This window comes from Pseudomonas sp. M5A4_2d (assembly GCF_053345295.1).
Genome location: NZ_JBKEZW010000013.1, coordinates 57672 through 169229 on the forward strand (window position 1 = coordinate 57672; position 111558 = coordinate 169229).

The window sequence follows — 111558 nt, forward strand, 5'->3', positions numbered from 1 at the left end:
ATAACGCGCCGGCCCCTGTTTAAACACCGATGGCAAACAACTGGCCAAGCTGACGTTAGCGTCGTAGTTGCGCTTGAACTCCAGCAACTCGGTGAGCAAGGTACTCCATTTGCCTTTAGTGATACCCATGGAAAACAACACGAGGAAAGAATATAGCCCGGTCTTCTCCACCACCAACCCACGCTCCCAGAGGAATTTGCTGACGACCGCCGCGGGAATTCCGCGTTCGCTCAAGGCACCTCCGGCGCTCAGGCCGGGCATCACCAGCGTCACTTTGATCGGGTCCAGCAACACGTAGTCTTCGGCCACATCCCCAAAGCCATGCCAGTCATCCTGAGGGTGCAACAGCCAATCCGCAGTGGCCACCCGGTCGATACCGGCCACCGAAGGCGGTTGCCAGATCGAAAACCACCAGTCCTCGGCGGCGATATGTTGGCGCAGGTTGGCCAGTGCGCGCCGGAAGCTCAGGGCCTCGTCGAACATCTCCTGCAACAGCGAACGCCCGGCCGGGCCTTCCATCATCGCCGACGCTACGTCCAGCGAGGCGATGATGCTGTATTGCGGCGAGGTGGAGATGTGCATCATGAACGCTTCATTGAAACGGTCGCGGTCCAGTTGGCGCGCGCCGCCGTCCTGCACATGGATCATTGAAGCCTGGCTGAAGGCCGCCAGCAGTTTGTGCGTCGAGTGCGTGGTAAATACCAGCGGGCTGTCCGGGGTGCGCGAGGTGCCCATGCCATAACGACCGGCGAAAAACTCGTGGAAGGCCGCGTAGGCGTACCAGGCCTCGTCAAAGTGCAAGACCTCGACACTGTTGCCCAATTGCTGCTTGATCAGCTCGGCGTTGTAGCACAGGCCGTCATAGGTGGAGTTGGTGACCACCGCCATCTTTACTTTCGGCGACCGGCCACGGGTCAACGGGCTGGCGTCGATTTTGGCCCGGATCGACTCGGGGCTGAATTCGCTCAAGGGGATCGGGCCGATAATCCCCAGTTCGTTGCGCTCCGGGCACAGGTACAACGGGATCGCGCCGGTCATGATGATCGAATGCAACACCGACTTGTGGCAGTTGCGATCCACCAGCACCAAGTCGTCGCGACCGACCATGGAATGCCAGACGATCTTGTTGGCCGTCGAGGTTCCGTTGATCACAAAGAACGTGTGATCGGCGCCGAAGTTACGCGCGGCGCGGGCTTCGGCTTCCGCCAGCGGGCCTGTGTGATCGAGCAGTGAGCCCAATTCGGGCACGGACACGGACAGGTCCGACCGCAGGGTATTTTCCCCAAAGAACTGATGAAACGCCTGCCCGACGGGGCTTTTGCGGTAAGCCACACCGCCGCCATGGCCGGGTGTGTGCCAGGAGTAATTGGAATCGGCAGTGTGCTGCACCAATGCTTTGAAGAACGGCGGTAACAAGCCATCCAGGTAAGTGCGTGCGGCGCGCGCGACTTGCCGGGCAAGAAACGGCACGGTGTCTTCGAACAGATAAAGAATCCCGCGCAACTGGTTAAGCTCGCTCATGGCATCGGCCGGCGCATTCTCCAGGGTGACCTGCTCGCCCAGAGCAAAGATCGGCAGGTTGGGCGCCCTCACCCGCGCCAGGCGAATTAACTCGACCATGTTTTGCAGCAAGTGGGTATTTTCCCCAGCCCCTTCGGCGGCGATCAACATGCATGCCAGGCCGTGATGGGTAGAAGCCACCAGCCGGCCTTCGGCGTAGTCGACGGCAGAGAAGATGCTGAAGCCCTCTTGTTCCAGCTCGCGGGCGATGCCTCGAACCCGATCACCGGCAACGGTGTCGGCCTTGATGTCGCGATGTACGATAAGAACAGGGAACTTCAGGTCTTTGTACATGAGCGCTTGTAGTCCTGAGGGCTATGCATTCAGGGTAGAAGCTGGGAGCGGATGACGCGAATGAAGATTTTTCCGGCGATGGAGATCAACTGTGGAAGCGGGCTTGCTCGCGAATCCGGTGTATCAGCCAGCACATTCATCAACTGACCTACCACTATCGCAGGCAAGCCAGCTCCCACATTTTTCAACCGCGTTGAATCAGGCTATTGCTGGGTCAGTTGCGTCCACAACGCCGGCGCACCGGCCGACTTGGCAATCGCCTCCAACCGCGCCGCATGCTCAGCCAGATCCTGCTCGCTGGCGCGGATGATGGGGGTCGGCTTGCGATCCGCCGGCAAACGGCGAATTTCCGAAGGACGATTGCCCGACCCCTCCGCCGAACCCGTGCCATCGGAGGCATTACCGGCCAGGGACAGGCTGGTTTGCCCGCCGGTCATGGTCAGGTAAACGTCGGCGAGAATCTCGGAGTCGAGCAAGGCGCCGTGGAGTTCACGGCCGGAGTTGTCGACGCCATAGCGCTTGCACAAGGCATCCAGGCTGTTGCGCTGGCCTGGGTGACGCTCACGGGCCATCATCAAGGTGTCGAGGATCGAGCAGTGCTGGGAGATATCCGCACGATCGCTCTGCCCCATCAGGGCAAATTCGTTATTGATGAAACCGACGTCGAACGCTGCGTTATGGATGATCAGCTGGGCGCCATTGATAAATTCGAAAAACTCGTCGGCCACTTCAGCGAAGCGCGGCTTGCCTTTGAGGAATTCGTCGGTGATGCCGTGGACGCCGATCGCGCCCTCGTCACTGTCCCGGTCCGGCTGCAGGTAGACGTGAAAGTGACGGCCGGTAAGGCGCCGCCCCATCAGCTCGACACAGCCGATTTCGATGATCCGGTGGCCATCGGTCACCGGCATGCCGGTGGTTTCGGTATCGAGTACAACAGATCGGATGGCCATCAGGGTTCAGCTCTCAACGGTGGTGTATTTCAAGGGGCGGGATATTAGCACGTCACGCATTACGCAGCCCAAGACTGGCCCAAGGCGCTTGATCCACGACAGTTTTTAACACTCTTTAGCAAAGCTGCAGCAGTTTGCCCTGGGCGCCCTTGCTAGCCTGCGCACCCCACTCGAATGCGGACTGCGCTGAGCCATGAACCTGTCAAAAACCCTGTGTGCCCTGCTGCTGGCAGGCAGCGCCTGCACGGCGCACGCCACCAGTTTCGTGATGACGACCGACTTCCTGGTCAGCCTGTCCATGAGTGCCACCAAGGGCACCAGTTCTTCCTTCAAGGATGACAAGATTGTTCAGGCTGCCAGGGAGGACGCCGAATCGTTTGTGGCCAGCGATGGCCAGATCCGTGGCGTGCGCCTGGAGTCGGCGCTGATGCATATCCGAGAGCGTTTGCCGGAGCAAACCTTCAGCGACATGCAGCTGGCACAGGCTATCGCCGTACTTTAAACCTCAGCTCTGCTTGTAACCCCGGACTTCATCCACGCCACGGTTGGCCAGTTGGTCGGCGCGTTCGTTGCCAGGATGGCCGATGTGCCCGCGCACCCATTTCCAGGTGATGTTGTGGCGGTTGCATTGCTCATCGAGCAGCTGCCACAGGTCGGCATTTTTTACCGGCTCCTTGGCCGCCGTTTTCCAGCCGCGCTTTTTCCAGTTGACCATCCACTCGTTGATGCCCTTCATCACGTATTGCGAGTCGGTCACCAGCAGCACGTCACACCGGCGCTTGAGCTCTTCCAGGCCACGAATGGCACCCATCAGCTCCATGCGGTTGTTGGTGGTATTGGCTTCGCCGCCCCACAGTTCCTTCTCCACGCCCTTGCACACCAGCAACGCGCCCCAACCGCCGGGGCCGGGGTTGCCCTTGCAGGCGCCATCGGTGAAGAGTTCTACGGTATCGGTCATCGGTTGCATCCATCAAAACGGGCTGGCGGTAATCGACCGACAGTATCCCGAGGCCGAAAGATTCGGCCGGTAATCAAAAAGGGAGTTTACGGTTCGCTCTGCTTGCGATTGACCTTGGCCATCGGCATCGGCACCAATTTGCCCATGGGCTGGCGTAGCACCTGACGCACCGGCCGCAGCCCGACCACAATCTTGCGCGCCACCAATAAATAGAAGCCGCCGCCCGACAGCTGCCACGCACCCGCCCGGCGTTCCCAGCCGGCCAGACGGCCTTGCCACTTGGCTGACGCAAGCGGCGGACGATAGCACCCGAAGCGGCGTTTCTCCAGCGCAAAGCCCAGCAGGTTCAGCCAGTCGCCTACCCGTGACGGCGCGATGCAGCGCGCCTGGCGCAGGCCGTCATGGGCGAACACATGGCGCAGGCCCCAGCTGCTCCAGGGGTTGATGCCGATAATCAGCAAATGGCCACCCGGGCGCACACTGCTCGCGGCTTCGCGCAGCAAACCGTGGGGCGACAGGCAAAAATCCAGGCCATGCTGCAACACCACCACATCGGCGGCATGCTCGCTCAACGGCCAGGCCTGTTCCTCGCAGACAATCTCCACCCCCGGCAACGGCGCGCCCAGGCGCACATTGCGTTGCACCTGCGGCGCGGCAGGCGGCGTCTGGGCTGACGGGCCGTAATGCACCAGGTAACCACCAAAGAACCGACCCAACTCGTCTTCGAGCATGCGCCGTTCTTCATCCAGCAGAAATTGCCCGATCGGCCCGGACAGCCATTCACGGGCCGCGCTGATCAGGGCCAGCCACTCAGGATCGGCCTGGGCGAACGCTTTATCAGTCATTGCATTCTCCAACTCGCCTAGACGTTCTAAGATGCACCAATGTGTTCAGCTTGGCGAATCGAAGAATGATACAGATCAGTGCCCTCCCCGCGTTCACCGACAACTACATCTGGTTGTTACAAGACCCGCACACCCTACGCTGCGCCGTGGTCGACCCCGGCGATGCCGCGCCGGTGCTGGCCTGGCTCAAGCAGAACCCGCAGTGGACCCTCAGCGACATCCTGATCACCCACCATCACCACGATCATGTCGGCGGCGTCGAGCAACTGAAAAATGTGACAGGCGCCAAGGTCTACGGCCCCGCGAGCGAAAATATCCCGGCGCGGGACGTGGCCTTGACGGATAACGACCGCGTCACGGCGCTGGGCTGGGACTTCGACATTTATAGCGTGCCGGGGCACACCCTGGGCCATATCGCCTTTTACCATCAGGGCGTGCTGTTTTGTGGTGACACCCTGTTTGCCGCCGGTTGCGGCCGCCTGTTCGAAGGCACGCCGGAACAAATGCACACCTCACTGCAACGCCTGGCCGCTCTCCCCGACGACACCCTGGTGTACTGCACCCACGAGTACACACAAAGCAACCTCAAATTTGCCCAGGCCGTGGAACCGAACAATCCCGATATCGCCGAACGCGTGGAAACCGTCAAGCAGTTGCGGGACCGTGGCGAGATGACGCTGCCGTCCAATCTGGCCCTGGAAAAACGCACTAACCCTTTTCTACGTACCGCCGAAACATCCGTTAAACAAAAAGCGGACGAACGGAACGGTCGTGACAACCGCTCTGGGGCCGAGGTGTTTGCTAGCTTGAGGGCATGGAAAGATAAGTTCTAACAGGATGCAATCTGATACGGAATTTCTGAATGGTTGACCGGAACCAAAGCGCTTTCTAGAATCGCCCGACATTTTTGCCCGGAACTTACTTCCAGCCAATGTCGTCATCTATTCGTAAATCCATCTCTTCAGACGCATTGACCCGCCTGGCTCAAGCCGTGGCGGTGGCTGTGTCCGCGACTCTGGCGGGCTGCCAATCGACAAATTTCGCTGCACAATCCACCGTGCAACCCAAACCCAATCTTGCCGCCAAGATCAAGCAAAAACCTATTTGGCTCTCAGAGAAGCCCAGCCCCGAAGTACCCCAGGATGTCTGGGAACGCATGCGACGGGGCTTTCAATTGCAGGACGGCCTGGGCGTCAACCCGCGCATCGAGCAACAGCGTTTGTGGTTCGCCAGTAACCCTTCCTTCCTGGAGAACGCCGGAGAACGCGGCAGCCTCTACATTCATTACATCGTCGAACGCCTTGAAGAACGCAACATGCCCCTGGAGCTGGCCCTGCTGCCAGTGATTGAAAGTGCCTACAACCCAATGGCCTATTCGCGCAGCGATGCGGTCGGTCTGTGGCAGTTCATTCCCTCCACCGGGCGCTACTTCAACCTGCGCCAGACCCGTGCCTACGACGGCCGCCGCGATATAACTGCCTCCACCACCGCCGCCCTGGACTATCTGACACGTCTGCACGACATGTTCAACGGCGACTGGTTGCTGGCCCTGGCGGCGTACAACGCCGGTGAAGGCACGGTCAGCCGGGCCATCGAGCGCAACGAAAAACTCGGCCTGCCTACCGACTACTGGAACCTGCCCCTGCCCCAGGAAACCAAGGACTACGTGCCCAAGTTCCTGGCGCTGTCCCAGGTGGTACTGGCCCCCGAGGCCTACGGCGTCAACCTGAACCCGATTGCCAACACGCCCTACTTCGAAGTGGTTGAAGTCAAGCAAAGCATGGACCTGTCCCGGGTCGCCGCGCTGGCTGAGATCGACGAAGACGAACTGTTCCAGCTCAACCCGGCCTTGAAACAACGCACCACCCTCGACGGCCCCCAGCATTTGCTCGTACCGAGCTCCAAGGCGCAACTGCTTACCAGCACCCTTTCGACGATGAAGCCGGAAGAATTGCTGGCGATGCGCCCGAAAAAGCAGGTGTTCGACGAAGTTGAGACCACGCGGGTTGCCGGGCGCACTCGCAACTACAAAGTGCGCACGGGCGACAACCTCACGCTGATCGCCAAGGCGAACAAGGTTGATGTGCATGACCTGCAGCGCTGGAACAAGCTCAATGGGCAGGCCCTCAAGGTCGGCCAGACCCTGGTGATGCAGGACACGCGCAAGCTGGTGGCCAAGGCTGACAGCAAGAAGCCAGTGCAATACAAGGTCAAGAAAGGCGACTCGCTGTACATCGTCGCCAAGCGCTTCAACGTTGAGATGCAACATCTCAAGCGCTGGAACCCGCGTACTGGCCAGGCGCTGAAGCCGGGGCAGATGCTGGTGGTTTCCGGGCCGCGCTAAGGCAAACTCGATGCATGGGCAGGCTTGTGTGGGAGCTGGCTTGCCTGCGATGCAAACACCTCGGTGTATCAGTGACACCGAGCCGATGCTATCGCAGGCAAGCCAGCTCCCACATTTGATTGACCCCAGGCTCAAGACCTTGCCAGCCCTCGGTCAGCCTCTGAAACAACCTTTTTCCAACCGGAACAAGCTGTTACTGTACCGATCATAAAGCCCAAGCCGCCTGGATCGGATCTCTGACTTGAAGCGTCCCCTCCTTCTACTAATAAGTCTGGCCTTGAGCTTTGCTGCGAACGCGACGATTACCGAGAGCCACGGTTATACGCAGTTCGGCGTGCTCAAGTACCCGGCCAAATTCACCCACTTCGATTGGGTAAACCCTGCAGCGCCAAAAGGCGGGACATTGCGGGTCATGGCATTTGGCACGTTCGACACCCTCAACCCTTACACCTTCAAGGGCTCAAGCCCGGTTTCCACCCCCAACTTCCTGCAATACGGCGTCAATGAGCTGAACGAGCCGCTGATGGTCGGCACCGGCCAATACGCGCCGTCCGGCGACGAACCGACCTCCAGCTACGGGCTGATTGCCCAGTCGGTGGAATACAGCGAAGACCGCAGTTGGGTGGTGTTCAACCTGCGCCCGGAAGCGCGCTTCCACGATGGCAAACCCATCACAGCCTATGACGTGGCATTTTCCTATCGCACGCTATTGACCGAAGGCCACCCGCAGTACCGCACCAACCTTCAAGAGGTGGCGCGGGTCGACATCCTCAACCGTCATCGCATCCGTTTCGTGTTCAAGCGCGCCGGCAACCCATTGCTGATCCTGCGCCTGGGCGAGTTGCCAGTATTGCCCCAGCATTACTGGAAGAACCGCGATTTCAAGGCCACCACGTTCGAACCACCGCTGGGCAGCGGGCCGTATCGCATCACCAAAGTCACCCCTGGCCGGCAACTGGTGTTCGAGCGGGTCAAGGATTACTGGGGCAAAGACCTGCCGGTCAACCAGGGTTTCTACAATTACGACAAGGTCGAGGTGGAGTTCTACCGCGACAGCGACGTGGCCTTTGAAGCCTTCAAGGCCGGCGAGTTCGACATCTACATCGAACACCAGGCCAAGAACTGGGCCACAGGCTATAACTTCCCGGCGGTCAACCGAGGCGATGTGATCAAGGCGCAAATTGCCCACCAGATCCCGACCCAGAGCCAGGGCCTGTTCATGAACACCCGACGCCCGACCTTCGCCCAGGCCAAGGTGCGCGAGGCGCTGGGGCTGATGTTCGACTTTGAGTGGACCAACCGTACCCTGTTCAGCAGCGCCTACAAACGCTCCGTGAGCTACTATCCCAACAGCGAATTTTCCGCGACCGGCGTGCCGGTGGGTCACGAGTGGCTGATGCTTTCGCCGTACCGTGACCAGTTGCCGGCCAACCTGTTTACACAAGCCTTTAGTCTGCCGCAGACCGACGGTCGTGGCATTCCGCGCGACACCCTGCGCCGCGCCCTGGCCCTGCTCGGCGAGGCCGGCTGGAAACTGTCGGGCCAGCGCCTGCTGGACAGCAAAGGGCAGCCGCTGCGCTTGGAAATCCTGCTGGTGAACCCGAACCTGGAACGCATCCTGCAGCCGTATGTCGAGAACCTGATCAGCATCGGCATCGACGCACGCTTGCGTACCGTTGACCGGGCGCAATACAAGCAGCGCCTCGATCAGTTCGACTTCGACATGGTCCTGGTCACCCTCAACCAGACCTTGAGCCCCGGCCTTGAACAGTGGCAGTACTTCCACTCCAGCCAGGCGGCGATCAAGGGCAGCAAGAACTACGCAGGCATCGCCAACCCGGTGGTGGACCACCTGCTGGACCAACTGCTCGCGGCGCAGACCCGCGAAGAACAATTGGCCGCCGGCCGCGCCTTGGACCGGGTGCTGCTGTGGCAGCACTACAGTATCCCCAACTGGTACCTCAACTATCATCGCCTGGCGTACCGCAACCGGTTCGCCTTTGTCACCACGCCGCCCTACAGCCTGGGCCTGAGCGCATGGTGGCTGAAAGCTTCGGAGAAAGCCCAATGATGTCTTTGCGCAACGCATTGCTCACCAGTCTGTTGCTGTGCTCCGCGGCCAACGCCGCGCCGCAACATGCGTTGACCCTTTACAACGAACCCCCCAAGTACCCCGCCGACTTTAAACATTTCGACTACGTAAACCCCGACGCCCCCAAGGGCGGTACCTTCCGCGAGTCGGCCATGGGCGGCTTCGACAGCCTTAACCCCTACATCAGCAAGGGCGTGCCGGCGGACAACCTGCCGCTGATCTACGACACCCTGGCCATGCAAAGCCTGGACGAGCCCATCACTGAATACGGGCTGGTGGCCGGAAAGATCGAAAAGGCACCGGACAACAGTTGGGTACGCTTCTACCTGCGCCCCGAAGCGCGCTTTAACGATGGTCACCCGATCCGCGCCGAAGACGTGGTGTTCACCTTCCAGGCGCTGATCAAAGACGGCTCGCCGCTCTACCGCACCTATTACGCCGACGTCGACGAAGTGGTGGCCGAAGACCCGCTGCGCGTGCTGTTCAAGTTCAAGCGCACCAATAACCGCGAATTGCCGCTGATCCTTGGGCAACTGCCGGTATTACCCAAACATTGGTGGGCGACCCGCGACTTTGCCAAGGGCAACCTGGAAATACCGCTCGGCAGCGGGCCGTACAAAGTCGCCGAGGTCAAGCCCGGACGCATGGTGCGCTACGAGCGCGTCAAGGACTACTGGGCCAAGGACTTGCCGATGACCCAGGGTTTCTACAACTTCGACACCCGTATTACTGACTATTACCGTGACGGCACCGTAGCCCTGGAAGCCTTGAAGGCCGGGCAGTTCGACTACTGGCTGGAATTCAGCGCGAAGAACTGGGCTAATGCCTACAACATTCCGGCCGTTGCCCAGGGGCGACTGATCAAGGAAGAAATCCCCAACGGCAACCCCACCGGCATGCAGGGTTTTGTGTTCAACACGCGCAAACCGATGTTCCAGGATGTGCGGGTACGCAAAGCCATCAGCCTGTTGCTGGATTTCGAGTGGAGCAATAAACAGCTGTTCAATGGCGCCTACACCCGCACCCGCAGCTACTTCGAGAACTCGGAAATGGCCGCTACCGGCTTGCCCGGCCCGGATGAAACGGCAATCCTGGCACCGTTCCGCGACAAGCTCCCCGCCGAAGTCTTTACCCAGGCCTTTGAGCCTGCCAAAACCGACGGCAGCGGCATGATCCGCAACCAGCAGCGCGAGGCTTACCAGTTGTTGCAAGAGGCCGGCTGGAAGATCGTCGACGACAAGATGGTCGACACCACCGGCAAACCCGTGAATATCGAGTTCCTGCTGGCCCAGACCGACTTCGAACGGGTACTGCTGCCGTTCAAGCGCAACCTGGCCGACCTTGGCATCAACCTGGTGATTCGCCGCGTCGACGTTTCGCAGTACATCAACCGCCTGCGTTCGCGGGACTTCGACATGCTGGTAGGCAGCTTCCCGCAATCGACATCACCGGGTAACGAACAGCGCGAATTCTGGTCGTCGTCCAGCGCCGACAAGCCCGGCAGTCGCAACTACATGGGCCTCAAGGACCCGGTCATCGACCAACTGGTGGAAGCGTTAATCGACGCCAGCTCACGCCAAAGCCTGGTGGACCACGCCAAAGCGCTGGACCGCGTGTTGCAGTTCGGCTACTACGTGATTCCCAACTGGCACATCAAGACCTACCGCGTCGCCTATTGGGACCACCTCGGCCACCCCAAGACCCCGCCACGCTACGACGTGGGCACGACCACCTGGTGGGCCAAACCCGAGGTCAAGCCGGCCGTCACCCTGGACACCCCACACAGCGCCGATCCGGCGAGCGGAGGCGATTAAATGCTGGCCTATATTGTTCGCCGCCTGTTGCTGATCATCCCCACGCTGTTCGGGATTTTGCTGATCAACTTCATCATCATCCAGGCCGCTCCCGGTGGCCCGGTGGAGCAGATGATCGCCAAGCTCGAAGGCTTTGACGGCGCCACCAGCCGCATTGCCGGGGGCGGTGCCGAGGTCTCGGTGGCCGGCTCCAGCTACCGCGGCGCCCAGGGCCTGGACCCGGCGCTGATCAAGGAAATCGAGAAGATGTACGGCTTCGACAAGTCGGCGCCGGAACGCCTGTGGATCATGGTCAAGAATTACGCACGGCTGGATTTCGGCGACAGCTTCTTTCGCGATGCCAAGGTCATCGACCTGATCAAGGAAAAGATGCCGGTGTCCATCTCCCTCGGGTTATGGAGCACGCTGATCATGTACCTGGTGTCGATCCCCCTGGGGATCGCCAAAGCCACACGACACGGCAGCCACTTCGACGTGTGGACCAGCTCGGCGATCATCGTCGGCTACGCGATCCCGGCATTCCTGTTTGCGATCCTGCTGATCGTGGTGTTTGCCGGCGGCAGTTACCTCGACTGGTTCCCCTTGCGCGGGCTCACCTCGAATAATTTTGACGAACTGAGCTGGGGCGGCAAGATCCTCGATTACTTCTGGCACCTGGCCTTGCCCGTCACCGCACTGGTGATCGGCAACTTCGCGACGATGACGCTGCTGACCAAAAACAGCTTCCTCGACGAAATCAACAAACAGTATGTGGTCACCGCCAAAGCCAAGGGCCTGACCAACCACCGTGTGCTGTACGGCCATGTGTTTCGCAACGCCATGCTGCTGGTCATCGCCGGTTTCCCTTCGGCGTTTATAGGGATTTTCTTCACCGGCTCGTTGCTGGTGGAAGTGATCTTCTCTCTCGATGGCCTGGGCCTGATGAGTTTTGAAGCCGCGATCAACCGTGACTACCCGGTGGTGTTCGGCACGCTGTTTATCTTCACCCTGCTGGGGCTGGTGGTGAAACTGATCGGTGACCTCACCTATACCTTGGTCGATCCGCGTATCGACTTTGCCAGCCGGGAGCATTGAGATGAATCTATCCCCCCTCAATCGCCGCCGATTCGAGCGTTTCAAAGCCAATAAACGTGGCTGGTGGTCGCTGTGGCTGTTCCTGGTCCTGTTCGTGCTGAGCCTGGGCGCGGAGTTGATCGCCAACGACAAGCCGTTGGCCGTGCACTTCGACGGTGACTGGTACTTCCCGGCGCTCAAACGCTACCCGGAAACCACCTTCGGCGGCGAGTTCCCGCTAGAGGCCAACTACAAGAGCCCGTATATCCAGGAATTGCTCAAGGCCAAGGACGCCTGGACGCTGTGGGCGCCGATCCCGTTCAGCTACCAGAGCATCAACTACGACCTGAAAGTGCCGGCCCCCGCGCCGCCCTCCTCGGTCAACCCGCTGGGCACCGACGACCAGGGCCGTGATGTGCTGGCGCGGGTGATCTATGGGTTTCGTGTGTCAGTGCTGTTTGCCCTCACGCTGACGGTGCTCAGCTCGATCATCGGCGTGGTCGCCGGGGCCTTGCAGGGTTTCTATGGCGGCTGGGTCGACCTGGCCGGGCAGCGCTTCCTGGAGATCTGGTCGGGTTTGCCGGTGCTGTACCTGCTGATCATTCTCGCCAGCTTTGTGCAGCCCAATTTCTGGTGGCTGCTGGGGATCATGCTGCTGTTTTCCTGGATGAGCCTGGTGGACGTGGTGCGCGCCGAGTTCCTGCGCGGGCGCAACCTTGAATACGTGCGCGCAGCGCGCGCGCTGGGCATGCAGAACGGCGCAATCATGTTCCGGCATATCCTGCCCAATGCGATGGTCTCGACCATGACCTTTATGCCGTTCATCCTCACTGGCGCGATTGGCACCCTCACCGCCCTGGACTTTCTTGGCTTCGGCCTGCCGGCTGGCTCACCGTCGTTGGGTGAACTGGTGGCCCAGGGTAAATCCAACCTGCAAGCGCCATGGCTGGGCATGAGTGCCTTTGCCGTGCTGGCGATCATGCTGAGTTTGCTGGTGTTTATCGGCGAGTCCGCGCGCGATGCCTTCGACCCGAGGAAATGAGATGAATCAGGACAATCTGATCGAAGTCCGCGACCTCTGCGTCGAGTTCGTCACCGGCGACCATCACCACCGCGTGGTCAACAACGTCAGCTTCGATATCAAGCGCGGCGAAACCCTGGCCCTGGTCGGCGAAAGCGGCTCGGGCAAGTCGGTGACCGCCCACTCGATCCTGCGCCTGCTGCCTTACCCGCTGGCACGGCACCCGGCCGGCACCATCAACTATTCCGGGCAAGACCTGCTGACGCTCAAAGAAAAAACCATCCGGCATATTCGCGGTAACCGCATTGCGATGATTTTCCAGGAGCCGATGACCTCGTTGAACCCGCTGCACTGCATCGAGAAGCAGATCAACGAAGTGCTCGGCCTGCACAAGGGGCTCACGGGCAAGGTCGCGACCCAACGCACCCTGGAATTGCTGGAGCTGGTGGGTATTCCCGAACCGCACAAACGCCTCAAGGCCCTGCCCCACGAACTGTCCGGCGGCCAGCGCCAGCGGGTGATGATCGCCATGGCATTGGCCAACGAGCCCGAGTTGCTGATCGCCGACGAGCCGACCACGGCCCTCGACGTGACGGTGCAGCTGAAGATTCTCGAGCTGCTCAAAGAGTTGCAGGCACGGCTGGGCATGGCGTTGCTGCTGATCAGCCACGACCTGAACCTGGTGCGACGCATCGCCCACCGTGTATGCGTGATGCAACAGGGCTGCATCGTTGAACAGGCGGAGTGCGAGACGCTGTTCCAGTCGCCGCAGCATCCTTATACCCAGGAGCTGTTGGCGGCGGAGCCCAGCGGCGGGCCGGCCACCAATGAGGTGGGGCCGCCGCTGCTGGAAGTCGATGACCTGAAGGTGTGGTTTCCGATCAAGAAAGGCTTTTTGCGTAACACCGTCGATTACGTCAAGGCGGTGGACGGCATCAATTTCAGCCTGCCCCAGGGCCAGACCCTGGGCATTGTCGGCGAAAGCGGCTCGGGTAAATCCACCCTGGGCCTGGCGATTTTACGCTTGATCGCAAGCACAGGCGGGATTCGCTTTGAGGGCCAGCAACTGGACCGGCTTACCCAGCAACAGGTGCGCCCGTTGCGTCGGGAAATGCAGGTGGTGTTTCAGGACCCGTTCGGCAGCTTGAGCCCGCGCATGAGTGTCAGCGAGATTGTTGGCGAAGGTTTGCGCATTCACAAGATGGGTACGCCGGTGGAGCAGGAAGCGGCGATTATTGCGGCGCTCAAGGAGGTCGGCCTGGACCCGGACGCGCGGCATCGCTACCCGCACGAGTTCTCCGGCGGCCAACGGCAACGCATCGCCATCGCCCGCGCGTTGGTACTCAAGCCACGCCTGATTTTGCTGGATGAACCGACGTCAGCACTGGACCGCACGGTGCAGCGCCAGGTGGTGGAGTTGCTGCGCAGTTTGCAGGCCAAGTACAACTTGACGTATCTGTTTATCAGCCATGACTTGGCGGTGGTGAAGGCCCTGAGTCACCAACTGATGGTGGTCAAGCATGGGCAGGTGGTGGAACAGGGAGAGGCGTCGGCGATTTTTGCTGACCCCCAGCATGCTTACACACGGCAGTTGTTGGAGGCGGCGTTTTTGGTGCCCGCCGGTGTTGGCGGGTGACTTTGGGCCTATCCATTATTTGGGTGATGGCTGATAGGGGTTCCGCCCTTACGGCGCGGGCCGCCTAAAACTAAAATCAAAAACAAATCAAAAGCCGAGCACGACGGCCTCACAGCCGCCCTGGCTACTGAAGCAGATCTCGGTCAAATTGTGGGAGCGGCGGTGCGACGATTCGACTTGCTCGCGAATGCGGTGGGTCAGTTACAAATAAGCTGACTGACCCACCGCATTCGCGAGCAAGTCGAATCGTCGCACCGCCGCTCCCACATTTGGACCTCATTACATCAGGTAGCAGTAGTGTCGCTCTGCCCTGTTTTGCCCTGCTTTCGCTTCTACCACTCAGGTCGGCTACCAGGCCGCCGTGCTCTGCTTTTGATCTGCTGTTGATCTTGATCTGACAGGCCCCGTTAACCACGCTGGCCGAACGCAGGCTTGAATCCGTGGGTAACCCGGCAGGACGCCGGGTTAGCCGCGATGGGCCAAGGATGGCCCATGGCGGCGGCCCACGGATTCAAGCCGGAGTGCGGGCATGCCGAGCCTAGGCGAGGCACCGAGTGGTGGGGCAAAGCGTTTTTTGGTTACTTTTTTAGGCGTTTTGTAAAAAAGTGACCCGCCGTAAGGGCGGAACCAATAGCAGCCGTTACCGCAGCAACGGATATGTACTCAATCTACTCAACCCCCTCACAGACTTAAAGCGACACAAAGAGTTGCGTAGATACCTATGGCTATCGCAGGCAAGCCCGCTCCCACATTTAGATCATCAACGCTTTCCAATCAGCGCAACGCCCGGCGCAGTACTTTGCCGACGGTCGTCTTGGGCAGCTCGTTGCTGCGAAACTCCACATACCGCGGCACCTTGTACCCCGTCAGGTATTCCCGGCAATGGGCGAGGATCTGTTCCTGAGTAAGGTTCGGGTCTTTGCGCACCACAATGATCTTCACTTTCTCCCCTGTCACAGCGTCCTCGACACCGATTGCCGCCACCTCGCCCACCCCTGGGTGCAGCGCCACCACGTCTTCGATTTCATTGGGGTACACGTTGAAACCCGAGACCAGGATCATGTCTTTTTTGCGGTCGACCAGGCGAATATAGCCGCGCTCGTCCATCACGCCGATATCACCGGTGGACAACCACCCCTCGGCATCCAGCACCTCGGCGGTTTCCTTCGGGCGTTTCCAGTAGCCCTGCATCACCTGCGGGCCGCGCACTTGCAGTTCGCCCTGCTCACCGATGTCGGCCAGCTCGCCATCTTCACGAATAAAGCGCACCCAGGTCGACGGCAACGGCACGCCGATGCTGCCGGTGAACTCCATCTCGCGCATGCGTGAAATGTCGATGGGGCTGATGCTCACCACCGGCGAGCACTCGGTCAGCCCATAACCCTCGACGATCGGCAGCCCGGTGACTTCCTTCCAACGCTTGGCCACCGCCGTGTGCGTGGCCATGCCGCCAGCAATCACCATGCGCAAATCCGAGAAGTCCCGCGCGCAGAATGCCTTGTTCTCCAGCAAGCCGTTAAACAGCGTGTTGACCCCGGCAATCCCATTGAAGCGCTCCTTGCGCAGGATCATCTGCACCCGCTTCACGTCCCGTGGGTTGGCGATCAAGATGTTGCGCCCACCCAGGCACATGAACATCAGGCAGTTCACCGTGAGCGAAAAGATGTGGTACAGCGGCAGCAACGTGACGTTGGTTTCCTGTTTGTGCTGATCGAGCTGATCACCGACCCAGGCCTTGGCTTGCAGCAGGTTGGCGATGATATTGCGGTGGCTGAGCATCACGCCCTTGGCGTCACCCGTGGTGCCGCCGGTGTATTGCAAAAAGGCCAGCTCATCGAGGCCCATCGTGACCGGAAAGTGATGCTGCGCCCGCCCCTGCTTCAGCACCTGGTTGAAGCGTACCGAGCCGGGCAGATTAAAGACGGGCACCTGCTTTTGCACACGGCGCAGGATGAAGTTCATCGCTGCACCCTTGAAGGTGCCCAGCAAATCGCCGATGGCCGCCACCACCACGCGCTTGACCTTGCTGCCGGCCACCACCTTTTCGAGGGTGCGGGCGAAATTTTCGAAGATCACCACGGTTTCAGCGCCGCTGTCCTTGAGCAGATGCTTGAGCTCATGGGAGGTGTACAGCGGGTTAACGTTCACCACCACCGCACCGGCCAGGATCGTGCCCAGCAGGCAAATCGGGTACTGCAAGCAGTTGGGCATCATCAGCGCCACGCGGTCGCCCTTTTTCACGCCCTGGCCCTGCAGCCACGCGGCAAACGCAATGCCTTGCACTTGCCAGTCGGCATAAGTCATTTCGGTACCGATGCTGACGTAGGCAACCCGCTCGCGAAATTTCTCCAGGTGTTCCAGGAACACTTCGCGCAACGACGGGTAGGCCTCGATACCGGCCTCAATGTCCGCCGGGACGCCGGGCAGGTAAGCGTTCAACCAGATCCGTTCAGTGCGTTCCAGGCTTACAGCGTTCATGGCAGTCTCCTTATTGTTGTTTTTGATAGCGCTACTTTTCGACGATGGCGGTGATGCCCAGCCCGCCCGCCGCACAGATCGAAATCAAGCCGCGTCCGCCGCCGTTTTCGTGAATGGTCTTGGCCAGTGCCGCCAGTTGTCGCCCACCGGTTGCGGCGAACGGGTGACCACAGCCGAGGGAGCCGCCGTTGACGTTCATCTTGCTGCGTTCGATAGCACCCAGCGGGGCATCCAAGCCGAGTCGCTCGCGGCAATAATCGGCGTCCTCCCAAGCCTTGAGGGTGCACAGTACCTGAGCGGCAAAGGCTTCGTGGATCTCGAAGAAATCAAAGTCGGCAACGCTCAGGCCTTCGCGCTTGAGCATGCGTGGTACCGCATAGGCCGGCGCCATCAACAGCCCTTCGGTACCGTCGACAAAATTCACCGCTGCCGTCTCGCCGGTGCGCAGGTAGGCCAGCACCGGTAAGCCCTGTTCGGCGGCCCAGGCTTCACTGGCCAACAGCACCACCGACGCGCCATCGGTCAACGGCGTGGAGTTGCCTGCCGTGAGGGTGCCATTTTGGCGGTCGTAGGCAGGAGCCAGGCCCGCGAGTTTTTCCAGGCTGGCATCGGCGCGCAGGTTGTTGTCGCGGGCCAGGCCGCGATGAGGGCTGATCAGGTCATCGAAAAAGCCGCGTTGGTAGGCGGCCTCCAGGCGCTGGTGACTGGTCAGGGTCAGCTCATCCTGGGCCAGGCGTTTGATCTGCCAGCGCTTGGCCATTTCTTCACAGTGTTCGCCCATGGACAGGCCGGTGCGCGGTTCGCCATTGCGCGGCAGCAACGGCTTGAAAAACATCGACGGACGCACCTTCAGTAACGCCTTCAACTTGTCGCCCATACCCTTGGCCCGATTGGCCGCCAGCAAGGTGTGGCGCAAGGCTTCGTTGATGCCGATGGGCGCGTCGGAGGTGGTGTCGGCCCCACCGGCAATGCCCACTTCGATCTGGCCCAGGGCGATTTTATTCGCCACCAGCAAGGCAGCTTCCAGGCCGGTGCCGCAGGCTTGCTGCACGTCGTACGCGGGTGTTTCGGGTGACAGCGTAGTGGAGAGCAGCGATTCACGCGCCAGGTTGAACTCCCGCGAGTGCTTGATCACCGCGCCAGCGGCAAACTCGCCCAGGCGCTGGCCGTGCAGGTTGTAGCGGTCCACCAGGCCTTGCAAGGCGGCGACCAGCAAGTCCTGATTGCTGTCGTGGGCATACACGGTGTTCGAGCGGGCAAAGGGGATACGGTTGCCACCGATGATCGCCACGCGGCGGGTCGGGGCCGGGTTGAAGCTGTAGTCATTCATTGATGGCGCTCTTCAAAATTGGGCTGCCAAATAAAAAGCCCACGCATATGGGGTTTGTCGCCCGCGACATTGCGCACTTCGAACTCACGCCGTGGGCCGGTTACAGGGTGGTTCCACAGGGCGACCTGACCGGGCAGGAAGATGGGCAACTTGAAGTCACAATGGGCTTGCGCCTGATCCAGGCCGCCCGGCGGTTGCTGGGCGGCCAACGCGCGGCCCAGGGTCCACATGCCATGAGCGATGGCACGGCGAAAGCCAAAGATTCTGGCGCCGATCAGCGAGGTATGAATCGGGTTGAAGTCTCCCGAAACCTTGGCAAATCGTCGGCCCAGATCGGCAGGCAACACCCAGCGCTGGGTGCGTAACAGGCCCTCTTCCTGCAATGCCAGCACGTCGTCCCACGGTTCGCCCACCGGGTTATTCACGTCACGGCGCAAGTACAGGCTGTCGCTCTCCCACACCAGCCTGTTCGCGCCATAAGCCCGGGTGGCAATGCTCAGCGCCTGGCCCTTGGGATGCGCCACCCAGCGCTCGCAAAACACCTCAAAGCGCAAGGCCTGACCTTCCTGCAAGCGTTGGTGCTGACGAATGCGATTAGCCAGATGCACCATGCCGCTGGCCGGGTATGGGAAGCTGGGCCGAGTCAGCAGCATCAGGTGCAATGGGAACGCCAGCACGTGTGGATAGGACAGCGGCACGCCCTGCTCGCGCCGGAAACCACACGCGCGGCCATACGCGGCAATGCCGCTGGCCGACAACTGCGCCGCCGAGCGCACCAGAAGCGCCGTGGGCAAGGGTGGCGCACCGTCGAGCTTGGGTTTACGCAGCGCGCGCACGCCGTCCAGCAACAACTGAGTGCGCGACGGCGGCGGGTCGATAATCTGCGTCACGTAGTCCATTCCTCAGGCTCCCAGCAGGCTTTGGCCGCACACGCGTACGACTTGGCCGTTAACCCCGCCGGATGCAGGGTGCGCCAGCCAGGCGATGGTCTCGGCCACGTCGATGGGCTGTCCGCCCTGGGACAGTGAGTTCATGCGCCGCCCCGCCTCGCGAATCATCAGCGGGATTTTTGCGGTCATCTGGGTTTCGATAAACCCGGGCGCCACCGCATTCACCGTGACCTGCTGCGCCGCCGCCAGCGGTGCAAGGCTCTGCACCAGGCCAATCACACCGGCCTTGGAGGTCGCATAGTTGCTTTGCCCCAGGTTGCCGGCGATGCCGGAAATCGACGACACACACACAATCCGCCCACCGGGCTTCAGCCCCTGGCCGCTGAGCAATGCCGTGCTCAACTGCAACGGCGCATCGAGGTTGACCGCCAGCACACTGCGCCAGGCGGCTTCGGTCATCTTGGCGATGGTCTTGTCGCGCGTGATGCCGGCGTTATGGACCACCACGTCAAAGGCACCGTATTGGCTGACATGCGCCAGCAACAGCGAGGCCGCATCCGCTGCGGTGATGTCCAGCGGCAAGGCTGAGCCGTTCACACTGCTGGCGGCTTGCAGCAGCGCGTCCTGGGCCTGGGGCACATCCACGCAGACCACGTGGGCGCCATCGCGGGCCAGCACTTGGGCGATCGCCAAACCGATGCCACGGGAAGCGCCGGTTACCAGGGCGCGCCGACCCGCGAAGGGTTTGTCCCAATTGACGGCAACGTTGCCGTCCACCGGCGTTTCCAGGCGCACTACTTGCCCCGACACATAGGCCGAACGGCGCGACAGGAAGAACCGCAGGCTGCTGTCCAGCGCGTCTTCGGCACCCGGCGCCACATAAATCAATTGCACGGTAATTGCCCGGCGCAGCTCCTTGGCCAGCGAACGCACCAAGCCTTCGAGGGCACGTTGGGCGATGGCCTGGGGCAAGTCCTGGCAATGCTCCGGCGCCGTGCCGAGCACCACCACGCGGCCGTGGTGGCCAAGGCGTTTGGCATTGGCGTGGAAGAACACGTAAAGCTCGTCGAGCTGCTGCAAATCGAGCACGCCACTGGCGTCGAACACGGCGCCCTGGACCTTGACGGTGGACGGCGCCTTGGGCGTCGCCGGGGTGGCGGCGACTGTGTCGGTGGCGGCGAAAATCGCGTGTACCCGCGCGCAAAGCCGCCCTGCCCCGGCGACAATCACCGGGTTGACCAGGCCGTGTTGGCCACTGCGGTGACGTTGCAACGGCAAGGGTTGCGGCAGGCCGATGGCCTGGGCCAGGCGGCGGCCCCAAGGGGAATTGACGAAGGATAGGTAGCTGTCACTCATAGATAGATCCACTTACAACGCTGCGTTGCCGTGTAAACCCGATCAAATGTGGGAGCTGGCTTGCCTGCTATGGCGGTGTGTCAGGCAGACCGCTATCGCGGGCAAGCCCGCTCCCACACTGAGCGCGTTTTCCCTAGTTGACCGAGGCGTTTTCGCTTTGGCTGCTGCGGCGCTTGGCCACGGGCTCCAACGCTTGCTGACGCCGCTGCAAGGCCTCCAGCAAACCGAAATCCTGCGGGAAGTCGTCGACCTGAATACCGTGGTCGGCATATTCCACATAGCGCCCCAGCAGGCGGTCTTCGTCATCGCTGATCAGGTCCAGCGCCCGCGCCTTGACGCGCCAACCGGTAAAGGCCGTGGCGGAGATCGGCATGGGCTCGATCAAGCCTTGCTTGACCGCAGACTTGAGCCGGGCGTCGATCAATTCCACCTGCGGCAACAGACGGAAGCCCAATTCGCCATAAGCCAGCTTGTCGATTTCCGGACGCGGAATGTAGGAATTGGCCAGCAAGCGGTCGCGGGTTTCGCCCGGGGTTTGCACCACCTCGGCCACCTGGGCCAGCAAACGGTCCGACGGTTTACGCAGGGCAATACCGAACGGGAAACTCAAGCCACGCAGCACTCGCGCAGCGGCTTTCGAAGGGTAGTTATCGAGCACTTCGGCCAGGGCTTCATGGGCGCGCAATAACGCGTCCTGGGCCGACCAGTGCACCAGCGGCAGGTCCGCCTGGGGCCGACCGTCATCTTCAAAGCGCTTGAGCACGCAAGAGAGGATGTAGAGCTGCGACAGAATATCGCCCAGGCGCCCGGTGATGCTTTCCTTGCGCTTGAGGGCGCCGCCCAGCACGCCCATGGAAATATCCGAGATCAACGCCAGCACCACCGACAGCCGATTGGCCTGGCGGTAGTAGGACGCCAGCGCCGGCTCCGTCTTGGCCGGGACAGAAATCAGCCGCCCGCCCGTCAGCGAATGCACGGCGGCGCGCACGGTATTGGCCAGCACAAAACTCAGATGGCCGAACATCGCGCTGTCGAAGGCTTCCAGCGCCTTGCGCCGATCCGGGTTGCGCGCCGCTTCCATCTCGCGGAACACATAGGGATGGCAACGAATCAGCCCCTGGCCAAAGATAATCAGGCAACGGGTCATGATGTTCGCGCCTTCTACCGTGATGGCAATCGGGCTTTGCTGGTAGGCGCGGGCCAGGAAGTTATTGGGCCCCATGCAGATGCCTTTGCCCGCGACGATGTCCATGCCGTCGTTGACGATGATTCGCGCGCGCTCGGTGACGTGGTATTTGGCGATGGCGGAAATCACCGAGGGCTTTTCACCGGCATCCAGGGACGCCACCGACACCTTGCGCACCGCATCGCAGGCATACAAGTGCCCGGCCATGCGCGCCAACGGCGCCTGCACGCCTTCGAACTTGCCGATGGGCAGGCCGAACTGTTTACGCATCGCGGCATAGGCGGTGGTGCCGCGTACCGCCACTTTGCCCAGGCCGACGTTGGCGGATGGCAAGGAAATCGCCCGCCCCGCAGCCAGGCATTCCATCAACATGCGCCAGCCGTTGCCGACTTGCTCGCGGCCGCCGATGACCCACTCCAGGGGAATGAATACATCCTTGCCGGTTGTAGGGCCGTTCTGGAATACGGCATTCAGCGGCCAGTGACGGCGACCACTGTTCACACCAGGATGAGACGTCGGAATCAGCGCGCAGGTAATGCCCAGCGAGCCAGCCTTGCCGAGTAAACCCTGCGGGTCTTCGGCACGAAACGCCAGGCCCAGCACCGTGGCGATCGGGCCAAGGGTGATGTAGCGCTTGTCCCAGGTCACCTTGAAGCCCAGCACTTCCTCACCCTCGTGCACGCCTTTGCAGACAATGCCCAGGTCCGGAATCGCCCCGGCGTCGGAGCCTGCATAAGGGCTGGTCAGCGCAAAGCACGGAATGTCTTCACCCCGCGCCAAGCGCGGCAAGTAGTAATTACGCTGGGCATCGGTGCCGTAATGCAGCAGCAATTCTGCCGGGCCCAGGGAGTTGGGCACCATCACCGAAATCGCCGCCGCCGAGCAACGTGTCGACAGCTTCATCACCACTTGCGAATGCGCATAGTGGGAGAAACCTTTGCCGCCGTACTGCTTGGGAATGATCATGCCGAGGAACCCGGCGTCTTTGGTGTACTGCCAACCTTCGGGGGACATGTCTTGCCAGACCTGAGTGGTTTCCCAATCGTTGGACATGTCGCACAGCGCCTCGACCTCATTGTCGAGGAAGGCCTGCTCTTCGGCACTGAGGCTCGCCGGAGCGGCTTTGAGCAACCGATCCCAATTGGGTTTGCCGCTGAACAGCTCGGCGTCCCACCACACGGTGCCGGATTCGATGGCGGCGCGCTCGGTGTCGGACATCGCCGGCATGATCGTACGAAACAGGCCCAGGGCCTTGCTGGTCAACAGCGCGCGACGCAGGGGTTTGATCGTCAGCAGCAAGGCCGGCAATACCACCAACACCGCCGCGACGGTGATACCCAGGCCCGCCACCCCATTGAGCAGGTAACCAAGCGCCAGCCAGATCAGGCCAGCGCCCAACCAAAGGGCTGCGGCTGCCTGTCGATACGCCAGGGCAATCGCTGCTGCGAGACCCACCAATAACCAGATAACCATGGGGATACCTCTACTTGATTCAGGGCACGGCCAATGCGCAGGCAGATCAAAATGAACTGCGGCGTAAGGCCACACTACAAACTTGAAAAGACAAATTCAAATTATGTTTTGAAATTTTTATTTAATGCGTTTGCGCAACAATAAAGGGCTGAACGAGTCAGCCTGCTAAAGCAGCAATTGAGGCAATTTCAGGCGCGAGCACCAAGATGCGCTGGGTGCTCGTGCCGTCGTGGTGTTAGAACTTGTAGGTGGCTGACAAGCTGACGATGTCGCCTGAAGACTCAGCCGTACCGTCGAGACGACCGCCGCCAAGACGATCAACGTTCTGGGTTCTGATGTTGACCTTCTGAACAAACTGGTGCGAATACGCGGCGTCCAGCGACAAGCCCGGAATGGCCTTGATATCGTAACCCGCACCCAGTGATGCAAAGTAACGGTCGCCGTCCGGGATACGTGGATCGCGCGTCGAGTCGCGCGTCGGGGTTTGGTCATACGCCACACCGGCCCGCAGGGTCAGTTCATCCGTGGCCCTGAAATCGCCACCCACGGAGTACATCCAGGCATCCCGATAGTTGTAAGGAATGGCAACGATCGTCGAGCCCTCGGACTTGAGTGTCAGGTCCTTGAAGGACGACCATTGCGTCCACATGGCGCTGAGACCCAAGGTCCAACGGTCGTTGAACTGATGCACCCAGTCGATCGCGGCAGTCGCCGGAATATCCAGCTGAGTGCTGGCATTGGCGCCGTTGGGGTACAACTTCAGCCCAGGGTACGCCGTTTCAACCAGCGTCTTGCCGGTACCGAAGACGGTGTCGTCGGTCATCAAGCCGTTGTTCAACGCATCAGCCCGGATGTTGTATTTACCGGTCATCTTGTTTTTGATTTTGGCGTGGTAGTTAAGGCCCAACGAGTCCTGGTCAGTCGGTTTCCAGACAACGCCGGTAAACCAGCCAACGGAGACATTATCGACCTTGACGCGCATCAGTGCGGTGCCGACGCCCGACGGAAACGCCCCGTTGCCCAAACCGGGAGAGACCGACGCAGCCGAAAACAGATCAATGTTCTGGCTGACGAAGCCTTGGCTGCGCTGGACGATCATGCCACCACCGATGGAGAAGTCGTCACGCACCTTGAACGATAAGGAACCCGTCAGGCCGACGGTTTCGATTTTGGTGTCCACGGCAAAGTCGCGAAACTTGGAGTTTTCATTCCAGGTGGTGCGCATCCCTTGTGGCACGACCTGGCTGAGGCCGAATGCAAAACGGTCACCCATCGGGATGACCAGAAAACCGGTCGGCAACCAGGCGGTGAAACCGCCCTGGCCACCGTCATTGTTGTTGACGACTGCCGTGCTCGGATCAAAGCTGCCATCGGGCATCACGGCGGTATTGGAGACTGGATTACCGGCGTAATCGTAAGCCTGGCCGCTGTATTTAATCTTCACACGCGCATAGTCGACGGTCTGTTGAACCACGGCCTGGTCGACAAATGCCATGGCCGCCGGGTTGTTGTAAGCAGAACTTGGGTCGTTCTTGAACAGAGAACCGCCGCCGAACGCCCGCCCCCACCCAGGGGCGCCGTATGTCGGCGTGGAGAAACCACCCGCCTGCACGGGCGCTGTCGTCATCAGCCCCCCCAGTAATGCCAGCCCCAGCAGTGTTTGAGCCTGTTGTTTCTTAGTGATCATGCGGCACTCCTTATTATTATGCGCTCCCGGCATTGCCGGCTTTCCACGTCAGCCGGCACCTCTTGCGAGGCACCGGTTTCTCAACGGGTGATCAACCCTTCGTTCTGCAATGCACGCCCGTTATGGGTTAACCGTCAGGCCGGCGGCAGTCGTGGTCAGCGAGACAATGTTGCAGCCGCCGCTCAGCGCCTGGTTGGCAGCGGTCAGCGTGTGAGTCGCAGCGTTCCAGGCCACGCTGATGGTGGACGGGCCGCAGTCAGTGCCTGGAAGTACGATGGTTTTTTTGATGGTGTAACCCACGTTCTCCACTTGGCCTGCAGCGCCGCCCGGCAATGCGGTCAGCTTCCAGCCTGGCGACGGGATGCTTTTAAGGGTTGGCAACGAGCACAGGCCGCCACCGGTCAGGGCAGCATTGTTGATTGTGGCAACACCGCCACTGACATTACCGCTGAAGGTAATGCCGCAGGTCACAGAGCCCCCGAATGAAGACGGTGACTGCACGACGATGGAGCCTGCGGTGGTGGTGAAAGGACCTTCCGGGCTGATCGAAGCCGCAGTGGCCATCGAAGCAGCGCCCATGCAAACAGCCAGAGCAGTCAACGACACGAGAGTTTTCAAGCTTTTCATTGTTTTTCCTCACATGTTATGGCGAGTCATTTCGCCAGGGGTAATGGCCATGAACGAGAAGTCACGGTGAAACTGCAGAACGTCCCTTTCCAGCCAAATTTCAATTCAATTACCGCTGTAGTATTCGGATTCTTTTATTCGACCACTTTGAAGGTGGGCGGCATCTTGATCGACACCGTCTTGATTGTGCAGTCTTCGCCAATCGGTACATTGGCGGCTTCCAACTTGCCGGTGGCGTTATCCCATGTACCGTTGGCCGTGGACGGACCACACTTGCCGCCCAGGCCAAACGCGTGAACATCCACACTGATCTTCGACATGGAGCCGCTCTTGGTATCCTTGGCAACTAATACCCAAGGCAAGTTGATTGCCTCGACACGGCTGCACTTGAGGCCGCCATCGAATTCAACTTTATCGACATTCACCGATGCCCCATCGGCGGCAACTTTGCCGGCCACCTTGATGGTGCAGTCGGCACTGATCAGCGCGCCTTTGGAAAAGCTGATGGGGCCTTGTGCCGTAAAGGCGCTGCCGGCCGGCTCGATACGCGCCGCCTGGGCCTGTTGGTAAACAATCAGGCCCAGGGCGGCCAATACGACATGCGCGGTGAACGTGGCAGGGCTTTGCATAATGTACGTCCTTCCCTTGAAATTATTGTTGTCGGGTCAAACAACTTACTGACCACTCAATCCGTAAAACCTGGGCGATGAAAACCCGCGCGATACACAGATCCCGAGTGACACAACCCCTGTGTTACTTCACATTAGAATGGCGTCGCACTGTGACTGTACTTCTCCAGGTACTTCAACCGTTGGGAAGGTTGAAGATTGGTCAGGGTAATATCCCCGGCATAATGATTGAGTACCCGATGGTCCATGCGGCGCCGCCACAAGTACGGCACGTAGGCCCAGACAATCATGCTCGCGTACCCATAAGGCAATTGCGGTGATTCATCGAAGTGGCGCAACGACTGATAACTACGCGTCGGGTTGGCATGGTGATCGGAATGCCGCTGAAGTTGGAACAGAAAGATATTGGTGACAATTCGGTTGCTGTTCCACGAGTGCCGCGGCGAACAACGTTCATAACGACCGTTGGGCAACTTCTGGCGTTGAAGCCCGTAGTGCTCGACGTAGTTCACCACTTCCAGCAATGAGAACCCGTAGATACCCTGGATAATCAGGAACGGAATCACGGCCGCCCCCAACCAGACAATCATCACACCCCACAACACCACGCTGTACATCCAGGCGCTGAGCACGGCGTTCTTCCAGTGCAAGGCCGGCAGGCCGAGTTTGCGCAAGCGCTCGCGCTCCAGGTTCCACGCCGACACGGCGCTGAACCACACCGAACGCGGCAGGAAGGCCCAGAAACTTTCCCCCAGGCGTGAGCTGGCCGGGTCTTCCGGTGTCGCGACGCGGACATGATGGCCACGGTTATGTTCGGTGTAGAAGTGCCCGTAGAACGTCGGCGCGAGGGTGACCTTGGCCAGGAACACTTCCAGCGGCTTGGGTTTGTGCCCCAGCTCATGCGCGGTATTGATCGCGATGCCAGTGGCTGCCCCCGTGGACATCGCCATGCCCAAATAAGTGAACCAGCTGACCTCGCCGTGCAGCTCAGTGCGCGCGGTAATGAATGCAGCGGTTTTTGCCAAGCCGCTTGCAGGGTCAAGTGTTGCGGTGGCGTGCAGCAAGCCGCCGTTGATGATCCATTCGATCCCACCGGCGGCCAGCCAGCCGGTCATCACCACCGAAGTGATAACAAACAGCACACCGGTGTAGACGATCCAGCGGTAATAGCTTTGGGATTCGAGGTTGCTGACGGCGGATTCGGGTGGGTTGCTGACGTCTTCACCGAGCAGGCCGTCGATCAACGGGATCAAGCCGAAGATCACCAGTACGCCGACCCACCACAGTTGCTGTACACCGGTGGTGATTGCCAGGGCGCCGGACAGCAACGGCGTTGCCAGCGGCAGGATGCCGAGCCACCACAGGTGGCGCTTGCCGTCGGTCCAGACATGTGGGGTGGCCAGGGTCTGATTCATGGCAGCCTCCGCACGCAGCGGCTTGGCAGGGAAAGATTCGCGGCACTCAACAGGGGCACGGAGCGCTGACGGCTCCGAGAATTCAACGATGCGATAAAAGGCGTTTTTTTCATTATTTTATTCGCTCTTAGGCATTTCAAAAACTGTTTCAAATTAGACATTGAAATAATTTTTTTAAATAAATAGCGCGGAATCGTTAGGTCGTCAACTAGTTTCTTGGACCCATCGTCACGTGACTGGGCAGTCTCTTTTTTTGCCGTTTGGTCAGGTGTCTAGGGCAAGCCTTAACGCCATTGAACCGCGAGTCGGGTAGCACAATCATTTGCTCGCCAAGGCAAAGGACGGGCGCAGCACCGCGGCACTCAGGGCTGGCGTGGCCCGCTTGGCGACCTGATCCACCAGCGCCGCCACGCGCTCTGTGGCGGTAATCGGCAGCATATGGCCACGGCCCTCCACCACCTGCAATTTCAGCCCGGGCACCTTGCTCGCCAAGGCTTGGCCGTGCTTCTGGAAATTCAGCACGTTGTCGCGCGCGCCATAAATCAGCCCGATCGGCAGGGTCAATTGCGGGTAGCGGTTGACCATGTCCGGCAGGTCGTCATTGACGAGGTTGATTTCACTGGAGGCGGCGTAGAAGTTGTCAGGACGCATACCGAGCAGCCCGCCGCCGCGCGTGGCGAAGTCAGGTGGCGCGGCATCTGGGGCGAATACACCTTTCACCACCGACCCTTGGGTGAGCAGGCCGACAGGCAAAGTCAGCGTGTGCGATATCCAGCGCCGCAACCACGCCGGGCGCACCGCCAGCGACAGAAAGACCAGCGGCAACATGCGCTGGGGATGGGTCAGCGGCGCCACCAGGATCAACCCGGACACCGCATGGGGATGATCAAGCGCCAGCGCCAGGGATATCGCCCCGCCGAGGGAATGCCCCAGCACCAGCGGTTTATCCAGGTCGAGCGTCTTGATAAAGGCGGCGATTTGTCGGGCCTGGGCCGGCAGATCTGCCGCAGTGCCTGCGTGGCGGCTGGAATAGCCCGACCCCGGACGATCAACCGTGATGACGCGAAAGCGGTCACGCAACTGGCTGGACAAGGCATAGGTCAAATTGCGACTACTGCCCATCAGCCCGTGAATCATCACCAACGGTGGACCCTTACCTTCCTCTACATAGTGAAAGCGCTCGCCATCGACCTCCACGAAGCGCCCGTTGATCGGAACGGCCGCTTCAATGCGCCGCGTCATCCAGGCACTGAAACCCCACAACACAACGCTTGCGGCCACAAGTACACCCGCAGCGACAACCCATTCGACAGCCATAGCTCGGTCCTCTGCTTCCCTGCTGCTGGCGACCTGACCGTTATTGATCAAGGCCTCAGCCATCGTCCACACCCTGGACCTAAACTTCATGCATACCGTGCTCGTCCGTCGGACAAGTCGCACATGCGGAACAAGGTCCTAGCGTAGGCGATATTTTCAGGTAGATTATTTAAAATCTTTTTTAAAATAATTAATTCATTTTTCCTTTGCAATGGTGTTCTATCTAAAAGACACAACAAAAAAGACAGGAGCACACCCGATGCCCGCCCAGCGCTCCCTCTATGAGGCCTGCCTATGAATGCCCACAGTGATTCAATCGACATCGCCATTATCGGTTCAGGTTTCGCCGGCCTGTGCATGGCGATCAAACTCAAGGAAGCCGGGTTCACCGACTTCTTCATCGCCGAGCAGGCCGACACCCTCGGTGGCACGTGGCGCGACAACCATTACCCGGGTTGCGCCTGCGATGTGCAGTCCCATGTGTATTCGTTTTCGTTTGCGCCGAACCCGGACTGGACGCGGCAATTCGCCCCGCAGGCAGAGATCCGCGCGTACCTTGAGCAATGCGCACGGCGTTTCGAGCTGGCGCCTCATCTGCGCTTCGGCATGGGCCTGCAACGTGCGGTCTTTGATGATCAACAGCAACGCTGGCAACTGAGCTTCAACAATGGCCGACAGGTCAGCGCACGGGTGCTGGTGTCGGGCATGGGCGGGTTGTCGCGCCCGGCACTGCCGGATATTCCGGGGCTGGACAGCTTCAAGGGCAAGCGCTTCCATTCCCAGCAGTGGGACCACGCCTATTCATTGAAGGGCAAACGCGTCGCCGTGATCGGCACCGGCGCGAGTGCCATCCAGTTCGTACCGCAGATCGCGCCGCAGGTGGCGCACCTGGACCTGTTCCAGCGCACGCCGCCATGGATCATGCCCAAGCCCGACCGGAACATTTCGCGCATCGAGCGCTGGGCCTTCAAGCACTTGCCGTTCACGCAGCGCCTGGTACGCGGCGCGTTTTACTGGGCACTGGAAGGCCGCGTCGTAGGCTTTGCCCTGCACCCAAAACTGATGAAGATGGTGCAGAAAATCGCCTTGCGCCACCTGCATAAGCAAGTGGCCCGCCCTTCCCTGCGCAAAACACTCACGCCGGACTACACCATCGGTTGCAAGCGCGTGCTGATCTCCAATGACTATTACCCGGCGCTGTCGCGCAGCAATGTCGAGGTGGTAACCGACCACGTACTGCGCATCGAAGCCGACGGCGTTATCACGGCCGACGGCAACAAACACCCGGCCGACTGCCTGATTTTCGGCACCGGTTTCCAGGCCACCGATCCCCTGCCCCGCGACTGCATCATCGGCCGCGACGGCATTGACCTGATGGACGCATGGCGCGACGGCGCCCATGCGTACAAAGGCACCACGGTGCCGGGGTATCCGAACCTGTTTCTGATCGTCGGGCCCAACACCGGCCTTGGGCATAACTCGATGATTCTGATGATCGAGGCCCAGGTCACCTACATCCTTGATGCGCTCCAGCACATGCAGCGCCAACGTATCGCCACGGTTGACGTCAAACCCGACGTGGAACACGCCTACAACCTGCAACTGCAGGACAAACTCAAACGCACCATCTGGAGTACCGGCGGTTGCCAGAGCTGGTACCTCGACCCGCGCACCGGCAAGAACACCACGTTGTGGCCCGGCTCGACCTGGCGCTTCAAGCAAGTCACCCGGCATTTCGCGCTCAAGGACTATGTGGTTGCAATGGCACCGATCCACGCCATCCCCCACGTGATAACAGCGCCAAACGCCACTGCTGAAGGAAGCTTGTCATGAAGTCATTCAACGGCCGCGTGGCGGCTATCACCGGCGCAGCGTCCGGCATGGGCCGCGCGTTGGCCCTGGCGCTGGCGCGGGAAGGTTGCCACCTGGCCCTGGCGGATAAAAACAGCCAAGGGCTGGATCAAACCTTGGCGCTGATCAAGACCTCGACCCTGTCGCCGGTGACGATCACCACGCATGTAGTGGATGTGGCGGACCGCCAGGCCATGGAAGCCTGGGCCGCACGCTGCGTGAGCGACCACGGCCAGGTCAACCTGATCTTCAACAATGCCGGCGTGGCGCTGTCGAGCACGGTCGAAGGTGTGGACTATGCCGACCTGGAATGGATCGTCGGTATCAACTTCTGGGGCGTGGTGCACGGCACCAAGGCGTTTTTGCCGTACCTGAAAGCCAGCGGCGATGGGCATGTGGTCAACACCTCCAGCGTATTCGGCCTGTTTGCCCAACCGGGCATGAGCGGCTACAACGCGACCAAGTTTGCCGTACGCGGCTTTACCGAATCCCTGCGCCAGGAGCTCGACCTGCAGCGCTGCGGCGTGTCCGCCACCTGCGTGCACCCCGGCGGCATTCGCACCGATATCTGCCGCAGCAGCCGCATCGACGCGAACATGACCGGCTTTCTGATCCACAGCGAGCAGCAGGCCCGCGCCGACTTTGAAAAGCTGTTCATCACCGATGCCGACCACGCCGCCAAAGTGATTCTGCAAGGCGTACGCAAGAACAAACGCCGTGTGCTGATCGGCCGCGACGCGTACTTCCTCGACCTGCTTGCCCGCTGCCTGCCTGCGGCTTATCAAGCCCTGGTGGTGTTCGCCAGCAAGCGCATGGCGCCCAAACAGCGCACGCCGGTGTTTGAACCCAACGACGAACCTCGTCTCTGAACAGGAGCACGCACCATGCTACCCATCCGTCGCGATATCCGTTTTGCCTTGCCCGCCGGGCGCATCAAGAACTGGCACGAACAAGGCCCGTTCATCACGCATTTCTTCAATGCGTTGTCGCTGCTGTTTCCCCAGGGCGAGCTGTTTTTCATGGACAGCGTGCGCCATTACCGCCAGCGCATCGACGACCCGGAACTGAAAAAAGAGATCCAGGGTTTTATCGGCCAGGAAGCCATGCACAGCCGCGAACACGTGGCCTACAACGATCTGCTGCAAGCGGCAGGGCTGCCGGCGCATACCCTGGACCGGCGGCTTAAATTCATCCTCGACCTGCAAAAAAAACACCTGCCTGCCTCCTTCAATCTGGCGGTGACCATTGCCCTTGAACACTACACGGCGATGCTTGCGGAAATCCTGCTCAGCGACCCCACGCGCTTTGGCGACTCACTCAAGGGCTACCAGCAAATGTGGTACTGGCACGCCCTCGAAGAAACTGAACACAAAGCCGTCGCGTTCGATGTGTGGAACACCGTGATCAAGCCCGGGCCCGGGCGCTATCTGCTGCGCACCGGCACCATGCTGACCGTTACTGTATTTTTCTGGCTGGTAGTGTTGGATTTCCACCTGCGCCTGCTGATTGCCGACCGCAAGGCCGGTGGGCACCTGAAGGGCTTCTGGCGCATGCTCAAGTTTCTGTACGGCCCCAAGGGAGTTTTCCCACGCATGCTGCGGCCGTGGCTGCACTATTTCAAACCGGGCTTTCACCCCTGGGACCACGACAACCGCAAGCGCCTGGCAAGGATCGACGGGCTGGTCGAAGAGATCGAGCAGACCCAACGCGAATACGCGTCAGCCTCGGTTTAAACCTGAGTTGAGGCGCGCTCGCGGACAAAGCGTTGCAACTGATCGCCGGGCAGCGCCTTGCTGAAATACCAGCCCTGGATAAACAATTCGGGGCCGGTGCTCAAGAACGCCAACTGCTCGGCGGTCTCCACGCCTTCCACCACCACGCCCAGCTTCAGCGCCTCACAGAAACGCAGCATGCCGGTCAGCACCTGCGCCCCCTTGGGGTCGCGCTGGGCGACCACAAAACTGCGGTCGATCTTGATGAAGTCCACCGGGAACTGGTGCAGATAACTCAACGCAGAAAACCCGGTACCGAAGTCATCGATATACACCTTGGCGCCGATCGCTTGCAGTTTCTGGATGGTTTGGCGGGTCACCTGGATGTCACCGACCAACGCATCTTCGGTGATTTCCACCGACACCTGCCCATGGGCCTGCGCGAGAATTTCCACCAGGCGCTCGCCGTAGGCGGCGTCCGTCAGGGTGGAACTCGAAATGTTGATGGTCATGGGCAAGGCGAAACCGTTTTTCTTCCACTTCTGGTACTGGCGCACCGCCTGGGATGCCACCCACACATCCACATCCGGCATCAACCGCGCCTGAGCGAGCCATTGCAGGAACTCCCAGGGTGAGTGCACCGTGCCCTTGCTGTCGCGCGCGCGCATCAGCGCCTCACAGCCGGTACACAGGCCGGTGCGTGTGGAGACCTGGGGCTGGTATTCGAGATAGAACTCATAGTCGCTGATCTGCTGGATGCGGCTCAGTTCGACGGCCTGACGGGCCAGGGTCCGGTGGGACGCCAGCACAGGGTCCAACTCCAGCAGGCGGCCCTTCTCCTCAAGGCCGCGAAAGGTCATGTCCAACGACTTGAGGTACACCGTGCCGCCTTCGCTGGCCTGACGATGAATCGCGCGTACATACGGCGCATACACCAGGGTGCCCAGACACAGCAGCAGCACCTGCAACACCACGGCCGCTAAGTCACCGTGCGTGCTGAGGTAAGCATTTAGCAACACCGGCGCAGTAAACGGCACGCTGGCCACCGCCGGTGACACCCAACCCAGGTGTACCACCGTCAATGCCAACATGGTGTTGAGCGCCGGCACCAGCAGAAACGGGATAAACAAACGCGGGTTCAGGATGATCGGCAAGCCGAACAGCAACACCTCGCTGACATTGAATAACGACAGCGGCAAACTGGCCACTGCCAGCAAACGCATGGACTTGCTTTTGGAGAACAGCAGAATCGCCAACAACAGGCATAACGCCCCGCCAGACCCGCCGATAAACGCGAAAGAACCCAGCAAGCCATTGTTGAGCAGGTACTTGATCGGCTCACCCGCCGCGAGTGCGGCGCCATTGAGCACCACAGCCTGATCCAAGACATCGAACAGCGGCTGCATGGCATACACACCGTGAATGCCGAAAAACCACAGCAGCGAATTCATCAGGGTCACAAACAACCCGCTGCCATAAGGCGATTGCAGCGCATCGAGCACCTGCGGCCCCTGGAGTTGCGCCACATAGGGAATCAGTAGCAGCAACGACAACACCACCACCAATAACAGCGCGGTAATGGCGCCCGGCACCACCATATTGATGGCACCCCGCAGGTTATGGCCGACCAGGTCCTCGTTGACCAGGCGGGTCCAACGAAAACGGTGCAGCCAGGCTATCGCCGGCACATTGAGCAGCGGCGAGGCGATGGCGATGAACAATACGAAGGTGGCCGACGCTCGGGGGTATTCCCGCAAGACAAACGTGGCGACCACCACGTGAGCCAGGCATAAAAAAGCGACAGGTAATTGTGGCAAGCGGTGCTGGATCGCCAGCATGTAACCAATGGAGGCCGCCACCAGCAGCGGAATGACCGAACTGATCTGGTTGTGCAGCCCAGACAGAAAGCCCACCACCTGCGGATCGAACCCCAGCACCCTGGCGCATTCGGACAGGATCAGGAAACCGGCCGACACCAGCAGGCACGGCAGAATCCACAGTAGCCCTTCACGTATGGCGCGCAAAGATTCGGTACTGGCCAAGGCCGCCAGGCGTTGAGTAAGGAAAAGTTTGAACAGCGTTTGCACCATGCCCCGCCCCTCCGCCCATCGCCTTCTGCCGCTAGTGGCAGCCCGGAATTCTCGTGTAACGCTACACGGCCAGCTACCGAGAGCGAAAGGTTTTTGCCGTGCCACCCGCAATTATTCAGAATTAATTTCGGCCCTTGATGCTTGTCGCCTACGGTGAGTGAGCCCATGCTTTGGATGGTTACTCTTGAACGGACTCGAGGCCAGGCCTTGCTCCGTGTGTCTTACCCGACATCCAGGTGCCAGCCCATGCGACGAATACTGCCCCTTATGACCTGTGCGCTGCTTGGTTTTCCTGCGCCGCCATCAACGCAAATGAAGCGAGTTTTCCCGACGCCCACGCCAGCGGTCCGGCCCGCCTCCAATGGAGGGTCGTCGCCCCGACGCCACCGGACCGAACAGTGCGTGTTGAGGCGTGCGTTTTGAAACGATTGCCCGCGACCTGATTGCAAAACCAGCGGCATGACCCCATCTAGTGACCTCACCTAATCAGGAGTAAGCCCTTGTCAGAACCCGGTGATAATCACCAGCGCGCCCTGGACCGTTTCTTGAACGAACACCCGCTGGTGGCCGCAGAACTGGACACCCTCAACCCCTTGGCGGCGCAGGCCAAAGGCGAAACCGTGGCGCAGTACCGCGCCGAACGCCTGCATGAAGCGTTCGAGGCAGAGGCGGAACGTCAGAACCTGTTTGCCTGGGAGCTGACCCTCAAACTGACGGCCGAATCCCATGCAGCCTTCGAAGCCCAGCGCCTCGAAGTGCACAAGGAGGTCGCGCAGATGGCGGGGTTGAGTTGGGATGAGTATTGTCGGCTGCATGATTTGGCCGGTTGACTTCAGGCTACATAAACCAGTGTCGGCGAGAACGCGTCATGACTTCGCCTAACTCCTCGACACTGATGGTTCGGCGTTCAGGGTCCACTGCCAACGCCGAGCGTAACGCCGGCCAGCACTGTGTCGGCAGTTGCCGAGGGCGGTCCGGTCGTTCAGCGGCTCGACGCTCGCCGAGGCGTTTCCCATGGGCCAGTTCATACAGCACGCTCGCCACCCCATACAGGTCAGCGCTCGCCGTGAGCGCACTGCCCGCCAACAACTCCGGGGCTGCATAAGCCGGTGTCCACGCGTTAAAACGGTCACGACTCAAACTCGGCAGCCCTGCCGCAACGTGTGTCGGCGCATGCCCGAGGCCGAAGTCGAACAACCGCACGCCCTCTTCACCCACCATGATATTGACCGGCTTTACATCGCCATGCAGCACGCCCTGTCGATGGACATAAGCCACGGCATCCAGCAACTGCACAGCCATGGGCTGCAGCTCTCGCCAGGGTAAGCCGCCGGGACACTCCAGCAGCAGCCGGTCCAGGGTCATACCCTGCATCAACTCCATGGTGAAAAAGGCGATCTGGCTGCTGATATCCACCTCGAACGCAAACACCCGCACCACATGCTCATGCCGCAGGCTGCGGGTCAGTGCAAACTCGCTGTAAAGCAGCACATGAGCATCGGGGGCCTGCTTGAGACCCTCGCCAAGCACCTTGACTGCCAGACGGGCGCAGGGCTCGCCAAATTGTTCATGCAACAGGTCTCGCGCACGGTAGACCACGCCCATTCCTCCCGCGCCCAACACTCGCTCAAGGTGGTAACGCCCAGCCAGCAAGGTAGGCGTGCCAGATTCGGTGTTCATGGCCGCACCACCACAGCCGTCAGATCATCCCGAGCGGGCCCTCGCAACACCGCCGTGAACAACCGGTCCACAACCTGTTGCGGCGTCCCTTTATCCAGAGCGCTGCCTAGCTCGACATGCGTCAATCCCTGGTACACGCCATCGCTGCACAACAAAAAGACATCGCCTGGGTGTGTGCTCAGTTCCAGCACCTCAAGTTTGAGCGGATGCCGGGCCCCTACTGCGCGTGTCAATGCCCTGGAATCAGGGTGAGCCTGGGCCTGCTCCAGGCTCAACTGCTGTTCATCCATCAATTGGCGAAGCAAGGAGTGATCTCGTGACAACTGATACAGCCGTTGGCGTCGCCACAGATAACAACGGCTGTCCCCCGCCCAAATGCACGCCGCATTTCGCCCATCAAGCAGCAATACCACCACGGTACTGCCCATGGTGTCGTCGCGGCCCTCGACAGTCAGTCTGCCTTCACCGCCCAAACGCCGACTGAGCCCGTGCAGGCATCGCCGAACGGCGTCGATACGCTGATCCAGCGTGTCCTGGGCCGGCAACGCGGCAAGACTGTCGACCACCGATTGGCTGGCCATGTGCCCGGCCCGATGGCCGCCCATACCGTCTGCCACCACCCAGCAACCTTGCTGCGGGCAATCGAGGAACGCATCCTCATTTCGTTGCCTGGCCTTGCCTCGTTCGGAGCGTGCGGCACTGCTTGCAGGAGATGTCGGCGGGCTCATAACTGCTCCGGCAAGCGGAACGTGCGCCACGAGTCCAACTGAAATGGGCTGGGCACGCGCTGGCTGACCAAGACGTAGTTGGCACGCAAACCGCCGAGATCAGACTTGAGTAGCTGCGCATCACGCCCGCTGGCAGGCTCGCTTTGCATCAATTCAAAGAAGCGGAACAACGACCAGGCCCCGCTGTTCTTCTCGATGCCCAACGGCCGCTCCGTTCCCCGCTCCAAAACCAGGCTGCTTCGACCATTGTCCGCCTCGCTCGGCCACTGGAACGCCACGGGCACGATCGGTCCATGACGGTATTCCAGCTGCTGCCCGCCAATGCTCAGTACCGCCCGACTGACCGCCTGGTCCAGGCTGTAGGGTGCCAGCGTAAACCGAACCACCAGCTCGCCTTGGTCCTCGCCGAAAAATCCCCGGCGAATGATCTGCGCTTTGGACAGTTGATCCAGTAACGATCGTGACATCGGCAGGCTTCGGCCATCCAGGCCACGCAACCGGTAGCGTCCACCCTCGACGCTGACAAAAGGCCGAAGGTAACTTTCATGGAACCTTGCCAGCACGCCCTGTGGTTTGAAAAACGCCTGGAAATCGCTCAATGCAACGTCGCTGCCAGCATGGGCATTGAACGGGTAACGCTGGCGGATCGCCTTGGCATAAAGACCATACACTTCACTCTGGTAGCGTTGGTTCACATACCTGTATGCGTCATCGAACAAATGTCGCCAACTGTCGTCGGCAAGGCCTTCGATCCAGCCTTTGAGTGGCAGCGGCAAGCGCGCGGCAATATCACGTAACTGGCCCAACGCAGGTTGTTGCCCTTCCATGCGTCGCTTCACCATCTGAAAGGCTGCCTGCTCCGGTGAACCCTCACGGTTCAGAGCCGCCAGTTGCAGATGCAACGCGTCAAGCTGGCGCAACGCCAGGGTCAACTCCGCCCCCGGGTTTTGCTGTTCATCCAGCAACTGATGCAGGGGCTCGAAGCGACGCTGCAAGGCGCGTCTGGCGCCGTCATCACCTGCCAGGGTCGGCAGTTGACCTGCCAATACATTGCCAGCCGCCGACTGCGCGATTACCGCCGCATCAACCGCCTCGCGGGCCACAGCTGCCAATGGACCTTTAGCGTCTAGCAAGCGGGTATTTTCACGAACCTGCTGTAACAGCAACACCAAGGGCGACTGCGCCGATGTCAGGCTCGCCAGCTGTTCTGTGTTTTCCCTGAGGCTTTCGGTATCGCGCAACCTGATGCGCCCCAAGGCATAGCTCCAGGCGTCGGCATACTCACTGAAATAGCGCTGCTCCAGTTCAATCATCAACCGACGCAAGTCCATCACACTGAGGTCGGTTGCCTGCCCCAGCACCCAGTTATCCTGGACGATCGCATTGATCAGTCGAGGACCCTGCTTGTCGAAATATTGCACATACCGCGTGCTGTAGAATCCGGGAATAGGTTGCTCAGGCGCAGTAAAAACCGTACCGCCCGTTAGACTGTAGGGTTCCAGGTTCAGCGATTGCTCGCGCAACACGCGATACACCACGTCTGCCAGCGACTCCCCACGCAAAGCGTGGCGAGCCTGGGCTACCAATTCATCATTCAGTGTGGCTATGAACGGTTGCTCAAGCAGCCGGCCGAAGTGTTCATTCAAGCGGACCTGCACCGCGGCCTCACCGGCAAAGCGCTCAGACCATCGGCTGGCTACACGCTCCGCCAGCCAGCGCTTATCACGGCGCTCGGGCAGGTTGAGCATCAGGTACGCGCGCAAGTTGTCCAGCAACCGCTCGCGATCCCCAAGGCTGGACCGCACTTGCTCTTCCAGGAGAGACGCGGTTTGGACCATTAGCTGCTGCAGGGCGTCGTCATAAGCACTGACTAACAGTGGGCCAGTCATTTGCCCCTGAAATAACCCCGCTCGCTCAAACACTCGCGCTTCTGTCACGGGAGGGAAAACCCGAGTCGCCTCCAGTCGCTTATCCAAAAGAGGCAACAAGACCAGCGTCTGGTCCGCACCTGCCTCGGCCGGTCTATCCGCCTTACCTAGCTGCGCCAACTGTTGCAAGCGTTGGTGGTTGACCGAATAGCTGTGCATCCAGAGCGCGCCCGCGGTGCCGATGATCAGTGATGCCGCAATTGCCAACCCCGCCTGCCGCCAGCGAATTCGGCGATATTCCTGGGTATGGAGCCCCGCAAGTTCGGCTTCGGCGAAAATCACCTGGTTGAAGAGTCCTTTGACAAAGCGTTCGCGCCGCTCGCCCGCACTGGTCAGATAGAAACCTCGCAAACCGCTGATCCGCTGATTGCGATGGGCGGAGAATGCTACCTCGACAAACAGGCATAAACGTTCGCCAATGCGTGCAACCTGCTGCGGAAAATCAAGCATACAGCCACGGCGTTCGCCGTTGCGCTCCTGGTGCAAGCGCACGATAAGTTCGCCACTCAGCCGCTGCAACAACGTCTCGAACGCCTGACGCACCTGCGCCATTTGGACACCCGTGTTGCTGACGGCGACGAGTTCACCCAGCACGCCGTCCAGATCACTGCCCTGCGGCGTATCAAAAAACTCGGTAAAGCCCGGTATACGGTCAGCTTGGGTCAGCACCAAATAGATCGGAATATCGACGTGCAGCGTCTGCTGAATGTCTTGCAGGCGGCTATGTACCTGCCGTGCGTGGAGCTCCAGATCATGCTCATTGCTACCCAGCAGTGTGTCCACCGATAACGCCACCACCACACCATTAAGTGGACGTACCCGGCGTCTGGACTTGAGCAGGCTCAGCAATGTCGCCCAACCCACGGCATCGACCGAGCTGTCGGGTTGGTCCAGATAGCGCCCGGCGCTCTCAATCAGTACGCCTTGATCAGCGAAGTAGACGTCACAGTAAGCAGTCCTGCCTGCCGGTATCGACGCAGTTTGATTCGGCGGTAGCTGCAACCCGTTCGCTGCCAACAAACAGGTCTTGCCACTACCCTGCTGCCCGATCAGCAAGTACCAAGGCAACTCGTTGCGCGAGCGCACGCTACGCCCAAAGTACCGGCGGGAAGTTTTCAAGGTTTGCAGCGCGTCCTTGAATCGGCCGCGCACGTGTCTGCGCTCATCCTCTACCAACCCCTGATGTTGAGTTCGCGTCTGGTTTTCGAGTGTTCCTAGACGGGCCGTATGGCGTGCACCCGCAATGACCATCGCCAGTCCCCACAGCAAAAACAGGCCACTTATAGTTAAAAGTCGCGCCGTAGAGCTTTGCCAGAACCGATGGTCATCCACGGCCAGCAACGGCCCGAAAAACCACACGAGGCATGCGCTGGAAAGCACCAGCAACAAACTCCATACCCAAACTATGCGCAGCGCAGTGCCCGCGCCCTTGAAGAATGCGTTCATTCAATATTCCCAGCGTTACAAGGGCGTCAGAGTCAGTTCCGGCGCCGAAGGTTGAAAGGGTTGCAGCACACGTGCCCGCTCTTGTCCCAATACCCAGGCAGCACCCGAATACATCGCCAGCAAAGCGACCACACCGAACGCCACAAACCAGGTCGCGGGGATAATGCGCAGTCGCCTACGCCGTACTTGCCCCGACCGGGGGGCAAACGTCGACAGAGCGGGGGCATCACCCCGCACATGCCTTATCTGTCGATATAAGGCATCTCGTACCCCTTCAAGCTGGACCTCTCCTCGCTCCATGACTCTGTATTTGCCTTCGAAACCCATCGACAGGCACAGGTACATGAGCTCCAACATCGCCAGGTGCTTGACCGGATCACGGGAGAGGCGCTCCAGCAGTTGGAAAACCTTTTCGCCGCCAAAGGTTTCGTTATGAAAGCGGCTCAACAAACTGATCTTCGCCCAGTCGCTGCGATTCCCCCATGCCGTAGTAACCACCGCTTCATCAATGACGCTGCACAGCACATAGCGTGCGGACACCACCTGACCGCTCTCCATGCCCTCATGCAGGGCGCGGGCTTCGAAGCGAGTGATGCCTGCGGACAGGCGATCATTGAGCGTCTGCAGGTTTTCCCGGCCAGCGCTGCGCTTCATTTGAAGCAGCTCAGACAGTGCATCCCAAGCAGCCGCTACCAGAGGGTTGAGGCCCACATTGAACTGTTGCGCGCCCTGTACAGCGGCGGCATAAATCATGCGGTCCTCCAGTTGCTCAAAACGCGGAGGCGAGAGGAAGTCTGTCATCGGCCTCTGTGCAGGACCGTAGCCGTCACGATCCAGCAAGACGGTTTTTTCATCCTGCGGGTATTCACTTTCCATGCTCATGAGTTCAATTCCTGATAGCCCAGAAGGTCAGTTCCAGCTCGGTAAATTCGCCGCCGACATGGAACGCAAAACCACCCGATTGCTCCAGCTGCACAACATCACGGGCACTGAGTTCAAGCATGAAATAGGTTTTACCGGCGTGAAACGGGATTTGGCGTGGCGCCACAGGCATCGGCTTTACCTTGATACCGGCAAGGTGCAGGTTGACCAGCTCGCGAATGCGCTCAACAGGACCAATCTTGAGATGGGCCGGCAACCGGTGGCGAAGCTCTTCAGAATCGCATTGAGCAGCGACCGCCAGGATGAATGTCGCGCTGCCCAGCAGCTTGCGATCTGCCACAGGGCAGACCATCACCCCGTACTGGCGCTGTTGCAGCGCCAGCTCCAGAGCCTGCTGCTCAAATACCATCGACAGCACAGCGCGCAGCCCCGCCATCAGCCCTCGAAAGCTTGCGCCTTGGTCGCCATGGAGGTAACGCACCTCAAGATTGGCGCGTTTGCTGTCACTGGTGAACGTCGATAGCTCACCCAGTATCGACAACATCTCCCGGTACAACACCTCTGGCCGAACTTGCGCCTGGGTCAAGTAGTGACGCAACACCGGCTCGGTTCGGTTGATCAATTGCAGCATCAGAAAATCTGCCACCTGCGCACCCGCGGTCACGCCGTTACCGCAAATACGCTCGGCAATGGCATCACCGCGGCTGGCCAGCAGACTGATCACTTCCTTGAGGCACGACGACACAAAGCCCGAGCCCTGTACATAAATGAACGTCGGGACGAAATCAGTATCCATTCTGACCCCCTCTTCGGTAGAGGCGTCCAATACCTGGGCAATTTTCAGCTTCACGTAGGTCTGATCACCTGGGCTTTCACCCAGCAACAATCGCAAATCAGGACGTGCACAACTGACCTGGCAAACAGAGCCCAGCCCGGCATTCGAGTCACCGACTTCGACTTCGCAGGCGATATAGCGCGCCAATACATCGGGCTCACCCTGCGTTCGGGTTTCAACCTGGTTGCTGGTCGCCATCGGCAATGCAAGGTAAACCGATTGTTTTCCCGAGTTGGCCGGGACTTCCAGCACCAGCGGCGCCATGGCGGTAGTCAGTTCGAATAGACTGCCGTCCGGTAAAACTCCACTGGCCTGGTTGACCACCAGCTTGCCCAGGTTGAGGTACTGCAAGTCGACGTCCAGGGCCAGGAAACCCCAGGCGTCACGGCCAAGCAAGCGGGTTCGATTGAGCTGATGGTTGTAGTAACGTTCGTTGTGTTGCAGGTGCTGGGGGCGCAGCAACATGCCTTCCTGCCAGATGACTTTATGAACCTGCATATCAATTCTCCACCACGCCAACGATCGGGTCGGCAACGCGAACACCCGACTGGTCAAGCACCAGATGAGCTCGCGTCACTTGCTGCGGGGCCAGCGGTACCACCCATCGCCATTGCACGTGGGGCAAGTCGCGGTACGCCGCCACGATCCCCACGTAGCGACTTTGTGGTTCGCTCCTGAGCTTGATAGACACCTGCTCGCCGGGACGTAATTCCAGTTCCTCGCTGCTCACCCAGTCTTTGGACAGCGCCTGCTCGGCACGGCCATAAAGACTGAAAAAATCCGCATGCTCGAATGCGACCGGATGCTTCAGTTCAAGCAGGTGCACCACCACCGGCGAGGGACGCCCATGAAGGTCAGGGTTAACCTGTTCGCTGGCTGTCAACGTCAGGTCCAGCTTGGTTAACGTAGAAAACGGTGACACGCTGCTACAACCAACCAGCAGGCTCAGTACAACCAACAGGGGTAAGGCGACACGGGGCATGAACATCATCCTGGGTATCCGGCGAATAAAGCCGAGGCCAGGCGTACCTGTTCCTCATATGCCCTGGCAAAGTCGCCGTGCAATGGGCGTGCGCTCACGGCTTCTGCGTCGATCAGCCGTTGGTAGTGACGCTGGTAGGCTCGCCAATGCGCCCTGTCGCTGAAAAACCTCGGCGCCTTGTCATGGCGCTCAAAGCTGAGCAGCAGGTGGCCAGGTGCAAACGCCGCCTGTTGAGCACGCATCGCCGTACGGCACGCCACCAGCAAAGCAACCTGATGCACTTGCAATTGCCGATAGAGCTGAGCAATTGCCTCCTCGGCGCTGGATTGCCCCGGCTCGCTCATTTCCAGCAACGATGCCAAGGCTGCGTCGATGCCCGCGCTGTCTTTAAAACCGTTCGGGATCTTGATTGACGCGCCAATACCCAGGCTCCACTCGTTGCTCAGTTCATCGTGAGTACGCAGGTTCTGTTGCAGCCCACTGATAGCGTGCCTCAGCAAACTCGCCACCTTGATCGCCAACGCCTCACGGCCAGAGGCATCCAACGTGACACCCAGCGCTTCGGCGAACTGCGCCCAGAACGCCTCATCGACGGGGGCCGAATGCACAGCAGGCTGAATGGGCCCTACCACGTCTTCGAGAGGGTTCGCCGGTGTCGGTATAACCAGATGATCCTGCTCCACAGAACCGCGATACATCCATGCCTCAGGAGCGTCTGTTGTGTCATGCAATGCATCCAGCTCATACGACGACGCTCCGTGCATCTGCTTACGGTCCAGCTCGAGGACAGGGTCCAGGCCCAGATAGGCATCGTCGGGTATCACCTGGCTCTCGGCGGACTGCACCTGATGGTGAGATGCCACTGGCTCATTCAATCGCGCCCTTACAGCGAATGGCCCCAATTGGAAGACATCCCCATCAACGATCAAGCGCGCCTGCCCCTTTTGCAGAGCCTCGCCGCTGCTCACCTGGCAGATACCGTTGCTGCTGATATCCGTCAGGAAATACCGCTCGTCACGGTAACCAACCAACCCGTGGTGGCTGGAAAGCAATCGACTGGGATCAGGGATAACCCAGTCGCAACCCACCCCACGGCCGACTACGCCGCCAATACCGTCGAACACCTTGCGTGTTGGCGGCTGACTGCACCCGTCGTCACACACCTCAAGCACTAATTGCATGGCAGGCTCCCTTTTCACTGACTACGACGAGTCGCTTGGGGGTCACCCAAAGGACGGTAGTCAGCATCATCAAACACGTAATTGGCGTTACAGCCGGTCAACAAACACAGCACAAGCGCCATGACTTGCCATGGACGGTCAGGCATCAGGTTTCTCCCAGGAAGATAAGGCAGGCGGCGAATCGCAGCGTCCACAGGTACGCCATTCAGCATTCCCCACGGGACGCGCTGAAAGGGATGTTCAAACGCGCAAGCCGGTAGAGCAGCGTGCGGCGAGCGACCCCAAGTTCCCGAGCAGTACGTGTTCGATTACCTCGGTTCTTGTGCAGGCAATCGATCAGAAATACCCGCTCTACCCGCTCCAGACGCTGGCGTAGCGTGGCGTCGACAGTTGCATGCGCGGGCGCCGACAACAGCGACAGATGGGCAGGTAAAACCACACCGTCATCGCACAGCAACACTGCGCGCTCCACCAGGCATTTGAGTTCACGGACGTTGCCTGGGAACGCATGACTTGTGAGCTGATCAAGCGCAGCGCTGGACCAACTGACCACGGGTTTTGCGAGCGCTGCACACACATTTTCTGCGAAGTGTCGTGCGAGCAGCAGTACATCACCCTCCCGCTCCCGCAACGCCGGCAATTGGATTGGAAACTGCGCCAATCGGTAATACAGGTCCTCGCGAAACGTACCCTGGCTCACCATTGCCTTCAGGTCGCGGTGGGTCGCGGCGATAATTCGGACATCGACTTTGTGGGCGGTATTGGCACCCAGGGGACGCACCTCGCCCTCCTGTAAAACCCTCAGCAGCTTGGCCTGCAAGGACAGTGGCATATCACCAATTTCATCCAGTAGCAGTGTGCCGCCGTGGGCTGCGTCAAACAGCCCTGCATAGTTACGTTCCGCACCGGTAAACGCGCCTTTGCGGTAGCCGAACAACTCACTCTCCAGCAAGCCCTCCGGAAAGGCCGCGCAGTTTTGCACCACAAACGCCTGCGCACTGCGTGGGCCCGCGGCGTGAATGGCGCGGGCCACAACCTCTTTGCCAGTGCCCGTTTCACCACTCAACAGAACGGTAAACGGAGCCCGCAAGACCTTGCCCATCAAGCGGCAAGTCTCATCCATTGCCGTGCAGTTGCCGATCAAGCCATATGCGTCGGTGGCGGGTGTGCTGCGCTTTGGGGCAGTCGTGACGTGCCCTGGTCGGCTACGCCGCCATATGGCTAACTGGCTGAGGGTAAAACTACCCAGTTGGCCCAACGATGCGGCGTAGCCCTGCAATTGCGCTGGATGCTGGCTGGCATACAGCACCACACCACAAACCGTCTTGCTGCGATTGAACAGGGGCAGGCATGACAGTGAGTGCCAGGGCTGCGCCGCCTCAGGCAGGAAACTGCTGTCATAGGCGCTGTTGCGCAGATCATCAATGGTCAGGGAACGACACTGGTTCAGGACATAGTGCAATAACTGTTCGTTCTGAAAGTCCACGTTTGCTGCCGTGGAGTCCAGTGATGACGCGCCCGCGCAATGCTGAGCGATCAACCCAAGCCGGCCGGTCGTCTCATCTCGCCAGTACAGTTGGCAAAGTTCGCACTGGCTCAGCTGCGCAACCGCCATGGCACAAAGTTCTGCCAGCGTCGAATCATCGCTCTCGATACCCAGGCGTGTGAACCAGTTCAACAACCGGTCGGCGTAGACCAGAGGATCGGGCAACTGGTTAAACAGATTGTCCATCATTGGCTGAACTCACAGACCGGTACGCCGTTGCCATCCAGCGTTGCATGGGTTACTGACAGGGATTCGCCAACGGCCATCGCACTGAGTAGACGATCCACGATTGGCGGCAGCAGGTGTGACTCGATCCATTGGTCGATGTACCGCGCGCCACTGTCATTGTGAAGGCAGCGCTCAACCATGTGTGTGACCAGCTCGGGGGTATAGCTCAACACCAGCTTACGCTGGTGCAACCGTTGACCGAGGCGCTCCAGCTTGAGCCTTGCCACATCCTGTAGCAGTTCGCCTGCAAGGGGGTAATACGGCACAACGCGCATACGAGCGAGCAAAGCCGGCTTGAAGTGGGCGCGCAACACTGGGCGAATCGCTTCTTCCAGGACCGCGGAATCAGGACGACGGCCATCGGAGCACAGAGCCGTGATGCAATCGCTTCCCAAGTTGGACGTCATCAGGATCAGCGTATTACGGAAGTCGATTTCCCGGCCTTCACCGTCATTGGCCAAGCCCTTGTCAAAGACCTGGTAAAACAGGTTCAGCACTTGCGGATCCGCCTTCTCGATTTCGTCGAGCAGCACCACTGAATAAGGGCGTTGGCGCACGGCCTCAGTCAGCACCCCGCCCTCGCCGTAACCGATGTAACCGGGCGGCGCTCCGATCAAGCGGGACAGGGAGTGTTGCTCCTGGTATTCCGACATGTTGAGAGTGGTGACAAACCGCTCGCCGCCATACAGCAAATCCGCGAGTGCCAGGGCCGTTTCGGTTTTTCCGACACCACTTGGGCCTACCAGCAAAAACACGCCCACGGGTGCCCCTGGGGCGTTGAGGCCCGCAGCAACCGCACGCAGGTTGCGATCAAGCGCCTGCACTGCCGGCGCTTGCCCCAGAATTCGCCTGCCCAAGGCATCGGCGAAACCCAGAACCCTTTCACTGTGCTCAAGGGCCAACTGTTCAACGGGAATGCCGGTCCAGCCACTGATGACCTGGGCCACCACCCGTGGGCATACCTCATGGCTTATCAGCCGCCGCTCGCTGAGTGCCTGGCGCTGTTCGGCCAGTGGCAGCTCAACGTGCTCAAGCCCCTCCCCTGCACTGCACGCATCAACCCTTGGCTGACGCGAGGAGCGTGTTCGCTCGGCCAAGGCTCGTTGTTGAGTCCAGCAATGCTCGGCTTGCTCCCGCTCAAGCTCAATGGATTCCAGGCGCTGGCTCAGCGCCTGCAAGGCCTGCCTGTCAACAGGCAAGCCTGCGCCACTATCCCGCTCGAGCGCCACGCGCTGCCGCATGCCCTCTGCCAACTCGGCGCACAAGCGTTGCAACGGTTCAGGCGCCGCCGTCAGGCTTATACGCACCTGTGCGCAAGCCGTGTCCAATACGTCCACTGCCTTGTCCGGCAACTGGCGTCCTGCCAGGTATCGAGCGCTCAGCTGCGCGGCCGCTACGACTGCATCGTCGCGTACGTAAACGCCATGGCTGGCTTCATAAACCGGGACAAGCCCACGCAAAATGGAGATTGCCGCCTCCACGCTCGGCTCGGCCACCCGTACCGGCTGGAAACGCCGCGCCAATGCGGGGTCTTTTTCAATATATTTTTTGTACTCGGACCAGGTCGTGGCCGCGATCGTGCGCAACTGTCCGCGCGCCAGGGCAGGCTTGAGCAAATTGGCAGCATCGCCTCCGCCCACCTGAGCCCCTGCGCCCACCAAGGTATGTGCCTCATCGATAAACAGGATAACGGCCTGCGGTGAGGCGTTGACCTCGTCGATAACGCCTTTGAGCCGCCGTTCGAACTCACCCTTGATGCTGGCGCCTGCCTGCAGCAAGCCCATGTCCAACGTGAGTATTCGTACGCCCTTGAGTGGCGCCGGCACCTGTGAGGCAATCACTTGCAGGGCCAGCCCTTCGACGATGGCTGTTTTACCCACCCCGGCGTCTCCGACAAGGATGGGGTTGTTCTTGCGCCGACGCACGAGGATGTCGATCAATTGGCGGATTTCTGCGTCTCGACATAGAACCGGGTCGATGCGTCCTTCACGGGCCTGACGCGTCAAATCGTGGGTAAAGCGCTCCAACAGCGATTCACCCTGTGGCGAAGGAATGGCTTCAGATCGTTGGTTCAACACAAGATCACGAACACGTTGCGCGTCCAAACGACTCAATAATTGCTGATAACCACTGCCCGCGTGCTGCAACGGATGACGCAGGAGTGCCAGTAATAACGCCCCCTGATCCACCTCGACTTGCCCCAATTCAAGGTGGGCAACCATCAACGCTTGTTGCAACCACTGCACGAGTGTCGGCGCAAACACCGGGCTACGCGATGCGCCTTGCTCTCCCTTGAGTAGCAACATTGCCTGCAACTCGTCGGGCGCAATCTCCGCGTCCGCCAGCGCCCTCACCAGAGGACCATCGTGCTGCTGCAGCAGCGTCAGCAGAAGGTCCTCGACGAGCACCTCCTTGCCGCCGCGCGTCACGCATCGCTCGGCGGAGCGCTCCAGGTCCAGACGCGTCGCAGCCGTCAATGTCCGAATCAATTGTTGCAGGTCTACATTCATCATAATCATCAGTCCCTAATGAGAGTTGCTGGCCAGCGTGACCACGCCGTCAGCACGCTCGTACCCCAACCAACTGGTCCAACCGAGACGGCAGACGTTGCGTTCACCCAAATGCAGCGGCCTCACTTCCCCGTCAGCCAACACCAGACGCAGGTCATAGTCCAAAGGGGCTCGTACCGTCAGGCGAACCAATGAACACAACGGGCTGTAGTCGTTGCCGGTGGGCAGGAACTCGTGAAAGCGCTGCCAGTTCAAGCCCTTGATATGCACTCTGAACTTGCCACTGCGGTCTGCGACCTGAAGCCCCAGCATCAGATCCTCGCCGAGCAGGTTGTTGGCTGCGCCGAGTCGGTTGCGTTGTTGAAGGGCGATGGTCACGGAGCGACCGACCCATTGCTCGATGAACACATCGCGGTGCTTGAAGTAGTGACGCAATACCGCCTCAATCAGGGCGGCCGAATGCGCCCGCAGGCTCAACAACCCCAGACAGGGCAACAGCCGCTTGCAATCCAATTGCGCAGCGTCACGAATCTGGCGGCTGCCCAACCCAACCAGGGCGAACATCTGCTCGGAAAAGGCATCGCTGGCCCCCGTGCGAAAACTCGCTCGATAGCGATATTTGCGCCAGATCGGCAGCATCAGCCTGTGCAGGCGGTGGTGAAATACATCAAGGAAGTCACGGCTGATATTCCCACCCGCCTGCTCTTGATAAAAAGCAGGCAATGGCGAGCCGGCACCAAACAGACCGAGCACATTGAGGCGAAGACGCGCCCGTAATTGGTCGCGCTCGACGAAAAATTCCACCCGATCAATATCGTGCCCAGGGAACCCCAAGCTGGGGTTGGCCTGGAACTCGACCTTCTCGTAGAGCTCGTCATCTTCCAGCGATGGGTAGCTGTCGCGTAAACGCTCGATCACCTGCAGCACCGCCTGGAAGAGCGAGTACTCACGAATCGTTTGCGATAGTGCAGTCAAAGCAGGGCCTGCTGACCCATCCGGGGTGGCCATAGATACACGTCTCCTTGTGTGCTGGTAACCCGCAGTTCGTGGTACGAATTAAGGCTGGCGTAAAGGGCAAAAAACTCATTGAGTGCCGAGGCGAAGACAAAGATGTCGCCCCGGCCGACGAACCCATTGGGGTCAATGTTCAAGTCGACTCGCACGCCACGTATTGGCAACCCACGATGCATTCGGTCGACGGCCTCATGGCTGACAGATCTCAGTGCATCCAGTCTTCGCTGACTGATGTTGTGCGCCTGTCGATCGTGATAGCGCGGCAAGTCGTAGGTTTGGAGGATGACCTTCAAGGCCCGTGTGTCAGTCAATGACAGGTAATTGAGCGACATGTTGCTGATCAACTTCCAAAGGAAGTCCTGGTCCAGCGGCGGGGCAAAGCTCGCCGTCGGCGCGCAGATATTGCGAAACGTAAGAAACTCCGGAGTCTGTTCACACGGCTGGTTGATCTCACCAACCTGCAGCAACCGTGGCAAGTCGTGGTTGGTGCACGTCAGCTCGACTGACAGTGTCTCCTGTTGATCTCTGTGGCCAATGCCGAAACTCAACCAGGTATCAAGCTCGGCGCTCTGTACCGAGGAGCGTTGACGAATGCTGTAGCTAGGGGCTTGCATCGAAACGCCACTGTCGCTGTCATGTTCGAAGGATTCGAATGGCACGTACGTCTGGTAGCCCAGCCCACCCGGACGCCATCCAGTAACACGGTCAACGGAAAATACAGCAGCGTTGCCCCGTGCAATTCCACCCGGGAGCAGCAGGTAATCATCCTGCTTGCCATCCAGGCGAATCGGCACCGCATCCTGCTTGAACAGGTTAGCGATCGGCGTGCAATACAGCTTTACGTTATCCAGAGTGGGGCGATGCGGCTCATGCTCCCGGGTGCGCAATTTAAAACGCAGCTCTACACCCATGGCCTGCTTGAGAAATTCGTTGGGTAACGTCTGCAATGCATCGAAACCCAGTACATCGACAAACAGATATTTGTCCGCAAATGCAAAATATTCTTGCAGGTGGCGGTAGCCGCTGAAGGTGTTCGCCGGATAGGGAATCAGTGCATGATCTTCGTCAAACCCTACTGGCTTTACTTGGCTAGCGGAAAGTCGCAGCGATAAAACCTGCCCATCGCGACCCTTGATCGCAAGCCCATTATGGTCAAAGAGCAGCACCTCAATGCCTTCGAGATGACGTAACAGACTCAGGTACAACCCTTGACTCACTTGTCGATCACCCGTCAGGTGCAAGCGCAATTGAGTGAATGCCCACTGACTGAAATTACCCTCGACGCTCATCTCCAGGCGCAGGTTGAGCAACGCCCATGTTCCCTGAGACAGGTATTCCAGGCTGCTCAGTTGCAACGGCATGACCTGAGTGGCGTAACACGTTCGGAAGCGGCAGCGTTCACCATTGACCACCACGCTTTCGACCGGCGTATCCCGATCAACACTCACCGTGGTGCACGCGTGCTTCAAGGGGTCAAACTGCAAGATGCTGAAGGCCGGCAATGGCCGCATGTAGTTGGGCCACAGCAAGTGCATCAACGAATGGGTCAACTCAGGAAGCTCATCAGCAAGCTTCTGGCGCAAGCGCCCGGTGAGGAACGCAAAGCCCTCCAATAGACGCTCTACGTCCGGGTCCTGGCCTGAATCGGCAAGAAAGGGTGCCAAGGCGGGATTGCGTTCAGAAAAACGCCGCCCAAGCTGGCGCAACGCACTGAGTTCACTTTGGTAAAAGTGGTTAAAGGACATCAGGTAATACCTCGACCCGTCCACCACCCAGCAGGTGTGCGTTAAACACCACCGGTTGCATGACACCGTCGATGACGACGGTTGCCTCAATCACAAACGCCAGTACCAAAGGGTTGTAAGCACCCGCTCCCCGCCTGACACGTATATTTCCCAAGCGTGGCTCGTACGCCTGGATAAAGCGTTCAATCGACAAGCGCGATTGGCTGAGTGATTCATGCAGGCTCAAGCGCATGTCATTGAGGTCGGGCAGCCCGTAATCGGGCAGCGCCTGGACACTGCCTGCGCGCGTGCTGAGCATTCTCTCCAGATGCGCGGCAATAGACGCCACGCTGTCAGTCCTGGCGGGAGCCAGACCTTCGAGACGCTCAAAAAGGCTGCGATAATCGGGTATCCCCTGACCCTTTCTCATTCTTTGTCGAGTTTGCCGACGAGGGACAGCGTGAAGTCCGCCCCCATGTACTTGAAGTGCGGTCGCACGCTGAGGTTGACGCGGTACCAGCCAGGTTCGCCCTCGACATCACTGACTACGATACGAGCAGCTCGCAATGGACGCCGCCCACGAACCTCGGCGCTGGGGTTCTCCTGATCTGCGACGTATTGGCGAATCCATTTGTTGAGCTCCAGTTCCAGGTCGGTACGTTCCTTCCATGAACCCAGTTGCTCACGCTGCAACACCTTGAGGTAATGGGCCAGGCGATTGACCACCATCATGTAAGGCAGTTGGGTACCCAGGCGGTAGTTCAACTCAGCTTCCTTGCCTTCGATACTGCCCCCGAAATTTTTAGGCTTCTGTACCGAGCTGGCAGAAAAGAATGCCGCGTTATCACTGCCTTTGCGCATGGTCAGAGCAATGAAGCCTTCTTGCGCAAGTTCGTACTCGCGGTGGTCGGAGACAAGGACCTCGGTCGGGATCTTGGTTTCGATTTCCCCCATGCTCTGGAAGTGATGCAGGGGCAGATCTTCCACCGCGCCACCGCTTTGCGGACCGATGATGTTCGGGCACCAGCGAAACCGGGCAAAACTATCAGTCAGTCGAGTGGCGAACGCAAAGGCAGTATTGCCCCACAAATAGTGCTCGTGGCTGTTGACCACGTTTTCCTGATAGGCAAATGTCTTGACCGGGCATTCAAGGGGATCGTATGGGGTTCGCAACAAGAACCGCGGCACGGTCAAGCCGATGTAACGAGCATCCTCGCTCTGGCGAAAGCTTTGCCACTTGGCGAATTGAGGGCCTTCGAAATGATCCTTGAGATCCTTCATGTCAGGCAGACCGGTAAAGCTTTCCAGACCGAAAAAGTTCGGGCCCGCGGCAGCAATGAACGGCGCATGGGCCATGCAGGCAACACTGGAAGCGTACTGCATCAGCTTCACATCCGGTGCGCTTGGCGAAAGAGAGTAGTTAGCGATAATGGCGCCCACGGGCTGCCCACCAAACTGACCATACTCGGCACTGTAGATATGTTTGTAGAGCCCGGACTGAGTGATTTCCGGCGAATCTTCGAAGTCATCCAGCAGGTCCTGCCGTGAGACATTCAGTAGTTCGATCTTGATGTTCTCGCGAAAATTGGTCCGGTCGACGAGCAATTGCAGACCTCTCCAGGAGGCCTCCAGCGCCTGGAAATCCGGATGGTGGAGAATCTCGTCCATTTGCTGGCTGAGCTTCACGTCAATCTCTGCAATCATTCGATCAACCAGGCGCTTCTTGACCGGCTCGCCGCTGTTGTGCGGCTTGAGCAGCTCTTCGATAAACGCCGAGACACCCCGCTTGGCAATGCCGTAAGCCTCGTCATCCGCACTCAGTAGTGTCTGGGCAATGATGGTGTCTAGGATGCTGTGTTCTTCGGTGACTCGTGTGGTTAGCGGATGCTGTTGGATCGTCATGGCGTCAGTGTCCTTTTACTGAAAATGTCAGGCGGTGGGATCGCTCAATCCCAACTCAGCCAATACCCGGGCTCGGGAACCGTCATCCGCCAGAGCCCGCTCTATGGCCTTGCGAAAACTCGGTGTGTTGCCCAAGGGCCCTTTGAGCGCCATAAGCGCTTCACGCAGTGCCATCAGTTTTTGCAACTCCGGAATCTGCTCGACCAAATTCGCGGGGCTGAAATCCTTCATCGAATTAACCCGAACCTGGATAGCCAATGCGTCAACATCCGCAGAATCCTGGAGCCGATTGGGCACACTCAGCGTCAGCGCCAACGCCTGTTTGGCCAGCACGTCGTCAAAAGTGCTCTTGTCGATGCCAATAGGCTTGCGGTCTTCGAGCTTGCGTTGATCCTCGCGCTGGGTGAAATCGCCCAACACCAGCAGTTTCAGCGGCAGTTCGACCTCTTCCTGGGCACCGCCAACGGCTGGTTTGAAGGTGATATTGATGCGTTCCTTGGGTGCTACCGAACCTTCTTTGGCCACGGTAAATCTCCTTTTCCGAGTGGATCGAAAGCCTATTCAAGTACCGCTTCAACATCGAAGTGGCACAGCCTTCGGTGGGTATCTTCCTTACGCTCACGTACGGTTTGGCTTTGCGGCAAAAGCTCGCAACAGCGGTACAAAAGCTGTGCTACGTGGAGGGCCAGCTCCGGCTCCCAGCGATCCAGCCCCGCACGCTGCAGTTCATGATCCAGGCCTTCGAGCTGCACCTTCGCCAGCTCTTGCTTGCCCGCCAATACACACAACCGAGCCAGGGCCAGCCGCCAATGAAAACGAGCTCGTTCGCTGCGAGCGGCGTGCATGCCCTGCTTGAGTTCGCACACCGCCGCCTTGAGGCCGTCCTTGCGTAACGTAGGCATAACGTCATGCAGGGCTGCTTCCCAGGGTTCGGCTTTGGCATCAACGACCACGCCGGACGGCGCAGAGGGTTGTAAGTGGCGAGCGACGTGCAAAGTGATCCAGTCGTGGGTGGCGCTATCAGCAAACGGCACGCCGTCGTGGAACCTGAACTCAGGCAGATGTGGCAAACGCTGCAGTAACAGCGCAAAGCTCACTTCCAGTTCGGTCATTGCCAGGGTGGCCTGCAGGGCTTCAAGGCACTCCCAGACCCTGCGCAAACCGTCAAACCAGAACAATGCGCCTGCCAGGCTGGTCTCAAGTTCAAATAACAGTTCACCGTATTGCCCCTGGGCAAAACGCTCCTCGTAGCGTTTGAGCTTGTCGGGCGCCGGGCCACGAAGAACCGTGAGCCGCTCGCTGTCAGCGTCCGGGTAGCCGTTGAGTGCCAGCCAGGTCAGTGTCCGGCTAAGGCGCAAGGCGCGCAGGTCGGTGGCATTCTGGCGCAGCCACCAGGTACACAAGGGGCGGGCTTGTTCCTGCAATGTGCGCAGTAACTTATGCGCCTCTTTTTCGTTTTCTACCGAAGGCTCGGGGCTCAGCAACCGGGTCGCCGCATGCTTGACCTGAGCCATCACGCCGGTTGAACCCACAACATGGGCCTCACCTTGCTCAGCATGCGCCAACCGCTGCGCCAATTGCCGGCGCATGGGCAACAGCAGCGGAGCCTCATCACTCATGCGCGCAGACCAGAGATCATCAAGGCGTGTCAGGTGCTCAAGCATGCAGCGGAACAATGGCTGCTGATCCTTGAGCGGCAAGCTTTGCGCAAGCAACTGCTCAAGACGCTGTACCAACCAGCCAAATGCTGCGCCACGGGTACGCAGCTTTTCGGGATAGGCAACCGCCCAATGGTGCTCACAGAGATGACGCAACAACCCCAGACCCGCCAACAGGCCAGGGAAAGATTCACGCTGATATAACGCCCAGGTCAACCAGGCAGCCACACGTAAATCCTTGGTGTGCTGGCGCAGCAGACACTCACTGACTTGCGTGACTTTGTGCCAGTCCGGCTGAGCAGTGAGATGAATCGATTGCAGCTTGCCAAACTCAGACTCAAGGGCTTCATATTCACTCGAAAAACGCATATCGCTGCCCGCAAAGTTAATGTGCGAGCAAGGCAATAAAGCAAGTTCAAGGTAATAAGCACACAAAGCGCCTGAATAAACCATTTTGAGCCATGCACCTTATAAAAAATAAAATCCGCCGAACCAAGCACACTTATGCGCATAACTAAACGCTGTCTTAACCGCACTCATCCTTCCACGATGCTTGCAAACCTTAGCCATGCATAAAACATTCAGCAAGCATCAACCCTGCACTTAAGGAATTTCCTACACCCTCCGCAAACAAAGACCTGCGCATCATTTTGCGCAGCCCAAGCCTGACCAAAAACTTAATTAACCCGCACAACCAACAACCGCACAGAAGAATGACATGAGCAACTTAATGCACACTTCTGCGCAAACTATTTCGCTTAAAACCCAACAGAACCACTGGCCACTTAACGGAAACTATCCCTTTATCACGCCACCCTGCCGCTTTTATTAGGCCGCCTATTTTCAGGCACGCTTTTTGTTATAGGCATTTGCCCGCCCGGCACGAACGCCGCAGGGAACTACCTCAACTACCAGACAAGGAAACCCGTCATGCCAACACCCGCGTATCTTTCAATCACCGGTGTCAAACAAGGTCTGATCACGGCAGGCACTTTTACTCAGGACTCGGTAGGCAACATTTACCAGGAAGGCCATGAAGACCAGATACTGGTCCAGGCATTTGCTCATCAGGTGATTATTCCCCGTGATCCGCAGTCTGGTCAGCCAACGGGCCAGCGGGTTCATAAACCGTTGATGATCAGCAAGGTCTTCGATAAATCATCACCTCTGCTGTTCAGCGCGTTGACCAGCGGCGAAGAAGTCAAATGCCGGCTGGAGTGGTTCCGTACCTCTTCGGCTGGAACCCAGGAGCACTACTTCACCATCGAGCTCGAAGGGGCAACCATCGTGGATATTCAGTCGCGCATGCCCAACTGCCAGGCGCCTGAAAACGCGCACTTCACGCATTTGGAAGACGTGCACTTCACCTATCGCAAGATCATCTGGACTCACGAGGTGGCAGGTACTTCCGGCTCTGATGACTGGCGTAGCCCGGTCGCCGGCTAACCCGGGGGGATGCAGGAATCGGCGCCATGGAGGGCGCCGGTTCTGCCAGGCAAGCTGTTACACCATCGACAGCGGATGCTTGCGCTTGGGTGCGCCAAACACACGGTCGATGGCATCCAGATCGTGCTCGTCCAGCACCAGTTTCGCGGCGCTGGCGTTGAGCCGCACATGCTCGGGACTCACTGCCTTGGGGATCGCAATCACGCCCTCTTGGCGCAGTACCCAGGCTAGGGCGATTTGTGCGGGTGTGGCCTCATGTCGATGGGCAATCTGCTTGAGCGTCGGGCTGGACAGTAGCTCGCCGCCCTGGGCGATTGGGCAGTACGCCATCAACGGCAAATGGTGCTGTTGCCACCATGGCAGGAGGTCGAACTCGATACCACGCTCTTCGATGTTGTAGAGCACCTGGTTGGTGGCACAGGCTGGAGAGGCGAGTTCCTGCAGGTCGGCGACGTCAAAGTTGGAAACACCCCAACGGCCGATCTTGCCCGCCTCGCGCAGACGCTCGAAGGCTTCGACGGTTTCTTCAAGCGGGTACTGGCCGCGCCAATGCAACAGGTACAAGTCAATGTAGTCGGTGCCAAGGCGCTGAAGGCTGGCGTCACAGGCACGGGGAACGCCCTTGTGGCTGGCATTGTGAGGGTAGATTTTACTGACCAGGAACACCTGATCGCGCTTGCCGCGAATGGCCTCGCCGACCACTTCCTCGGCGCCGCCTTCACCATACATTTCGGCGGTGTCGATCAAGGTCATGCCCTCATCGATACCCAGTTGTAACGCGGCGACTTCGGCGCTGCGCAGGTCCGGGTTTTCGCCCATTCGCCAGGTTCCCTGGCCGATGACAGGGACGGGAACACCGGCCAGATCAATGGTACGCATAACAACCTCCTGATGAGTTCGCGGATTAACAGTGTGGCACTGACCGGACAAAAGGGTTCAATCGAAGTATGGTTAGCCTTTTCCAAGTCGCCAGGACGGACCTGCAATGCTGTTTGTCGTCATGCTCGGGGGCAAGCACCCACGGGCTAAAATCGAAGTTCACGATGTGGTATTCGCAGTGGCGGACACACTGCAACACACCTACGCACAATTACGCGACGGCTGGTTCGGCAGCCCGAAGGGTGTGCACATCGATGCGTGGATGGCCGTCGATGGCGTCGACGGCTGGAAAGTCGAACTCAGCCAGATGGCGCCACCTGCCGGTGCGCATCACCTGTACTTCATCAACCTCGGCGGCTATGAAACCCACGCTTTTGGCGAGGCCCATCATTACCTGCTGGTGGTCGCCCGTGACAAGCAGGAAGCCAAGCGCAAGGGGCAGCGGCAGATGTTGCAGCACTGGTCCCAGGCCCACACCGATGGCGTGATGGATATTGACGACTGCCTGCCCATTGATCTGGTGGACGGTCGTTATGTTCACCTGGTGCAAGGCTCGCACCAGCCGATCATCCAGCAGAACGCCTACATCATCCTGCCGTGAGCCCTCACGCGTTGGGCATCAGGGCTTTACCAAACAGGCGATTCCCATGGGTTTCCCCCTGAAAGGTATACGTCGGTGAACCCAGCACCTCATAACCGCGCCGAGGGTAAAAACCCAACGCGCGTTCATTGTCCACCCACACGGTCGCCCACAATAACGAGGCGCCGCCAAGCTTGGCGCGGTGCTCTGCCGCTTGCAGCAACTGATAGCCAATACCCAGGCCGGTAAATCGCTCCTGGATATACAGGCGTTGCAGTTCGGCAACGTCAGACGCCTTGATCATCGAATGGCTGGCGGTGAGTTTGACCTGAGCAAAGCCAACGAGATGGCCGTTCGACTCAGCCACCACCAGCGAGATGTCTGGCTGCGCCATCAGTTGGGCGATGGTCTGCGGCGCAAAGGCCTGCAGCGCTTCATTGGCAATCGAGCTGCGAATTCCCTGTGTCGCGTAGGTATCCAGAAAAACCTGCATACCCAGCACGCCAATGCATAAGGCGTCCTCGGGAATGGCATTGCGAAGCGTGATTTCCGGGGTGTTGGCAGCAGCCATTGAGCCTCCGTGCTGTGGGGTCCTGAAGATCGACGTTTTACCATGAACACAGGTGACTGCAATTGCCACTGCCAAATTGCCACAGTAGCGTTTATCCCTCGCCCAACCCGCAGGAACCCTGCATGAGCTTTTTTTCCAACCCCGATGCCGTCGCTCGCTACCCCGAGGGGCCTGTGCGCCTGGTGCGGGGTTTCGATGGCTTGCAACACATGACCACCGTGCTGCTGCGCGAACAGGTTCCCGCCACAGGCAATGTGCTAGTGCTGGGCGCTGGGGGCGGCTTGGAGTTGAAACGGTTTGCCGACGCAGAACCGAGCTTGCGTTTTGTAGGCGTTGAAGCGCTATGCGGCGTTTGCAGTGGACTCGGGGGTGCCGGCGGCGGATGCCGAACGGCGATTACGGCGATCAGTGCCCGACTGCCGGTGCTGTCACCCGAGCAGGATGCAGCCCTGATGCAGGACGCCGGGTTCGAAGACGTGGAACTGTTCTACGCAGGCTTCAGTTTCAACGGATGGGTGGGCTACAAGCCACGCTAGCCGCGTTACCAACTGCCCGACGCCCCACCGCCGCCACTGGAACCGCCGCCACCGGACGAACTGCTGTCGGAACTTGAGCTACTGGAACTTGAGCTGCTGTCGCTCGAACCGCTGCCGCCGCCTGAGCTTGAACTTGCAATGCTCTGCACAAAGAGAATAAACGCTGCGAAAGAGGCCACCGGTATCGCGACTATCCAGCCCTGGTAACCGCGCCCCAATAGCCAACCGGCCATCACATAAATCGCCACGACCACCAAGGCACGTACGAGAAAGAAGCGCGGGCTGTTTTTCCAGGACGCCTTGATGACGAAAAACAGCCCCGCGTACAGGCCCAGAATCAAAGCGCCGCCTAATGGCCATACCAGCCAATGGATCAAGCTGACGTCCATAAACCGATCCGCCACCAATACCCCGACGATGTAAGCCAGCAGCCCGATTACGCTGTAAAACACCGCGCGCGCCATCCACAGCGCACCGAAGGTCGCACCACCAATCAACAGGGTCAGCGGCAAGATCAACAGATAGATCGGCCAGTCCCGGCCGCCACCATAAATCGCCAGTAGCACCGTCACCACCAGCGTGGCAATCAACGCCAGGCGCCAGTGCAGTTTGCCGGCAGCGATCAGCACACCGCCAACGGCACCGGCGATGAACGCCAGCAACACCGCGATCGCTTGAGGATTAAACCCCGGCTCGGCCACGTTGGGCAGGTCGCCTCCGTCTACCAGAACCGTCAGATCGTTGACCGCCTGTTGAATCCCGCCCACGTAGTCGCCCTGGCGAAACGCCGGGGTAATGTGTTCTTCGATAATGCGGTGCGCCAGCAGGTCAGTGACGGTGCCTTCCAGGCCGTAGCCCACTTCGATGCGCACCTTGTGGTCACTCTTGGCGACCACCAGCAGGATGCCGTCATTGACGTCCTTGCGCCCCAGTTTCCAGGCGCGGAACAGTTGGTTGGCGAAGTCTTCGATGCTCGCGCCGCCGGTGGTGGGCACCAGCAGCACGGCAACTTGCGCACCTTTGCGTTGCTCCAGTGCAGCGAGCTGAGATTTCAGGCGATCGGTGGTGCCGGTGTCCAGCGTGTTGGTAAGGTCGATCACCCGCTGGTCGAGGGTCACCTTGATTGGCGAGGTGTCGGCCAGGGCCGTGTTGAACAGGCCAACAAATAGTAAGGCCAGCAGACTCAAAACAGATTGCCGCAAAAACAGCCTCATACTTTGTTACCTAAAATTTCTTCCTGAAGGCACTGACTTTACCTTATCGGCGCTATAACGCGTGACCCCGCGCCTGTGACTATTTAAACTGCTCATTACGCCAACATAGCAAAATGCCACCTATGAGAACGCCATGAACCTGAAACATCGCAACAACGTCAGTGTGATGGGCAGCGGGTCGGCGACCCTGGTGTTCTCCCATGGTTTCGGCTGCAATCAGGCGATGTGGAATTACCTCGCGCCGCCATTCATCGACCGCTTTCGCGTGGTGCTTTATGACCTCGTCGGCGCCGGGTTGTCGGATGTCAGTGCGTTCGACAAGGCCAAATACAGTGCGCTGGATGGCTACGCCCACGACTTGAACGAGATTATCGACGCCTTCGCCAGCGGCCCGGTGATTCTGGTCAGCCATTCGGTCAGTGCCATGATTGGCACCCTCGCCGACCGCCTCGCGCCCGGCCGTATCGCCGCCCATGTGATGATCGGCCCTTCGCCACGCTACATTGATGACGTGGATTATGTCGGTGGTTTCAAGCGCAGTGATATCGACGACCTGCTCGACACCCTCGACAGCAACTACCTTGGCTGGTCCAGCACCATGGCCCCGGTGATCATGGGCGCCCCCGGGCAACCAGGGTTGAGCGCCGAACTCAGCGACAGTTTCTGCCGCACCGAACCCGATATCGCCAAGCAATTTGCGCGAGTGACCTTCATGTCCGATAACCGTCAGGACGTGGCCGGCCTGACCACGCCCGTATTGATCCTGCAATCGAGCGACGATCTGATCGCCCCGGTAGTCGTGGGTGAGTACCTGCACGGCGTGCTCCCCAACAGCACTTTTTGCCTGGTAGACAACGTCGGCCATTGCCCGCACATGAGCGCGCCGCAGGCCTGCGCGGCGGCAATGGAAAATTTCCTGGGGCCGTGGGTGGCCCATGCCGGCTGATCTGTTCGACAGCGCCGCCTGTGCCCTCGCCGTCACCGCTGAGGACGGCACGATCCTGCGGGCCAACGCACGACTCGGGGAATGGCTGGGGTTGAGCAACGCCGAATTGCATGGGCGGCGCTTCCAGGACCTGCTGACCATGGGCGGGCGAATTTTTCACCAGACCCACCTGGCGCCGATGTTGCGCATGCATGGCAGTGTCAGCGAGGTAAAGCTCGACATGCTGCACCGCGATGGGCACAAGGTGACCGTCCTGCTCAACGCCAGCAAGCGCGAACAGGCTGACGCTGTGGTGCATGACCTGGCGTTGTTCGGCACCACCGACCGCGACAAGTACGAACGCGAGCTGCTCAATGCGCGCAAGCTCGCCGAAGCCTTGCTGCAACAAAGAACCACTGCCGAAATGGCGCTGCAGCAGGCCCAGGCCGAGCTGAGCGAAGCCTATGCAGTCGCCCAGCGCCGTGCCTTGTTTGCCGAGCAGATGATGGCGATTGTCAGCCACGACTTGAAGAACCCCCTCACGGCCATCCGTATGGCGTCCGACTTTCTCAGTCGTAGCGAGCGCACGTCCAAGGAACGCCAGTTGCTGGGCCATATCGCCCAGTCGTCCGAGCGCGCCCAGCGGATGATCGCCGACTTGCTTGACTTCACCCAGGCCAGGGTCGGACACGGCATCAGCATCAAGACCACCTCTGTGGACCTGCACGCGGTGATTCAACACGCCGTCGATGAACTGCGCATGGCTTTCCCCAATGCCACGTTGAAGCACCACACCGAAGGCACGGGAGTTGCGTGCCTGGATGCCGACCGTGTGCAGCAGGTCATCGGCAACCTGGTCGCCAACAGCGTGGCGTATGGCGACTTACTCATGCCGATCACCATCACCTCGCGCCTGGCCGACAATGGCTGCGAAGTGGCGGTACACAACTACGGTGCGGTGATTCCTGAAACCCTGCTGGCCGGGCTGTTCGAGCCCATGACCCGTGGCACCGACCAGGGCAGCGAGGTGCGCAGCGTGGGCTTGGGCCTGTATATCGTGCGCGAACTGGCCAAGGCGCACGGTGGCGATGTGGCAGTGAGTTCCTGCGAGAACACCGGTACAACCTTTACCGTGACGTTCTAGAGCACGTAGGCCGCGCCCTGCATGATCGGCTCCACGCTGCCGGTCAGGATCACGCCGCCCTGCCCGTCCCACTGCACGGTGACCGCCCCGCCGTCGCACTGCACGTGCACCGTATCATCGAGCAACCCGCGCCGGATCCCATTGACCACCGCCCCGCAGCAGCACGAACCGGAGCCCAGCGGCACGCCACCGCCACGCTCCCAGATGCGCAGGCGGATATGCCGACGGTCCAGCACCTGCACGAAATGCACATTGGTCTTGGCCGGGAACAACGGATGAGTTTCCAGCGCCGCGCCCTGGGCCGCCACATCAAAGGCGCTGAGGTCATCCACGAAATACGTGCAGTGCGGGTTGCCCATGCTGCACGCCGCAGGCGCGCCGTCGATGGGCAAGGTGCGGGTGTCCATTGCCTCGGCCAGCGGCACTGCCGACCAGTCCAGTGAAGGGGCGCCCATATTCACTGACACCTGCTGCCCCGCCGCCCGCACACAGGTCAACAAGCCCCGGTCGGTGCGCAATACCACCGACTGACGGCCGGTTTCATGCATCAAGCGGTCGGCCACGCCCCGGGTGGCGCTGCCGCAGGTTTGCAGCAGTGTGCCATTGGGGTTCCAGAACTTGATACGCGCGGCGGCGTCGGTGCAGTCGAGTACCACAGCCAGTTGGTTGAAACCGATGCCGGTATGGCGGTCACCCAGGCGACGGGCGACCTGCGCGGTAATCGGGTCGTCCTGACCGCGGCGGTCGATGATGATGAAATCGTCGCCATGGGCATGCATCTTCACGAAGGGCAAGGTCATGGGCTGTCCTGGATTCGAGCAGGGTTGGCAGGCAAGCATACGGGAGTTTCATCAACCCCGATTCGGCTGCATGCTAGCGTGGGCGCGATCCCGTCCGGCAGAGCCCGCCATGAAAACCACCACCGTCGCCTTAACCGCACTGCTGGCCGTGCTTTCCCACGCGGCCATGGCGGCTGCGCAAACACCGAACCTGTGCCAGCCAGCCGCTTCGAACTCGACGGCCAAAGCGCTGCTGGCCGCCGCCCAACGGCACCTGGCCGACCCGCCCGCGCCGTTGCCCCATTTACACACCGAGGGCACGCTGCCAAACCAGGGCATCCGCGCGCAAAGCATCGCCGCCGAGAAAGACTGGCCGGTGATGCGCCAGGCGGCGCTGGCCTGGCGGTTGAGCGGCGACCCGCGTTACCTCAAGCAAGTCGACGACTACCTCGCCGCATGGGCCGACGTGTATCAGCCGGACTTCAACCCCATCGACGAAACCAACCTCGATATGCTGATCAATGCCTACGCGCTGACTGCCGATCACTTGCGCCTGGAAACCCGCGCGGCCAGCCGTCGCTTGATCAGCACGCTGGGCAACGGCTATATCGCGCATATCCAGCAATTCCATGGGCAGAAAAGAGGTACCCAGACCAATAACTGGCAGAGCCATCGCGTCAAGTTGGTCACCGTGGCCGCCGCCGCCCTCGGCGACCAGGCCATGCTCGAGCAAGCCCATCAATTATTTAAACAGCAGGTTGCCGACAACATCCTGCCCGACGGTTCGGTCACCGACTTCCAGGACCGTGACGCCCTGCATTACGTGGTCTACGACCTTGAGCCCCTGGTGCAAGCCGCGCTGGCGGCCAAGCCCTACGGTGGCGACTGGCTGAACCTCAAGGCCAATGGTGCATCCCTGGGCGCCGCGCTGGACTGGCTGGTGCCCTATGCCAATGGTCAACGTAGCCATCAGGAGTTCGTGCACACCCACGTGCAGTTCGACAAAGACCGCGCCGCCGTGGGCGAAGCCGGTTACAGCGGCACCTGGGAACCCAAAAGCAGCGCGACGCTGTTCTGGCTGGCCGCGCAACTGGACAAGCGCTACCTGCCCACGGCGACGCAATTGGCAGCGCACCCGGCAGACTGGATCAGCGCCTGCTATTTGCAGTAAGCGCGGCTAGACTGGCCGGGTTCTCTCTTCAAAGGATTGACCATGCTTATTGTATTCAGCGGCCTGCCTGGCACCGGTAAAACCACGATTGCCCGTGAACTGGCGCGGCGCACCCGCGCGGTGTACCTGCGCATCGATGTGATCGAGCAGGCGCTGCGGGAGTCGGCGGTACTGGCCGGCGATGTCGGCGCCAGCGGCTACAGCGTGGCAAATGCGCTGGCGTTGAGCAATTTGCGCTTGGGGCAGACGGTGATTGCGGACGGCGTGAACCCGGTCAAGGAAAGCCGGGATGCGTGGAAAGCCGTGGCGGCGGCAGCCGATGTTGAGTGGGTGAATATCCAGGTGGTGTGTTCTGATCAACACGAACACCAACGCCGGGTGGAAAGCCGCGCTGGGGATATTCCCGGGCTGGTACCTCCCACTTGGCAATCCGTCTCAGCGCATGAGTACGAGGCCTGGGAAGAACAGCCGTTGACGCTCGACACCGCGCTGATGACAGCGGATCAGGCTGTCACCCGGATCTTGGCGCATATTGCTTAGAGCAATGCCCCCATCGCCTTCATCAACACCGGGTCACGCCCATAAATATCCGGTGCGTACAGCAGCCCGCCCTGGCGGTCGACCTCCACTGTCCAGTAACCCAACAGCACCGGCACGGGCGTGGCCAGCCGGAATTCATGGGTCACGCCGGTAGCCAGCAACTCATCGGTGCGCGTGCGTTCGGCCGGGGTTACCAGTAAGTCGCGCAGCAGCATGGGCTGCTCAACCCGCACACACCCCGAACTGAACGCGCGCGGGCCTTTGGTGAACAATGGCTGGCTCGGCGTGTCATGCAGGTAGACCGAGTACGGGTTGGGAAAGCGCATCACGATCTTGCCCAGCGGGTTGCGCGGGCCAGCTTCCTGGCGCAGGAGAATATTACCGGGGCGCGACCAATCCACCTGGTCGGCCGTGAGTGGGTGACCTTGGGCATCGAGCACTTGCAGGTTTTGTTGGCGCAGGTATTCGGGGTTGAGGCGGATGGCCGGGAGCTTGTCCTCACGCATGATGGTAGGCGGGATGGTCCAGGTGGGGTTGAGCGTCAGCCGGGTAATCCGTGACTTGAGCAACGGCGTCTGACGCTCGGCCCGCCCGACTTGCAAGCGGGTTTGCCACACCGGCATACCGCTCTGATAAACACTCAGTTGTGCGGCCGCGACGTTGACCACCACCCCTTCGGGCTCCAGGTCCTGGGCCAGCCAACGGAAACGCTCGAGGTTGATGCGCAACTGGTCGCGGCGCATCGCCGGGCTGATGTTGAGCTCGGCCACGGTGCCTGCACCGATCACACCGTCTGCCTGCAACGAGTGGCTGAGCTGGAAGGCCTTGACCGCCTTGACCAGCTCGTCACGGTATTGCGTGCCGTTGCCGGCTGGCACTTTGGCCAGGTACCCGCCGTTGTAAAGGCGCCGCGCCAGTTCGGGCACACGCGGGTCTTCCATGCCGGGACGCAGCAACGGGCCGCCGGCGACCGGACCCCAATGGGGCAAAGGTTGCAGGCGCACGGTGGCGTACGTACTGCGCAAACTGCGGTAGAGATCGGCGCTGGGGCGCGCCTGGTCAAACGCCTGGGCCAGGTCGTGCAGGCCAGTCGCGGCGAAGGCCAGCACTTCGGTATTGGGGTCATGGAGCGGTGGTTGGGAATGCCACAGTGGCTCGAATCGCGACTGCTGCAAACGCCCGTAGTGCAAGTCCTGCAGGGCTTGCAGGTATTGCTGGCTGGTGCCGATATCGCTGCACAGCACGTTGGCCGTGGCGTCTGTTGCGGGCAGGCTATAGTGGGTGGGGTCCAGGCCGTCGTCAGCCAGCATCCGCAATTGGGCTTGCAAGGCTTGGCGGCGATCATCGGCTGACCACAGCGGACTATCACCCTGCTGCTGGTAAAACGCTTGCAGGCGCAATTGGGCCGCTGCGTCTATTTGTGGGGCAAGGCCTGGGCACACGCTGGGTAACTGCGCGAGGGCCTGTTGCATCGGGCTGATTGAAACGGGCGGCACAGCGTCCACCGGCAGCTCATCAGCTGTCGCGACCAGTGGTGCAACGAGCAGGCAAATGCTCAAGTAACATGCGTGTTTTTTGAACAATTGACTTAACTCCAACCCACAGCGGGGGGATGTACTGTAGATGCTGACTTTTATAGGCCGCTTCGGTTTGATCACCGTGACCCTGGCTACGCTGAGCAATGTTGCGCTCGCCGCCAATCCCACGTCTCCTTCTTTGTATAGCAGCCTGGCGCGCTCGGCTCCAGAACTCAATCCCACCGTACTGAAAAGCGCCTTGAGCGCGGTGCAGTGCGCAGTCAATAACGGCGAGGAACGCTCGGATCGCCTGGCCGTTATTGACTACTCCCAGCCCTCTACCGCTCGTCGGCTATGGATCTTCGATTTACGCAAAAAAACCCTGGTACTGCGCGACCTGGTGGCTCACGGCGCCAAATCCGGGGAAAACTTCGCCACCCAGTTCTCTAACCTCGAAGGCAGCCACCAATCCAGCCTGGGCTTGTTCCGCACCCAGGAAAGTTACCTCGGCGCCCACGGTTACTCGTTGCGCATGGACGGCCTGGAGCCGGGTTTCAATGACCAGGCCCGCGACCGCGCACTGGTGATTCATGCCGCCGACTACGTCAACTCGGCGTGGAGCAAGCGCGAAGGCCGTATCGGCCGCAGCCAAGGCTGCCCTGCCGTGCGCCCGCAAGTGGCGCGCCAGGTGGTAGACAAACTCAAGGATGGGCAGTTCATGTTCTCCTGGTACCCGGACCAGCGCTGGTTGAAGTCGTCGACCTACCTCAACTGCAAGCCCCAACAAGTGGCGAGTAGTCGTACAATCCGTGGTGGTTAGCCTGTCCCCACCGATAAAAGAGAGCGTCGCATGCTTCTACATAAATCCACCTGGATCGAGATCGGCCAGTTTCTGGAGCGCAGCCGCACGGTGGTGATCCCCATCGGCTCCAACGAGCAGCACGGCCCCACCGGCCTGTTGGGCACTGACTGGATGTGCCCGGAGATCATCGCCCATGAGGCGCAGCAGAACGCCGACATCCTGATCGCCCCGACCTTCAATATCGGCATGGCCCAGCACCACCTGGGCTTTCCCGGCACCATTTCCCTGCGCCCGTCCACGTTTATTGCCGCTATTGGCGACTGGGTGCGGTCGCTGGCCGGGCACGGTTTCGAGAAGATCCTGTTTCTGAATGGCCACGGCGGCAATATCGCCACCATCGAGGCCGCCTTTTCCGAGCTGTACGCCGAAGCCAGCTATGCCCGCCGCCCGGCCGGGTTCGCGCTGAAACTGGTGAACTGGTGGGATCTGGAAGGCGTCAATGACCTGGCCCACCGCCAATTCCCGGTAGGCCACGGCAGCCATGCCACGCCGTCGGAGATTGCGGTGACGCAGTGGGCCTACCCGGAATCGATCAAGTCCGCCGAGTATTCACCGCAAATCGCCAACACCGGCCCGATTCGCGAAGCGCTGGACTTCCGCGCACGCTTCCCCGATGGTCGCATGGGCTCGGACCCGGCCCTGGCGACGGTGGAAAAAGGCGGTGAGTTGGTGGCGTTGGCGGCTCAAGGGCTGGTCAAGGTTGTCGACAGCTTCAGCAGCGAAGCAAAACCTTAAGCCGTGCGCAAAAAAATGTGGGAGCGGGCTTGCCCGCTCCCACACTGGGTGCTGTGGGGTGTGGCGTTACTTGCAGTCCTGCGCCGCCAACTCAAGCCGCGACGGCTTGAGCGCCGACGCCAGCGGCTTGCGCTCGTACACGAACACCTTGCTGCCCTCTTGGGACTTGTAGGCTTCCAACACATCATCAGCCGCAAATTTGCTGGTCAACACGACTTTGGCGTGGCGCGAATTCTGGGTCACGGTCGAGGTGATGCCGTATTTTTCAAGCTTGGGCAGGACGCACTGCAGATAGCCTTCAGGGGTCTTATCGGTTTGCAACGTCAAGGTCGGAGCATTGGGAGCGGTGATACAACCGGTCAGCAACAAGGAAGCAAAAGCCAGGGCCGGGACGAAAAAAGAGCGCATAAACATTCCTGAAAATAACCAATAGGGTTCACATCAATCCACGCGTCAACCTGCGCGAACCAGGGCCTTGAGCGACACATCAAACTGCTTCAAGGCGTCAAGCTGTACATCGCGCTGCTGTTCAATCTGCGCGGCAATCTCGGGCGCCGCCTTGTCCAGCACCCACACCGACGGCACCTGTTTGAGCACCGAGCCTTCGGCCTTGGCGATGTATTGCAGGTTCGCATCATAAAACCGCGCCACAAAACGCGCTTCGACCACGTCGTTGCGCTGGGTCAGCAGTTGGTTATGGGTATCGAGCACCACCACCACGTCCGGGTGAGCCTGCACCAGCTCATCCAGGCTGCTATAGACAGTCACGATACGAAAAGTGCCCTGCAGCGAGCTCATCAACCAATCAATCGCCAATTCCGGGTCGGAGCTGGTGACGAACGCCTCGCGGATACGCCCGTCGAGGGCATCCTTGGCGCCGTTCATGGCCATGGCGTGGTAGCGTTCAAGGTAGTTGAGGTTGTCGCGGGTGTTTTCGCTGTACAACACACCCACCGATTGCGCGTGCTGCAGGGAGTCTACGCTACCGACGAGTGGCAGCAAATGGCCCGCATGCACATCATCGGCAATGGCCGGGTTGGCCAGCAGCGTTGTGCCGAGCATCAGTATGATTAAACCCAACTGGATCATCGTCCTCATCGCGCATTTCCTTGAATAGCGTCTCGATGGCGTGATTGTCCGCTTTTCGCGAAAAAACAGAACTTGCGATCCTTGATGGTGACTATCATTTGAACCGATAGTGTCGCCTACACCGACCGCTATAAAACTATAAGGACCACGCCATGAAGCCCCACCAGAAAACCTTCGACCGCATCCGCGACGCCGTACTGCCGGAGTTTCGCGAGCGGGTCGCCGATTATCTGGTCGATTATGAACACGTGTTGCAGGACGAAGCGGCGGACGCCGAAAAGCGCTATGCCAGCGCCCAGCAACTGCGCGGTTACCTGCGCGGCTTGAACACGACGCGGGTGCTGGGCATGGCGGATTGGGAAGACCTGGACCGGCGCGTGACCCAGGAATGGCAAGAAACCGCTACAGCGCCGGGCGTTCCAGGTTGACCCATGCCTGCACCGATGGCCGCTGCCACTGGTGCCGGGCGTAGGCGACCAGTTCGTCAGGCACGCTGTCACCGCCCAGGATCAAGCGATTGAGCATCACGGCCAAGTCCACGTCAGCAATGGACCACGCGCCGAGCAGGTTCGTCGGGTTGCCCGCCAACAGCGCCTGCGCCGCATCGATCAACTTGCGCGCCGCCGCTTGCGCCACGGGCGACAACGGCGGGGCCTTTTGCCCGTAAAACACCACCAGGGTCGAGCGCTCCTGGCGAATCGGCAACAGGTCGCTGCGCAACCACGCCTGGACCTGTCGCGCCCTCGCCCGCTGTCTTGGATCTGCCGGGTACACCGCTGTTTCAGGGTAGGCCTGATCCAGGTACTCACAGATCGCCGAAGACTCCGACAGCGCGAAATCTCCCTCCACTAACGTCGGTACGCGTTGGGTCATCGACAGCCGGGCAAACTCCGCGGTCTGGTTGTGCGCCGCTTCAAGATCAAGGCTGACGGTCTCGAAGGCCAGGCCCTTTTCCCGCAAGGTGACGAACACCGACATCGCGTAAGGGCTGGTGAACATTGAATCAACGTAAAGGCGCAGCGGGCCATGGCTCATGAGCAGTCTCCCTGGGTGAGCCCTCACGCTACGAGATCTGCGCCGATAAAGACAATGCAGGGATTTTATGGGGGCATTCCTGGCGGGAATAGCAGCAATGATGGCAAGATCATAGCGATTAGCTACTCTGCGAAATCGGCCCTGCCTTTCGTAGTTCTTCAAGGAATGATCAGCTTATGAAACAAGCAGTTGTCGTCATCCACGGCATCGGCGAACAGCGCCCGATGGACACTTTACGCGGCTTCGTGGAAGCCATGATCCCGACGGACACACCCGGCGGCACTCCGTTCTATTGGAGCAAGCCGGACCGGCTCTCGCGCAATTTCGACCTGCGTGTTCTGAAGTCGTCGGGGCGTACCAGCACGGATTTCTACGAGTATTACTGGGCTCACAAGATGCAAGGCACCAAGGTCGGCCATCTGCTGGGCTGGCTGTGGGATATTTTCAAGCGCCCGCGCCGCGACATTCCCGACGCCATCGTGCCGATCTGGCGCACCACCCGCTGGACAGTGATGGTGCTCCTGCTACTGGTCGCTACCGGTACTCTGGCCACGGCCTGGGGCCAGTTCGATCACAGCGACAACCCCTTCGCACTGGTTCCACTGCTGGTCGGCGCCATCGGCCTGGGGTTGCGCTATTCCGCGCTGTCCTATTTGGGTGACGCGGCCCGCTACCTCAGCCCCAACCCGCAGAACGTAGTGGTGCGCGAACAGATCCGTGCCGATGGCGTGGAGTTGCTGCGCGCCCTGCACAAAAAGGGCGACTACGACCGCATCATCGTCGTCGGCCACAGTTTGGGCAGTGTGATTGCCTACGATATCGTCGGCTATTTGTGGCATGAACATCACGACCAACTGACCCAAGTCATCCCCAGCAACCGCGAACTGGCCAGCCGTTATGCCGACCACGCAGCACTGCAACCGGTGATCAAGGAAGCGCTGCCCAACGCCGGCGCGGCACTCGACGGCAGCCTGGGCAGCACCTTGAGATTTCGCGAGCAGCAGGCCGAAGCGTTTATCGAGCAGCGCGGCCTGGGCAACCCGTGGCGCATCACCGACCTGGTCACCGTCGGCAGCCCGATGGCGCATGCCAGCCTGCTGCTGGGCCGCAGTGTGAGTGACTTCAAAAAACGCATTGAGCGCCGCGAAGCCCCGGCCTGCCCGCCCACCGAGGACACCAAGGGCTACGGCTACAACGCCCGCCAGCCAGTGATGCTCGGCCAAAAACCGTTCACCCCGCAGTACCTGCATCATGCAGCGGCATTTGCCGTGACGCGCTGGACCAATCTCTACTTCCCGGCGCCCTTCGGCCTGTTTGGCGATGTCGTCGGCGGCCCGGTCAAGCCAGTGATGGGCGCAGGCGTGCTCGACCTGCCGGTAACCGTGGGCAAGTGGAAAGGCTGGCTCGCCCGCTCCTGGCTGAGCCACACCCATTACTGGAGCGAGCGCGGCGGCGCCCAGGGCTACCTCGGCACGCTGGGCGAGGATGACCACGCAATCAGCCACGGCCCGCGTCCTTCGGCCACCGAAGCGTTGCGCTGGGCGGTCGACCTCAAGGGCCTGCGGCGCTTTCGTCCAGCGCCCGCCAAGGTCGCGTTGGCGCAGGCCGAAGCCTAGCCTGCGAAGCCACCGGCCTGGAGAAATGCCTGTTCCTGTGGCGTGGTTGGCCTGGCCAGCACCGCGTTGCGATGGGGAAAACGCCCGAACCGTTGGATGATGTTCGCGTGCTCATTGGCCCAGTGGCGGGTGCTGGCATCCAGGTGCTGATTCAACGCCACCGAACGCTGCTGATCCGCCGGGTCTTCCGAATGCTCAAACGGCAAATAACAGAACGCGCGTAGTTCGGGCTCGACAAGCTGGTCGAGCCCGCCCTCGACCATGCGGTGTGCGTACAAACGCGCCAGCGGGTCGGTGGCAAACATATGCGCGGTACCGCGAAACGCATTGCGTGGGTATTGATCCAGCAGGATCAGCAACGCCAGCGCGCCATGGGCTGAACCCAGCCAGCCTTCCAACTCGCGCCGTGCCGCCTGCATGTGGGTCGCGTGAAACCCGTCGCGAAAGGCCGCGTCAAATTCGTCGTCCTTGGCGAACCAGCGCTTGGGCCCGGCCTGCTTCCAGAACTGAATCACCGCCTCGATAGAGTGCCCATTCATGCCTGCCATCTTTCTCTCCACTCAACCTGCCTATTTCATTATCGACGCCGACAGAATCGATTAAGTTTCTCAACCTGAAGCCTTAACCGCTTCGAAACGACCGCGCCACTGCCCATAGGGTGTACCTGATGATCCACCGTCTTGCCCAGGTTTTCAGTGATTCCAATAGCCAAGTGCGTGCCAACCTGTTTGGCCTCTACGGGATCTTTATCGCCAGTCGGGCCATCTCGGTGATGCTGTATCGCTGGAAGGGTTTTGACCGCATCGAGGTCAACCCCAACTAAGGTTGGCCCCGTCCGTCAGAGGTTTAGATCACGCCAGTTCAGCGCGCAGTTGACGCGCCGCCGCGACCATGTGGATCAGCGCCGCTTCAGTCTCAGGCCAGGCACGGGTCTTCAAACCGCAGTCCGGGTTGACCCATAACCGCTCGGCCGGAATCCGTTTGGCCGCCTTGCGCAGCAAGTTAACCATTTGTGCAACATCCGGCACGCGTGGCGAGTGGATGTCGTAGACGCCCGGGCCGATTTCGTTCGGGTAAGCGAAGGCTTCGAACGCGTCCAGCAACTCCATGTCCGAGCGCGACGTCTCGATGGTGATGACGTCGGCATCCATGGCCGCAATGGACTCGATCACATCGTTGAACTCGCTGTAGCACATGTGGGTGTGGATCTGGGTTTCATCGCGCACCCCGCAGGCGCACAGACGGAACACTTCGGTCGCCCAGTCCAGGTAGTGCTGCCACTGCGCCTGGCGCAACGGCAGCCCTTCACGGAACGCGGCTTCGTCGATTTGGACGATCTTGATGCCGGCGGCTTCCAGGTCGACCACCTCGTCACGGATGGCCAAGGCCAGTTGACGCGCCTGCACTTCGCGGCTCACGTCTTCCCGTGGGAAAGACCACATCAGCAGGGTCACCGGGCCGGTCAGCATGCCCTTCATGACCTTGCTGGTCAGGCCTTGGGCGTAGCGGATCCACTCCACCGTCATGGCTTTGGGGCGGCTCAGGTCGCCGAAGATCACCGCCGGTTTCACGCAGCGCGAACCGTAGCTCTGGACCCAGCCGAAGCGGGTGAACACGTAGCCGTCCAGTTGCTCGGCGAAGTATTCAACCATGTCGTTGCGCTCGGCTTCACCGTGCACCAGCACATCCAGGCCCAGGTTTTCCTGCACTTCAACGGCGTGTTTGATCTCGCTGTGCATGGCTTCGACGTATTCGGCTTCACTCAGCTTGCCGGTTTTGAAGGACTGGCGCGCCAGGCGGATCGAGGCGGTTTGCGGGAATGAACCGATGGTGGTGGTCGGGAACAGCGGCAGGTTCAGGCCGGCACGCTGTTTGTCGATACGCTGCGCGAACAGCGACTGGCGCTGTGTGTCCTTGGCGGTGATTGCCGCCACACGGGCTTGCACGGCCGGCTTGTGAATGCGTGGCGAAGCGGCGCGGGCCGCTTGTACCGCGCGGCTTTGCGCCAGGGCGGCGAGCACGTTCGGTGCTTCGGGCTCAGTGACAGCCTGGGCCAGCACCGCGACTTCCGAGCACTTCTGCTGGGCGAACGCCAACCAGCTTTTCAGTTCGGCATCCAGCGTGTCTTCACGGTTCAAGTCAACCGGACTGTGCAGCAGCGAGCAGGACGGTGCCACCCACAGGCGATCACCCAATTTCTCATGCGCATGTTGCAAAGTCGCCAGGGCCTTTTCCAGGTCGCAACGCCAGACGTTACGGCCGTTGACGACCCCCAACGACAACACTTTATAAGCCGGCAAGCGGTCGAGGATCGTCGGGTATTGGTCCGGCGCACGCACCAGGTCGATGTGCAGGCCGTCGACCGGCAGGTTAGCGGCCAGGCCCAGGTTCTCTTCGAGGCCGCCGAAGTAAGTGGCCACCAGCTTTTTCAGCGGGTCACGCTGGATCAGGTTGTAGGCACGCTCAAAAGCGTTTTTCCACGCTTGTGGCAGGTCCAGCACCAGGATTGGCTCGTCAATCTGCACCCACTCAACGCCCAGGTCAGCCAGGCGCTGGAAGATCTGGCCGTACAGCGGCAGCAGGCGCTCGAGCAGGTCGAGCTTGTCGAAGTCGCCGCCCTTGGCCTTGCCCAGCCACAGATAAGTCAGCGGGCCGATGACGACCGGCTTGACGTTGTGGCCCAGGTCACGGGCTTCCTGCACTTCTTCAAACAACTCATCCCAACCCAGGTGGAACTGCTGATCGGCGCTGAATTCGGGTACCAGATAGTGGTAGTTGGTGTCGAACCACTTGGTCATTTCCTGGGCGTGGGCACCGCCGCAGCAGCTGTCACTGACGCCACGGGCCATGCCGAACAGGGTGTGCAACGTGGCTTTGCCATCCGCCGGGCGGAAACGCTCAGGGATCACGCCGAACATCAGCGAATGGGTCAGTACCTGGTCGTACCAGGCGAAGTCACCGGCGGGCAGCAATTCGATACCGGCCTTTTTCTGCAGGTTCCAGTGGGTCTTGCGCAGGTCACGGCCGACGGCACGCAGGCCCGCTTCGTCGAGTTCACCCTTCCAAAACGCTTCCTGCGCTTTTTTCAGTTCACGATCGCGTCCAATGCGCGGAAATCCAAGGGAATGAGCGACTGCCATGACATACAACTCCAACGTAGGTATTTATGGCAGCCATTGTCGACAGATGCTGATAGTGAGACAAACTCATTTTATTTAAGACGAACACAAGATTTGCTCATATTGAAATCAGGTGCAGGTAGAACGCGTGAAACATGAAATACGCACACGCGGCCAGTGCTATCCCCATGCAGCGGTTGAAGACGGTAAACGCCGACGTCCCGCTGATTCGCCGCCCCAGCACCGCCCCAAGCAACGCGTAGACCCAAGGCGCGCCGAACGCACCGCACGCCAGTAATGCCGACACTCCAGCAATGGACGCACCGCTGATATGCGCCGCCGGCAACATCACGCTGGTGATCGGCAGTACCGCCATGATGCCTTTGGGATTCAGCAACTGAATCACCAGGCCGTTCCAGAACGTGAGGGTTTTACCCGGCTCACGTGAAGCGTCCTCGACAACCGTGCGCGCGGTGAACACCTGATAGGCCAGATACAGTGTGTAAACGCCGCCGACCAGCGAGATATACGGTAATGCCGCTTGGGAAATGATCGCCTCGCCGGTGTAACCAAACAGTACGAACAGCAACAGCATCGCGCAGCCTACGCCGATGAAGAAACCGGTGGAGCGGCGGAATTCGCCGGTGAGCCCGGCATTCAAGCCCATGAAATTTACCGGACCCGGGCTGTACATGACGCTGAAGGCGTAGAGAAAGATGTCCATGGAAAACCTGCCGTAGAAGAAGTGCGGCGAGTCTACCGAGGCGGTTTGCGCTGAATCTTGTACGTTTGTGGTTCACTGCTGCGCCTGTCGTGCAAACCACTCCATGACCATTGCACAACCGGGGTGAGACGCCGCCATGGGTTGCAGGCACAGCGCATACACCCCGCCGGTCTCCAGAGGTTCGCCCAACGGCACCACCAGCACACCGCGCTCGATGGATTCGACGGCCAGGGTCAGGTCGGTCATCGCCACACCCAACCCACGGGCGGCGGCGTCCAGCGCCAGTTCATCGAGGTTGAACGGAATATGGCGGTATTCCTCCAGCGCGCCCGCACCGTTGGCGGCCAGCCACACGCGCCAATCCTGCTTGTCCACCGAACGGTGCAGCAGCGCCATGTGGCGCAGGTCGTCCAGTGTGGTCAGCGGCCCCAGCCCGGGAGCGCACACCGGCACCAGTTTTTCCTCGAACAACGTCAGGCACGCCGGATCGTTCGGCGGCTGGGGCAGGTATTGGATGTAAGCATCACTGTCGCCGGCAGGCTCGACCGCTTCGGTGGCGACGGTCTCGATGGCCAGCGAAATGTCCGGGTGCAGCCGGTAGAAATCACTCAGCTTCGGCAGCAGCCAACGCACGGCCAGCGACACATGCAGGCGAATCCGAAACGGGCGTTTCTGCGGGGAGATCCGGTCCTCCAGCACCTTGAGCTGCGCGAGGATACTGCGCGCACATGCCAGCACTTGCTCGCCTTCGACAGTAACGCGCAGGCTGCGACTGGTGCGGGTGAACAGCGCCACGCCGAAATGGCTTTCCAATTGCTGGATTTGGCGACTGACCGCGCTTTGGGTCAGGCACAGCGTATGCGCGGCCTGAGTGAAGCTGGCGCTGTCACTGACTTCCACCAGCGCCTGCAGGCCTTGCAAGGACGGCACGTGACGAATCTTATCCATGCGTTTTCCGAATAACTGGATGATTTTATAACGTTGGTTGTATCACCCAACCCCCTATAAATTCTAGCCATCGACTTAAATCATCCATGCAATCAACGCATGCAGCCGAGGCAAACGTGGACAATACCTGTGGCTGGATAGCCCAAACCGACCCCCTACCCGCCCGCGACGCCTTGAAGGGCGCGCAACAGGCCGATTGGCTGGTGATCGGCGCCGGCATCACCGGGCTGTGTGCCGCCCACAGCCTCGCGGCCCTGCACCCTGAAGCACGCATCGTGATCGTCGACCGTCAATACGCCGCCCAAGGTGCCTCGGCGCGGAACTCGGGGTTTGTGGTGGCCCATGAACACCCGGCTGAAAACGAGTTGTTGGGCCGCCCAGGGTTCGCAGGATTCGAGGTGGACACTGCCATCTCTCGGGCCGCCAGCGACGAGGTGCACCAGCGCATCACTCGCCATGGCATCGACTGCGACTTTCGCGACAATGGCTACTTCTTTGCCGTGCATGACGCCGACAAACTCAACCAGGTCGACGACAAACTTGCCACCCTGCACGCCCTCGGTGCCTCTGCACAATGCCTGCAAGGCGACGCACTGCACCAGAAGCTCGGCACCGCGCATTACCAGGCCGGAATCTGGTGCGGCAACGGCAACGCCCTGCTGCAACCGGCCAAATATGTGAAGGGTTTGCTGGCGGCGTTACCTGCATCGGTCAGTCTGTTTGAAAACACCGATATCACCGGTATGGAACGCATGAGCAACGGCGCCATTCGCGCGACCAGCCGGGCCGGGAGTATCGAAGCACGGCACGTGCTGGTGTGCCTGAACGCCTTTATCCCCCGCGTCGGCCTGGACCACAGCGCCACCTTCCCCATGGAACTGAGCGCGAGCCTCACCCGCCCGCTGACGGAAAAAGAATGCGCCGCCGAACCCTGGGGCGTGCTGTCAACGCGGCCACTCGGCGCCACCGTGCGTTTGACGCCGGACCGGCGCGTGATGATCCGCAACACGGCCGAGTACCGCACGCGTGACCTGGCCAACGGCGACTTACTGCAACGGCGCCACCACCACGTGCGTGGCTTGCAACGACGCTTCCCGTGGCTCACCGAGCAAGACATCCACTACACCTGGACCGGCCACCTCAGCGCGTCACGGTCCGGCCAGCCTTACTTCGCCAAGGTCGAAAACAACCTGTTTGCCATCGCCGGCTGCAACGGTTCCGGCGTGGCGCGCGGCACGTTGTGGGGGCGACTGATGGCGGAGTGGGCATCGGGCGCAAGCTCACCCTTGCTGCAATCGGTCATACAGCGTGCGCAGCCCGGCTGGCTGCCGCCCCGCCCGCTGTTTGACCTCGGTGCCCTGCTGCGCATGCGTATTGAAGCGGTACGTGCCCGTTCCGAAATCTAAAACAAAAAAGGTGAATGCAATGCACATCAAGCAATTGTCCGTGGCCGTGATGCTCGGTGCGTTTTCGGCGGCCGGCTACGCCGCCGAAGAGGTCAATATCTCCAACTGGAACGGCTATATCGCCGACGACACCCTCACCCGCTTCACCCAGGCCACCGGTATCAAGGCCACCTACGACATTCATGACAGCAACGAAGTGCTCGAATCCAAGTTGATGACCGGCAATACCGGCTATGACGTGGTCAGCCCTTCCAACCATTTCCTGTCGAGGTTGATCAAGGCCGCAGCGATCCAGAAGCTGGACCGCAGCCAGTTACCCAACTGGAAAAACCTCGACCCGCTGCTGATGAAAAAACTTGAGGTCAACGACCCGGGCAACCAGTACGGTTTCCCGTATATGTGGGGCACCGCCGGCATCGGCTACAACGTCGAGAAGATCAAGGCGATCTTTGGCAACACCGACGTCACCCACTCGTGGAAGATGTTTTTTGATGTCGACACGATCAAAAAACTCAGCACCTGCGGGGTAGCGATCATCGACAACCCCACGCAGATACTGCCCATCACCCTCAACTACCTCGGGCTGCCCCACCACAGCCATGAACCCGGCGACTATAAACAGGCTGAGCAGGCATTGTTGAAGATCCGGCCTTATATCCAGTACTTCCACGCCTCCAAGTACATCAGCGACCTGGCCAACGGCAATATCTGCGCGGTGATCGGTTTCAACGGCGACATCGTGCAAGCGGCCACCAGCGCGAAGGAAGCCAAAAACGGTATCGAGATCGCCTACTCCATCCCTGAGGAAGGCTCGACGCTCTGGATGGACATGGTGGTGATGCCCAAAGCCGCCCCCCATGAAAAGAACGCCTACACTTATATGAATTATCTGCTCGACCCCAAGGTGATCGCCAACATCAGCAACAGCATCCACTACGCCAACCCCAATAGCGCGGCAGATGAATTTCTGACGCCTGCGGTGAAGCAGGACCTGGCGATCTATCCGCCGAAAGGTGTGATGGACAAGTTGTTTATCGTCGAAGACTTGCCCCCGGCGATTGCACGATTGGCTACGCGTTTGTGGACCAAATTGAAGACCAACACATAAGCGCATCCACCGCTGGTCGTAACCCTTGCATTGGGCATAACATGAGTCAAAACAAACACTAAAAAATGAGCCCCCATGATCAAAGCCAGCCTGCGCAGTCATCTGACCCTTTGGTTTGCCGGCTTGTCATTGCTCACGCTGCTCAGCGTGGGCTTCTATGTCGGTCAAATCGCCACAGAGCAGATGAAGCAGGCCAGTGGCAATACGCTGCTCAGCACGGCCCGATCCACAGCGGCGCTGCTGGCCGTGCAATTGCATGATCGTCAACTGGAAGTGTCCTTGTTGAGCAAGGCACCGATCATGCGCAGGGGCAACCTGGACGCGCCGGATATCCTGACCTTGATGGAGCTGCGCACCCAATCGCGCGCGGAGTATGCGTGGATGGGCGTTGCCGACGCCGACGGGCGTGTGCGACAGGCGGTCAACGGGCTGCTGGTCAATCAATCGGTGCAACAGCGGCCGTGGTTTCAGGCAGGCATGCACGCCGAGTACACCGGCGACCCCCACGAAGCCGTCTTGCTCGCCAAGCTGCTACCCGGTGCTGCGAATGGCGAGCCGCTGCGCTTTATCGATTTCGCTGCGCCGATTCGCAATGCTGAAGGTGAAACGATAGCCGTGCTGGGCGCCCATGCTCACTGGAACTGGGTTACCCAGATTGTCGATTCCGCCGTGATGCAAAAGGATGCTATCCCCAAGGTAGAGGCGCTGATTGTCGATTTTGACGGCAGGGTGCTTTACCCGGAATTGCTCGCAGGCGAACACATGCCGCCCGACCAATTGAGCACGCCCTCCGGCTGGTCCACGGGCAATGGCTACGTCACTGCCTCGGTGGCAGTCCCAAGCCCGTCGAATGCCAAAATGACCTGGTACATCATGGTGCGCCAACCGTTGGACGTCGCACTGCAACCGGCGCACACCCTGCTCTACAAATTGCTGCTACTGGGGTTACTCGCAGCAATTATCTTCGTACTTGCCGCTTACTACATCGCATCATCACTCAGCCGTCCCATCGAACGCCTGGCCAAGTCAGCCAAGCAAGTGCAGGACCAACAGCCCGGCGCCGTCTTCCCGCAGGAACATTCGGTGCTGGAAATCGCCCAACTGGGCCGGTCCATCAGCAGCATGACCCAATCGCTGCTCGCCAAAGAGCGCGAACTGCAGGAAGCCAATGCCTCCCTGGAGGCCACGGTCGCCCAGCGCACCGCCGACCTCACCCAAGCCAATGCCGACCTCTTGAGCCTGGCCACACACGACGCGCTCACCGGCGTCTACAACCGCCGCCGCTTCGATGAGAAACTCGCCGAGAACAGCCTGCTGTTCCAACGCACCGGCCGCACCTTCGCCCTGCTGCTGATCGACGCAGACTACTTCAAGCGCGTCAACGACACCTACGGCCACACGGTAGGCGATGACGTTTTATGCCAACTGGCGACGCTGATCGAGAGCAACACCCGCGCCACCGACTTTGTCGCGCGCTACGGCGGTGAAGAATTCGCGGTATTGCTGCCGGAAGTTGAAGAGCCCGACAGCCCGGACGTCGTCGCCGAGAAAATCCGGGCCGCCGTGGCTGCTGCGAAGTTTCCGTCGGTGGGCCAAGTCACAGTGAGTATTGGCGTGAGCATCGCCCAGCCTTCGGACCGGGATTCTTTAGCCCTGCTCAAGCGCGCGGATATGCAGCTGTATGAGGCCAAGGCTGCGGGCAGAAATCGGGTGGCGTGAACGGGAATAATCAATCCACTGTGGCGAGCGGTTGACTCACCACAGTTTCCTGTTGCGCTGAGTACAAGGCCGTCTGATTTAGCGGGGAATATGAGTGATACAGGCCAGCGAAGACGTTGCGATACACACGCTGGGCGAACTCCCCCAGCAGATCCGCGTACTGGAAGCGCAGGCCGTTGCCGAAGGGTTCCGGTTCCTGACGCGGCTTATCACCGAATGGGAAAACCGCTCCAATCGATTTGATCAACCCGGTGAGTGCCTGTTGGGCGTCTTTCGTCACGGCCAGTTGATTGCCGTCGGCGGCATGTCCTGCGACCCATACGCCGGCCCGGGAATCGGTCGACTGCGCCGGGTATACGTGGCGCCCGCGATGCGAGGCCGTCGTATTGCAACGGTGTTGGTAGAACAACTACTGGAATACGCAGCGGTTCATTTTCAGGCCGTGCGCCTGTTCACCGATACACCACAGGCCACGCAGTTTTATCTGCGCTGCGGTTTTCAACCCATCGAGGATGACAAGGCGACGCACGTAAAATCACTCACGCCCTTGAAAGCACGCGCCTCAACACAGCCTTGAGGCGCGGTGCGTTCGCCACCTACATTAATGGAATCGAATAGCTCACAAACACCCGATTCTGATCCTGGTCGCGCGCCACGTCGCTGCGCGACATACCATTGCGCCAGCCGAACCCGACGTTCTTGAATGTACCGCTCTGCACCACGTAATCCAGGGAGATATCCCGCTCCCACTCGCTGGCATTGTTGCCGGTGGTGGTGAGGATATGGTCGCCCTTCAAATACATCACCGACGCCTTCAGGCCTGGCAGGCCCAGTGCGACGAAGTCGTAGGCATATTGCGCGAAGCCAGTACGCTCACCGGCCTGGATGAAGGTCTGCACCGTACGGTCGGTGTACAGGTACAGGCTGGAGCCACCCTCCCCTTTGTTCACCAGGCCACCCTGGTTGAGTTGGGCGAAGTTGCTGTCGTCGGAGACTTGCTGGTAACCGGCGGTGATCGCATGGGGCCCCAGGGAGTAAATGAAGGCGGCACTCCAGGTGTTGTTGTCGATTTCGCCGTCGCCGTTCTTGGTATAGCCGCCGAACTTATAACCTTCGGCGCGCCCGGCAGCGCTGCTGTTTTTGCCGTCGGAGGTGGTCTTGAAGTAACGCAGGTCGGTTTTCAGTGAGCCGTAGTCGCCCAGCGGCAACACATGGATCAAACCGGCGAAGTGCTGTTGGTAATAGTCTTCGAGGTTGGCGTAGTAATACTGGACCAGCAGGTCCTTGCTCACTTGGTAGTCGGCACCGGCGTAGTTGAATTTATTGCTTTCCCGGGTGCCGCCCGCCGCTGCCAGGCCGCTGCTGTCGCTGGAGCCACGGCCGGTGGTGTGTTGCAGTTGACCGCCGATCAGGGTCAGGTTGTCGATGTCTTTACTGGTGACCTGCCCGCCTTCGAAGGATTGCGGTAACAGGCGGCCATCGTTGCTCACCAGGATCGGCAGGTTCGGCCGCAGGTAGCCGTAGCGCAACTCGGTCTTGGCGAAACGCGCCTTGGCCGTCGCGCCAGCACGTGCCCAGCTGTCCGCCGCTTTGCCGTCATCGTTGGGGATCATCGAGCTGCCCACGTGGCGGCCGGCACCGCTGTCGAGGGTCACGCCGAGCATGCCGACGGCGTCAAGTCCAAAACCGACGGTGCCTTCGGTAAAGCCCGACTGGTAGTTGAGGATAAACGCCTGGCCCCACTCTTCGGTCTTCGACGGGGCGGCGGCGCCGTCACGGTTGTCGTTATTGAAGTAGAAGTTACGCATGCTCAAGTTGGCTTTACTGTCGCTCAGGAAATCAGCGCTCGCCAAAGGGCTCAGGGCAATGCCCAGGCCGCCGGTCAATACGCTTAATACATTCAACGTGGCTTTCATCAGGACGAACTCCGGCGCGGAATCCAGGTTCCGGGCGCAAAAAGAAGGCAGCAGGAAGCACGCGGCCCCTCTTGAGTGGGCCGGTGCACTAACGAGCGTTTAAGTACTTAGTTGAGTGAAGTGAACCTCCGTAAAACCTCAGTCAATCAATCCATGAGCGTCATAAAACGGATACGGCCCCGGGTAATCCCCGAACACGCCGTTGTGGCTGATCAACCCCTGCTGTTCATCCCAGCGGTGCAGCAGGTAACCCGCCGGCTCCAGGTTGAAATGCGCGGGCGCGGCGTCTTGCAGGTCGAGCACGATCTGGTGGGAAGTGCCGGGGCACACGCAACTCAAACTACCGCCGAAACGCCGTTGCATGGGCCGATGTAAATGCCCGCACAACAGGCGCTCCACCTGAGGGTGGCGGGCAACGACGCGCTCCAAAGCGGCGGCGTTGATAAAGGCTTCGCGGTCCATATGGCCAATGCCGCTGATAAACGGCGGGTGATGCAGGATCAGCAAGGTCGGTGCAGCGGGGCGCAGCGCCAACTGTTCGTCGAGCCACTGCAACTGGCTGTCCAGCAACTGGCCGCCATGGCCACCGGGAATGGTCGAGTCGAGGCCGATCAGACGCAGCGGATGTTCGTCCACCACCCAATCCAACGGGCCCTCTGCCGAGGCGGGTAAATAAGCGTGATCGCGGAAGGCATCCAGCAACGGACCGCGCGTGTCATGGTTGCCGGGCACCAGGTAGCAAGGCATCTGCAGGCGCGCCAGCTCAGGGTGCAGCACGGCGTATTCGTCGGCGCGACCGAAGTCCACCAGGTCGCCGCTGACCACCACAATATCGGGCCTGGGGTAGCTGGCGTTCAGATGCTCGACGGCACGGCGCAGCGCGCCCAGGGTATCGACAACGCCATAGGTCAAGCGATTGCCGGCTTTAAGGTGCAAATCGCTGATCTGCGCAACAACAAACGGACGGTTCAAAATAAGCTCTCACGCATTCAGGGTGAACAACATGTGCGGCGCAATGGCCAGGGCAATCGGCGCGCCGACGCTGTGCAACTGGTTGTCGCTGCTGTCCACCAGCAGCGGTTGTGGGCCGCCGACATCCACCAACAGGCGGCTTTGTGCCCCCTGGAAGAACTGCGCCAACAGGTGGCCGTGCAAGTGCCCCTCGCCCTCCATCACGCGCAGGTGTTCGGGGCGGCAGTACACGGTGCCGGGGCGGTCGGCGGCGTGCCACGGCAGTTCACCGCCGCAGACTTTCAGGCCATGGGCGGTGCGGTCGAGTACCACGAAGGCATTGAGATTGCCGACAAAACCGGCGACGAAGGCGTTGGCCGGTTGCTGATAGATCTGCCGTGGGCTGGCCAGTTGCGCGACACGCCCCTGCTCCATCACCAGGATGCGATCGCCCAGGGCCATGGCTTCGCCCTGATCGTGGGTGACAAATACCGAGGTGATGCCGAGCCCGCGCAGCAGTTGGTCCAGCTCACTGCGCAACCGCTCGCGCAATTGCGCATCGAGGGCGGCCAGGGGTTCATCCAGCAACAGCACTTTAGGCCGCGGAGCCAGCGCCCGAGCCAAGGCCACGCGCTGACGCTGCCCCCCCGAGAGTTCATGGATGCTGCGCTTGCCGTGGTGCTGCAAGTCCACCAGTTCCAGTAACTCTTCACAGCGCTTGTTGCGCGCCGGCGCCGACACACCGCGAATCTTCAAGCCGTAGACGATGTTGCCGGTCACATCCAGGTTAGGGAACAGCGCGTAGTTCTGGAACACCATGCCCACATCGCGACGCTCGATGGGCAGGCGGGTGACGTCTTGATCGCCGAAAAACACCTGGCCCACGTCCGGGCGCTCCAGGCCGGCAATCAGGCGCAAGGTCGTGGTTTTGCCACAGCCGGAGGGGCCGAGAATGGCCAGGGTTTCACCGCCCTCGACAGTCAAATTCAAGTCATGCACGGCCACGGTGCCGTCGGCGAATGCCTTGCGACAGCCCTGCAACCGGATAGTGATAGCGGTCATCGACGCTCTCCACGGGACAAACGAGCACTGATGGCCTGCAGCGCAATCAGCAGTGGCACGATCATCAGCAAAAAGATAAGGGTGTAGGCGCTGGCGATTTCCAGGCGGGCCGAGGCGTAGCTGTCGGCCAGGCCTACGGGCAGCGTTTTGGTCATGGGTGTATGCAGCATCCACGTCAGGTTGAATTCACCCAGGCTCAGGGTCACCACCATCAGCACGCCGGCGAGAATCCCCGCCCGGCAGTTCGGTACTACCACGCTGAAGAAGCGCTTGATCGGCCCTGCACCGAGGCTCGCCGCCGCCTCCTCCAGCACCGGCAGTTGCTGGCGTTGCATCACGGCCATCACCGGGCGCACCAGAAACGGCAAGGTGAACAGCACGTGGCCGACGAGGATGAACAACCAACTGCTGCGAAACGTACCGAACTGGCCGTAGGTCAGCAGCAACGCCAACGCACTGGCCAACCCCGGCATTGCCACCGGCAGCACCATCAGCTCTTCGAAGGCGCGACTGAAGCGGTTGTTCATCCGCACCAGGGCATATGCCGCAGGTACGCCGATCACGCAGACGCACACCGCGCAGGCCAGGGCCAATTGCAGTGACAGCCACACGGTCGGCGAATAGGCCTGCCACACCTGGATCAGCCAATCGAAGGTCAACCCACTGGACAGGCCGACAAAGAAGTTGCGGGTCAACCCGGCCAACAATGACATCACCACCGGCACCAACATGAAGGCGCACACCAGCAGGGTAAACAGCAGTTGAATCACAAACAGCGAAGAGCGCTTCACAGGACTGTCCCCGCGTTTTTCACCAGCCGCCGTGTCAACAGCAACACGGCCCAAGTCACCGCCCCCAGCACCACTGACAGCGCAGCGGCGACGGCAAAGTTGGCGTAGTTGGTGAACACGTTGTAGATCGCCACCGGGGTGACGTTCAGCCGCGTGCCCAAGGTGAAGGCTGTACCAAATGCGCCCATTGAGGTGGCAAAGCAGATCGCCCCGCAGGAGGCCAGCGCGGGGGCCAGGCCCGGCACGATGACGTCGCACACCACGCGCCAATGGCCCGCCCCCAATGAATGAGCGGCTTCTTCGAGGCTACGGTCGAGGCTTTCGCACGCCGCCATCACCGTGAGAATCACCCGTGGAATCGAGAAGTACAGGTAGCCCACGAACAGCCCGGTCAACGAATACGCAAAGATCCAGCGCTCACCGGCCAGTTGCAGACCCAAGGCAGCGAACAGGCCTTGGCGCCCGGCCAACAGGATCACCAGAAAGCCCACCACCACCCCGGGAAACGCCAGCGGAAAGGTCAAGAGCGCCACCAGCGCCGAGCGCCCGAAGAACTGCTGGCGCGCAAGAAAGACGCCGCTGATGCCGCCGATCAGTAACGCGACCAACGTCACCACCAGCGCAAGGATCACGGTTTGCCCCAGGCTGCCCAAGTACTGCGCACTGCTGAGCACCTGCCAATAACCGCTGCCTTGGCTGTCGCGGCTTTGTGCGCCGAGCACCACCAGGTGCGCCAGCGGCAACAGCCAGAACGCGAGCAGCACCGCAAAGGCCGGGGCCAATGCCCAGGCGGCGTGTTTTGCCGATGCGGCCACTTACTTGACCTCGTTCAGGTAACGGGCGGCGAAGGCTTCCTGCACAGCGGCCATTTTTTCGTAATCGACCACGCCGGCACGCGCGTAGTCGCTGTCCGGCAGGAACTGCGCGGCCACATCGGCCGGCATTTTCATCGGCCGTACCGGGCGCAGGTAGGCCTTGGCCCAGAGCGCCTGGCCTGCGTCGGACAGCACGAAATCGAGGACCTTTTCGGCATTCGCGCGATGCGGCGCGTTAGCCACCAGGCTCATCACGTACGGCACGCTGATGCTGCCCTCCTTGGGGATCACGAAGGCGACATTGGCGTTGTCCTTGTAACGCGCGCGGTAGGCGTTGAAGTCGTAGTCCACCAGGATCGGCAGCTCGCCGGACAGCACCCGCGCATAAGCCGTCTGCTTGGGCACGATGGGCGCGTTTTTCGCGAGCTTCTGGAAGTAGTCGATGGCTGGGGCGAAGTTATCCAGGTCACCGCCCAGCGCGCGGTTGATCGCCACGGCGGAGACGTAGCCCACAAACGCACTGGACGGGTCCAGGTAACCGACCATGCCTTTGTACTCAGGTTTGAGCAGGTCGGCCCAGCCTTGCGGCACGGGCAAGCCGCCCAGCGCGTCGACGTTGACCATGATGCCCAAGGTGCCGGAGTGAATCGCAAACCAGTGGCCGGCCGGGTCCTTCAACACGGCCGGGATCTGCTCCCAGCCTTTGGGTGTGTAGGTGTCGACCACCTGGGCTTTTTGCGCCTGCAGGCCGAAGGTCACGCCGTAATACACCACGTCCGCCACCGGCGCGGCCTTCTCGGCCACCAACTGCGCCAGGGATTGGCCGGAGTTCTTGTTGTCCAGCGGCACCTGCACGCCGGTGCTGGCGGCGATGGCCTTGAGTTGGCTGCCCCAGTCCGCCCAGTCGGGCGGGCAGTTGTAGCAAATCGCGGTTTCGGCGGCGTGGGCCAGGCTGGCCGCGCCGCACAGCAGCAAGGCTGCCAAGGTTTTACTGAACGCGCGCATCAAGCGTCTCCTCATGGGGTTGAGTGCTTTCGCCGGGCCGGATATGGCAAGGCAGGCAATGGGAAATCGGGGAGTTACCGGCGATCTGCGCCAGCAGTTGATCAATCACGGTGCTGGCGAGCAGCGCGATGGGTTGCACCACGCTGCACAGGGTCGGGTGCATCTGGGTGCCAAGCGATATGCCATCAAAGCCCATGACCGAGAGTTGCTCAGGCACATTCCAGGCGTTGCGGCGCAATTCGGCGATCAGGCTGATGGCAAGAAAATCGTTGGAGCACACCAGCGCGGTCGGTGCCTGGGGGCCGTGGAGAAAGGGCTCGATGGCCGCGAACTCGGCCTGGGTGTGGGCCGGCATCTCGATGACCGGGCGGCTGTCGAGCCCGTACGCTTTCATCGCGTCGCAATAACCGGCGTAACGCAGGCGAGCGCGATCAGACTGCAATGCGGGGCCGGCGACCATGCTGATGCGTCGGTGCCCCGCTTCCAGCAAATAACGCGTGGCCAGGGCCATACCCGCGCGGTTATCGACCGACACCGCGCTGTAGCCGGGATTGCTCGGTTGGTGATACGCCAGCACGAACGGCGTTTGTTCGGTGGCGAGGCTGTTGAGCACGCTGTTGCTTTCGGCGTCGGTCACCGTCAGCACCAGGCCGTCGACGCGTTGGCGCAACAACTCTTCCACCACCACGCTTTCGCGTTCGCTGCTGTAGTCGGTGGTCGCCAGCAACAGGCTGTAGCCGCGCAACCGTGCCGCACGCTCCATGGCCTGGAACTGTTCGGCGAACACCGGGTTGAGCAGGTTGGGCACCACTACGCCAATCAGCTGGGTGGTTTGCAGGCGCAATTGGCGGCCGAGCAAATTGGGCCGAAAGCCCAGCTCACGAGCGGCGGCGAACACCTGCTCACGGGTGGCCGGGCGCACCTGGTCGGGTGATGCAAAGGTGCGGGCGGCGGTGGCGCGGGATACGCCAGCCAGCCGTGCAACGTCTTTCAAGTCAGTCATTGTCACTCGCTTGAGATCGATCTCATTGGCGAGGACAGTAGCGAGGGAATGTGGCAGGAAGGTGGTGGGCAGATGACGGTTTGATGTCAGTGCTGTCCGCTTCAGTTGAGGCGGCTTTTAACCGAGAGTGTTCATTAACGATGCACCCACCTCACTTCTCACCCTCATCGAGTGTTTGAAATCACACCCTGCATGTATTGATTTAAATCGCGAAAATCCTGAACCTTCCAGGCAAAGGGCGAGAGCTTTACTCCGTTCTCTTGCAACGTCCTTGGAATCAAGTCTCCATTGGGACGAAGTATTATCGATGACACAATAACGCCCGGATAATCGTTGAGCCGTTTCTTGAAAGCAGACGTTGTAAGGTCAGGTGTAGGCGGATTGCTCTTATGCGCCAAGGGCCCTGTTCCCTTGAGGTCTGTTCCGTGGCACATCACACACCGCTGCGAATAGAGGTTTTTACCGTTGGTGTTATCTGCGGCGGAGGGTGAAGTTTGAATGAGCGATAACATGCCCAGCGACGCGATGAGTACTATTTTTGTTTTCATGTGTTATGGGGCCTTGTTGTAAAAATAAGCGCTGAATCAAGGGCAAACGCCGCAAGGGCTACTGCAACACTTAATATTCTCGAAAACGTTTGAACTGCGGCTTCCAGGCGCTGACTTTGCGGAACGTGAAGTTCAACTCAAACGGTGTTTCGCCTGGCCTGCCCAGCGCGCAAATCAAAACATAAGTCATTGATTTAAATCAGAAATAACTTTTAAGCTGGTTAGAGATCCGTCATTCTCCATTGCGCTGCCCTTGCTGGCAAGGATCGCCCAGAGAGGCTTATGAGCAATCTCGGCTCAACGTGATGTGCGCGCTTCATCAAGGCAGTTGCGCTCACCGTCGGTCGGTGTCATACCCCTGGACAGTCATATTCAGGCGCTATCCTTGGAAACCCGGCGCGCAAAATCCGCCCGCTAACCTTTCGATTCGATCCAAGTGCGGGCACAATGCGTGTCCTTTTTTGGCAGGCACCGCCGCAGGCTCTCAAAAATGATCAAAACGCCGTACTACCTCATCGATAAACAGAAGCTTCTGGTCAACATGCAGAAGATTGCTTACGTGCGCGAACAGTCCGGCGCCAAGGCCCTGCTGGCGCTCAAGTGCTTTGCCACCTGGTCGGTGTTCGACTTGATGCAGGAATACATGGACGGCACCACCTCGTCGTCGCTGTACGAGTTGAAGCTCGGCCGCCAGAAGTTCGAAGGCGAGGCGCACGCCTACAGCGTGGCGTGGGCCGACGATGAAATCGAGGAGATGCTGGATAACTGCGACAAGATCATCTTCAACTCCATCAGCCAGCTGCAGCGCTTTGCCGAGCGTTCCGAAGGCAAGACCCGCGGCCTGCGTGTGAACCCGCAGGTGAGCAGTTCCGACTACCTGCTGGCCGACCCGGCGCGCCCGTTCAGCCGTCTGGGCGAATGGGACCCGGTGAAGATCGAAGGCGTCATCGAGCAGATCTCCGGCTTCATGTTCCACAACAACTGCGAGAACGGTGACTTCAACCTGTTCGACCAGATGCTCAACACCATCGAAGAACGCTTCGGCGCGCTCCTGCACAAGGTCAACTGGGTCAGCCTCGGCGGCGGCATCCACTTCACCGGTGAAGGCTATGCCATCGACGCTTTCTGCCAGCGCCTCAAGGCGTTCTCGCAGAAGTACGACGTGCAGGTGTACCTGGAACCCGGCGAAGCGGCGATCACCAACAGCGCCTCGCTGGAAGTGACCGTGCTCGACACCCTCTACAACGGCAAGAACCTCGCCGTGGTAGACAGCTCCATCGAAGCCCACCTGCTGGACCTGCTGATCTACCGCCTCAACGCCAAGCTGGCGCCGAGCGAGGGTGAACACACCGTCATGGTGTGCGGCAAATCCTGCCTGGCCGGGGACATCTTCGGCGAATATCAATTTGATCGTCCGCTGGCCATCGGCGATCGGCTGTCGTTCATCGACACCGCAGGCTACACCATGGTCAAGAAAAACTGGTTCAACGGCCTGAAAATGCCGTCCATCGTAGTGAAACAACTCGACGGTACAGTCGAGGTGGTTCGTGAATTTGGTTACGACGACTACCTGTCCAGCCTTTCGTAAGCTGGCGGATAAAGGAGAGATAAAGCAATTGAAAAAGAACGTTCTTATCATTGGTGCAGGAGGTGTCGCCAAGGTGGTGGCCCACAAGTGCGCGCAGCACAACGACGAACTCGGTCGTATTGCTATCGCGTCGCGCAACATCTCCAAATGCCAGGCCATCATCGACAGCGTCAAGGCCAAGGGTAGCCTCAAGGTTCCCGCCGAGATCCAAGCCTTCGCGCTGAACGCCCTGGACGTGGAAGCGACCAAGGCCCTGATCCGCGAGACTGACTCGCAGATCGTCATCAACGTAGGTTCCGCGTTCCTCAACATGTCGGTGCTGCGCGCCTGCATCGATACGGGCGTTGCGTACCTCGATACCGCCATCCACGAAGAGCCGGGCAAGGTCTGCGAGACCCCGCCGTGGTACGGCAACTACGAATGGAACCACCTGGAAGAGTGCAAACAGAAGAACATCACCGCCATCCTTGGCGTGGGCTTCGACCCGGGTGTCGTCAACGCGTATGCCGCGCTGGCGCAGCAACAGCATTTTGACCGCATTGATTCGATCGACATTCTCGACGTCAATGCCGGCAGCCATGGCAAATATTTCGCCACCAACTTCGACCCGGAAATCAACTTCCGCGAATTCACCGGGCAGGTGTGGAGCTGGCAGAACAGCCAGTGGACCAGCAACACCATGTTCGAAGTCAAACGCACCGACGACCTGCCGGTGGTCGGTTCGCAGAACCTGTACCTGACCGGCCACGATGAAGTGCACTCGCTGTCGAAAAACCTCGACGTGCCCAACGTGCGTTTCTGGATGAGCTTCGGCGAACACTACATTAACGTGTTCACCGTACTGAAAAACCTCGGCCTGCTCTCCGAAAAGCCGGTCACAACCGCCGAAGGCCTGGAAGTGGTGCCGTTGAAAGTGGTCAAGGCCGTGCTGCCCGACCCGTCTTCGCTCGCCCCTGGCTACACCGGCAAGACCTGCATCGGCGACCTGGTCAAAGGCACCAAGGACGGCCAGCCGCGTGAGATGTTCATCTACAACGTGGCGTGCCATGAAGAAGCCTTCGCTGAAACCGACAGCCAGGGCATCTCCTACACCGCTGGCGTGCCACCGGTGGCCGCTGCGCTGCTGGTTGCGCGTGGCGAGTGGGATGTAAAACACATGGCCAACGTCGAGGAGCTGCCGGCTGAGCCGTTCCTCAAGGCGCTGGACGTGATGGGGTTGCCGACTCGGATTAAAGACGAGAACGGTGACCGTGCTTGGGATGCGACTGCTTGAATAGGCGTTAGCTGACTGAACAAAAAAATGCGCCCCACGGGGCGCATTTTTTGTTTGGGCACATGAAAGTCGTCAGAACACTGGAGATCCAAATGTGGGAGCGGGCTTGCTCGCGAAAGCGGTGTATCAGTACCGAATACGTTAACTGACACCCTGCATTCGCGAGCAAGCCCGCTCCCACATTTGGGGCTCTAGCATCACTACTGCTCAACCGTCCGGCTTGAAATGACGTCCTGCGGCGCCAGCAACCAGTGCCGCGTAACAGTCCATCCCAAAAAGACCTTCGCGCCGTCCTCAGTTGCAGCGTGCTGATGCAACACTTCGCCGGCGCAAACCTTGCGCAAGCCACTCATCACCGGCAGGAATGTCTCTCGAAAAGCCACTGGCTGTGTGGCGAAACAAGCCTCGACTGACGCCATGGCATCCCTGCGCTCACCCTCATCAAGCATCGCCAGATAGAACACCATTTGACGCCAGGCATAGGCGGTATTTTTGAGCATTATCAACCGAGCATGATAGTGCTCAATCCGCACCTGCTGCCGTTTGCAAATCCACTCAAAACACACCCGAACCATGGCGCCTAATCTAGATTGCAGCAAAACTTTCAACCCAAGTTCTTCAAACAGTAACGCGAGATTCTGCGTGGTTAAAATCTGCTGTTGCTCAAGAATGGTGCCGTTGGTTGCCGGGTGCCACGTACCCAACTCAACCCCTGCACGCTTTGCACACAAGGTCGCAAAGGCATCGCTTGCCACTCGCGCACGTCGTCGCCCTCTGGTAAGAAGGCTCGCCAGTTCATCGGTATTAATGTCGTAGTAACGTGCATAAAGAGAGCCTGCCAGCACCCGGCCTGCTCGCCTGGCAGCATCGGCAAACTTATCGGAAAACTTACCCATGAAGATATCTGCAGCGACCTCCTCCACAAAGGGCAGGTCCAGTTCCGCAGTGTCCGCCAGTGCTGAAAACTCCTGGAGAAGTTTGTTAGGCAGGATGGCGTAGGGGAAGGCAGAAAGCGTCAACGCCGACGACTCAACCAGCGCTTGTTTGGCAGCTCCCGCCACCACAGCACCGGACTGGCGGTCGCCTTCAATGACGGCAACCCAAGGCAACTCACTGAGGCCAACCTGACGCTGAAGGTTCAGCAGTAATAACGAACGCCGTCGACGGAACGCGCGATAGTTAGAGGCGTATACCATTCTCAGCGCTTCATCGCGCAACCCCGAGCTACTCAGTTGCGCGGTCATCGCGGGCAACACCCGCGCGACGGTATCACCTGAAGTAATCAGCCCATGCTCAATCAATTCGCTGATCGTGCCACTCCGGCAGCGCTGAAGGCGGCGCTGGACCGCCGGTGGAATGGCAACGCCCTCGCCTTGCCCAAACGCCAATGCTTCCTCAGCGGTGATCGGCGCTGCCAAATCAGCAAAATCCGAGAGACCACCTTGCGCGGGGTACGTTGAGAGCCGACTCGCCACAATACGGGCAATGAGGTGATGCTCCGGCCCCGCCACCTGACTAAGCTGACCCGCACGCAACGCCAGGTGAGAAGCTGACCCCGGCTCGCCATGCTTGCGCACAAAATCATCAACAATTTGCCGTACGCGACCGACTTGACGTCCGCTGAGCGATTGCGCGTCGCGGGCGCATTGCCCAAGTAAAGAAAACAGTTCCCCCACGCGATCCGAAGAGCGCCTGTCGATACCGAGCCGTTTAAAATCCAGCTCTAGTTCGGCCGCCCGCTCGCGCCATCCACTCGGGTAATGACGGCACGGCCAGCCTGCATCATAGGTAAGGAGGAAATGCGAAACAGCTGAATCATAAAGCGGTAAACGCGTTTCGATCGTCTGTTTCTGCACAACGATCTGAGCCTGGGAAGGCAAGGTTGAAAGCAACTGTTTGATCTCGCCAGTGTCCACAATGTGCACCTGCGCGGCTGAAATCGGCAGTTTCGTAGAGATCGACGGGAAGAAACGCAGCCGGTCAAAGAACGGCCCAATCACGTCTATCAGCGCCCGAGCCTGCTCGGTGCGCTGCTGCCCGACCAGCCAAGCTACTGTCAGTAACGCGGCCTCTTCCGGCACATCGACCGCATAATCAAAGCGGGCTAAACGTGAGTGCAGGGCCTCAAGGCCGTCATCCGTGAGATGCCAAGCATTGATATCGAGCCGTTCAAAGCCTGGACGAATACCTGGAATAGAGGCGGCCAGTTCACGCTCATAGTCCGTCAGTTCGCCACCTGCCAACAGATTGCCAGTAGCAAAGCCGCCCGTAACGACCTCCAGCGTAACCCAGCCTGGAATCTCAGCAATCGGTGTACGCGAGCCATACTTGACGGTGCCTTGCAGCAAGTTCCCAATGACCTGCTGCCAGCGTGAGATACGTCTGCGGGCGTTAAAGCAAGCGACTGGGCCGCAATCCAAATCGTGCGCGAGCAGCGCTTTCGACAGTTGGAAGACTGCATAACCTGCGTCCATGCTAGTCACTCCCTGTGATCTGGAGGTGTGCCCAGATTGCTGTGTATGTGATGGGTCCGGAGGCTGGATTCGAACCAGCGCCCACCCGGTTAAGAGCCGAGTGTTCTACCGCTGAACTACTCCGGAACAGAGCGCGCATTGTCGAGCAACGCCTGAAAAATGTGAAGGGCCACGACCGTCATAACGCTGAAGGCAAAAAAACTCTAAAGAACTGTCAATTCTCACAGGTTACTCAATCCACTAACTGCGCTAGCTTAGCCGGTCGAGAGGTCAATCATCGATTGGCTTACCCATTCATCATGAGCGAAAGGACTCGTCCATGAGCCGGAAAAAACCGCAAACCGCAACACTTCGCCGATCAAGCCACGCGCACGCAACCGCTTAGGCATCACCGCCCACCTGCCCCGCCGGGTGTTCGTGCTGCTCATCGCACTCTGCGCCCTGGGCGCACTGCAAGAGCGCATCCGCCGCGTACGGCCGGTGTACGCCGTGCTCCTGTGCGTCGGCGTGTTCATGTTGTTATGGGCGGGCTGGATACGCTGGTTTGCGCCTGGCTCATAGCTCCCAGGCCTGCCGCTCGCTATCAAAGAAATAGATATTTTCGTGCTTGTAACCCCACCGCCCGCCCCGTTCGCGGACATGCGGTTCGAAGGTAAAACACGCCACCTCACCAAGACGCCGCTGATTGCCCGCTTCAATGTAAAGCCGCTGATCACGCCGCTCGCAGAGGCTGTGGCCAACATTGGCGGCAAAATCCAGGTTCTCGAAACCGGCCGTCTCGATCAAATCATTGGCAAATTCATACAGCGCATTGAAGGTGGTTTCAGGCCGCACAAACCGCCGCATGCGCTCATGCAATTCGCGTTCAGTCGCATGGCCACGGCTGAATTCAACACCGATCGGCACCGCCCGGCAAACGCCCTCTTCCATGTAAAACGACCGAGCACAATCGCCCCAAAGGCTGCCTGACCTTGGGCTCAGGTCCACCGTTATCAGGTTGTGGGTTCCCACCGGTTCCTCTGCAGGCCGATAGTCACGGCCAGACACGGAAAGCAGGCTGCGCGAACCGAGCAATACAAAGGCCGGGCAGTCGTAATACCAAGTGTCCGGGTAGCCGGCTTCGGTGAGTAACTGTGTGGCAATGCGGGCGATGGAGCTTTCTGTCGAGTCGGGCGTGATGCACGCGATGAGCTGCTGCAACACCTTCTTTGCTGCGGTTTGGACGACATCATTCGGCGGTTTGGGCATGGTCGGCATCTTCCTTGAGTCGGTGCAGCTTACGCGATTGCAGCATCGTTCGACGCCAGATGCTCTCGGACGTTTCCCACAGGGATTTCAGGTTGTCGGTCGGAAGTGCGCTGACTAACCTCTCGTCGTCGCTGCCAATTCAGTGACCGGACTTGACCGTCCGATTAATTAGAGGACTGCTACAGCCAGAACCTATTTCAGGCGTTTTTTTTACGCCTGAGGTATCGTGTCGCGGTAGCTGTACGCGGGATACCTTCGGGTATGCCGGATTTCCTTTGATTGCCGGTCGGTCAACCCGCGTACGGCTGCCACCCTCTTCGCTTGACCGCGAATGTTGGCAGCTCCACTTAATCTTAGGAAGTTCACCATGATTAAAGACAGCCCAAATCCCCCCGGCCATCCAGACTTCGACACCAGCACCCTGCACGAAGTGGCCTACCGCGCGATCAACCATTACCTCAACCCCGGCAAGCCCATTCCCGAACCCAGCGATGGCCTCTTCACCGTGCGTGCCGACCTGGGCACCGAAACCTTGCTGGTCAACGCATCACAAGACCTGGCGTCCATCAGCGACATTGCCAACCACCTGGCCTTCGAAATCGACGGTTCCCAACGCAATGTCGCGCTGGGCATCTGCCGAATGCTCGAAGGTGTGCAACTGCTGGTCGACAAAGCACTGAATGTAGCCCACCCGACGGCTTGAGATGGACGAGGTAGAGCGCCTGAGCTATCTTCGGGCGCTCTATCGAAAGCCCGGAACAGGAAGTTACCGCTTGAGCACGTCGCCCCTACTGCGAGGCCGCACCTTCGCCCTCCTCGCCGGCCTCGCCTTTATTGCCGTCGACCAGCTAGTCAAACTGCTGGCCCTGGTTTCGCTACCAACCAACAGTTTCAAACTCGGCTCCAACCCTATCAACCTGGTGCTGGAACTGAGCCTTAACCCCGGCGCCTTCCTCAGCCTGGGCGCGGCGCTGCCGCCGCAGGTCAAACAACTGATTTTTATCGTCGGGGTGGCCATCGTGGTTGCGTGGGCAATGGGGTGGTCGCTGTCCAACTGGAGCCAACCGCTTCGCAAGGTCCTGCCGCTTTATGCGATCGCCTTGGGCGGTATCGGCAACCTGATCGACCGGGTATTTCGGGACGGCCATGTTGTTGATTACATGGTGCTGAACGTGGGGCCGACGCATACCGGCGTGTTCAATATTGCCGATATCGCGATTACTGCCGGGGCGTTGTTCTTGATGCTCGATCTGTTCGTGAAGCCGCGCAAAGCTTAGGCATAAATGGGGATTTACGGCCACCGCCGTAAACCCCCAGGTCCTCAAAACACCGACCACCCAATCCGTTCACTCAACAACTCCAACGCCTTCATCCCCGCCAGCGAGTTGCCCGCCGCATTCAGCTCGGGCGACCACACGCACACCGTAAACTGCCCCGGCACGACCGCGACAATCCCGCCGCCGACCCCACTCTTGCCCGGCAGACCGACGCGATAAGCAAAATTGCCCGCCTCGTCATACAGCCCGCTGGTGGCCATGATCGAGTTGACTTGCTTGGTCTGACGCGCGGTCAGGATTTGCTCGCCGCTGTGGGCGCTCGTGCCTTCGTTGGCGAGGAAGCTGAATGCCTTGGCCAAATCCAGGCAGCTCATCTGCAATGCGCAATAGTTGAAATAGCTGTGCAGCACCGCGTCCACGTCGTTGTGGAAGTTGCCGAAGGACTTCATCAGGTACGCCATGGCCGCGTTGCGCGCGCCGTGTTGGGCTTCGGATTCGGCGACGACGCTGTTGACCAGAATCTGCGGGTTACCCGACAGGCGCCGCACAAAGTCGCGCATCGAGAGGATCGGCACGGCAAAGCGCGACTGGTTGATATCGCAGATCACCAAGGCACCGGCGTTGATAAACGGGTTGCGTGGGCGGCCGCGTTCGAATTCCAGCTGCACCATGGAATTGAACGGTTGCCCCGAAGGCTCGTGGCCCAAGCGTTCCCAGATGGTTTCGCCGCCGTGGTCGATGGCCTGCACCAGGCTGAACACCTTGGAGATACTCTGCACCGAGAACAGGGTGTCGGCATCACCGGCGCAGTAGGCGGAGCCGTCGTTGCCATACACGGCAATGCCGAGTTGATTGGCGGGCACATCGGCCAGCGCGGGGATGTAGTCGGCGACTTTGCCCTGGCCGATCAGTGGACGAACTTCGTCGAGGATCGACTCGAGCAGTGCCTGCATGTTTTGTCCGGTCATGTTTCTTTGAATCAGTGATAGCGGGGCGCGGAGGATACTTCAATGCGCCCGAAAGCCCCACACTATCTCCACCACCCGCTCGGCAATCACCAGGTAAACCAGGATCAGCAACAGCTGCAACGCCAGGTGATAACGCAGCTTGGCGAGCCGGCGAATGCCGTCGCTGATGTTCAATAACATCAACACGGCCGACAGGATAATCAGGCCCCAGCCGGCCACGCTGGAGGCGAACATCCCAACAAATAACTCACGTTGCCCGAGCAACGTATTGGTCCCCGCCGCAAACAGCAGCGCGCACACCAGCAGGTTCTTCACGTTGTCGAAGATCTGCGTGCTCAAGTCGTTTTCCAGCCAGCTCAAATAGCGTTTCCATAACGTTTGCATGCGTCAGTTCCGGGTAGGGTTTGCTCGTCAATCAAAGTAGCTTAATAGCCCGTACACTGCACCGCTGCGCTGACTCCTTGAGGACTTTTGCATGAAGTTGATGATTGGCCTGACCGCCCTGCTGCTGGTATCGGCTTGCACGACAACCGCTCACACCCGGCCACCCGCACAGGACGCCACCGCCTCTACCTGCCTGGCGGGCGGTGGCGCAATGAAGCAAGTCGGCAAGTTGCAGCGCTGGACGTGCATCACGCCCTACAAAGACGCGGGCAAGGCGTGCACCGACTCAAGCCAGTGCGAGGGTGAGTGCCAGACCAGCGTGACCACGCACGCCGGCAACGGGCCTGTCACGGGCGCCTGCCAGATGGATAACAGTCACTTCGGCTGCTCGGCAACGGTCGAGAAAGGCCAACTGGGCCGGGCGATTTGCGTGGACTGATGCGCGCCACTTGGCCCTGTGGGAGCTGGCTTGCCTGCGATGGGGCCGTGTCAGCCGCCATCGAGGTGGCTGACCTACCGCTATCGCAGGCAAGCCAGCTCCCACAAGGTTTGTGCGGTGCAGCTTAGAAATGCGCCACATCCGATAGCATCACGCCATACAGAGACAGGGGCGAGGCGTGTACGGGCGCCTGCCAGATGGATAACAGTCACTTCGGCTGCTCGGCAACGGTCGAGAAAGGCCGACTGGGCCGGGCGATTTGCGTGGACTAATGCGCATCACTTAACCCCTGTGGGAGCTGGCTTGCCTGCGATGGGGCCGTGTCAGCCACCATCGAGGTGGCTGACCTACCGCTATCGCAGGCAAGCCAGCTCCCACAAGGTTTGTGCGGTGCAGCTTAGAAATGCGCCACATCCGACACCTGTTCATCCAGCACATCCCGCGCCAGCGCCCAGGCGCGGTCCCTGGACTCTACCACCAGCAATGGGTAGCCCCAGGCCTTGCCGAACGTAACGGCAAACGGCTTGAGTGCCAGGCGCTTGGCCGCGCTCGGCTCGACCTGGATCATGCCTTTGACATACGTGCGCAAAGCCTGTTTGTTTTTCTTCATCCAGAGCGAGGCCTGTTTGCGCTCTTCGTGGGAGTGTTCATGGTTGCTTTCGTCGACGGCTTTTTCGTGCAGCAGTACGAACGATTGCTCGCGTGCCAGCAGGCGTTCAAAAATCACGAATGTGTCATCCGGGCCGCCTTCGTTGGGGGCGTCAAACACGATTTTCACCACAGGGAACGTCGAACTGTCGAGTCGCATGGCAGAGCTCCTAAATGAGAGTGGATCTCACTATAGAGTTCATCCCCCTGGACGGCATTGCATAAAATAGCCAATATATTTCGCAATTCAGCCAAGCAGCGAACCCGCCATGCAACGCCATCGCCTTGATCAGCACGACCCTGCCAGGGCCAGAGACGCCGACGTGATCCCGCGCGCGGTCGTGGCGGTGGGCGCTACCAGCACGTCCGAGAGTTGGGAACATGCCGCGCACGCTCATCGCAAGGGCCAGTTGATCTACACGCTGCGCGGGGTCATTCATTGCCAGATCGAGGCCGGTATCTGGATCGTGCCGCCGCAGTGCGCGCTGTGGATTCCCGGTGGTCTGTCGCATGCCGCGCGGGGCTCCGGGGAGGCGGAAGTGTATTGCCTGTTGATCGATCCGGATGCCGCCGGCGCCCTGCCCGCGCAGTGCTGCACCCTGGCGGTGTCCGGCTTGTTGCATGAGCTGATCAGCAAAGCGGTCAGCTTCCCGCACTTGTATGAAGAAGACAGTGCGCAGGGGCGCCTGATCAGCACGCTGCTGGACGAACTGGCGCAGGCCCCGGTCGAAGCCCTGCACCTGCCCATGCCCCGGGACCTGCGGCTGCGGCGCCTGGCCGACAGCCTGCTGGCCGCCCCGGCAGACAAAGCCACGCTCGGCCAGTGGGCCGTGCGCATTGGCATGAGCGAGCGCAGCATGACGCGCCTGCTGTTGGAGGAGTTAGGCTTGAGTTTCGGGCGCTGGCGCCGGCAGTTGCATGTGATCCTGTCACTGCAACGCCTGGCCAAGGGTGAAAGTGTGCAGCGGGTGGCGCTGGACCTGGGTTATGAGAACGCCAGCGGCTTTATCACGATGTTCCGCAAAACGGTGGGCCAGCCGCCGGCACGTTACCTGGCGGATCGGGCCGGGGCGTCGAGCGCAACGGCGCCTGCGGCCATCGCATTGCACCCCGGTACGTGATCAACGCTGAACCGGAATCCGAATGTCCCCACCCTTGCACTGGGTCTTCACACTCTTTGGGCAGCCGGCGAAGCGCAGTTCTTTGCTCAGGCACACCCGCACTTCGGACAACACCTTGCCCTTGCAGATGACGGCCATGCCATGGTCGCCCATGGCCGGGTTGCTCTGGCGGAACAGGCTTTCAATCGCCTGCGCATCCAGGTAATTCGGCACGTTGAACGGCTGCAATTGCTGCGGAATCTGCACCGCTGCCAGGGCCGTATCGGTCGCGTCCAGATAGCGCGAAGCCTCCAGCCCGCTGCAGGTGCCGTGCTTGGACCACTCATGCTTGAGCAGGGCCTGTGTCGGGAAGATCAACGCCCCTTTGGCCAACTCATCGGCCGACAACCGCGATTGCGCATCACACGACGCCGGCCAACCACCTTTGGCGTACTGCGGCCACAGCCCATGCAGTACAAACCCATAGCCTTTGCCCGAGCATTGCTCGTTACCCGGGTGCGTCAGGCAGAACGTTGGTGACCATGATAATGACAGCACATAAAAATCAAAATCCCCTGCCGGCCGTTGCTCCCGTGGTGCCGCTTGCGTCGCCATACTGGCCAGCACCAGCCCCAGCGCCATTAAGGCTGCCTTGTAGTTCATCAATCCATTCCTTGAAAAAGTAAGCGACTAGTGTGGGTCCTGGCCAGTCCCAACCGACAGTCGCAAAAGCAACGCCCGCCATAGGAAAATCAATCAGGACGGCGCGGATTGCGTAGCAATACTTTATCCAGAATTCGATCCGTCTTCAGCGCCTCGATCGCCAGTGAAGGATGCTCGGCTTCCCCACGAATGTGCGCGTTCATGGCCTGCACGTGATGCCATTGGATATGTTCATGGCAAGGCACTTCCAACACTTCGTCAACCTCACCTTCAAGACGCAACGGCTCGTCCTCGAACACCGCAAACGTGATGCGGCCAGCGCTGCCGATCAGCTCCACCCGGTCTTCGCGGCGATCCGCGACAAAGTTCCAGCAGCCCATGCCCAGCGCGCCCGAACTGAAGGTCCAGCAGGCCGTCACCGCATCCTCAGCCGCATACTGCCCCGCTTGTCGTGCAGTAAAACCGGTGACTTCGACGATATCGCCCGCCAGGTACTGGAACAGGTCAAACCCATGGCTGGCGAGGTCGGCAAAGTAGCCGCCGCCGGCGATGGCCGGGTCGGTACGCCAATTGGCGGGGCTGGCGTCGGCGGGCGCCGGCGGCTTGCACAGCGACCAGGTCACATGGCGCAACTCACCGATGCGCCCGTCCCGCAGCCAGTCGCGCACTTGCTGAAAGCGTGGCAGCGAACGGCGGTAGTAGGACACAAACAAGTGCAGCCCGGCGCGCTCGAAGGTGCGCTGCATCAACGCGCTTTGCTCTGCGTTGATGGCCATGGGCTTCTCGACGCAGCAATGCTTGCCCGCCGCAGCCACCATCAGGCTGTATTCAAGGTGGCTGTCGGGTGGGGTGGCGATGTACACCGCGTCGACTTCAGGGTCGTCAATCAGTGCCTGGGCGTCGGTATAGAAACGGGCAATGCCGTGGCGTGCCGCATAATCGCGCACAGCGGGTTCGCGGCGCCCCATCACGGCCACCAGCGCAGAACCTGGCACTTTGTAGAAGGCGGGTCCACTCTTTAACTCAGTGACACTGCCACAGCCAATCATGCCCCAACGTACGGTATTCATCAGTTGTCCTCGTCCGTTTTATCAAGGGGGAAGTATCCACATCACCACCCGTGCGCGCCACCGCCGATTAGCATGACAATTGCATTACACTTTCATGACAGTCATTCAACCAGGAAGGTGTAGACCTTGAAAATACGTGCAACCGTCATTTGCAAACATGAGGAGAGCATCCTCTTCGTGCGCAAGGCCAGGTCAAAATGGGCGTTGCCGGGCGGCAAGGTCGAGCGTGACGAGCGCCCGGTCGGGGCAGCCGCACGCGAGCTGCAAGAAGAAACCGGGTTGAACGTGGACGGCCTGCTGTACTTGCAGGAATTGAAAGCCCGCGACACGGTGCATCATGTGTTCGAAGCCTCGGTGGTGAACATCGCCGACGCGCACCCACGCAACGAGATCATTGATTGCCGGTGGCACGCTTATAGCGCCATGGACGAGCTGGACACCACCGACGCCACCCGGCACATCGTCAAATCCTTCCTGCGTCGCCTCTGACTCCCCGCCTCACCCCGCCCTCCGTTTTCTGCCGTTCGACAAAGGATTTGACGAACGCGGCATCGGCTGTGCGTCTTGCCTCGGCCATCCAACCGCTTTAATCCGCTGATTGTCGTGCGCACGGGTCTGCACCGGACGTCACGAATGTTGGGGATTTCGGTGTTGCATCAAGTGGGTATGGCGAGGTTGCAGGTGGACAGTGCGCTTAGATCGCAAAGACCGAGTCGCCTGCATCGCAGGCAAGCCAGCTCCCACAGCTGACCGGGCCTGATTCAGGAGCCAGGTCGTCACCTGCATACAGATCAAGAACGCGGTTTATTCCCCGCGACCTGGGGGAGTTTCTCCTTGGTTTTGCCCTGCCCGCGCTGGTACAGCGCCTCGACCAGTTTTTGCCGCTCGTCCTGGGGCAAGTTGCTTGCGAACTGCGCCAGTGTGGCATCCACCAGCGCCCTGAGCGCGACATCCGCTTCGCGGGCCTTGGCCAGTTCGGCCACCAGTACATCGTGGTCCAGCGTCGGCGCTTCGAGTTGTTTGATCACACCCAGGCGCGCTTCGCGACCGGCCATGATCAGCGGTTGGCTGTCAGCACGGTTATGCCGCAGCAGTTGGCGCAACTCTTTGCGGCGCTCTGCCGGCAACTTGATCATCGCCTGGCGTAGGCCGTGCTGGTTGACCACCGCTTCGGCGGGCTTGGCAGTGGCCATCCAGTGATACAGGCCGCCACCTACACCGCCGATCAGGAACACGTTGAGCAACACCGAGACGACCAGCCAGGGTTTAAGGGATTTTACGGTCATTGCTCGGTTTCCTCGGCGTTGACAGTGAAGACGACGTCGGCATCGCCCTGATCGAAGACACTGGGCAGCACTTCGGATGACAACATGGGCAATGGCACACTCAACGACGCCACCAGCACCCCGGCGGCGATACCTGCAATCCCCACACCGACCAGGCCGGCGGGCGATAACCAGTTGGCATAGCGCGACCAGAAAGAGGCGCGTCGCGGGGCGGACTGGCGAATCTGCCGTGCCAGTGCCGGATCTGCGAATGCCAGTTGATGGTTGTCCAACTGCCCATCCAGCCAGCCCGCCTCGCACAACGCCTCGCGCGCGCTGGCGTTACCGCTGTCGAGCAAGGCCTGGGCCGCGGCCTGTTCAGCGATGGGCCAGCGGTGCAGGCTGGCTCCATAGGCATCAGCCAAGTGCGTAAATCGTTCAGGTGTCATGATTTTCCCCTTCCTGGGCGGGCAAGCCCGGGTGTGTCGGCAAGTTGGCTGCGCAACTGGCGGCGGGCCCTCGACAGCAGGCTCTCCAGTGCCTCGACGCTGATATTCATCAGAGCCGCGGCGTCGATGTTCGACAGCTCCTGATAGTACTGCAGCACAATGGCTTCGCGCTGGCGCTCGGGTAACCTGGCCAATGCAGCGGCCATTCGGGCACTGCGGTCGGCTGTTTCCAACTGTTCATCCGGGGACGGCGCGCTGTCCGCCAGCGTCAGCACCTCCTCCTCGTTCAACGGGCGTTCCTTGCGCCGGCGCAGGCGGTCATGGCACAGGTTGAGCGCCACCCGGTGCAGCCAGGTGTCAAAACGCGCTTCGCCGGCGCGCCAGTTGGCCGCCTGGCGCCAGATCCGCAGAAAACTTTCCTGGGCGACGTCCTTGGCTTCGTCGGCATCCCCCAGGATCCGACTGGCGAGCGCCAGCAAACGCGGCAACTTGCGCGTTACCATTTCGTTGACGGCGGCAGGCTCGTTGTTGCTGATACGCGCCAGTAGCTCAACGTCCGGATCAGTGTCTTTCAATCGGGTAACTCTCGGTCCGCAGGCTAAGTATCAAATTTCAGCGGACCCAATGGCCTTCGCGCCAATACCAGTTCGGGCCACGGGATTCCCAGTGCCCAGGCTCCCAGCGGGCATTGCGCATCACTGGCTGCCAATGGCCCGGCACCCATGCATAGGCACCGCGCTCCCATTTCCAGTGGCCACGGTCCCAAGCATAGCCCGGGCGTTCGGCAGGGATCACTTCAACCCGTTCTGCCGGAGGCGCCTGGCGGATGATCACTTCGGTCTGGGCAAAGGTCGGGGTACTGACAAGCGCGGCAAAGGCCAACGGGATCAACAGGGCATAGCGCAATTTGGCCAGTGTTCTCATGGCAACTCCTCCATATGGCGAACGAAAATGCTCGCTGCTGATGAGTTGAACGGCGTACGCCGAAAAATCCGTCGCACGTCGCGCAGCTTTTTTTCAAGGCCTAGATTGAAAGGAGTATTGCTCAGGGGATGAGGGGGCTTGATGAAATGTGTGCAGGCATCGCGACGGATTTGCGCAGGTGGCGGCGTTCAAGAGGTAACGCAGAACACACAATGAGGAAAAATATCATGTCCCGTCGACTCTATATGCTGGTTGCCGCCCTGTTGATCGTTAGCCTCAGCGGCTGCGTGATCCTGCCGGAACACCGGCATTGCTGCTGGCGCTACTACGGCGCAGTGTCCACGCCCACCAGCACCGTCAACAGCTAGCCCACCGCAGCAAAGCCACGGCGCCCGGCCTTGATCTCGGTGCGCAATTCGCCAATCAGGTTTGAGATGGAACGGATGCTGTCCAGGCCTTTGGGCGACACCCGGGTCAGCAGCAAGTCGACACGACCGGACGCCGGCTCGAACACGCTGATGCGCAGCGAGCCGTCGCTGTTGAGACTGCAATCACAGGAAAGCGGGAGGAAGCCCACGGCCATGATGCGGTTGAGTTCGATGATCGAAATCATGCTGAGCCCCCGTCCCTGGGTTCTACCCTGTTGGTGTGATGCACCCAGCATAGATAAGGTTTTGCCTGCTACTGAACAATTAATTCAAAAGTGATACCTGTGCCGCATTTTGCCCCGTAAATGCTGGTGCGCTGACGCCAGAAACCCAGCACACGACCTCTCGTCCGTCACTTTGGCGAAGGCTTGACTCGCGGCGTGGTTCAAAAGACGCTCTTGGCTTTTCGCCATCACTCGAGCAGCCCGCCATGAGCATCAATCCACCGAGCCAGCCTGATAGTGACGTGTACAGGACGCTGCTGGAGTCGACCAAGGCCATCCCCTGGCGCATTGACTGGCAGACCATGACCTTCAGCTATATCGGACCGCAGATCGAAACGTTGTTGGGCTGGACCCCGCAAAGTTGGGTCAGCGTGGATGACTGGGTAGAACGGATGCACCCGGACGACCGCGAATACGTGGTGAATTTCTGCGTGTCGCAATCACGCGCCGGCGTGGACCATGAAGCCGATTACCGCGCGCTGACGGTGAACGGCGACTATGTGTGGATTCGCGACGTGGTGCACGTGGTGCGCAAGGACGATGAAGTCCAGGCATTGATTGGCTTTATGTTCGATATCAGCGAGCGCAAGAAGACCGAAGAACACCTGATCCGCCTGCAAAAACAACTGGAGGAGTATTCTTTTCAGGACGGCCTCACCGGCATCGCCAACCGCCGGATGTTCGACACCGTACTCGAACGGGAATGGGCCAACGCGCAGCGAAGCCAGCTGCCGTTGTCGTTGATCATTCTCGATATTGATTTTTTCAAGCAGTACAACGACCACTACGGCCATCTCAAGGGCGATGAATGCCTGCGCCAGGTGGCTCGTACCTTGTCGCTGGCGGCCAACCGGCCAAGGGATTTCATCGCACGTATCGGCGGCGAGGAGTTTGTGTGGTTGCTGCCGGAGACCGACGCGGCATCAGCCAGGCAGGTGGCCCGACGCTGCCTGCATCTGATCTGCCAGCAGCAGATCGAGCACGAATTTTCAGCGGTTTCCAAGTTACTGACGCTGAGCCTGGGAGTCGGCACCCATGTCGTTACACCGAACAGCGCGATGCTGGGGTTTGTCGAATCCGTCGACAAGTTGCTGTACCAGGCCAAACGTAATGGACGGATGCGGGCGGAGTTTGCCGATATTGAAACTTGACGTCGAAGTCAAACTCCGGGCAAAAAAAATCCCAAGTAGCTGATGGAAACTTGGGATTTAAAAATGCATAAACCGTGGGAGGTGAACGCCCGGCAATACTACCGACTGGATAAACCTGTCACAAGATTATTTTAATCCTTTCGTCGGATTAAAAGCGTCGTAAGTCATTCAATAACCACACAATTTTCAGGGTGTCGAAAACTAAAAGTGCCACTTTTTGGTGCAATTAAGCGTTATAACCCTAACGACTTCTCGGCTGTATTTCCGCTATTAAAATGGGGTTATTGCCTACAACGGCGCGACACTGTCGGAATACCGCTGTCTTAATTGTTTGCAGGCTTCGGGCGACTCAAAGCCTGCGGGCGATGCCGCGCGAGCAACGTTTTCTATTCGTTGGCAGAGGGCCAGGCGCTCTGCTGCCTCTTGCCGATCACGGTCTACCTGGGCGTTAAACCGTATAAAACAGACGCCGAGCAGCACCGCCACGCACAGAACCCCGATCGAAAAATAGCGAAAGCTGTTGGCCGGAGAGGGTTCTGGTAGGTTCATTGCTTTAAGGCGCCCTGCTCTTTTCATAACGGACATCGTCGCCATCGACCTGTCCCACCTTCGACCAACCCAGTCGTTGGTAAAACCCATTGGCCCTTATCTCATCACGTCCATCCGTGACCAGAAACAACCTGTCGTGGCGTTCGAACAACGCGGCTTCAGCCACCGCCATCAGTCGGCGGCCCAAGCCACGGCCCTCGTAGGCAGGGTGCACGAACATCGCAAACACCTCGCCTTCGGCCAGGTCGACCATGGAAAACGCGGCGGGTTGGCCATTCACGTGCGCGACCCAAACACACGGCGCTTCGCGGATACTGTCTGCCAACACCTGCGGCGTAATGCCAAGGTCGGCCAGCTGTGCACGACTCAAGTGGTTTTGCAGCACCGCGGTGCGGATGGCAAACAAGCTGTCGATATCCGCAAGCGTCGCCAATCGTACGAGGTTTTCCATGAACGCCTCCTCCCCTACAACATGCGATTGTATGCAAATAGAAACATATACATTGTGGTGGATTTGTAAGAGAAAGCGCGCGACTACAAGGATTCTGTCTGCTGCCGACGGCGAAACTGCCCTGGGGTCAAGCCGTGGGCCTTACGAAAACACCGGGAGAAGTACGCTTGATCCGTAAACCCGCAGCGCTGGGCGATCACACCGATCATTTGCGCGCTGTTGAGCAATAAGGTGCGCGCCAACTGCATGCGACGGTCAAGCACCCATTGGGAAAAGGGTTTGCCGGTTTCTTTGCGTAGCAGATGAGTGAGGTAGTTGGGCGACAGGAACGCAGCGGCCGCCGCGTCGGTCAGGTTGAGCGTCGGTTCGTGCAGATGCTCGCGAATATAGCCCTGCAGCCTTGCCAGGGCGTCTTTGCGACCGCGCCGCGTGGCGTTATTGGCGGCAAATGCCTGCAAGGGTTCGGCGTACTGTTCGCAGACGAGGCCGACCAGTTGGAATAGATAGCCTTTTAGTCGCTCACGGGCGCCGAACGTGCGATGGGCGTCCAGGGTGCGCATATGCGCGAGCCAGGTTTTCACTTCGTCGAAGGCCGCATCGTCGAGAATGAAATCCAGTTGCTCCTGAAAGCGAAACGGCGACAACTCCGGCGCTTGGCCGATGGGGATGTCCTCCAAATCCAACGGATCGCAGGTCAATTGCGGCAGGAAAAACGCCTGGCTGAAGTTGATCAGCATGAACTCGCCGTCTTGCGGGTGGGGAATCACATGCAGGCGATGGGGCAGGATAAACGCCAGGGCTTTGTGCGGAAACGGTCGCACCGCGCCGCCGATATGTTGCACGGTGTCGCCGCCCAGGTTGATCTGGATCTGGAAGTACTCATGCCGATGCGGGCTGGTCAGCGCCGCCCGCCCGCGTTTATCGCGGATATAGAAGTCGGGGCGGTCGCTGCGTTGCTCCATGCCATAGGTGGTGACGCGGGTGCCTGGCATAACAGTCTCTCGGGTGGCCTGGGCACCACTTTAGCCTCAACCTTGGCCGAGGGTGAAACTCAACTCGCCAACGCCGTCGATGCCGGCGGTGACCACATCCCCCGGCTGCAACGCGCCGACGCCCGCCGGGGTGCCGGTAAAGATCAGGTCACCGGCCTTGAGTGCTACCGATTTGGAGGCGTGGCTGATTACTTCACTGACCGACCAAATCTGATCGGCCAGGTCGCCGAGCTGGCGCTGCTCACCATTGACCTTGAGCCAGATTTTGCCGCTCGACGGGTGCCCTACCGCACTCACAGGCTGCAACGCGGTACTGGGCGCCGACTCATCGAAAGCCTTGGCCCATTCCCACGGGCGGGAGAGCTTTTTCGCCTGGGCCTGCAGGTCTCGGCGAGTCAGGTCAATGCCGACGCCATAACCCCATATATGCGAAAAAGCCTGTTCCGGGCTGATATCCACCCCGTCTTTGCCGATGGCCACCACCATTTCCACTTCGTGGTGCAGGTCAGCGGTCAACGGCGGGTAAGCAATCACCCCTTTGGCCGGCACTACCGTATCCGCCGGCTTCATGAAGAAAAACGGCGGCTCGCGATCCGGGTCATGCCCCATTTCGCGGGCGTGCTCGCTGTAGTTGCGGCCTACGCAGAAGACGCGACGCAGCGGGAAACGCGCGTCGCTGCCTTGTATGGCCAGGGATGGGGTTGGCGCGGGGGTGAATACGTAATCAGTCATGGCCTGTGCCTCTTGGTTTACCTGGCGCCAGTATGGCGAGGCACGCCAGGGCAAAGTTGGACAGGTTTACGCAAATTTTGCACTGGCCAGTGCAAATCGCCGGTGGATCATTTGCGCGCCACTTTGTAACGCAGGCAATCCTGATAAAAACTCTGACGAATCACCTCAGGTTTGAGACGTGAAGGGCTGTCATAAGTCTGCTCGGTGATGCCCATCGCCATCATGCGCATCCACGATTTGCTGAACTTGATGGTCTGGATCTTCTGCCGCGCGGCATACAGCGACACGCCCGACAGTTTGAGTTCCTGAGCCCTGGCGGCGGTGCCTGCGCCCCAGCTGCACATGTACTTGTCACCTTCGCGCAGCTCCCGTGCCTGCACGGCAGCCGCGCCGCCGGCCAGGGAGCAGGCGATCAGCATCATTCCAACAGTGCGCATTTGCATCCCCACCTAACCACCTGAAAATAAAAGCGATTCTGGCGAGAATTTTGTTACAAAGGGGCCATTAAATTGCCTTATCGACGACTTATCGCTCCTGCTAGGTCGCACTCGCGCGGTTATCCAAGTAGGCATAGGCCGCCGTGGTGTCGAGGTTGTCGTCAAGGCTGACGCAATGAGCTGAATCGCTTTTTTGTGTAGGCCTTCGGGTTAGTTTTTTGCGGTTTTTACCCGCTTAAAGTCATCTATTTCTGATTTTTCCAACCACTCGTCCAGCCGCTTTTTCCTGCAGCAGACTCCGACGCCTTGCCATCTTGCCGAGACGTCACGGATGACCAACGCTGCCCACATTGCCTTTATCGAACATGAACTGAATGGCTTTCATCAGAGCCTGGCGGAGTATCGCCAGCAGATGGGGGCCTGGTATGCGCGGGCATTGGATTCGCTCAGCCACGCAACGGATATGCCGTCGTTGCTGGGGATGGATCGGGTGCTGAGGGCGGGGGATTCGCAACAATCAGTCAGTATTTCCGATACGCGTTTTTCCACCGTCGCCCGCTGCCCGGCGGGCGGTGTGCTGAAGATCGAAAGCACGTTCGAGTCGGTGTACGACGTGCCGATCGGCGACATCCCGGTTGAGGTTATTCGACTGGATGACGGCAGTTCCACCGTGATCATGCTGGATGAACACGGCAAAGGCTCACACACCTGCGTGGCAGGCGGGCGATATGAGGTGCGGGTGCAGGGCGGCGTTTCTGCGCACTAGGTGGACGCGTTGTTTGCGTCCTACGCCGGGCTGACGGCGGACCTGGAGCAATGGCTGCGCGAGCAATGGAAAGACTTCAAACCCTATTGGCAGCAATCGACCGCCAGCGCGATTGGCAGCGGCGTGCTGGCGGGCAGTTGGGCGGCGATCCGGGACGTGTGGGACAGCATCAAGCTGGTGCAGGCGATTCTTGAAGACCCGTTGAAATACGTCGAGCAGCTCGGCACCGAGGCCGCCAAGTTGGCGCAGGTGGCCACCGATGCGCCCAAGGTCATGGAACAGGCGATGTTGCTGGCCAGTGATGAGGCGGCGCTGTACCTGATAGTGCGCACGGCCATGCTGTGGCTGGACGCGCTGCCGCCGGGCGAGATAGCCGAGGTGGCGGCCGGGTTTGTGGTGTCGTTGTTGATTGACCTGGTGATTGGCGCGGTGTTGATGATCGCGCTGCCGGCGGCGGGAGTGGCGTATCTGAGTGTACGGTTGGTCAAGTATGGCGCACAGATTCTTGAAGCCGCCGTTGGTTTTGTCAGGAGCCTGCTCACGATTCTGACCAGGTTTATGCAGGCGGTGGATCGCTACAAGGCGGTGGCGGTTCGCGGCGTGGTCGGCGGGCTCAAGCAAGGCACGATGCAGATGCGCTGGCGGGCGCGGCAGAACGCGGTTCTCAAGCAGAAAGAGTCGGTTAATGATGTGCCTGCGTCGGCTAAAAACCCGAACGGGGATGCGGCGGCGGCTGCGGATAAGACGGCTACTAATGGATGCCCGGTGTCGATGGTGACCGGGGAGGAATTGTTGACCCTCATCGATGGCACCTTGGATGGGGTTTTGCCGTTTGAGTGGACGCGGCTGTATCGCACCAGTGCGGTGGAAGTGGATTGCGGGTTGGGGTTTGGCTGGAGTCATGCGCTGGCGCAGCGGTTGGTGGTGGATGGCGATTCGGTGGTGTGGACGGATCATGAGAACCGGTCGACTGCCCTGCCCTTGCCTACGGTGGCTCGGCCGGCGATTACCAACAGCTTGGCCGAAGCCGCGATTTACTTGGGTGCTTTACCCGATGAGTTAGTGCTGGCTCAGGCGTCGCGTTTCTACCATTTCCGCGACGGTGTGCTGACGGCCATCAGCGATACGTATGACAACCGGCTGCGCATCAGCCGTGATCGTTTGGGGCGAATCGAACGACTGGATAACGGTGCGGGTCGCTCGCTGTTTTTGCGCTATGCGTTTGGCCGCATCGTGGCGGTGGACTATCAGGTTCATCGCGCCAAAGGGCATGAACCCTTTGAATGGGTGACTGAACAGAACGTCGTTTCCTACGCCTATGACGAAGTTGGACGGTTGGTTTCAGCGACCAACGCTGTCGGTGAAAGCGAGGTTTATCGGTACGACGATCAGCACGTCATTCTTGAGCGACAGTTGGCCGGTGGGGCAAGTTTCTTTTGGGCGTGGGAACGG

Annotated in this window: 105 protein-coding genes, 1 tRNA gene and 1 pseudogene (1 of these 107 cut by a window edge); 39 read left to right on the forward strand and 68 right to left on the reverse strand. The window is 60.0% G+C overall.

The genetic code is table 11. The annotated features are described in order from the left end of the window. Positions 1 to 1854 carry the 5' portion of an Orn/Lys/Arg family decarboxylase gene (locus tag ACLBW8_RS25350; protein ID WP_447806584.1) on the reverse strand. It extends 402 nt beyond the left edge of the window, so the window shows 1854 of its 2256 coding nt (coding positions 1-1854); the start codon lies at positions 1852 to 1854; its stop codon lies off the left edge, out of view. A 203-nt stretch (positions 1855 to 2057) separates the two neighbouring features. Then, complete coding sequence (gene dnaQ, locus ACLBW8_RS25355) at positions 2058 to 2798, reverse strand: DNA polymerase III subunit epsilon (protein ID WP_167353727.1); 741 nt, start codon at positions 2796 to 2798, stop codon at positions 2058 to 2060. Between the two features lie 199 nt (positions 2799 to 2997). On the opposite strand from dnaQ, the gene ACLBW8_RS25360 reads away from it, so the two are divergent. Beyond that, entirely contained in the window at positions 2998 to 3306 is a 309-nt protein-coding gene (locus tag ACLBW8_RS25360) for a DUF2388 domain-containing protein (RefSeq protein WP_221294499.1), read from the forward strand. A 3-nt stretch (positions 3307 to 3309) separates the two neighbouring features. Here ACLBW8_RS25360 and rnhA read toward each other — a convergent pair whose 3' ends face one another. Beyond that, positions 3310 to 3762, reverse strand: a complete 453-nt coding sequence (gene rnhA, locus ACLBW8_RS25365) for a ribonuclease HI (protein WP_003207474.1) — start codon at positions 3760 to 3762, stop codon at positions 3310 to 3312. A gap of 86 nt (positions 3763 to 3848) precedes the next feature. Then, the gene (locus ACLBW8_RS25370) at positions 3849 to 4607 is read right to left on the reverse strand and encodes a class I SAM-dependent methyltransferase (protein ID WP_064451987.1); all 759 of its coding nucleotides are present in this window, start codon (positions 4605 to 4607) and stop codon (positions 3849 to 3851) included. 65 nt (positions 4608 to 4672) lie between these two features. Here ACLBW8_RS25370 and gloB point away from each other — a divergent pair, with 65 nt between their 5' ends. The 7 genes from gloB (at position 4673) to ACLBW8_RS25405 (ending at position 14567) form a co-directional block, all read left to right on the forward strand. Continuing rightward, positions 4673 to 5440, forward strand: a complete 768-nt coding sequence (gloB, locus tag ACLBW8_RS25375) for a hydroxyacylglutathione hydrolase (RefSeq protein WP_221294497.1) — start codon at positions 4673 to 4675, stop codon at positions 5438 to 5440. Between the two features lie 98 nt (positions 5441 to 5538). Further along, positions 5539 to 6951, forward strand: a complete 1413-nt coding sequence (locus tag ACLBW8_RS25380; protein ID WP_064451985.1) for a transglycosylase SLT domain-containing protein — start codon at positions 5539 to 5541, stop codon at positions 6949 to 6951. Between the two features lie 241 nt (positions 6952 to 7192). After that, on the forward strand, positions 7193 to 9022 hold the full coding sequence (locus ACLBW8_RS25385; RefSeq protein ID WP_064451984.1) for an extracellular solute-binding protein: 1830 nt from the start codon (positions 7193 to 7195) through the stop codon (positions 9020 to 9022). Continuing rightward, the gene (locus ACLBW8_RS25390; protein ID WP_447806585.1) at positions 9019 to 10857 is read left to right on the forward strand and encodes an extracellular solute-binding protein; all 1839 of its coding nucleotides are present in this window, start codon (positions 9019 to 9021) and stop codon (positions 10855 to 10857) included. The genes ACLBW8_RS25385 and ACLBW8_RS25390 overlap by 4 nt, the downstream gene beginning before the upstream one ends. Next, complete coding sequence (locus tag ACLBW8_RS25395) at positions 10858 to 11931, forward strand: microcin C ABC transporter permease YejB (RefSeq protein WP_064451982.1); 1074 nt, start codon at positions 10858 to 10860, stop codon at positions 11929 to 11931. A 1-nt stretch (position 11932) separates the two neighbouring features. Next, on the forward strand, positions 11933 to 12952 hold the full coding sequence (locus ACLBW8_RS25400) for an ABC transporter permease (RefSeq protein WP_447806586.1): 1020 nt from the start codon (positions 11933 to 11935) through the stop codon (positions 12950 to 12952). Position 12953: 1 nt separating this feature from the next. Further along, complete coding sequence (locus ACLBW8_RS25405; RefSeq protein WP_064451980.1) at positions 12954 to 14567, forward strand: ABC transporter ATP-binding protein; 1614 nt, start codon at positions 12954 to 12956, stop codon at positions 14565 to 14567. A gap of 774 nt (positions 14568 to 15341) precedes the next feature. Here the strand turns inward: ACLBW8_RS25405 and ACLBW8_RS25410 are convergent. The 10 genes from ACLBW8_RS25410 to ACLBW8_RS25455 form a co-directional block, all read right to left on the reverse strand. Beyond that, positions 15342 to 17045, reverse strand: a complete 1704-nt coding sequence (locus tag ACLBW8_RS25410; protein WP_447806587.1) for an AMP-binding protein — start codon at positions 17043 to 17045, stop codon at positions 15342 to 15344. A gap of 31 nt (positions 17046 to 17076) precedes the next feature. After that, a complete protein-coding gene (locus ACLBW8_RS25415; RefSeq protein WP_447806588.1) occupies positions 17077 to 18375 on the reverse strand; it encodes an acetyl-CoA C-acetyltransferase in 1299 nt (432 codons plus the stop codon). Further along, positions 18372 to 19274, reverse strand: a complete 903-nt coding sequence (locus ACLBW8_RS25420; protein ID WP_447806589.1) for a MaoC/PaaZ C-terminal domain-containing protein — start codon at positions 19272 to 19274, stop codon at positions 18372 to 18374. Before ACLBW8_RS25420 ends, ACLBW8_RS25415 begins: the two co-directional genes overlap by 4 nt. Before the next feature lie 3 nt (positions 19275 to 19277). Further along, entirely contained in the window at positions 19278 to 20621 is a 1344-nt protein-coding gene (locus ACLBW8_RS25425) for a 3-oxoacyl-ACP reductase (protein WP_447806590.1), read from the reverse strand. Between the two features lie 133 nt (positions 20622 to 20754). Continuing rightward, entirely contained in the window at positions 20755 to 23280 is a 2526-nt protein-coding gene (locus tag ACLBW8_RS25430; protein WP_447806591.1) for an acyl-CoA dehydrogenase, read from the reverse strand. Between the two features lie 235 nt (positions 23281 to 23515). Further along, a complete protein-coding gene (locus ACLBW8_RS25435) occupies positions 23516 to 24967 on the reverse strand; it encodes an outer membrane protein transport protein (protein WP_064452136.1) in 1452 nt (483 codons plus the stop codon). Positions 24968 to 25087: 120 nt separating this feature from the next. Further along, the gene (gene praB / locus ACLBW8_RS25440; protein ID WP_447806592.1) at positions 25088 to 25594 is read right to left on the reverse strand and encodes an alkane oxidation protein activator PraB; all 507 of its coding nucleotides are present in this window, start codon (positions 25592 to 25594) and stop codon (positions 25088 to 25090) included. A gap of 134 nt (positions 25595 to 25728) precedes the next feature. Continuing rightward, the gene (praA, locus tag ACLBW8_RS25445) at positions 25729 to 26223 is read right to left on the reverse strand and encodes an alkane oxidation protein activator PraA (RefSeq protein ID WP_064452134.1); all 495 of its coding nucleotides are present in this window, start codon (positions 26221 to 26223) and stop codon (positions 25729 to 25731) included. 134 nt (positions 26224 to 26357) lie between these two features. Continuing rightward, entirely contained in the window at positions 26358 to 27638 is a 1281-nt protein-coding gene (locus ACLBW8_RS25450) for an alkane 1-monooxygenase (RefSeq protein ID WP_262667733.1), read from the reverse strand. Between the two features lie 318 nt (positions 27639 to 27956). After that, on the reverse strand, positions 27957 to 28955 hold the full coding sequence (locus tag ACLBW8_RS25455) for an alpha/beta fold hydrolase (protein WP_447806593.1): 999 nt from the start codon (positions 28953 to 28955) through the stop codon (positions 27957 to 27959). Positions 28956 to 29249: 294 nt separating this feature from the next. Between ACLBW8_RS25455 and ACLBW8_RS25460 the strand changes: the two genes are divergently transcribed. Genes ACLBW8_RS25460 through ACLBW8_RS25470 form a run of 3 tightly spaced genes read left to right on the forward strand, consistent with a single transcriptional unit; the run spans position 29250 to position 32539 of the window. Further along, on the forward strand, positions 29250 to 30788 hold the full coding sequence (locus ACLBW8_RS25460; protein WP_447806594.1) for a flavin-containing monooxygenase: 1539 nt from the start codon (positions 29250 to 29252) through the stop codon (positions 30786 to 30788). After that, positions 30785 to 31675, forward strand: coding sequence for an SDR family NAD(P)-dependent oxidoreductase (locus ACLBW8_RS25465; RefSeq protein WP_221294569.1), 891 nt, complete (start codon positions 30785 to 30787; stop codon positions 31673 to 31675). The genes ACLBW8_RS25460 and ACLBW8_RS25465 overlap by 4 nt, the downstream gene beginning before the upstream one ends. A gap of 15 nt (positions 31676 to 31690) precedes the next feature. Beyond that, complete coding sequence (locus tag ACLBW8_RS25470; RefSeq protein WP_447806595.1) at positions 31691 to 32539, forward strand: metal-dependent hydrolase; 849 nt, start codon at positions 31691 to 31693, stop codon at positions 32537 to 32539. On the opposite strand, the gene ACLBW8_RS25475 is transcribed toward ACLBW8_RS25470, so the two are convergent. Next, entirely contained in the window at positions 32536 to 34608 is a 2073-nt protein-coding gene (locus ACLBW8_RS25475) for an EAL domain-containing protein (protein ID WP_447806596.1), read from the reverse strand. The two genes, ACLBW8_RS25470 and ACLBW8_RS25475, sit on opposite strands and share 4 nt — an antisense overlap. 500 nt (positions 34609 to 35108) lie before the next feature. Here ACLBW8_RS25475 and ACLBW8_RS25480 point away from each other — a divergent pair, with 500 nt between their 5' ends. Continuing rightward, on the forward strand, positions 35109 to 35438 hold the full coding sequence (locus ACLBW8_RS25480) for a DUF6388 family protein (RefSeq protein WP_064452127.1): 330 nt from the start codon (positions 35109 to 35111) through the stop codon (positions 35436 to 35438). A gap of 7 nt (positions 35439 to 35445) precedes the next feature. On the opposite strand, the gene ACLBW8_RS25485 is transcribed toward ACLBW8_RS25480, so the two are convergent. The 16 genes from ACLBW8_RS25485 to tssA are packed head-to-tail and all read right to left on the reverse strand — an operon-like array spanning position 35446 to position 55305. After that, positions 35446 to 36288, reverse strand: coding sequence for a serine/threonine-protein kinase (locus ACLBW8_RS25485; RefSeq protein WP_447806597.1), 843 nt, complete (start codon positions 36286 to 36288; stop codon positions 35446 to 35448). Then, a complete protein-coding gene (locus ACLBW8_RS25490; protein ID WP_447806598.1) occupies positions 36285 to 37016 on the reverse strand; it encodes a PP2C family protein-serine/threonine phosphatase in 732 nt (243 codons plus the stop codon). The genes ACLBW8_RS25485 and ACLBW8_RS25490 overlap by 4 nt, the downstream gene beginning before the upstream one ends. Continuing rightward, complete coding sequence (gene tssM, locus ACLBW8_RS25495) at positions 37013 to 40390, reverse strand: type VI secretion system membrane subunit TssM (RefSeq protein ID WP_447806599.1); 3378 nt, start codon at positions 40388 to 40390, stop codon at positions 37013 to 37015. Before tssM ends, ACLBW8_RS25490 begins: the two co-directional genes overlap by 4 nt. 15 nt (positions 40391 to 40405) lie before the next feature. Further along, positions 40406 to 41272: a type IVB secretion system protein IcmH/DotU gene (gene icmH, locus ACLBW8_RS25500; RefSeq protein WP_447806600.1), complete on the reverse strand. Its 867-nt coding sequence runs from the start codon at positions 41270 to 41272 to the stop codon at positions 40406 to 40408. Positions 41273 to 41276: 4 nt separating this feature from the next. Next, entirely contained in the window at positions 41277 to 42605 is a 1329-nt protein-coding gene (gene tssK, locus ACLBW8_RS25505; RefSeq protein ID WP_447806601.1) for a type VI secretion system baseplate subunit TssK, read from the reverse strand. Between the two features lies 1 nt (position 42606). Then, positions 42607 to 43089 carry a type VI secretion system lipoprotein TssJ gene (gene tssJ, locus ACLBW8_RS25510; protein WP_447806602.1) on the reverse strand — a complete coding sequence of 161 codons (483 nt, stop codon included), beginning with the start codon at positions 43087 to 43089 and terminating at the stop codon, positions 42607 to 42609. Positions 43090 to 43094: 5 nt separating this feature from the next. Then, positions 43095 to 44270: a type VI secretion system-associated FHA domain protein TagH gene (gene tagH, locus ACLBW8_RS25515; protein WP_447806603.1), complete on the reverse strand. Its 1176-nt coding sequence runs from the start codon at positions 44268 to 44270 to the stop codon at positions 43095 to 43097. 14 nt (positions 44271 to 44284) lie between these two features. After that, entirely contained in the window at positions 44285 to 44416 is a 132-nt protein-coding gene (locus ACLBW8_RS25520) for a type VI secretion protein (protein WP_447806604.1), read from the reverse strand. Positions 44417 to 44475: 59 nt separating this feature from the next. Further along, positions 44476 to 46005, reverse strand: a complete 1530-nt coding sequence (locus ACLBW8_RS25525; protein WP_447806605.1) for a sigma-54 interaction domain-containing protein — start codon at positions 46003 to 46005, stop codon at positions 44476 to 44478. Continuing rightward, the gene (gene tssH / locus ACLBW8_RS25530; protein ID WP_447806606.1) at positions 46002 to 48557 is read right to left on the reverse strand and encodes a type VI secretion system ATPase TssH; all 2556 of its coding nucleotides are present in this window, start codon (positions 48555 to 48557) and stop codon (positions 46002 to 46004) included. Before tssH ends, ACLBW8_RS25525 begins: the two co-directional genes overlap by 4 nt. Positions 48558 to 48569: 12 nt before the next feature. Next, positions 48570 to 49562 (reverse strand): type VI secretion system baseplate subunit TssG, encoded by a 993-nt coding sequence (tssG, locus tag ACLBW8_RS25535; protein ID WP_447806607.1) that lies wholly within the window; start codon positions 49560 to 49562, stop codon positions 48570 to 48572. Beyond that, positions 49526 to 51313, reverse strand: a complete 1788-nt coding sequence (gene tssF, locus ACLBW8_RS25540) for a type VI secretion system baseplate subunit TssF (protein WP_447806608.1) — start codon at positions 51311 to 51313, stop codon at positions 49526 to 49528. The genes tssG and tssF overlap by 37 nt, the downstream gene beginning before the upstream one ends. After that, complete coding sequence (gene tssE, locus ACLBW8_RS25545; protein WP_259745922.1) at positions 51303 to 51722, reverse strand: type VI secretion system baseplate subunit TssE; 420 nt, start codon at positions 51720 to 51722, stop codon at positions 51303 to 51305. Before tssE ends, tssF begins: the two co-directional genes overlap by 11 nt. Continuing rightward, a complete protein-coding gene (gene tssC / locus ACLBW8_RS25550; RefSeq protein WP_447806609.1) occupies positions 51719 to 53194 on the reverse strand; it encodes a type VI secretion system contractile sheath large subunit in 1476 nt (491 codons plus the stop codon). Before tssC ends, tssE begins: the two co-directional genes overlap by 4 nt. A 27-nt stretch (positions 53195 to 53221) precedes the next feature. Then, entirely contained in the window at positions 53222 to 53719 is a 498-nt protein-coding gene (gene tssB, locus ACLBW8_RS25555; protein WP_447806610.1) for a type VI secretion system contractile sheath small subunit, read from the reverse strand. Positions 53720 to 53751: 32 nt separating this feature from the next. Next, entirely contained in the window at positions 53752 to 55305 is a 1554-nt protein-coding gene (tssA, locus tag ACLBW8_RS25560; protein WP_447806611.1) for a type VI secretion system protein TssA, read from the reverse strand. 477 nt (positions 55306 to 55782) lie between these two features. On the opposite strand from tssA, the gene ACLBW8_RS25565 reads away from it, so the two are divergent. Beyond that, positions 55783 to 56298, forward strand: coding sequence for an Hcp family type VI secretion system effector (locus ACLBW8_RS25565; protein ID WP_053256396.1), 516 nt, complete (start codon positions 55783 to 55785; stop codon positions 56296 to 56298). Between the two features lie 57 nt (positions 56299 to 56355). Here the strand turns inward: ACLBW8_RS25565 and ACLBW8_RS25570 are convergent, their stop codons facing one another. Beyond that, positions 56356 to 57177: an aldo/keto reductase gene (locus ACLBW8_RS25570; protein ID WP_447806612.1), complete on the reverse strand. Its 822-nt coding sequence runs from the start codon at positions 57175 to 57177 to the stop codon at positions 56356 to 56358. Between the two features lie 106 nt (positions 57178 to 57283). Between ACLBW8_RS25570 and ACLBW8_RS25575 the strand changes: the two genes are divergently transcribed. Further along, positions 57284 to 57778: a DUF1543 domain-containing protein gene (locus ACLBW8_RS25575; RefSeq protein WP_262667713.1), complete on the forward strand. Its 495-nt coding sequence runs from the start codon at positions 57284 to 57286 to the stop codon at positions 57776 to 57778. A 4-nt stretch (positions 57779 to 57782) separates the two neighbouring features. Here the strand turns inward: ACLBW8_RS25575 and ACLBW8_RS25580 are convergent, their stop codons facing one another. After that, positions 57783 to 58328 carry an N-acetyltransferase family protein gene (locus ACLBW8_RS25580; protein WP_447806613.1) on the reverse strand — a complete coding sequence of 182 codons (546 nt, stop codon included), beginning with the start codon at positions 58326 to 58328 and terminating at the stop codon, positions 57783 to 57785. Positions 58329 to 58450: 122 nt separating this feature from the next. Between ACLBW8_RS25580 and ACLBW8_RS25585 the strand changes: the two genes are divergently transcribed. Beyond that, positions 58451 to 58864: a hypothetical protein gene (locus ACLBW8_RS25585; RefSeq protein ID WP_447806614.1), complete on the forward strand. Its 414-nt coding sequence runs from the start codon at positions 58451 to 58453 to the stop codon at positions 58862 to 58864. A gap of 5 nt (positions 58865 to 58869) precedes the next feature. On the opposite strand, the gene ACLBW8_RS25590 is transcribed toward ACLBW8_RS25585, so the two are convergent. After that, positions 58870 to 60078, reverse strand: coding sequence for a TPM domain-containing protein (locus ACLBW8_RS25590; RefSeq protein WP_447806615.1), 1209 nt, complete (start codon positions 60076 to 60078; stop codon positions 58870 to 58872). A gap of 133 nt (positions 60079 to 60211) precedes the next feature. Here ACLBW8_RS25590 and ACLBW8_RS25595 point away from each other — a divergent pair, with 133 nt between their 5' ends. Then, positions 60212 to 61024, forward strand: coding sequence for an alpha/beta fold hydrolase (locus ACLBW8_RS25595; protein ID WP_447806616.1), 813 nt, complete (start codon positions 60212 to 60214; stop codon positions 61022 to 61024). Continuing rightward, the gene (locus tag ACLBW8_RS25600) at positions 61014 to 62147 is read left to right on the forward strand and encodes an ATP-binding protein (RefSeq protein ID WP_447806617.1); all 1134 of its coding nucleotides are present in this window, start codon (positions 61014 to 61016) and stop codon (positions 62145 to 62147) included. The genes ACLBW8_RS25595 and ACLBW8_RS25600 overlap by 11 nt, the downstream gene beginning before the upstream one ends. Here ACLBW8_RS25600 and dapF read toward each other — a convergent pair. Continuing rightward, positions 62144 to 62947 (reverse strand): diaminopimelate epimerase, encoded by an 804-nt coding sequence (dapF, locus tag ACLBW8_RS25605; RefSeq protein WP_447806618.1) that lies wholly within the window; start codon positions 62945 to 62947, stop codon positions 62144 to 62146. The genes ACLBW8_RS25600 and dapF overlap by 4 nt on opposite strands. A gap of 109 nt (positions 62948 to 63056) precedes the next feature. Here dapF and ACLBW8_RS25610 point away from each other — a divergent pair, with 109 nt between their 5' ends. Beyond that, entirely contained in the window at positions 63057 to 64097 is a 1041-nt protein-coding gene (locus ACLBW8_RS25610) for an alginate lyase family protein (RefSeq protein WP_447806619.1), read from the forward strand. A gap of 42 nt (positions 64098 to 64139) precedes the next feature. Then, positions 64140 to 64637: an AAA family ATPase gene (locus tag ACLBW8_RS25615; RefSeq protein ID WP_064452099.1), complete on the forward strand. Its 498-nt coding sequence runs from the start codon at positions 64140 to 64142 to the stop codon at positions 64635 to 64637. Here the strand turns inward: ACLBW8_RS25615 and ACLBW8_RS25620 are convergent. Further along, positions 64634 to 66220, reverse strand: coding sequence for a L,D-transpeptidase family protein (locus tag ACLBW8_RS25620; protein WP_447806620.1), 1587 nt, complete (start codon positions 66218 to 66220; stop codon positions 64634 to 64636). The genes ACLBW8_RS25615 and ACLBW8_RS25620 overlap by 4 nt on opposite strands. A 40-nt stretch (positions 66221 to 66260) precedes the next feature. On the opposite strand from ACLBW8_RS25620, the gene ACLBW8_RS25625 reads away from it, so the two are divergent. After that, complete coding sequence (locus tag ACLBW8_RS25625) at positions 66261 to 66974, forward strand: murein L,D-transpeptidase catalytic domain family protein (protein ID WP_064452097.1); 714 nt, start codon at positions 66261 to 66263, stop codon at positions 66972 to 66974. 30 nt (positions 66975 to 67004) lie between these two features. Further along, positions 67005 to 67751 carry a creatininase family protein gene (locus tag ACLBW8_RS25630; RefSeq protein ID WP_064452096.1) on the forward strand — a complete coding sequence of 249 codons (747 nt, stop codon included), beginning with the start codon at positions 67005 to 67007 and terminating at the stop codon, positions 67749 to 67751. Positions 67752 to 67817: 66 nt separating this feature from the next. On the opposite strand, the gene ACLBW8_RS25635 is transcribed toward ACLBW8_RS25630, so the two are convergent. Next, positions 67818 to 68159, reverse strand: coding sequence for a hypothetical protein (locus ACLBW8_RS25635; RefSeq protein ID WP_128590602.1), 342 nt, complete (start codon positions 68157 to 68159; stop codon positions 67818 to 67820). Positions 68160 to 68204: 45 nt separating this feature from the next. Continuing rightward, positions 68205 to 68849, reverse strand: coding sequence for an ATPase (locus ACLBW8_RS25640; protein WP_447806621.1), 645 nt, complete (start codon positions 68847 to 68849; stop codon positions 68205 to 68207). Between the two features lie 143 nt (positions 68850 to 68992). Between ACLBW8_RS25640 and ACLBW8_RS25645 the strand changes: the two genes are divergently transcribed. Beyond that, positions 68993 to 69268: a hypothetical protein gene (locus ACLBW8_RS25645; protein ID WP_447806622.1), complete on the forward strand. Its 276-nt coding sequence runs from the start codon at positions 68993 to 68995 to the stop codon at positions 69266 to 69268. Here ACLBW8_RS25645 and yfcF read toward each other — a convergent pair. Next, positions 69243 to 69875, reverse strand: a complete 633-nt coding sequence (yfcF, locus tag ACLBW8_RS25650) for a glutathione transferase (RefSeq protein WP_447806623.1) — start codon at positions 69873 to 69875, stop codon at positions 69243 to 69245. The two genes, ACLBW8_RS25645 and yfcF, sit on opposite strands and share 26 nt — an antisense overlap. A 176-nt stretch (positions 69876 to 70051) precedes the next feature. Between yfcF and ACLBW8_RS25655 the strand changes: the two genes are divergently transcribed. Beyond that, a complete protein-coding gene (locus tag ACLBW8_RS25655) occupies positions 70052 to 71491 on the forward strand; it encodes a hypothetical protein (RefSeq protein ID WP_447806624.1) in 1440 nt (479 codons plus the stop codon). On the opposite strand, the gene ACLBW8_RS25660 is transcribed toward ACLBW8_RS25655, so the two are convergent. Further along, on the reverse strand, positions 71488 to 72030 hold the full coding sequence (locus ACLBW8_RS25660) for a DUF924 family protein (protein ID WP_447806625.1): 543 nt from the start codon (positions 72028 to 72030) through the stop codon (positions 71488 to 71490). The genes ACLBW8_RS25655 and ACLBW8_RS25660 overlap by 4 nt on opposite strands. A 128-nt stretch (positions 72031 to 72158) precedes the next feature. On the opposite strand from ACLBW8_RS25660, the gene ACLBW8_RS25665 reads away from it, so the two are divergent. Beyond that, complete coding sequence (locus ACLBW8_RS25665) at positions 72159 to 72314, forward strand: hypothetical protein (protein ID WP_447806626.1); 156 nt, start codon at positions 72159 to 72161, stop codon at positions 72312 to 72314. Between the two features lie 28 nt (positions 72315 to 72342). Here the strand turns inward: ACLBW8_RS25665 and metE are convergent, their stop codons facing one another. The 3 genes from metE to ACLBW8_RS25680 form a co-directional block, all read right to left on the reverse strand. Further along, positions 72343 to 74631, reverse strand: coding sequence for a 5-methyltetrahydropteroyltriglutamate--homocysteine S-methyltransferase (gene metE / locus ACLBW8_RS25670; RefSeq protein ID WP_447806627.1), 2289 nt, complete (start codon positions 74629 to 74631; stop codon positions 72343 to 72345). A 97-nt stretch (positions 74632 to 74728) separates the two neighbouring features. Beyond that, on the reverse strand, positions 74729 to 75334 hold the full coding sequence (locus tag ACLBW8_RS25675) for a LysE family translocator (RefSeq protein ID WP_447806628.1): 606 nt from the start codon (positions 75332 to 75334) through the stop codon (positions 74729 to 74731). A gap of 72 nt (positions 75335 to 75406) precedes the next feature. After that, on the reverse strand, positions 75407 to 76282 hold the full coding sequence (locus tag ACLBW8_RS25680; protein ID WP_447806629.1) for a LysR substrate-binding domain-containing protein: 876 nt from the start codon (positions 76280 to 76282) through the stop codon (positions 75407 to 75409). Positions 76283 to 76398: 116 nt separating this feature from the next. On the opposite strand from ACLBW8_RS25680, the gene ACLBW8_RS25685 reads away from it, so the two are divergent. The 4 genes from ACLBW8_RS25685 to ACLBW8_RS25700 all read left to right on the forward strand — a co-directional run bounded on the left by ACLBW8_RS25685 (position 76399) and on the right by ACLBW8_RS25700 (position 81092). Next, positions 76399 to 77688: an NAD(P)/FAD-dependent oxidoreductase gene (locus ACLBW8_RS25685; RefSeq protein ID WP_447806630.1), complete on the forward strand. Its 1290-nt coding sequence runs from the start codon at positions 76399 to 76401 to the stop codon at positions 77686 to 77688. Between the two features lie 19 nt (positions 77689 to 77707). Further along, complete coding sequence (locus ACLBW8_RS25690; protein WP_262667697.1) at positions 77708 to 78796, forward strand: polyamine ABC transporter substrate-binding protein; 1089 nt, start codon at positions 77708 to 77710, stop codon at positions 78794 to 78796. 75 nt (positions 78797 to 78871) lie between these two features. Next, positions 78872 to 80515: a diguanylate cyclase gene (locus ACLBW8_RS25695; protein WP_447806631.1), complete on the forward strand. Its 1644-nt coding sequence runs from the start codon at positions 78872 to 78874 to the stop codon at positions 80513 to 80515. Positions 80516 to 80609: 94 nt separating this feature from the next. Then, on the forward strand, positions 80610 to 81092 hold the full coding sequence (locus tag ACLBW8_RS25700) for a GNAT family N-acetyltransferase (protein ID WP_447806632.1): 483 nt from the start codon (positions 80610 to 80612) through the stop codon (positions 81090 to 81092). Positions 81093 to 81111: 19 nt separating this feature from the next. Here ACLBW8_RS25700 and ACLBW8_RS25705 read toward each other — a convergent pair whose 3' ends face one another. The 8 genes from ACLBW8_RS25705 to ACLBW8_RS25740 all read right to left on the reverse strand — a co-directional run bounded on the left by ACLBW8_RS25705 (position 81112) and on the right by ACLBW8_RS25740 (position 88606). Beyond that, positions 81112 to 82431: an OprD family porin gene (locus ACLBW8_RS25705; RefSeq protein ID WP_447806633.1), complete on the reverse strand. Its 1320-nt coding sequence runs from the start codon at positions 82429 to 82431 to the stop codon at positions 81112 to 81114. A gap of 138 nt (positions 82432 to 82569) precedes the next feature. Next, entirely contained in the window at positions 82570 to 83403 is an 834-nt protein-coding gene (locus ACLBW8_RS25710; RefSeq protein WP_447806634.1) for a phosphodiesterase, read from the reverse strand. Between the two features lie 9 nt (positions 83404 to 83412). Beyond that, positions 83413 to 84444 carry an ABC transporter ATP-binding protein gene (locus tag ACLBW8_RS25715; RefSeq protein ID WP_447806635.1) on the reverse strand — a complete coding sequence of 344 codons (1032 nt, stop codon included), beginning with the start codon at positions 84442 to 84444 and terminating at the stop codon, positions 83413 to 83415. Next, positions 84441 to 85235, reverse strand: a complete 795-nt coding sequence (locus ACLBW8_RS25720) for an ABC transporter permease (protein WP_064452081.1) — start codon at positions 85233 to 85235, stop codon at positions 84441 to 84443. The genes ACLBW8_RS25715 and ACLBW8_RS25720 overlap by 4 nt, the downstream gene beginning before the upstream one ends. Then, the gene (locus ACLBW8_RS25725) at positions 85232 to 86050 is read right to left on the reverse strand and encodes an ABC transporter permease (protein WP_447806636.1); all 819 of its coding nucleotides are present in this window, start codon (positions 86048 to 86050) and stop codon (positions 85232 to 85234) included. Before ACLBW8_RS25725 ends, ACLBW8_RS25720 begins: the two co-directional genes overlap by 4 nt. Then, entirely contained in the window at positions 86051 to 87055 is a 1005-nt protein-coding gene (locus ACLBW8_RS25730; protein WP_447806637.1) for an ABC transporter substrate-binding protein, read from the reverse strand. Beyond that, the gene (locus tag ACLBW8_RS25735) at positions 87039 to 88058 is read right to left on the reverse strand and encodes a LacI family DNA-binding transcriptional regulator (protein WP_447806638.1); all 1020 of its coding nucleotides are present in this window, start codon (positions 88056 to 88058) and stop codon (positions 87039 to 87041) included. Before ACLBW8_RS25735 ends, ACLBW8_RS25730 begins: the two co-directional genes overlap by 17 nt. A gap of 164 nt (positions 88059 to 88222) precedes the next feature. Continuing rightward, positions 88223 to 88606, reverse strand: coding sequence for a c-type cytochrome (locus tag ACLBW8_RS25740; RefSeq protein ID WP_447806639.1), 384 nt, complete (start codon positions 88604 to 88606; stop codon positions 88223 to 88225). Positions 88607 to 89096: 490 nt separating this feature from the next. Here ACLBW8_RS25740 and ACLBW8_RS25745 point away from each other — a divergent pair, with 490 nt between their 5' ends. Together ACLBW8_RS25745 and ACLBW8_RS25750 are read left to right on the forward strand one after the other, a co-directional pair. After that, the gene (locus ACLBW8_RS25745; protein WP_064452077.1) at positions 89097 to 90194 is read left to right on the forward strand and encodes a carboxynorspermidine decarboxylase; all 1098 of its coding nucleotides are present in this window, start codon (positions 89097 to 89099) and stop codon (positions 90192 to 90194) included. Between the two features lie 28 nt (positions 90195 to 90222). Then, positions 90223 to 91467: a saccharopine dehydrogenase family protein gene (locus ACLBW8_RS25750; RefSeq protein WP_064452076.1), complete on the forward strand. Its 1245-nt coding sequence runs from the start codon at positions 90223 to 90225 to the stop codon at positions 91465 to 91467. Between the two features lie 200 nt (positions 91468 to 91667). On the opposite strand, the gene ACLBW8_RS25755 is transcribed toward ACLBW8_RS25750, so the two are convergent. Then, entirely contained in the window at positions 91668 to 93941 is a 2274-nt protein-coding gene (locus ACLBW8_RS25755) for a hypothetical protein (protein WP_447806640.1), read from the reverse strand. Between the two features lie 51 nt (positions 93942 to 93992). Further along, positions 93993 to 94067, reverse strand: a tRNA-Lys gene (locus tag ACLBW8_RS25760). Between the two features lie 291 nt (positions 94068 to 94358). Here ACLBW8_RS25760 and ACLBW8_RS25765 point away from each other — a divergent pair. Continuing rightward, complete coding sequence (locus ACLBW8_RS25765; RefSeq protein WP_221294539.1) at positions 94359 to 94502, forward strand: hypothetical protein; 144 nt, start codon at positions 94359 to 94361, stop codon at positions 94500 to 94502. Here the strand turns inward: ACLBW8_RS25765 and ACLBW8_RS25770 are convergent. Continuing rightward, complete coding sequence (locus ACLBW8_RS25770) at positions 94497 to 95189, reverse strand: M24 family metallopeptidase (RefSeq protein ID WP_447806641.1); 693 nt, start codon at positions 95187 to 95189, stop codon at positions 94497 to 94499. The genes ACLBW8_RS25765 and ACLBW8_RS25770 overlap by 6 nt on opposite strands. A gap of 367 nt (positions 95190 to 95556) precedes the next feature. On the opposite strand from ACLBW8_RS25770, the gene ACLBW8_RS25775 reads away from it, so the two are divergent. Next, positions 95557 to 95892, forward strand: coding sequence for a DUF6124 family protein (locus ACLBW8_RS25775; RefSeq protein ID WP_064452075.1), 336 nt, complete (start codon positions 95557 to 95559; stop codon positions 95890 to 95892). Positions 95893 to 95962: 70 nt separating this feature from the next. Further along, positions 95963 to 96466 carry a signal peptidase II gene (locus ACLBW8_RS25780; RefSeq protein ID WP_447806652.1) on the forward strand — a complete coding sequence of 168 codons (504 nt, stop codon included), beginning with the start codon at positions 95963 to 95965 and terminating at the stop codon, positions 96464 to 96466. Between the two features lie 44 nt (positions 96467 to 96510). Here ACLBW8_RS25780 and glsB read toward each other — a convergent pair whose 3' ends face one another. Together glsB and ACLBW8_RS25790 are read right to left on the reverse strand one after the other, a co-directional pair. Next, positions 96511 to 97419, reverse strand: a complete 909-nt coding sequence (glsB, locus tag ACLBW8_RS25785; RefSeq protein ID WP_064452073.1) for a glutaminase B — start codon at positions 97417 to 97419, stop codon at positions 96511 to 96513. Positions 97420 to 97473: 54 nt separating this feature from the next. Further along, complete coding sequence (locus ACLBW8_RS25790; protein ID WP_447806642.1) at positions 97474 to 97818, reverse strand: hypothetical protein; 345 nt, start codon at positions 97816 to 97818, stop codon at positions 97474 to 97476. Between the two features lie 91 nt (positions 97819 to 97909). Between ACLBW8_RS25790 and ACLBW8_RS25795 the strand changes: the two genes are divergently transcribed. Then, entirely contained in the window at positions 97910 to 98257 is a 348-nt protein-coding gene (locus ACLBW8_RS25795; RefSeq protein ID WP_447806643.1) for a hypothetical protein, read from the forward strand. Positions 98258 to 98654: 397 nt separating this feature from the next. Here the strand turns inward: ACLBW8_RS25795 and ACLBW8_RS25800 are convergent, their stop codons facing one another. Then, on the reverse strand, positions 98655 to 99065 hold the full coding sequence (locus ACLBW8_RS25800) for a hypothetical protein (RefSeq protein ID WP_447806644.1): 411 nt from the start codon (positions 99063 to 99065) through the stop codon (positions 98655 to 98657). A gap of 109 nt (positions 99066 to 99174) precedes the next feature. On the opposite strand from ACLBW8_RS25800, the gene ACLBW8_RS25805 reads away from it, so the two are divergent. After that, complete coding sequence (locus ACLBW8_RS25805) at positions 99175 to 100026, forward strand: AraC family transcriptional regulator (RefSeq protein WP_064452069.1); 852 nt, start codon at positions 99175 to 99177, stop codon at positions 100024 to 100026. Here the strand turns inward: ACLBW8_RS25805 and ACLBW8_RS25810 are convergent, their stop codons facing one another. Together ACLBW8_RS25810 and ACLBW8_RS25815 are read right to left on the reverse strand one after the other, a co-directional pair. After that, positions 100027 to 100668, reverse strand: a complete 642-nt coding sequence (locus tag ACLBW8_RS25810; protein WP_407017332.1) for a ribonuclease T2 family protein — start codon at positions 100666 to 100668, stop codon at positions 100027 to 100029. An 89-nt stretch (positions 100669 to 100757) separates the two neighbouring features. Beyond that, on the reverse strand, positions 100758 to 101738 hold the full coding sequence (locus ACLBW8_RS25815; RefSeq protein WP_447806645.1) for a Gfo/Idh/MocA family protein: 981 nt from the start codon (positions 101736 to 101738) through the stop codon (positions 100758 to 100760). Positions 101739 to 101864: 126 nt separating this feature from the next. Between ACLBW8_RS25815 and ACLBW8_RS25820 the strand changes: the two genes are divergently transcribed. Further along, the gene (locus ACLBW8_RS25820; RefSeq protein WP_447806646.1) at positions 101865 to 102227 is read left to right on the forward strand and encodes an NUDIX hydrolase; all 363 of its coding nucleotides are present in this window, start codon (positions 101865 to 101867) and stop codon (positions 102225 to 102227) included. A gap of 302 nt (positions 102228 to 102529) precedes the next feature. Here the strand turns inward: ACLBW8_RS25820 and ACLBW8_RS25825 are convergent, their stop codons facing one another. From ACLBW8_RS25825 to ACLBW8_RS25840, 4 genes are read right to left on the reverse strand one after another with little or no spacing between them, the layout of a single operon-like run. Then, a complete protein-coding gene (locus ACLBW8_RS25825) occupies positions 102530 to 103024 on the reverse strand; it encodes a periplasmic heavy metal sensor (RefSeq protein ID WP_064452065.1) in 495 nt (164 codons plus the stop codon). Further along, the gene (locus ACLBW8_RS25830) at positions 103021 to 103452 is read right to left on the reverse strand and encodes a hypothetical protein (protein ID WP_447806647.1); all 432 of its coding nucleotides are present in this window, start codon (positions 103450 to 103452) and stop codon (positions 103021 to 103023) included. Before ACLBW8_RS25830 ends, ACLBW8_RS25825 begins: the two co-directional genes overlap by 4 nt. Further along, positions 103449 to 104027 (reverse strand): RNA polymerase sigma factor, encoded by a 579-nt coding sequence (locus tag ACLBW8_RS25835; protein WP_221294532.1) that lies wholly within the window; start codon positions 104025 to 104027, stop codon positions 103449 to 103451. Before ACLBW8_RS25835 ends, ACLBW8_RS25830 begins: the two co-directional genes overlap by 4 nt. Before the next feature lie 37 nt (positions 104028 to 104064). Continuing rightward, on the reverse strand, positions 104065 to 104376 hold the full coding sequence (locus ACLBW8_RS25840; RefSeq protein ID WP_447806648.1) for a YXWGXW repeat-containing protein: 312 nt from the start codon (positions 104374 to 104376) through the stop codon (positions 104065 to 104067). Between the two features lie 227 nt (positions 104377 to 104603). Here ACLBW8_RS25840 and ACLBW8_RS25845 point away from each other — a divergent pair, with 227 nt between their 5' ends. Further along, positions 104604 to 104744: a hypothetical protein gene (locus tag ACLBW8_RS25845; protein ID WP_167353692.1), complete on the forward strand. Its 141-nt coding sequence runs from the start codon at positions 104604 to 104606 to the stop codon at positions 104742 to 104744. Here ACLBW8_RS25845 and ACLBW8_RS25850 read toward each other — a convergent pair. Then, complete coding sequence (locus ACLBW8_RS25850) at positions 104741 to 104989, reverse strand: DUF1652 domain-containing protein (RefSeq protein WP_262667677.1); 249 nt, start codon at positions 104987 to 104989, stop codon at positions 104741 to 104743. The genes ACLBW8_RS25845 and ACLBW8_RS25850 overlap by 4 nt on opposite strands. 245 nt (positions 104990 to 105234) lie before the next feature. On the opposite strand from ACLBW8_RS25850, the gene ACLBW8_RS25855 reads away from it, so the two are divergent. Then, positions 105235 to 106179: a sensor domain-containing diguanylate cyclase gene (locus tag ACLBW8_RS25855; RefSeq protein WP_447806649.1), complete on the forward strand. Its 945-nt coding sequence runs from the start codon at positions 105235 to 105237 to the stop codon at positions 106177 to 106179. Positions 106180 to 106732: 553 nt separating this feature from the next. On the opposite strand, the gene ACLBW8_RS25860 is transcribed toward ACLBW8_RS25855, so the two are convergent. The 4 genes from ACLBW8_RS25860 to ACLBW8_RS25875 all read right to left on the reverse strand — a co-directional run bounded on the left by ACLBW8_RS25860 (position 106733) and on the right by ACLBW8_RS25875 (position 109340). Next, on the reverse strand, positions 106733 to 107179 hold the full coding sequence (locus tag ACLBW8_RS25860; RefSeq protein WP_262667676.1) for a GNAT family N-acetyltransferase: 447 nt from the start codon (positions 107177 to 107179) through the stop codon (positions 106733 to 106735). An 83-nt stretch (positions 107180 to 107262) separates the two neighbouring features. Then, positions 107263 to 108171: a helix-turn-helix transcriptional regulator gene (locus ACLBW8_RS25865; protein ID WP_221294530.1), complete on the reverse strand. Its 909-nt coding sequence runs from the start codon at positions 108169 to 108171 to the stop codon at positions 107263 to 107265. Between the two features lie 36 nt (positions 108172 to 108207). Then, entirely contained in the window at positions 108208 to 108903 is a 696-nt protein-coding gene (locus ACLBW8_RS25870; RefSeq protein ID WP_447806650.1) for a fumarylacetoacetate hydrolase family protein, read from the reverse strand. Positions 108904 to 109010: 107 nt separating this feature from the next. After that, a complete protein-coding gene (locus ACLBW8_RS25875; protein WP_064454919.1) occupies positions 109011 to 109340 on the reverse strand; it encodes a hypothetical protein in 330 nt (109 codons plus the stop codon). A 331-nt stretch (positions 109341 to 109671) separates the two neighbouring features. Here ACLBW8_RS25875 and ACLBW8_RS25880 point away from each other — a divergent pair. Next, positions 109672 to 111558 (forward strand): annotated as a pseudogene (locus ACLBW8_RS25880) (RHS repeat domain-containing protein); the annotation flags it as partial.

Excerpts from the sequence above, each read along its gene's own strand:
- ACLBW8_RS25360 (WP_221294499.1), top strand. The coding sequence starts at position 2,998 with ATGAACCTGTCAAAAACCCTGTGTGCCCTGCTGCTGGCAGGCAGCGCC.
- rnhA (WP_003207474.1), bottom strand. The coding sequence starts at position 3,762 with ATGACCGATACCGTAGAACTCTTCACCGATGGCGCCTGCAAGGGCAAC.
- ACLBW8_RS25370 (WP_064451987.1), bottom strand. The coding sequence starts at position 4,607 with ATGACTGATAAAGCGTTCGCCCAGGCCGATCCTGAGTGGCTGGCCCTG.
- gloB (WP_221294497.1), top strand. The coding sequence starts at position 4,673 with ATGATACAGATCAGTGCCCTCCCCGCGTTCACCGACAACTACATCTGG.
- ACLBW8_RS25380 (WP_064451985.1), top strand. The coding sequence starts at position 5,539 with ATGTCGTCATCTATTCGTAAATCCATCTCTTCAGACGCATTGACCCGC.
- ACLBW8_RS25390 (WP_447806585.1), top strand. The coding sequence starts at position 9,019 with ATGATGTCTTTGCGCAACGCATTGCTCACCAGTCTGTTGCTGTGCTCC.
- ACLBW8_RS25395 (WP_064451982.1), top strand. The coding sequence starts at position 10,858 with ATGCTGGCCTATATTGTTCGCCGCCTGTTGCTGATCATCCCCACGCTG.
- ACLBW8_RS25400 (WP_447806586.1), top strand. The coding sequence starts at position 11,933 with ATGAATCTATCCCCCCTCAATCGCCGCCGATTCGAGCGTTTCAAAGCC.
- ACLBW8_RS25405 (WP_064451980.1), top strand. The coding sequence starts at position 12,954 with ATGAATCAGGACAATCTGATCGAAGTCCGCGACCTCTGCGTCGAGTTC.
- ACLBW8_RS25410 (WP_447806587.1), bottom strand. The coding sequence starts at position 17,045 with ATGAACGCTGTAAGCCTGGAACGCACTGAACGGATCTGGTTGAACGCT.
- ACLBW8_RS25415 (WP_447806588.1), bottom strand. The coding sequence starts at position 18,375 with ATGAATGACTACAGCTTCAACCCGGCCCCGACCCGCCGCGTGGCGATC.
- ACLBW8_RS25420 (WP_447806589.1), bottom strand. The coding sequence starts at position 19,274 with ATGGACTACGTGACGCAGATTATCGACCCGCCGCCGTCGCGCACTCAG.
- ACLBW8_RS25425 (WP_447806590.1), bottom strand. The coding sequence starts at position 20,621 with ATGAGTGACAGCTACCTATCCTTCGTCAATTCCCCTTGGGGCCGCCGC.
- ACLBW8_RS25430 (WP_447806591.1), bottom strand. The coding sequence starts at position 23,280 with ATGGTTATCTGGTTATTGGTGGGTCTCGCAGCAGCGATTGCCCTGGCG.
- ACLBW8_RS25435 (WP_064452136.1), bottom strand. The coding sequence starts at position 24,967 with ATGATCACTAAGAAACAACAGGCTCAAACACTGCTGGGGCTGGCATTA.
- praB (WP_447806592.1), bottom strand. The coding sequence starts at position 25,594 with ATGAAAAGCTTGAAAACTCTCGTGTCGTTGACTGCTCTGGCTGTTTGC.
- praA (WP_064452134.1), bottom strand. The coding sequence starts at position 26,223 with ATGCAAAGCCCTGCCACGTTCACCGCGCATGTCGTATTGGCCGCCCTG.
- ACLBW8_RS25450 (WP_262667733.1), bottom strand. The coding sequence starts at position 27,638 with ATGAATCAGACCCTGGCCACCCCACATGTCTGGACCGACGGCAAGCGC.
- ACLBW8_RS25455 (WP_447806593.1), bottom strand. The coding sequence starts at position 28,955 with ATGGCTGTCGAATGGGTTGTCGCTGCGGGTGTACTTGTGGCCGCAAGC.
- ACLBW8_RS25460 (WP_447806594.1), top strand. The coding sequence starts at position 29,250 with ATGAATGCCCACAGTGATTCAATCGACATCGCCATTATCGGTTCAGGT.
- ACLBW8_RS25465 (WP_221294569.1), top strand. The coding sequence starts at position 30,785 with ATGAAGTCATTCAACGGCCGCGTGGCGGCTATCACCGGCGCAGCGTCC.
- ACLBW8_RS25470 (WP_447806595.1), top strand. The coding sequence starts at position 31,691 with ATGCTACCCATCCGTCGCGATATCCGTTTTGCCTTGCCCGCCGGGCGC.
- ACLBW8_RS25475 (WP_447806596.1), bottom strand. The coding sequence starts at position 34,608 with ATGGTGCAAACGCTGTTCAAACTTTTCCTTACTCAACGCCTGGCGGCC.
- ACLBW8_RS25485 (WP_447806597.1), bottom strand. The coding sequence starts at position 36,288 with ATGAACACCGAATCTGGCACGCCTACCTTGCTGGCTGGGCGTTACCAC.
- ACLBW8_RS25490 (WP_447806598.1), bottom strand. The coding sequence starts at position 37,016 with ATGAGCCCGCCGACATCTCCTGCAAGCAGTGCCGCACGCTCCGAACGA.
- tssM (WP_447806599.1), bottom strand. The coding sequence starts at position 40,390 with ATGAACGCATTCTTCAAGGGCGCGGGCACTGCGCTGCGCATAGTTTGG.
- icmH (WP_447806600.1), bottom strand. The coding sequence starts at position 41,272 with ATGAGCATGGAAAGTGAATACCCGCAGGATGAAAAAACCGTCTTGCTG.
- tssK (WP_447806601.1), bottom strand. The coding sequence starts at position 42,605 with ATGCAGGTTCATAAAGTCATCTGGCAGGAAGGCATGTTGCTGCGCCCC.
- tssJ (WP_447806602.1), bottom strand. The coding sequence starts at position 43,089 with ATGCCCCGTGTCGCCTTACCCCTGTTGGTTGTACTGAGCCTGCTGGTT.
- tagH (WP_447806603.1), bottom strand. The coding sequence starts at position 44,270 with ATGCAATTAGTGCTTGAGGTGTGTGACGACGGGTGCAGTCAGCCGCCA.
- ACLBW8_RS25520 (WP_447806604.1), bottom strand. The coding sequence starts at position 44,416 with ATGCCTGACCGTCCATGGCAAGTCATGGCGCTTGTGCTGTGTTTGTTG.
- ACLBW8_RS25525 (WP_447806605.1), bottom strand. The coding sequence starts at position 46,005 with ATGATGGACAATCTGTTTAACCAGTTGCCCGATCCTCTGGTCTACGCC.
- tssH (WP_447806606.1), bottom strand. The coding sequence starts at position 48,557 with ATGATGAATGTAGACCTGCAACAATTGATTCGGACATTGACGGCTGCG.
- tssG (WP_447806607.1), bottom strand. The coding sequence starts at position 49,562 with ATGGCCACCCCGGATGGGTCAGCAGGCCCTGCTTTGACTGCACTATCG.
- tssF (WP_447806608.1), bottom strand. The coding sequence starts at position 51,313 with ATGTCCTTTAACCACTTTTACCAAAGTGAACTCAGTGCGTTGCGCCAG.
- tssE (WP_259745922.1), bottom strand. The coding sequence starts at position 51,722 with ATGAGAAAGGGTCAGGGGATACCCGATTATCGCAGCCTTTTTGAGCGT.
- tssC (WP_447806609.1), bottom strand. The coding sequence starts at position 53,194 with ATGACGATCCAACAGCATCCGCTAACCACACGAGTCACCGAAGAACAC.
- tssA (WP_447806611.1), bottom strand. The coding sequence starts at position 55,305 with ATGGTTTATTCAGGCGCTTTGTGTGCTTATTACCTTGAACTTGCTTTA.
- ACLBW8_RS25565 (WP_053256396.1), top strand. The coding sequence starts at position 55,783 with ATGCCAACACCCGCGTATCTTTCAATCACCGGTGTCAAACAAGGTCTG.
- ACLBW8_RS25570 (WP_447806612.1), bottom strand. The coding sequence starts at position 57,177 with ATGCGTACCATTGATCTGGCCGGTGTTCCCGTCCCTGTCATCGGCCAG.
- ACLBW8_RS25575 (WP_262667713.1), top strand. The coding sequence starts at position 57,284 with ATGCTGTTTGTCGTCATGCTCGGGGGCAAGCACCCACGGGCTAAAATC.
- ACLBW8_RS25580 (WP_447806613.1), bottom strand. The coding sequence starts at position 58,328 with ATGGCTGCTGCCAACACCCCGGAAATCACGCTTCGCAATGCCATTCCC.
- ACLBW8_RS25585 (WP_447806614.1), top strand. The coding sequence starts at position 58,451 with ATGAGCTTTTTTTCCAACCCCGATGCCGTCGCTCGCTACCCCGAGGGG.
- ACLBW8_RS25590 (WP_447806615.1), bottom strand. The coding sequence starts at position 60,078 with ATGAGGCTGTTTTTGCGGCAATCTGTTTTGAGTCTGCTGGCCTTACTA.
- ACLBW8_RS25595 (WP_447806616.1), top strand. The coding sequence starts at position 60,212 with ATGAACCTGAAACATCGCAACAACGTCAGTGTGATGGGCAGCGGGTCG.
- ACLBW8_RS25600 (WP_447806617.1), top strand. The coding sequence starts at position 61,014 with ATGCCGGCTGATCTGTTCGACAGCGCCGCCTGTGCCCTCGCCGTCACC.
- dapF (WP_447806618.1), bottom strand. The coding sequence starts at position 62,947 with ATGACCTTGCCCTTCGTGAAGATGCATGCCCATGGCGACGATTTCATC.
- ACLBW8_RS25610 (WP_447806619.1), top strand. The coding sequence starts at position 63,057 with ATGAAAACCACCACCGTCGCCTTAACCGCACTGCTGGCCGTGCTTTCC.
- ACLBW8_RS25615 (WP_064452099.1), top strand. The coding sequence starts at position 64,140 with ATGCTTATTGTATTCAGCGGCCTGCCTGGCACCGGTAAAACCACGATT.
- ACLBW8_RS25625 (WP_064452097.1), top strand. The coding sequence starts at position 66,261 with ATGCTGACTTTTATAGGCCGCTTCGGTTTGATCACCGTGACCCTGGCT.
- ACLBW8_RS25630 (WP_064452096.1), top strand. The coding sequence starts at position 67,005 with ATGCTTCTACATAAATCCACCTGGATCGAGATCGGCCAGTTTCTGGAG.
- ACLBW8_RS25635 (WP_128590602.1), bottom strand. The coding sequence starts at position 68,159 with ATGCGCTCTTTTTTCGTCCCGGCCCTGGCTTTTGCTTCCTTGTTGCTG.
- ACLBW8_RS25640 (WP_447806621.1), bottom strand. The coding sequence starts at position 68,849 with ATGAGGACGATGATCCAGTTGGGTTTAATCATACTGATGCTCGGCACA.
- ACLBW8_RS25645 (WP_447806622.1), top strand. The coding sequence starts at position 68,993 with ATGAAGCCCCACCAGAAAACCTTCGACCGCATCCGCGACGCCGTACTG.
- yfcF (WP_447806623.1), bottom strand. The coding sequence starts at position 69,875 with ATGAGCCATGGCCCGCTGCGCCTTTACGTTGATTCAATGTTCACCAGC.
- ACLBW8_RS25655 (WP_447806624.1), top strand. The coding sequence starts at position 70,052 with ATGAAACAAGCAGTTGTCGTCATCCACGGCATCGGCGAACAGCGCCCG.
- ACLBW8_RS25660 (WP_447806625.1), bottom strand. The coding sequence starts at position 72,030 with ATGAATGGGCACTCTATCGAGGCGGTGATTCAGTTCTGGAAGCAGGCC.
- ACLBW8_RS25665 (WP_447806626.1), top strand. The coding sequence starts at position 72,159 with ATGATCCACCGTCTTGCCCAGGTTTTCAGTGATTCCAATAGCCAAGTG.
- metE (WP_447806627.1), bottom strand. The coding sequence starts at position 74,631 with ATGGCAGTCGCTCATTCCCTTGGATTTCCGCGCATTGGACGCGATCGT.
- ACLBW8_RS25675 (WP_447806628.1), bottom strand. The coding sequence starts at position 75,334 with ATGGACATCTTTCTCTACGCCTTCAGCGTCATGTACAGCCCGGGTCCG.
- ACLBW8_RS25680 (WP_447806629.1), bottom strand. The coding sequence starts at position 76,282 with ATGGATAAGATTCGTCACGTGCCGTCCTTGCAAGGCCTGCAGGCGCTG.
- ACLBW8_RS25690 (WP_262667697.1), top strand. The coding sequence starts at position 77,708 with ATGCACATCAAGCAATTGTCCGTGGCCGTGATGCTCGGTGCGTTTTCG.
- ACLBW8_RS25695 (WP_447806631.1), top strand. The coding sequence starts at position 78,872 with ATGATCAAAGCCAGCCTGCGCAGTCATCTGACCCTTTGGTTTGCCGGC.
- ACLBW8_RS25705 (WP_447806633.1), bottom strand. The coding sequence starts at position 82,431 with ATGAAAGCCACGTTGAATGTATTAAGCGTATTGACCGGCGGCCTGGGC.
- ACLBW8_RS25715 (WP_447806635.1), bottom strand. The coding sequence starts at position 84,444 with ATGACCGCTATCACTATCCGGTTGCAGGGCTGTCGCAAGGCATTCGCC.
- ACLBW8_RS25730 (WP_447806637.1), bottom strand. The coding sequence starts at position 87,055 with ATGCGCGCGTTCAGTAAAACCTTGGCAGCCTTGCTGCTGTGCGGCGCG.
- ACLBW8_RS25735 (WP_447806638.1), bottom strand. The coding sequence starts at position 88,058 with ATGACTGACTTGAAAGACGTTGCACGGCTGGCTGGCGTATCCCGCGCC.
- ACLBW8_RS25740 (WP_447806639.1), bottom strand. The coding sequence starts at position 88,606 with ATGAAAACAAAAATAGTACTCATCGCGTCGCTGGGCATGTTATCGCTC.
- ACLBW8_RS25745 (WP_064452077.1), top strand. The coding sequence starts at position 89,097 with ATGATCAAAACGCCGTACTACCTCATCGATAAACAGAAGCTTCTGGTC.
- ACLBW8_RS25755 (WP_447806640.1), bottom strand. The coding sequence starts at position 93,941 with ATGGACGCAGGTTATGCAGTCTTCCAACTGTCGAAAGCGCTGCTCGCG.
- ACLBW8_RS25770 (WP_447806641.1), bottom strand. The coding sequence starts at position 95,189 with ATGCCCAAACCGCCGAATGATGTCGTCCAAACCGCAGCAAAGAAGGTG.
- ACLBW8_RS25775 (WP_064452075.1), top strand. The coding sequence starts at position 95,557 with ATGATTAAAGACAGCCCAAATCCCCCCGGCCATCCAGACTTCGACACC.
- glsB (WP_064452073.1), bottom strand. The coding sequence starts at position 97,419 with ATGCAGGCACTGCTCGAGTCGATCCTCGACGAAGTTCGTCCACTGATC.
- ACLBW8_RS25790 (WP_447806642.1), bottom strand. The coding sequence starts at position 97,818 with ATGCAAACGTTATGGAAACGCTATTTGAGCTGGCTGGAAAACGACTTG.
- ACLBW8_RS25795 (WP_447806643.1), top strand. The coding sequence starts at position 97,910 with ATGAAGTTGATGATTGGCCTGACCGCCCTGCTGCTGGTATCGGCTTGC.
- ACLBW8_RS25800 (WP_447806644.1), bottom strand. The coding sequence starts at position 99,065 with ATGCGACTCGACAGTTCGACGTTCCCTGTGGTGAAAATCGTGTTTGAC.
- ACLBW8_RS25805 (WP_064452069.1), top strand. The coding sequence starts at position 99,175 with ATGCAACGCCATCGCCTTGATCAGCACGACCCTGCCAGGGCCAGAGAC.
- ACLBW8_RS25810 (WP_407017332.1), bottom strand. The coding sequence starts at position 100,668 with ATGAACTACAAGGCAGCCTTAATGGCGCTGGGGCTGGTGCTGGCCAGT.
- ACLBW8_RS25815 (WP_447806645.1), bottom strand. The coding sequence starts at position 101,738 with ATGAATACCGTACGTTGGGGCATGATTGGCTGTGGCAGTGTCACTGAG.
- ACLBW8_RS25825 (WP_064452065.1), bottom strand. The coding sequence starts at position 103,024 with ATGACCGTAAAATCCCTTAAACCCTGGCTGGTCGTCTCGGTGTTGCTC.
- ACLBW8_RS25830 (WP_447806647.1), bottom strand. The coding sequence starts at position 103,452 with ATGACACCTGAACGATTTACGCACTTGGCTGATGCCTATGGAGCCAGC.
- ACLBW8_RS25840 (WP_447806648.1), bottom strand. The coding sequence starts at position 104,376 with ATGAGAACACTGGCCAAATTGCGCTATGCCCTGTTGATCCCGTTGGCC.
- ACLBW8_RS25845 (WP_167353692.1), top strand. The coding sequence starts at position 104,604 with ATGTCCCGTCGACTCTATATGCTGGTTGCCGCCCTGTTGATCGTTAGC.
- ACLBW8_RS25850 (WP_262667677.1), bottom strand. The coding sequence starts at position 104,989 with ATGATTTCGATCATCGAACTCAACCGCATCATGGCCGTGGGCTTCCTC.
- ACLBW8_RS25855 (WP_447806649.1), top strand. The coding sequence starts at position 105,235 with ATGAGCATCAATCCACCGAGCCAGCCTGATAGTGACGTGTACAGGACG.
- ACLBW8_RS25860 (WP_262667676.1), bottom strand. The coding sequence starts at position 107,179 with ATGGAAAACCTCGTACGATTGGCGACGCTTGCGGATATCGACAGCTTG.
- ACLBW8_RS25865 (WP_221294530.1), bottom strand. The coding sequence starts at position 108,171 with ATGCCAGGCACCCGCGTCACCACCTATGGCATGGAGCAACGCAGCGAC.
- ACLBW8_RS25870 (WP_447806650.1), bottom strand. The coding sequence starts at position 108,903 with ATGACTGATTACGTATTCACCCCCGCGCCAACCCCATCCCTGGCCATA.
- ACLBW8_RS25875 (WP_064454919.1), bottom strand. The coding sequence starts at position 109,340 with ATGCGCACTGTTGGAATGATGCTGATCGCCTGCTCCCTGGCCGGCGGC.